Here is a 115343-nt window from a genome sequence, read left to right on the forward strand (position 1 = left end):
CTACTGGCGGTGCGGCGATGAAGGCGATGATGAAGCAGGTTGTTGCTGCTAACAGTGTTGGGATCATCAGTACGCCAAACCAGCCTACGTATAGCCGGTTGTCTGTTGATGTTACCCAGTTGCAAAACCGCTCCCACAATGATGCGCTTTCGCGTCTTTGTAGAGTTGTTGTCATCTTTCTATGATTGCTTGGTGTTATTTTTCAAACTCAAGTTAGGTAGGTATACTACCCATATCAATAGCTTAAAGGTTGTGTTGAGATTTGTAAATTGTTTTGTTATAAGCTTTAATTATCACAATTATTTAATTATTTTATAAATTATGACCCCGCTCTAGAAAGCTAAAAAACGCTCAGTGTTGGTTTAGTCTGTGTTGAGTTAGAGGCTAATTGCTGTTTTGATAAATCAGCCAGGAGGCCACTTCATTTGTCTTCCACCTAAAATATGTAGATGCAAATGGTACACAGTTTGACCGCCATCGGCTCCAGTGTTAATGACTACGCGATAGCCATTTTCCAAACCAACTTGTTGTGCTACGCGTTTTGCTGTGAGTAAAAGGTGTCCCAAAAGTGTGCAGTCTTTAGATTCAGCATCGGCTAATTTCGCAATCGGTTCTTTGGGAATCACGAGGATGTGTACAGGGGCTTGCGGGTTGACATCTTTAAAAGCAAGTGCCAAGTCATCTTCATAAACAATATCAGCGGGAATTTCGCGGCGAATAATTTTGCTAAAAATAGTTTCTGTAGTTTCACTCATGCTGATCTATATGTAGTTCTGCTAGAGATTCTAAAGGGTTATTGTTCTGGAATAAAGATGTTGGCGCGGGTTTGGAGTGCATCTATCGTTGGCATCGATGCCTTGAAGGTGGGTGTAGAAATCGATGTATCTGGCGGACTACCAGGAATTGTTGTGGTCGGACTACCAGATGCAGCAGTACAAGAATCGCGAGAAAGGGTGAAAACAGCACTCAAAAATGCGGGATATGCTTTTCCCATGCGCAAAATTGTGATTAATCTAACGCCTGCTGATGTGCGAAAAGAAGGTCCTAGTTTTGATTTACCAATGAGTGTTGGTATATTAGCGGCGTCAGAACAAATCAACGCTCAACTTTTGGGAGATTACCTTTTTTTGGGTGAAGTCTCGCTTGATGGTTCGCTGCGTCCAGTCGCTGGCGTGCTACCGATCGCAGCTGCTGCCCGAAAGCTTGGTATTGTCGGTTTAGTTGTTCCTATTGATAATGCCGAAGAAGCTGCACTTATCCAAGATGTTTCTGTTTATGGTTTTAAGCATTTGGCTGAGGTAGCTGATTTTCTCAATAACCCGCAGCGCTATCAGCCAGTCAAGAGTGAGGTACAACAATTAGGAAAAACGCGCTCATCCAGTGGAGACTTGAAAGATGTCAAAGGTCAAGCACACGCTCGCAGGGCGCTAGAAATTGCGGCGGCGGGAGGACATAACTTAATTTTCGTAGGACCACCAGGAAGTGGTAAAACAATGTTAGCGCGTCGCCTACCAGGAATTTTGCCGCCGTTGAGTTTTGCGGAAGCTTTAGAAGCGACACAAATTTACTCGGTTGCTGGGTTGTTGAAAAATCGCGGTTCGTTGGTGCGCGATCGCCCATTTCGCAGTCCGCATCACTCGGCTTCTGGTCCTTCGCTGGTTGGTGGAGGTAGTTTTCCGCGTCCTGGAGAAATTTCCCTGGCGCATCATGGCGTTCTTTTTCTAGATGAGTTTACTGAGTTTAAACGCGATGTTTTAGAATTCTTACGCCAGCCGTTGGAAGATGGTTATGTTACCGTATCGCGTACGCGGCAATCTGTTGTTTTTCCAGCACAGTTTACGCTGGTTGCAAGTACGAATCCTTGTCCTTGCGGTTATTATGGCGACTCAATTCAACCGTGTACTTGTTCGCCACGCCAAAGAGAGCAATACTGGGCAAAACTATCAGGTCCATTGATGGATCGAATTGATCTACAAGTTGCGGTGAATCGCCTGAAGCCAGAAGAAATTACGCAACAGCCTAACGGAGAACCATCAAGTAGCGTGCGACACCGAGTTGAAGCCGCACGCGATCGCGCGCTCAAGCGCTTCAATTCAAAAATTCGCTGTAATGCGGCTATGCAAAGTAGCGACTTAAGAACTTGGTGTCAATTAGATACCACTGCAACGACTTTACTTGAAGGTGCCATTAAAAAATTAGGTTTATCAGCACGAGCGAGCGATCGCATCCTTAAAGTGGCGCGGACAATTGCTGATTTGGCTGGCGATGAAGATTTGCAAGTTCATCATGTTGCGGAAGCAATTCAGTATCGTACTATTGACAGAATGCAGTAAATCATTGCTAACAGTATTTAATCAGATAATCTTGCAGTCATATTTGAATCTTTATTTTAAAAAATTGCTGTTTTAATTTAAATATTATTTATATTTGTTGCTAAAAATAAACTCTCTTAAACGTCCTGTTCAAGTATTCGTTACGACAAATACTCAATGCATTTTGGTTATCCATCTTGCGGGGGTAGTCATTGCACCGCGTTGTTTTGTAGAATTCCCAAGGTTCCCCTCATTGCATAAAGCTTGCACTTGAGATTGCAATCAAACATTGTATTGTGAGGCTCTAAATAGGAAAAATTCAAATGCAACCTTGGCTGATTATACTTTTACTAATTTCGGTCGCTTTTATTGTTTTTTCTACAACAAAACTCAAGCTCCATCCATTTTTGGCTTTAATTTTTGCTGCTTTAGGTTTCGGAATTTTAGCAGGAATGCCCTTAGATCAGGTGATTGAATCAGTGTCTGATGGATTTGGGAGAACACTCGGTTCAATCGGAATTGTGATTGTTGCAGGTATTATTCTAGGAACTTTTTTAGAAAAATCAGGTGGGGCGTTTACCTTAGCAGATAGCGTACTGAAGCTAACGAAAAGAAAAAATGTCCCGTTAGCAATGGCAATTATTGGTTACATTGTGGCGATTCCTGTTTTTTGTGATTCAGGATTTGTGATTCTATCGCCGTTAAATAAGGCATTGACTAAAAAAGCAGGAATGTCTTTAGCCGTGAGTGCGATCGCCCTCAGTTTAGGACTGTATGCAACGCACACAATGGTACCGCCAACCCCAGGACCCATCGCTGCTGCTGGATTACTCGAAGCGGATTTAGGGTTAGTCATTCTTTGCGGATTAGCTGTTTCGATTCCTGCTTTATTAATTGGTTGGCTATTTGCCTTAAAATTTGGCAGTCGTACGTATATTGACCCAGAACCAGAATTTAGCGAAGCAGAAATTAATCAAATTATGCAGGAAGGTCCTTCCGCATTCCAAGCTTTCTTACCGATCGCGATTCCAATTATTTTGATCCTTGCTAAATCGATCGCTGATTACCCAACGAACCCGTTAGGAGAAGGATTCTTACAAACTTTTGTGAGTTTTATTGGCAACCCTTTAATTGCTCTAATCATCGGTGTTCTGATTTCCTGGAGTTTACCGAAAAAATTTAATCGAGAACTGCTTTCGGATCGCGGTTGGGTAGGAAAAGCATTACTCGATTCCGCAGCCATTATTTTGATTACAGGTGCTGGTGGTGCATTCGGTAGGGTTTTGCAAAATTCTGGGATTGCTGAGGCGATCGGTAAGAACTTAGCTGGAGGAAATTTAGGCATTTTTTTACCGTTTATCATTTCCTCTGCAATTAAAACCGCGCAAGGTTCTTCGACGGTTGCGATTGTGACGACAGCAACCTTGCTAGCACCGTTACTCGGCGTTCTGAATCTCGATGCACCGCTCGATCGGGCGCTAACTGTAGTTGCGATTGGGGCTGGAGCGATGGTAGTGTCGCACGCTAATGACAGCTATTTTTGGGTCGTTTCGCAGTTTTCGCGAATGACGACTGAACAAGCATTCAAGCTACAAACTTTGGGAACTTTGACCGAAGGCGTTGCCGCCGGAGTTATTGTTTGGATTATTAGTCTTGTGACTTAATCTTAGAGTTTTATAGCTTGTAAGAGTGCAGTTACTGAGCTACAGTATAGCTTCCAATTCTGGAGAAGCCAAACACTCAAAAGTTACTCTAGCTGCGGTTTCTCTGCACTCGTCAACTTTGTTCAGCTAGCCCTAATCATAATCGCGGTGACGACGCATAGAAGTGGATGCAATACCTGCGGCTTTACGGTATTTGGCAACTGTTCTACGTGCAATAGAAAGATGATAGCGAAGCTTTAAGAGTTGAACGAGTTGTTCGTCGGTGTAGGGCTGATTGGGAGATTCCTCGGCGACAAGTCGTAGGAGGAGTTGTTGAATTTGTTGGGGTGTACGTCCGCCTACAGACATAGGCACGCACAACGATGCGAGGGGAATTGTGCGTTCGCGCGTTCCACACACGCGCAAATATCTACTACGAACGATTCTACTAACCGTAGCATTACTCAATCCCACTGATTGCGCGACAATTTGTTGGGGTGTGGGAATTAAAGCTAATGCATCTTGGCTATGTAAAAAAGCTTGTTGGCGTTCGACTAAAAACTGTCCGACTTTGAGCAAATTTTCTTGCCACTGATCGAGCGCTGTGAGTAAGCTTTGCGCTTTTTGTAGCAGCTTTTCTAAGCGTTGTTTATCTTGTGCTTTTGCTTGCGGTTGCTGTAACAAATGAATTGCTTCTTGATTAAGACAAAATCGCTGACGCGGTTGCGCGATTAAAGAAACTTGCCAAGTTTGATTGGCTGTTAGTTCGGCTTGCAAATCTGGCGTGACAATGGGTACATTGCTGTAACCAAAATTTCTGGCTGGGCGCGGTTCTAAAGTTTGAATTTGCGCGATCGCCGCTTGCAAATCTTTATAAGTTATTTGAGATGTTAGTTGTAATGAACCGTTAATTTTTTGTAGTAATAGTTCGCAATTCTCAATTGCCTTCGGAGAATGACCAACACAATCAGCTATTTCTTCCAAGTAGTCGCGCGCTAAAAGTCTCGCCAGTTCCTCTACATCGTCTTGAAGTTGTAGTAGTAAACATTCGCGTAACGAACGCGCGCCAATTCCTGGGGGGTCGAGACTTTGCAGGATTGGTACGCATCTTTCTAATTCTTGAGGACTCCAGGAAGTTCCTTGTGCCCAAGTTTCGGGAGTTTGTTCTAAGTATCCGGCACTCGATAACCATTGAGTGAGATAAATGAGTATTTCGCGTTGCTGATTTGAAATTGACAACGCGGCAATTTGTCCGTACAAATGCTCTTGGATTGTCGCACTTGCTGCTTGGACATCGTACCACTCTGGTAAAACGTCACCGATGAGCGAGTCACGATTGTCTGTCGGCGTTTCAATTAAAAACGGGTTTTCCTTCGCTTCGGCTTGCAAGTATTTAACGACTTGGTTGCGATCGCAAGACAGCAAGCGTATGAGTTGCTGTAACGTTGGATAAAGAACAGTATCCGTTTGCAAGCGCGTCGCTAGTGACTGGGTAGAAGCAATAACCATATCGTAAGGTCAAAGGTCAGGGTTAAAAGCTAGCTATAAATTCCACTGTTGGCGTTTCTGGGCAAAGGTTTGAAGGTCCAAACCTAGGAGTTTATGCGGTTGTTGCGGATCGAGAAGTAACGCGCGACGAATTAAATCTTGTTCGAGTTGCGCTAAGGCTTGCGCTAAGTTGAGTTCGGGTTGCTCGTTTTGCGTAAAAACGAGATGTTCGGGTAAAATGGGTCGTCCGCCAGAAAGAACAGCGGCGCGTTCGAGAATGTTTTGTAACTCGCGGACGTTTCCAGGAAACGGATAGCTTTTGAGTTTTGTCATCGCGGTTTCGGCGATCGCTAAACTCGGATACCCTTGCTTGAGTGCTATTCGACTTAAAAAATGCTGCGTAAGAAGTTCGATATCTTCTACGCGATCGCGTAAGGCGGGTAATTTTACGCGCACAACGTTCAGGCGATAATACAAATCTTCGCGAAACTGGTTACTATGTACCATTTCTTCCAAATTTCGGTTTGTCGCAGCTAAAATTCGGACATCGACTGTGCGCGTTTGGTTACTTCCTAAGCGTTCAAACGAGCGGTCTTGCAAAACCCGCAATAATTTACTTTGAATCACTGGTGTGAGTTCGCCGATTTCATCCAAAAATACAGTTCCACCATTCGCTTGCTCAAAACGACCAATACGCAGGTGATCTGCACCTGTAAATGCGCCTTTTTCGTGTCCAAATAACTCAGCTTCTAACAAATGTTCTGGTAGCGCGGCGCAATTAACTTTAACTAAAGGTTTTTTACTGCGCGCACTTGTCGTATGAATCATCGACGCGACCAATTCTTTACCTGTACCTGATTCACCTAAAATCAATACAGTGGAGTCACCTTGGGCGATGCGACCAATCAGTTTAAACACATTTTGCATCAACGGCGATCGCCCTAGCATTTCTTCGGTGTTTTGACCGAGTGTTTCTGCACTGACGCGGTACACTGGTGTTTGATGATGCGCAAGTGCTTTTTCGGTAAGCTCGACTAAAGTTTCTAAATCAAAAGGTTTGGTTAAATAGTCATAAGCGCCTAGCTGCATTGCTTCAATCGCAGTCCGGCTGGTGCCGTAAGCCGTCATCACAATTACAGGTAGTTCAAAGAGTATTTTGCCTAAGTTTTTTAATACGGTCATTCCCTGCGTGCGTGGCATTTTTAAATCGAGAAACACCAAATCAGGGCGATCGCCTTGTGCGATACCGTCTTGAATAATTTTGAGTCCTTGACTGCCGTCTTTTGCTTCTATAACGGTATAGCCTTCGTCTTGTAATATTTGTGCCATTGCCTGACGCAATGGTTTTTCATCATCAATAATTAAAATTTTTGGCATATTGTGAATTAGTAACAAACGCTACTCGGTCTAGTGGTAAGTACACACTAAACTTTGTACAGCCAGGGTGCGACTGTAAATCGATATATCCTCCGTGATGCGTCACGATTTCATGGCTGATTGCGAGTCCTAATCCGGTTCCATCAGCTTTTGTCGAGTAAAACGGGTCAAAAATTCGCTCTTGTTGTTCTGGCAGAATTCCGACGCCGCGATCTTCTACCCATACGATTAAATATTGGTCTTGTTGTTTTACTCCGACTTTGACTTCGCCAGGCGGGATACTTGCTTGAATTGCGTTGAGAATCAAATTTAAGATAACTTGTTCAATGCCGCGACGTTGCAATGAAATTTCTGGCAATGGTGCCAATGCAAGGAAATATGTCAAAGCTACATCCTGTTGTTCGGCTTGGGGGCGCAGCAGTGATACTGCTTCCTCTGCGATCGCTTCTAAGGAAACATTCACAAATTCTTCTTCTTGTTGGGTTTTATCGAAATAAAGTAACCTTTTGACTAATGTCTCTAAGCGATCTACTTGCTCTAATAGACTCGGAATCGGCAAATTTGTAATTTCTTGCCTGTGTAGCTGTCGTTTGACATACTGTAAATTGAGCCGCATACTGGCTAAAGGATTGCGCACTTCATGCGCCACACCTGCAACAAGCTGTCCTAACGAAGCGAGACGATCTACGCGCCGCAACCGCTGCTCTAACTCTTGCCGACGCTGCTGCATTATATTAATTGATGCTCCGACTTGTCCCATTTCGGCGGGAAGTGGCGGAATCATATTGGCTTTACCTTGTTCAATTGCTTTGATACCTTGTTGTAATTGCAATACCCCGCTGCGTAATTGGATTGTGATATAAACAGTCCACCCGACAACGCACAAGACCATCACGATCGCGAGTGTTGTAAGGATCTGCGATCGCGCGTCAGTCGTTCGCGGAATTCGCTTCATTGTCCACACAGCACCGCCAAGTGGTAAAGGATCGGCACGTAGGACGACAATATCCAAGCGCGAGTAGAGTCCCATTTCCTGTGGTAGGTGCTGCCGACTTGCATTCGTGACTAATTCCAAAATTTTGCCTTTTTCTGCTTGCGGAATATCGCGTTTGGGAACAGGTCCGCCGTGAGTCGGATAGGCATAACCTAAGAGTTGATTTTCACTAAAGATGTAAAAACCACCTTCGACGCGGGGAAAGTCACTCAACGCTGCATGCGATAACTTCCACAGATAGTCATCCCACTTCTTGCTCACAACGATAGGGCTGTGACTCGGATTGTCTTCCCAAAAGTGTTGCATCAAGCGGGCATTGGCACGCGCTAATTCGCCTTGCGTGCGGGCGGCGATCGCACTTTCGCGACTGTGAAATAATTCTGCTAATAGCCACAGCGCGGCTCCACCCAAACACAAAAACAGCGCGATGAGAATTGTCAATTGTTGCTGAAGTGTCCAACGTCGCGGGACGATACTCTTGCTCATTGATATTTACATTTGTGTAAAATTTTCTCAATGACTCATATGCCTTATTATCGCTAAGCAAGCGTTCAAGGTGTGAGTTCAATTGCTGGTATCATCTTTGCTAGCGACAATTGTCCCTCTTGATTTACCACTGAATGCGGTAGGTTAGGCTCATAGTTCTTCCTCTAGCAGGTAAATTGAGCGTTTCATCCACAAAGCCATCAAGTTGAGAATTCACTGTTTGATACTGCTCGTTTAAGAGATTTTGAAGGTCCAAAGTTAACTCTCCCTGCCCAATCTTGAGCGTACTAGAAAAATTCACAACGGTGTAGCCATCGATCGGTAATGGGTCAGATCCGGCTTGAAATCCGACGATGCGATTGTTCACCTGCGATAGCTGCAAACGATTGCGCCAATTTGGCAGCGTTTGGTTTTCGATATACGCACTCAGCGTCACTGGCAAAACCTCATAGCTACTCAACGCTAAATAGTTGCCATCTCGGTTCGTGTCATTTTCACCGAAGTAGTAGCTTAAGGTTCCTCCTAGTTGCCAATTGCCTGATGGTTGCCAGTCGATAGCGGCTTCAATACCATAGTGACGCTGTGGCGCGCGCACAAGCTCAATACCACCACTGGGCGAAGCCGTGTAAGCTGCTCCTAAGTCGGATTCGTTGTAGAACGCAGACAGCGAAGCTTGGATTTGTTGCCAGTTCCCTTGCAGCCCAATTTGGTAGTAATTGACTTTCTGCGGCTGAAATGGTGTCAATTTAGGATCGATGCGAAAATCTCTAGGCGGATAGCTGAGGATGCTAAAGCCATAATCAGGAATAAAGAAATCTTGCGAAAACTGCGCATAAGCTTGAAGCGATCGCGTCAGATGATAAACAAGGCTGGCATTGAACAACAGATCGTTGAACTGAAGCGCACCGCCAGCGATCGCATCACCGCTGTAACGGTTAAAGTCACTATCGTATAGCGGGATGTAGTTATTAATTTGCAGCTGTAGCCAGTTGTGCCGAATTCCACCGCTTAGCTGCAAGCGATTATTGACCTGCCACTCTAGCGATGCAAACACGCCAAGACTTTCCAAATTATAGGGCGGTACATAAGTTGCTGCACTCGTCTTTTGAGCAATCTGTCCGTCACTAAAGTCATAAATTTGTTCGTCAAAAAATTCCAACTCAAGCGCATTTTTGGCTTGATACTCGTAGTCGGCTCCCCAGCGTAAACGAACGCGATGCAACAATGGCGTTTCTACTTGCAGTTGCCCTCCAATCAACTCGCTACCCGATCGCGTGCGGATAATACCTTCAAAAAAGCCGTCGCGATCGTCTAACAGCGTGCGTTCAACATAGCGCGATCGGCTGTAGTAGCTAGAAAGCGATACACTACTGCCTGCAAGATTTTCATTCGCGTAGCCGATGCTGAGGTTGGTAGATGCTGTTCCTGGCAAATCTGCATCGCGCACTGTCACGCGGCGGCGAATTCCCCGCGCCTGCTGTTGTCCAGGCATTTGCAAAGAGTCGTCATCGGGGACAACATTAATACGAGCAAACTGTTGAACCGCGCGAACCGCAAACTGCAAGCGCTCGGTTTTGCTGAGATGAATATTGGCGCTACCAAACGCATCGAGTTGCGTTGTGTCATCGCTACCAAAGCTACTGTTGGGTAGCATATTCCCCTCAGCATCAAAAACGCTGTTGTTGAAGCGAGTAGAGATATCAAAGCGGTAGTCCAGATTTTTTGCTGTGCCTGCAAAATATTGTCGCAAAAAGTAGTCAAATTTCTCTGCTGCCAAAATAGCCCGACCGCTTATCGGTGCCGTGACTCCGATTTCAGCGATCGCGGTAAAATTATCCTCTGGCTTTGTAGAGGTATCAGAAGATTGCGGTGCTTGAGCGATTTGCGTTGCCACAGGAACTGCTGCTATTACCTGTGCAGCCGCAGACGTTGCCATAAATAGCACAAACGCTTCCATTCAAGGTTTTTCAACCATAACATACAAATCTGTCAAGAGCGTTGCTAATAAGTCTGTGACTTCTCGGAGTGCTTGCTCGTCAGAGACAGGCTCAAGCGTACAAGGGTCTAACGGTCTAATTTGTTGCCAGCGTTTTGCAAGTGTTGCTACCGATTGCGGTGCTTCCCATAGCGGTAGCAGACAAGCTGCCATGTTACCGTCTACAGTAGTTGTCTTTGCCCCCAAAATTGACAGGTATTGGTCGATCGCGACTGGACGATTGTGCCGTGCAGATGCTTGAATCGCAGCGCGAACCGTAGCAGTTTGTAATTGAGGATGCAGATAAACGCGATCGCTACTGTGAATCGCGGGTAGATTTTTATGCAAAGGCAGTAGTGCGATCGCATCCCCTGTGGCGTGAGTAGACCAAAAATCAAGCAATCGATGAATTGGATGAATCAGTTCAAAAAGTTCGAGTTGCTGCGGGTAGGAAAGCATCGGTAAACTTAAGCCAATAAACGCAGGCATTTGCTCGATCGAACCAAAAAGTGGCGTGAGATCCCATTGCTGCCAATTCACCATTTCAATCAAGCTGAGTCCTGCGGCTGCGAGCATATCAAATAGATTCGCGATGGTATAGCCTTTGTCTCCTTGCAGCAAATAGTTCATCCGAATCACTTGATTAGTCACGACACCATCAGCGTCAGGAGTCCAGGTTTTTGCTTTAAGATCCACCCAGCTAGGCATTGCATTCATTGTTTCTCGTACCAATGCTTCTTCGGATTCACCTGCATTTTCATGAAACAATCCCATCAATTCAAACATCTTTTGCGCGCGGTAAAAGTGCTGTCGCTGAATGACGCTGTGTAAATTGGCACGAATAATACCATCAGGCTTTAATACTGCTTTCATCGTTCGCAGCGCTTCTATTGGATCGGGCAGTAAATATAGCACTTCATCGCAGTTGATGTAGTCAAACTCTATTCCCAAGCGTGGTAGTTCTTCCGCTGATAGCACTTGAAACTCGATTTGCACGTCGCTCAGGTGTGAGACGCGCTTTTGAGCCATCGCAATCGACGCCGGTGACACGTCAATGCCAATTATGCGCGCCCCTGGATTGGCGATCGCAAGAATAAGCGAAGTTAACCCACTACCGCAACCGACATCAAGAATCACTTTATCCTGCGGATGCACGACGCGATGATGCTGTAAATAGTAGGGCGTAGCGATCGCCTGCTGGTACAGTTTACTAGGCTCCGGCTGAACGGGCTGGTCGATGGGAGTAGCTGGATAAGGAGCCGTTTCGTATTGGTGAAAAATAGCATTGAGGCGCTCAATTGAAACACTCATAATCACAAAAAATAAATAGTCTTGTTATCAAATGATTAATGCAGCTTCATTATGCAAGAGCTAAGGAGGTATGAAAGCAAAAGCGCTGAGTGCGGAGTTGATCAGTCTCACACACTCAGCACCATTCCCCTAGCACTGCTTAGCTGAATTTTAGAAGCTTTCGCAATATCTCATTGAGATTCTATGCCATGCATTACAAGCTTGGAGGTAGTGACGGTGGTGGAACGCTACCTTTGGGAGGTGCAGTTCCCTTGGGTGGCGGTGGTTCAGTCCCCTTGGGCGGTGGTGGTTCAGTCCCCTTGGGCGGTGGTGGTTCAGTTCCCTTGGGAGGTGGTGGTTCAGTTCCCTTGGGTGGTGCAGTAGTTTGTCCTTTAGCGCCTTTAGCTCCTTTCTGAGCATAGAGCGTTTCTGAGCTTGCTGAATTAAATTCTGGTGTTGACGTAGAACGTACTGTCGCCGCAGCGGTTTCAGCAAGAAGAGGTGCAAGCGCTAAAGCAAAGAGCGCCCCTGCTCCCAAACGGAGAATCAAAGTATGAGCGAATCGACTCATGATGGAAGTCCTTCATTTGTCGTAAAGTACAGACCCTTCTTAGAAAAGCGAACTATTAGTTATAGAGTTTGGCTTTCCCAAAATGGGTTGTATGCGCAATGTGATGCGATACATAATTTCTCTTGTGCAAAAACGATGCCAAAAAAGATGACATTTTTGCATAACCAAATGCCGTCACAAGTAACTAAGCTATGTCTAGAGCAAATTGTTGAGTACCAATACTAGAAACCACAGTCAATTTTGTAAAAAATTATATACAAAGATACTGGATTTAAAGACAACACTTACGCTCAGTGAGTGTTAGCTAGCACGGTGATGCAGCCAACTGATGAGTTGTGCCATTTGTTTCTTCAATTGGTTAATTTCTGTTTGCATCTTTGTGATTTTTTGATTCAGTAACTCTATTTCGCTGAGGTTCGCATTATCTAAAGAACCTTGAATAACCGTAGGTTCTTGAATAACTGTGGGATTACTGACAACCACTTTTTTACGTGGTAGCTTCGCTTTCTGCATTGCTGATTTAATTGCAGCAACTAACTCTTTTTGTTCAAATGGTTTTGAAATAAACTCAAAGTATTCAAACGGTTCCTGAATTTTTTCTAAAACTTCTTCCTTGCGTCCAGACATTAAGACCAAAGGAATTTTTTGCCAATGATGATTTTGCTGAATTTGTTGAAAAACTTCCCATCCACTAAGTTTAGGAAGTAGAAAATCCAACATAATTAAGCTTAAGGATTCTTGAGATATTAATTTTAGACCCTCCACGCCATCTTTTGCTTCTAAAAGCTCAAAATTACCAGGCGGTAACATCTCCTTAAGCCGCGCTCGAATCACTCGACTATCATCAATAACGAGTATTTTATTACTTCCCACAGCAATGGCTCCCTCAAAAATAATAAAAAAATAAATAGTAGATTTAATAACAAATAAACAAGTCAGTAGTTTTGGCTAAATAGAAGAGAAAAGAGGCGTAATTGTATTTTGTATTGTCATTTGATGCTAAGTAAACTTGGTGTTAGCAGCATCTTATAGATTGAAGTTGCCAATTTGGCATTTTTCCGGTAGCCTGTAACAATAACGCTATAAAATAAACTTAACGCTGCTGCCGATCTCAGTCCAAGAGAAATTCTACTGATACTGGACTCAGGCTATTTTAAGTAGGGCGATGATTTAAGTAAATCTACGGTAGTTGCATTTAACTTTTGTGAAAGCTATATAACTGTGTCAACTGTAGAATAAGCATTACTGCGCAAGTCGTGCCAAGCTGATGAAAGCCGCTATTGATGTGGATAACCTATAGTTTATAGAGAAGATTATTTAAGTAATAACAGGTTGCGCTCTGCTGCAGTTCTACTAAGCGTTTATGAATCAATCACCAGCTTCCAAACTCAATTTTGACCCAGTACCAGCATGGTTGCGTCGTCCAATTGGAAAAGCTAGCGAACTCTCTATAGTCCAAAAAATTATTAAGCAACGTCAAATTCATACTATCTGTGAAGAAGGTCGCTGTCCTAACCGCGGTGAGTGTTACGCGCAAAAAACGGCATCCTTCTTACTGATGGGACCTACGTGTACTAGATCTTGTGCCTTTTGTCAAGTTGATAAAGGTCACGCACCCATGCCGTTAGATCCTGACGAACCGCGCAAGGTAGCCGAAGCAGTACAGTTATTAGGGTTACGCTACGTTGTTTTGACCTCGGTAGCGCGGGATGACTTACCCGATCAAGGTGCGAGTTGGTTTGTAAAAACGATGGAAGCGATTCGCAAAGATAACCCAGCGACACAAATTGAGGTTCTCACCGCAGATTTTTGGGGTGGTACTTCTCAAGAAGCAGGACAGCGCGATCGCATTGCGACGGTCGTTCGAGCAAAACCAGCGTGTTACAACCACAATATCGAAACTGTACGCCGCTTACAAGGACCTGTACGCCGAGGAGCTAAATACGATCGCTCGCTGCGCGTTCTTCAAATTGTCAAAGAACTCGATGCGAGTATTCCAACGAAATCTGGGTTAATGCTGGGACACGGCGAAACCGAAGCAGAAGTGATTGAAACAATGGCAGACTTGCGGACGGTAGGATGCGATCGCATCACGATTGGTCAGTATATGCGCCCTTCACTCGCACACCTCCCTGTACAGAAATATTGGACACCCGCAGAATTTGAACATTTAGGAGCGATCGCCCGCGAGATGGGTTTTGCGCACGTGCGTTCGGGTCCGTTGGTGCGGAGCTCGTATCATGCTGGAGAGGACGAGGAAAGCAGAGAGTTAGAGCTCAGGGGTTGAAAGTCAGGAGATTATATAACTAACCCTGGTCGCTCACGCGTCACTCCTTTGAAAATATTTCTAGAGAAATGTACTCAAACAAACCAATGTTTGGTATTTCTTAATAAGTTACAACATTAGGAGTTGATTCTTATGACTTCTCAAGCTACTAAAGATGCCACCATCAAAACAGGTAATCCTCCTTACCCTTATCGGACAATTATTGCCCTCATCTTGCTAGCAGGTAACTTTTTAGTTGCTGCAATTTATTTCCGCATTATTAATCCTTAAGTGAGATTGTAGAGCAAGAGTTAGAAAGTAAAAGCCAATAGGCTGGAGATTTTGGGCGTTAGGAGGCTAGATCTGTAGTAAAACAATTAACTGTGCTGCACGCTAGCATCGTTGAGTGTTGGAGGTTATGTACCGACCCACTAACACTTAACTCCTAAGCTCAAATCGTCCTTAGATGGTTCCTTTGAAAAGTCCTTTGGGACGAATCAGTAAGACCAAAATCATAATAAATAGGGCTACGCCTTGTTTGTATTGCGAACCAAGAAATGGCGTACTCACTTCTTGCGATATGCCAATGATGAAAGCAGCGGCGATCGCTCCGTAAGGATTGCCAATTCCTCCCAGAATCACCGAAGCAAACATTGGTAAAATTAGAAACCAACCCATGTTGGGGCGGACTGCGGTGATTAAGCCGTACATACTACCGCCTAAGGCAGTTAAACTTCCCGCGATCGCCCAAGTCCAAACAATGACTTGGTCAACATTGATACCAGAAACGCGGGCAAGGTCGATATCATCTGCCACCGCACGCATGGCTTTGCCTATTTTTGTATTCTGTAATAAGTAATGTAGGCTTAAAATGGCTAGTACTGCCAGTACGAGAACAATGATTTGATTTTGGGGAATTTTCAATCCTAAAAGGTCTCTGGCTGGAGAAACGGGCAAATTGTAGGCTTGATTGCTACCACCCCAAATAAAAACAATGCCATAACGGACGAAAAGTGCAAGTCCAATCGAAAGAATAATCAATGTTGTAGAAGTTGCTCGGTTAGCACGCATTCGCGACCAAAGTAATTTTTCTGAAAGTAGCATCGCGATCGCGGTACCGCACGCTCCAATCGCCATTGACAGCCAAATGTTTATATTTCCTACAGTATTGGCAACGAGCGTGAGATACGCACCCAGCGTCATAAAGTCACCATGGGCAAAGTTGGCTAGACGCAATATTCCATAGGTGAGTGTTAATCCCACCGCAGCTAAAGCAATGATGCTACCTACTGCAATTCCATTAACGATGAGTTGAGCTTGTTGTACGTCCATCTATGTTAAGCGTGTTAAGAGGTGTGACACTCAAAAAGCAACAATTATCTATGGTTGTACCATGACGGTTCAGATCTATGAAGACTATTGCAGCATTCAGCCAGTAGTCGCTTTGTGAAGAGTTAGTGTTTCATATCACAACTGTTGCATGGAAAACAGATTAACAATAAAGAGTGCTTTTTTACTCTATTTACTAAAGTGAATGGCAACATTACTTTCTCTTAACGATCGGCGATCGCGCTTGTCTGTGCATCTTTGAAAAATGACTGCGTGTCAGTTAAGAAAATATTTAGATGATTAACTGAGACAAATTTGGGGAATACATAATTATGACGGGTTTGCTTTGCCAAGCGTTGAGTTTAACCTGATTGTGTCTCAACGCTGATAGCATCCTCAATTACTAAGCATTTAACGGTCTGGATTTTCATGCAGCAGTCTAATATACCAGAAGAAATCCAAATGGGTGCAACTTATTTTGAACAAAAAGTTGCGAATCCAGAAGTGCTGCAATTCCAGCAAATTATTGCTGATTTGTGGCTAGAACGAGGCTTGAACGAGTTGCAGAATCAAATTAATCGCTGCTTAACTCGCGCGTATCACAGTCAGCAAGCTTTACAAGAGTTAGAAGCTGAAGTGTTTCAAATACTGATTCAGCAGTTGAGTATTTCCCTCAAAACAGACAAAGTTGCGATCGCATTTTTACAAGGTTTATCGTCACTCACGATCGATGGTACAACACCAAAGCGCTTATCGAGCGAACTCAATTATCAAGTTTGCTATAGTGCCTTGCCTACAGGTGCTGCGTCAACAAAGAACCTGTTAAAAGCTTGGCAACTACAACAAATCTTATCGCCTCAAGAATTGCAGGCGCTGCAAAATCAGAAACCCAAAGCAGCATGGGCGTTGCAAGACGATCGCGGAGTTGTTGGCTGGTTAATTGTCACAACGAGTCCATTTCCAAGAAGTGCAACGTTTGTAGAAAGATTAAAATTTCAACGGCAACCACAGTTCATCGAGCGATCGCTTAACATAACAATGCAAGCTATTGCCCAACTGCGGAAACTACAAGCACTCGTGCTTAAATGTCAGCATCTAGAAGTGCAAAATTGCGATTTATTGCGTACAAATAAGTTAAAAAGTGAATTTCTCGCGAATACAAGTCATGAAATTCGGACTCCTTTAAGTTCTATTTTGGGATTTACGCACTTGTTAAAAGCACAAGGCTACAATCCAGAAAATCACAGACATCAAGAATATCTCAATATCATTCTCACCAGTGGGCAACACCTTTTAGCACTGCTCAACGATATTTTAGATTTATCAAAAATCGAGGCAAATCAACTCGAAATCAAGAAAGAAACTGTCAATATTCCTGATGTTTGCCGTAGTGCAATCAATTTAGTCAAAGAAAAAGCCAGCGATAAAAACTTGCAACTCCAATTCGATATTGATGCGAGTGCAACTACCTTGGTAGCCGATTCGCTGCGCTTGAAGCAAATGCTGTTCAATTTGCTATCGAATGCACTCAAGTTTACAAATAAAGGTGCCGTCGGCTTACAAGTAAAACAAAAAGGCGCATTTATCCACTTTACGGTATGGGATACGGGTACAGGAATTGCTAAAGAAAAGCAGCCACAATTATTTCAGCCGTATGTGCAAATTTCTAACGTTGTGGCGGGGCGTCAAGAGGGAACAGGCTTGGGATTAGCTTTGACACAGAAACTTGCTCAACTGCACGGAGGTTGGGTAGAAGTGCAATCTGAAGTCAATCGCGGTTCGCAATTTACGATCGTTCTTCCGCTAACGACAGCAGTTGCGACAAGTGAAACTAATATACAGCCACAACGTAGTGTAACCACAGATATTCGCCCTAGTCTTAACTCGCAAGCTACACCCAAAACCGTAACAGTGATGTTGGTAGAAGATAATTTTCACAATGCGAAGTTGATGACGACATATTTGCGCAAATTAGGCTATCAAGTCACCTGGGTAAATAGCGCGGCGCAGATGTGGGAAGAATTACCAAAAGCTAAACCAGCCGTGATTTTGATGGATGTTCACCTCCCTGATGTGGATGGACTGACCTTAGTACAACAACTACAAGCCAACGCTGAGTATCGTCATATTCCCGTTATTGTACAAACCGCGATGGCGATGAAAGGCGATCGCGAAACTTGTCTAGCAGCTGGCGCGATCGACTACATTTCTAAACCCATAGATTTACAAGCGTTGGCAAATATGGTGTCAAAGTACAGTGATTTAGATCACTGATATTTCACAAAGAAAGCAGAACGCTGGTGTGGGGGGTGTCCAATCTCGACTCAATTCCACCATGCCACGTTATTTTCATAGTCTCCGTGCGCGCCTGAATTTTCTTGTCCTCCTGGCTGTTTTACCAGGGTTAGGACTAACGCTGTATGCTTACACGAAAGAATTACAAGCGCGCAAGGCTTACGTACGCGAGCAAGCGGTGTTGCTGACACAAGTTATCAGCGCGCATCATCAACAATTGATTGCAGAAACGCGGCAATTGCTTGTTGTTTTAGCACAGTTACCGCAAATTCAGAATAGCGTTCCGGCATCTTGCAACGCAATTTTACAAAATCTACAAAAGCAGTACCTGCGTTTTGCTACGTTGGGAGTCGTTCAACGTAATGGTAGCGTGGTATGTAGTTCTTCACCTGCTCAAAACGTTAACCTTGCGGATCGTTTGTGGATCGTCAATACGCTGCAAAAGCGCGAACTCACTATTAGTGATTACCTAATTGGGCGAATGAGCCGCAAGCCAGTCATTGTATTTGCCTATCCACTATTGAATGCTCAAAATCAGGCAAATACAGTCGTGTTTGCGTCGCTAGATTTAACTTGGCTCAATCAACTTCTTGCACAAATCAATTTACCAAGCAATACCTCGCTGATCGTCGTTGATGCCAAAGGTGTTGTCCTCGCCCAGCATCCACCGTCGGAATGGGTAGGGAAAAGAGCGAATCTACCGATTGTGCAGAAAATACTAGCACAAGGCAACGGCGTCGTTGAAGTGAAGGATGTCGATGGCATTTCCCGTTTATATGCCTTTACTTTACTCAGTAGCAGCTTACCGCAAGCAAATGCGTACATGGGAATTGGACTTTCAAAAGAAGCGCCCTTTACTGCTGCTGAGCGCAATTTGCAACGCAATTTACTTGGTTTGGTGATGGTTGCGAGCGGCGCGATCGCGATTTTGTGGATTGGTAGCAATTTGTTTATTTTGCATTGGGTTAAACGGTTCACGCAGGCGATCGATCGCTTGGCGGCGGGAGATTTTACCGCACGGATCGGCTTAAAAGATGCGCCGCAAGAAATGCAGCAACTGGTTGATAACTTTGATTTCATGGCAGCATCGTTAGCAAGCCAAATTGCACGATGTAATGCTACCGAAGTCGAGCTCAAGAAAGCAAACGAACGCTTTCAACTAGCAACAGCGGCTGTCAATGCCATCATCTACGACTGGGATATTCGTGCCAAGACAATTACTCGCACGCAAGGGCTATTTGACGTGCTTGGCTATACGACAACCGAAGCCGATCCCACTGATGATTGGTGGTTTGAACGCATTCACCCAGATGAGCAAAAATACGTGCGCAACTATATTGCCACGATGCTGAAAAGTTCTACTTCAACTGACTTTGCATTGGAATATCGCATGCGTCATCGCGACGATCGCTACGTCTATATTTGGGACAAAGGGCTAATCATCCGCGATGCTGACGGCAGTGCAGTGCGGGTTGTTGGTAGTGTTTTAGACATTAGCGAACGCAAGCAAGCCGAAGCCGCAGTGAATCAGATGAATGTGACTTTGGAACAACTTGTGCAGGAACGCACTGCGCAACTTGCTGCGACAAACCAAGAACTCGAATCCTTTTGCTACTCGGTTTCGCACGACTTGCGCGCGCCTTTGAGACATATTACAGGGTTTGCCGAAGCGCTAGCCGAGCGACTCGAACGCAATGGCGCAATCGCGGATGCTAAAGTTCGTCGTTACATCGAAGTAATTCAAAGTAGTAGCGATCGCATGGCGACGTTGATTGATGGACTACTGACGCTTTCCCGTGTTGGCAGAAAACAATTAATTCATCAACCTGTTGCACTTTATCCTTTGGTGGAAAACGCAATTTCGCTAGCAACGAGTCAAGCTGAAGAAGTTGATAGCCGTAATATTGAGTTTCAAATTGGTCATTTACCTACCGTAATGGGCGATCCAACATTACTGCAACAAGTTTTTACCAATCTGATCGATAATGCTGTTAAATTCAGCCGCAATTCACACCCAGCAATTATCCAAATTGATTCTTTACCCGACCGTACTTTGTTCGTTAAAGATAATGGGATCGGATTTCAAATGAAATATGCAGACCAATTATTCGGTGCTTTTCAACGCCTTCATTCCCAAAGAGAGTTTAAAGGAACAGGTATTGGTTTAGCCATTGTTCAACGTATTATTCATCGTCACGGAGGTACAATTTGGGCTGAGAGTAAACCGAATCAAGAAACAACTTTTTATTTCAAACTTGGACAAGTGGTTGAGGAATAAAATTACTGTGGAAGTTGAACCATCACGAATTCTTCTTGTCGAAGACGATCCTTTAAATATTGAACTTCTCAGACTAGCTTTAGATAGTTTTAATTTTGCCAATCAAATTGATATTTTGGAAGACGGCGAACAAGCACTACACTATTTATTAGGCAAGGAAGGTAATCCGCCGCATTTTCCATTACCAGACCTAGTGTTATTAGACCTAAGATTACCCAAGATTAACGGAGTTCAAGTTTTACAAGCAATTCGATCGCATCCGCGAACGCGCGATCTTGCTGTAGTTATTTTGGCTTCTTCTCCGGATGACAAAGACTTAAATGCCTGTTACGCTCTAGGAGTTAGTCAATGTGTCACTAAACCTCTTGATTTTGAGACATTTATTACCATAGTTCGCCAAGTCGGTTTTTACTGGGTGTTACTCAAAAAGCCGCCGTCGCTACCATCTGAATCTTAGAGCCATGATAAATCTTCTAAATTGCGCTCAATATCAGCCTGTGCCACAACAAAACATTGACTCGATTTTAAAGCTGCTGATTGTGGAGGATGTATTAGCCGATGTAGAGTTAATGATACTTGCTCTAGAAACAGCGGAAATTAAATTTACTTATGATACAGTTGATAACTTAAAAGATTGCGAACAACTGCTACAATCGAAATCCTACGATGCAGTACTAGCAGATTATCGTTTACCCCAATTCACTGCCTATCAAGTATTAGAGTTAGTGCAGCAATCAGCCCAAGAAATTCCGTTAATCTTGGTGACTGGTAGTTTAGGAGAAGAAGCCGCAGTAGATTGTATCAAGGCAGGCATGACAGATTATGTCTTGAAAGAGCGTTTGTTTCGCTTGCCGATGGTTTTAACGCGATCGCTCGAAGAATTTGCCTTACGTCGTCAACAAAAAGCCGCTATTGTTCGCATTCAACAACACGCGCAACAGCAAGCAATTATCAACCGTATTGTGCAAGCAATGCGCGAAAGTTTAGTCCTTGACGATGTCCTCAAATCTACTGTCGATGCTCTACACGAAGCTTTAAAGCCCAGTCGGTGCTTCATTTCGCAGCCGGATACTCAAAAAGAAATGTGGGTGAATCATGTCAGTGCAGCAACTATAAATCGCGAAGATTGTATTGGTATTAAATGTTTCCTTTATCCGCACTACAAAGAAGCATTTCAACAAGGAAAAATTATCGTTATTAATCGTCACGATCCTAATGTACCACTGGTACTACATGACTTAATTAAGCGCTGGAGTTTAAATTCTGTCTTAATTGCACCTTTAGTGTATCAACAAACGCTTCTAGGTGGAATTGTTTTACAACAGTGCGATCGCGATCGCATTTGGACTGATGATGAAATCTCACTCCTCCAAGCAATCAGCGGACAATGCGCGATCGCCATTCATCAAGCCCAAATTTTTCATCAACTACAGCAACAAACGCAATGGGAAAAAACGCTCAATCAAATCGCGCGCTCCTTGAATTCTAGCCTCGATCCTGAATATATTTTGCAAGAAATTGTGCGACTGACAGGCGAATGTTTTGACGTTGACCGCGTCATGATTTATGCTCTAGAAAACGAGCAAATTAAAATTACGCGTGAATGGCGTTCTTCTGAAGAAATCGCTTCTTTGCTCGGCTATACAACTCCTTTATCTGAATGGATGGCAAGTATTAATTTTTCTCCATATAAAGTTTTTTATGCGCCGCACTTAGAAACAATATGTCTGCCATCAAAAGAAATAGAAGTCGTCAAGTCAGTTCCGCATCTAACAGTATTAAGCGTGCCTATTTTTATTAGAGATAAGTTTTTTGGTGGATTGGCACTACATACGATTACGCGCGTTCAAGAATTTAGTGACGAGGAGATTAATTTACTGCAGAAAATTGCTGATAAAGCTGCGATCGCCTTGTATAATGCGCAAAGCTATGAATTTTTGGAAGAATTAGTTAAAAAACGAACTCAAGAGCTAGAAGCAGAAAAATTGCTTTCTGATGCTGCCAATCGCGCCAAAAGTGAGTTTTTAAGCAATATGAGTCATGAGTTACGCACGCCACTCACAGGAATTTTAGGCTTTTCTAGTATTTTAATTGAAGAAGTTTTTGGCAAGTTAAATCCTAAACAAAAACAATATATTCAAGGTATCCAAACCTGCGGAAAACATCTCCTTGAATTAATTAACGATCTTCTCGACTTAACCAAGATTGAAGCAGGCAAAGAAGAATTAATTTTAGAAGAAATCCAAGTCCTAGCGGTTTGCCAAGAATGTTTATCCTTATTTGATAAAAACCAATCATCAAAACTACAACTCAAGTTTGCGATCTCACCTGATGTTAGTACTTGCGTAGCCGATCGCCGACGCCTCAAACAGATTTTAGTTAATTTACTATCTAATGCTTTTAAATTTACAGAAGTTGGCTCAGTGACGCTTAAAGTTGAACAAACAGAAGCCGCAACTTTATTTTCTGTGATTGATACAGGAATTGGGATTTCTGCTGCGGATCAAGCAATTCTATTTCAGCCGTTTCAACAGCTAGATAGCGGGCTTGACCGCAAATACGAAGGAACAGGTTTAGGTTTAGCACTTTCACGCAAATTAGCACGGCTGCATGGCGGAGATATTACAGTGCAGTCGCAGCCTAAACGCGGTAGTTGCTTTACCTTAATTCTGCCCCACTCCCTACCTCCTAATTAACTGAGATTGCAACTTAGGTAATAGTCATGAGAGCAGCCAATACCCAGTCGAGGATATCCAGAGCGCTCTTACGATGGCAACAACGCATTCCTCAACCGTTACGCTATCTAGGATTGCTCGAAGCATACCTCATTATTTGGCTCGCGCTCGATGAAATTTCATTACTGTTTGCGACAGCGCCGGAAATTTTTGTTTGGTATCCGCCTGTTGGGTTAGATGTAACGCTTCTTTTTGTGTTTGGGCTGCGTTATCTACCAGCCTTATTTTTAAATACACTACTGCACGAATATCTCATTACTGGATACGATTTAGGATTAACTCCGCTGCTCTTTTTTAATTTTGTCACTACTGTGGGTTACGGTGGAGCCGCTGCACTATTACTCCGAAAAATCAAAATTAATCCGCGCTTACGCACATTACGCGATGTCATGTGGTTTGTTAGCGTCATGACGCTCATAACGCCTTTGATCGTCGGCGCGTTACAAACTTTTAATATTATTTTGCGGGGAATTATTCCTTTATCCAGTTGGTTAATCTACACTTTACACTCCTGGGCAGGGGCTGCAACTGGAATTGCAATGATCGCGCCATTTCTGTTAATCTTGCTGCGCCAGCTACCTTGGATTTGGGCGTATAAAGAGCAAGAAGCACCCGCGTTTGAACCCTCAATCTTTCCTTTAGAACGCAAGCAGCGTTTTGAGTTACTTTTAGAAATTGCAGCATTATGCCTTGCTATCTGGGCGGCTTATGGAGCGCAGCGCGGAGAAAGTTTAGATTATACCTATTTTGTATTTTTGCCATTAATTTGGATTGCGATTCGCCATGGTTTTGAACGAGCCGCCGCTGCAGTGCTGTTTATCAACATCGGAGTGGCAATTTTTGTGCAAGCGAGGCTAAGTGGTTCTAATGTTTTTGCGTTGCAATTTGGGATGATGGCAATTTCGCTGACGGGTATCTTGTTAGGTGGCTTTGCGTCACAACGGAGACAAGCAGAGACAAAACTCAACTATTCTGCACAACACCTGCAAATTTTACACGAGCTTGACCAAGCAATTTTGGCTACGCGATCGCTAAGTGAAATTGCTGTAGCAGCAGTGACACAGGTTGCTCAAATTATACCTTGTACGCGGATTAGTCTTGTCATGTTCGACTTTGAAAAAAGTGAGTTCGTACTATTGGCGATTTATACTGCGCAAGAAACTCAAAGTTTAGGCATCCGCTTACCGCTTGCAACTTTTGGAGATATTGAGCCTTTACAGCGCGGTGAGGTAAATGTGGTTCAAGAAACTCGCACGTTCACAGAAATGCCTGCTGCTGCAGAACTTTTATTGGGAAATCAGGTGCGCGCGTATATCAATATTCCTTTGATGGCTCAGAGAACTTTAATGGGTGCGCTGAATCTTGCCAAAGACACATTAGGCGCTTTTCCTAGTCAATTGCGAACATTAGCCGAACAAGTTGCCAGTACTGTTGCGATCGCAATGCAACAAGCTCGACTTTTTGAGCAGATTGAACGCCAAGCACTGCACGAGCGATCGCTCAATCAAATCAGTCGTACTCTCAATTCGAGTCTCGATCCGCAAGCTGTTTTGTGTCAAATTGTGCAACTAACAGGAGAATGTTTTGCGGTCGACCGCGTCGCAATTTTTGCTTTCAATAATAGACAAATTCGAGTGCTCAACGAGTGGCGATCGCGCGAAGAAGTTGTTTCTATCCTGAATTATACAGCCCCCGTTGCTGAGTGGCCTGATTTGCTCGATCCTGAGTCTGACTTTTTTCGTTACCACTTTTTCCACGCCCCAGACTATACTCAACAACCAATGACACAAGCACGGTTACGGCTAATCGAAGACGCTAAAACTTGTTCTGTCTTGACTGTACCTATTTTTGTGCGCGATCAATTGTTTGGTGGTTTATCAATCCAGACAACGACAACATATCGCACGTTTACTACAGAAGAAATTAGCTTATTGCAGCGAATTGCCGAACAAGCAGCGATCGCACTTTACAATGCCCGTAGTTATGAATCTTTAGAAGAAACTGTTCGACAGCGCACCCAAGAATTAGAGCAAGAAAAGCAACTTTCAGAAGCCGCTAACCGCGCTAAGACTGAGTTTTTAAGTAATATCAGTCATGAACTGCGCACCCCTTTAACAGGAATTCTTGGCTTTTCTAGTGTTTTACTCGAACAAGTTTTTGGTTCTTTAAATGCTAAACAAATTCAATATTTAGAATTGATTGCAAGTTCAGGAAGGCATTTATTAGAACTTATTAATGACTTGTTAGATATGACTAAAATTGAAGCAGCAAAAGAAGAATTACACTTCGAACGAGTTAGTGTAGCAGAAATAGCAGATGCTTGTATATCACTATTTCAAGAGCGCGCTCGCGAGCAAGGATTAAAACTTGAGCTACACATAGCACCAAATGTCACTGATTGTATTGCAGATAAGCGTCGTTTAAAACAAATTTTAGTCAATCTTTTAGCAAATGCAATTAAATTCACCGAATCTGGTTCAGTGACTTTAAACATTACACAAACAGCAACAGAAATTCAATTTTCTGTGATTGATACAGGAATTGGAATTTCGCAAGAAGATTTAGCTAAATTATTTCAACCTTTTCAACAGTTAGATAGTGGATTAAATCGCAAGTATGAAGGTACAGGCTTAGGCTTAGCCTTATCGCGTAAACTTGCACAACTCCACAACGGCGATCTTACAGTAGAGTCAGAACTAGGGCGCGGTAGTTGTTTTACGCTTCACTTACCCCTCATAGTCTCCGGCGAAACAACCTGATTAGTGTGGGTGATTGGTAATTGTTGTGTTTAGCCACTAACCACTCATCTTTTCTAATCACTAACCACACTCTCTACAATAGATCCAAGGACATATTAAGAGTTAATGAACAAAAAATGCAGGAGAAACTAGCACAACTACAAGCGTTATTTAGAGATATGGAACAGGCTTTAATTGCCTACTCTGGGGGAGTGGATAGTACCTTAGTTGCGAAGATTGCTTTTGATGTTTTAGGCGATCGCGCTTTGGCAATTACAGCAGTATCGCCATCGCTGTTACCTGAAGAGTTAGAAGACGCCAAAATCCAAGCCGCCCAAATTGGAATTGCACATCAGGCTATCCAAACGCATGAAATGGATAATCCTAACTATACTGCTAACCCTGTGAATCGCTGCTACTTCTGCAAAAGCGAATTACACGATACGCTTAAACCAATTGCACAACAAATGGGTTATCCCTATATTGTCGATGGTGTGAATGCAGATGACTTGCGCGATTATCGCCCAGGAATTCAAGCTGCTAAAGAACGCGGCGTGCGATCGCCTCTAGCGGAAGTTGGCGTGACGAAAGCTGAAGTTCGCCAAATTTCACAACACTTAGGTTTACCGTGGTGGGATAAACCTGCACAACCTTGTTTAAGTTCGCGTTTTCCTTACGGTGAAGAAATCACTGTAGCTAAGTTGCAACGCGTTGGAAGGGCGGAGATGTATCTGCGGAAATTAGGCTTACAAAATCTCCGCGTGCGTTCTGAGGGCGATACCGCACGCATCGAGTTACCACCAGAAAAGATTAAGGAATTTGTCTTAACAACCGATTTGCAGACGCTTGTAGCGGCGTTTCAGGAGTTTGGCTTTGTGTATGTCACGTTAGATTTAGAAGGCTACCGTAGCGGTAAGCTAAATCAAGTTTTGCCGCAGGTGACGAATTCAGTATAAGTTTAAGGGACTCAAAACATAAAGGAATTGTGGCTTTTCAATTAGAGAATGTTGTTCCTTGGGGACGATCTTTACCAGAATATATCAAGATGTTTGATTTGACTTCTGATGATTTTAAGTTAAGAATTCTTGATTGTGCTGGTGGTCCTGCAAGTTTTAATGCAGAAATGACAAAAAGAGGTTACAGCGTCGTTTCTTGCGACCCGCTTTATCAGTTTAGCAGTGCAGAAATTGCTCAACGTATTCAAAAGACTTATCCTGTGATTCTTCAGGGCGTTCGAGAAACTCGCGATCATTTGGTGTGGCGAGATATCGCATCGCCCGAACAACTAGGAGAAATTAGAATGGCGGCGATGCGTCAGTTTCTTGATGACTTTCCTGTAGGAGTCGCTGCAGGAAGGTATATTACTGCTAAGTTGCCAAGTTTACCGTTTAATTTAGGGGAATTTGATTTAGCGTTGTGCGCGCATTTGCTGTTTACTTATTCTGAGCAATTTTCACTAGAGTTTCATCTTCAATCAGTTCTAGAACTGTGTCGAGTCGCGAAAGAAGTTCGTATTTTCCCCTTACTTGTTAACTTCTCAAATGATGTTTCTCCTTGGGTAGAGCCTGTAATGAATCATCTCCAAAATCAAGGCTATACAACAGAAATTAAGCAAGTTGCTTATGAGTTTCAAAAAGGCGGAAATCAGTTGTTACGTGTTTATAAACGATAAAATTTTCCTCGACTTTTAAACTTCAATCTCTCTTGAGTAACTAAAAAATTGTAATTATTTAGTTAGTGTATAGTCGTTAGCCACTTCAAAAAAGTAAAAAATATGTCCGTAAAGAGAACTATTTGTGAGCGATGCTGAAACTTTGTTTGGAGCAATAGAAACTCAATAGTTAGAGGAATACGTAACAGCGACGACTTTAACAGATATTTTTTACGTAGTGAAAAAAACAAAGAAGTGGAGAAATCGCCAAATAAGCAATAATGATAATTTTGACAGCGATGCAAGTTTGGAGCGCCGATAGCAGTATCTCAGAAGCTGCAGTATCGTCTCAAATATCAGATAGTTTGTACAACATCTGAGAATCTAGATGCGATAGCAATAGCAATTCAAGGGATGTTTAGAGCAAAGTAAAAGTCAGTTGTATATTACTACTACAGCTTGCTTTTAACCCAGACCCCTGACTTCTGCTATATCCGATCCGCAACATTTTGCAGGCAGTATTTTACCAATTTTGTCTGCAGGAACACTCCTAGCGTGCTTGTCTTCGCTACAGTAACGAGTGGAGCATATGAGAGATTTTGTTGCATGAGTCAAATCGTCTGGATTGCGCGACATGGAAACCGCATTGATTTTGTTAACCCCGAATGGTTTAATACTGCCGAAAGACGCTTCGATCCGCCGCTTTCGGATGATGGAGTAGTACAAGCTTATCAATTAGGACAACGTTTGAAAACGGAAAACATCGCGCATATCTTTGCTTCTCCATTTTTGCGCACAGTGCAAACAGCAAACCAAATCGCTGAAGCTTTAGATTTACCAATTAAATTAGAGGCGGGTTTGAGTGAATGGTTAAATCCTGCTTGGTTTCCAGATATGCCAGAGAAACTATCGATTGAAGCATTAACTGAACTTTACCCGCGAATTGATCCGAGTTACACTTCGCGCATTATTCCACAATATCCTGAAACGCACGCCGAAATGCTAGTCCGCGCAGGTAAAACGGCAACAATCCTTGCCGATGAGTTCTTCTCAGAAGATATTCTATTAGTAGGACATGGTGCATCTGTCCTGGGTGGTGCTGTCGGGCTTGTTGGTGCAACTGCTAAAGATCGAGTAAAAGCATCTTTATGCTGCTTAGTCAAAGTAGTGCGTCAGGAACCAGACTGGTTACTAGAGTTAACAGGAGATACGTCTCACTTGAGCGAGGTTGAAGAAGTTATTCGATTTAACTAATTATAGTTACAGTGCACTAGCGCAGGTATCTTGCCTGCCTATATGCTCTAAAAAGAGCAGTTTAGAGGCAACATGACGTTACTACTAGCAGGCGATATTGGTGGAACAAAAACGATTTTGCGCTTGGTGCAGCAGCCAGAAATCGGCGAGATGCAAACGCTGTATGAAGAACGTTACATTAGCCGCAATTATCCAGATTTAGTACCAATTGTCCGCCAGTTTCTCGCCACCGCAGTCAAAAAGACGGGTAAAGATACAACGCCAGAAAAAGCGTGTTTTGCGATCGCAGGTCCTGTTGTGAACAATGCGGTAAAACTGACAAATCTTGCATGGATTCTCGATTCGCAACGTTTAGAACAAGAACTAAAAATCGCGCCAATTTCGTTAATTAATGATTTTGCCGCAGTTAGCTATGGCGTTTTGGGGTTGAAGGAAGAAGATTTACATACTCTGCAAGCAGGTAAACCGCAACCTTCCGCGCCAGTTGCAGTGATTGGCGCAGGTACTGGCTTAGGACAAGGATTTTTGATTAAAAAGGAAAAAGAGTTTGATGTCTTTGCTTCAGAAGGCGGACACGCCGATTTTGCTCCGCGTTCTGAGTTAGAATTTTTGCTACTGAAGTATTTACTTGATAAGCACGATATTCAAAGAGTTTCAGTTGAAAGAGTTGTTTCAGGTCAAGGGATTATTGCCATTTATCAATTTTTACGCGATCGCGAGTATGCTACTGAGACTCCTGAAATTGCCGAAATCGTAAGTACCTGGGAAAAACAAGCAGGAACAGAAAAAAGTGTCGATCCAGCAGCGGTGATTTCAACAGCTGCACTTGCAGGGAGCGATCGTCTCTGCGAACAAACAATGCAAATGTTTGTCGAAGCTTATGGCGCGGAGGCAGGGAATCTTGCTTTGAAGCTTTTACCGTACAATGGACTTTATATTGCAGGTGGCATTGCGCCTAAAATTTTACCACTTCTTCAAGAAGGGAGTTTTCTTCGTGCTTTTACAAGTAAAGGACGAATGCGTTCTATTCTAGAGGACGTACCAGTTCATATTGTACTCAATCCGCAAGTTGGATTAATTGGCGCAGCGTTGTACGCGGCTAGACTGTAAACAAAACACTGCAAACACAATTACTGAAAAATCAAGTTTAATCGCCGTTGTGCAGCTTGTAAGGCTTCAGTGGGTGAACTTTTACCTAGTAACACAGCTTCTAGCGCCCGCCCAATATTTTCAGAAACGCGGCTGTATCCAGGAAAAATCGGACGCGATCGCCCGTATTGTGCTTGCTCTAAAAAGACTTGCACTGCTGGTAGTTCTTTAGCAAACGCTTTGTATTGATCGTTTTCTCGCGCTTTGAGGTTGACGGGTAAGTAACCTGTACCAATCGCCCATTGTGTTTGAAATTGTTCGCTCAAAACAAACTCGGCAAATTTCAGCGCAGCTTGTTCGCGTTGGGGTGTGGATTTAAATACAAATAAATTTTCACCGCCAATTCCGGTAGCGCGGCGCTTGTTAACGGGAATCGGAAACACGCCAAAATCGACGCCAGTACTCTTTAATTGTCCCAAAGTCCACGGTCCTGTGAGTTGCATTGCGACTTTACCCGCTAAAAAGTTATCAATTTCAAAACCGCGTTCGGGTAACGATAACACAGCAGAACCATCCGCGATCAGGTTTTGCCAGAACTGCAAGGCGGCGATCGCACCAGAATTGTTCGCTAAATCAACAGCTACGGCTTGTTGCGTATCCCCGACTAACTCGCCACCTGCACTCCACATAAACGGTAGCCACAGAAATACTGCAAATTCGCCTTTACCTAAAGGTAAAAACATCCCGTGTTGGTCGATACGGTTGTCACCATCAGTATCGCGCGTTAACTGACGGGCGACTTGGCGCAATTCCTCCCAGGTTTCGGGTAGTTTTGTAATTCCCGCCGCTTGAAATAAACTCGGACGATAAAATACTCCTGAATTATTTGTACCGAATGGCACTGACCAAATGTGTCCTTGATACTCCATCGATTCAAATAAAGCAGGATCGAGTTGCTTTTTGACAGGTAACGCTGTTAACCAGTCTTCGAGGGGACGAATTGCGTCAAGTTCTACAAGTTGACCGGTTAGTGTCGCGTTGAACCATAATAAGTCAGGTGGTGCATTGCCGACGACTGCTGCCAAAATTTTGGGTAGTTGCTGTTCGGCTTGTCCAACATAAAGTGATTCTACTTGAATGTCTGGATGCTCTTGATTAAACTGGTCAACTAATTTTTGTAGGACGTCTCGATTGGATGGCGGATTGACCCCATGCCAAAATGTTATTTTAGTAACATTGGGTGTTTGGGTGTTTGCTATTTGACATCCTGATAGTGATAGCTCTAAAACAAATAGTGCAATTAAGATTAGTGCTACTTGAAAAACTCGTTGAAGCAAATTTTGGATTTGTTGCATCATCTATTCTGTAAGTAGGAGAATTTAGTATAGTTATTTTATTAAAAATACTAGCTTCTTAAAAAGAACCACTAAGGAACAAAGTACGCAAAAAGAAGGATAAAAAGGTTGTCAAGGCTAAGTTCGCTTCATGTTTAAAAAGTTTTGGTCGTTTATTGCTCTTTTTATTTTTGGAATTGTTTTATTTTCTGGGTGTTTTATTAGGCAGGACAATAGTGATGTTGTGACTGTAACGCTGAGTGGCTGGAGTAATTTACAGGAAAAACAATTACTGCAACAAGTGTTAAATGAGTTTGAAGCATTGCATCCTAATATTAAGGTTAAATATGATGCGATCGCAGATGAATACATGGATGTCTTGAAAACTCGTTTAATCGGCGATACCGCAGCAGATGTTTTTTATCTTGATGCTTTAGAAGCACCTGGACTGATTGAACCAGGTGTATTAGAGCCACTCGATGATTACGTTACGCCGGAATTTGATATTGCGGATTTTCAACCGTCACTGCTTGCTGCTTTTCAACAAAATGGCAAAACTTATGGCTTTCCTAAAGACTTTTCCACGCTGGTGCTGTTTTATAATAAACAAGCTTTTGCTGAAGCTGGTTTGTCGCAGCCACCTCAAACTTGGGAAGAATTAAGAGAGTATGCTAAAAAACTTACGGTTGACCAAAACAATGATGGTAGAATTGACCGCTACGGATTTGGAGTTAATCCAGAACTTGCGCGACTGTACTTTGTCATTAAAGCCTTTGGTGGTGAGTTAATTAATACACTAGAACAAGCTACGTTTGCTTCTCCAGAAAGTTTGCAAGGTTTGCAATTAATCGTCGATCAATATCGTCAAGATCGATCGTCCGCTCAGCCTTCTGATGCTGGAACAACGTCAGGTGGTGAAATCTTTGGTCAAGGTAAAGCTGCAATGGTAATTGAAGGACCTTGGTTAATTCCTTATTTGGACGATACTTTTCCAGCACTTGAATACGCAACAGCTGAAGTGCCAACAATTGCAGGAAAAAAAGGTACGATGGCTTATACCGTTGCTTACGTCATGAATAAGAAATCGCCGCATAAACGAGAAGCATGGCAGTTAATTTCTTATCTAACCGGAAAAGAAGGAATGACCTTGTGGACAAGTACGGGAATGGCGTTACCAACGCGTAAATCTGTCACGCAAAAGCTTGGCTACGATCAAAAGCCTTTATATGCACCATTTATTGCCGGTGCAGAGTATGCTACTGTATGGCAGGCTGGTAAAAATTTACCAACAATTATGAATAATTTTAATAATCAATTTATTAGTGCGCTATTAGGCGAACAACCACTAGATATTGCTATGCAAAAAGCTCAAAATACTGCAAATCGAGAAATTGAATTAATGCAGTGATTTAATGAGAATCATACATCAAATTCTCTGAATATCCATAACTTTTAACCATCCCTAAGATAATTTATGACTACTCTACTGCCAATTACCCATTACCTATCAGTTTCCCAAAACCTAAAATTTCTGATAGGTATTTTTAGCATCGGCTCAACGATAAGCTAGGATCTATATCTATCCTCATGTGCGTCGCTCGCTTATGAATCGTTCTCATCAATTAGCAGAAGATAAATTGCCTGTCACTAGGGAGGAACATTCCCATAGCCACGATACTCGCAACGGAGGCGATCGCATAGGAGAGTCGTCAGCGCATCCTCACGTTCACAGCGAGGAATCACTCAGAAGCATTGTCAATCGCTTATCGCGCATTGAAGGACACATTCGCGGCGTGAAAACTATGGTACAAGAAAGCCGTCCGTGTCCAGAGGTACTGGTACAAATTGCTGCGGTACGCGGTGCGTTAGATCGAGTTGCGCGGATGATTTTGGATGCGCATCTTAGTGAGTGTATTACAAGAGCCGCTCAAGAAGGAAACATCGAAGTAGAAATGGCAGAGTTGAAAGCCGCTTTAGATCGATTTTTACCTTAAAAATAACTTTAAAAGCAGCTGTCACTTAGCAAGGAGTAATGTTAAAGTTTCTGGGAATCAGGCGTGACTTCCAGAAACCATTATGTTAGAACGATGGAAAAATCGAGTTCCCTTGGCTGCGGGTGTAGGATTATGCGCTGTGCTGATTGGGGTAGCAGTGATAGCTGCAAAGTCTAACGAGTGGTTGCAGTCGCCACAAGACAACGCACTACACGCAATCGATCGTCCAAAATCTTCAGTTCTGCCTTTAGTACCGCTATCGCCCACAGCACGAATGGTACAACTTAGCGCGATCGCCCAGTTACCGCCTTCTCAAGACCGCGATCGCGCCCGTTATATACTAGCCAACGATTATCTCCAGACTCAGCAAGCCGAACAAGCGCTACAACTTCTCGATGGTTTAGACCAAAGTTACCCTGTACTTGCTGCACCAATTCTTTCCAAACGCGCCCAAGCGTATGAGATTTTAGGCGATACCGCGAACGCGCAAGCAACGTATCAAGAATTGCTACAACGATATCCCACGCATCCAGTTGCAGTTGAAGCATTGTATTTTTTAGGAAGAACGACACCGCAGTATTGGCAAAAGGCGATCGCGCAATTTCCTTCGCATCCCCGTACGCTAGAAATCGCCCGTTTGTTACTACAACAAAATCCAAATCAACCACAGTTAATGCTACTCCTAGCAAGACATGGTTATGAACAACCAGGCGTTGTGGCAGTATTAGATCGACTCGCGAGTAACTATTCAGGACAATTACAACCCCAAGATTGGGAAGCAATTGCGATCGCCTACTGGGAAAATCAAGTTTACTCAAAAGCGGCAACAGCCTATCGACAAGCACCGCGCACACCTTTAAATGTCTACCGTATTGGTCGAAGCCTGCAACTGAGTAACAAGCGTACCGAAGCGATCGCAGCGTATCAGCAACTTATCCGCGAGTTCCCCTCTGCACCTGAAAGCGGTACAGCATTGTTAAACTTGGCACAAATTACCCAAAATAATAATGACAAATTATCATACCTCGATCGAGTTGTCAACCAATTTCCCCAACGTGCCGGCGAAGCCTTAGCGCAAAAAGCAGCGATTCTTGATAGCTTGGGAAATAGAACCTCGGCTGCGCAAACGCGACAATTGCTATTAGACAAGTACGGTGATTCGGATGCTGCGGTAGAGTACCGCTGGCGAATGGCACTTCAGAGAGCTGCAAATCAAGATTACCGAGGAGCATGGCAATGGGCGCAGCCGATTCCTACAAGTAACCCGAAAAATATTTTGGCTCCTCGCGCTGGCTTTTGGGTTGGTAAATGGGCGCAACAACTAGAAAGACAACAAGAAGCAAAAGCGGCATTTGAATATGTTTTAAGTCAATTTCCGCAATCGTATTATGCTTGGCGATCGGCAACGATGCTAGGTTTAGATGTTGGCAACTTTAACACTGTCCGCCAACTCAATTTTGAGATTATACCTCCACAACGTGCAGTTTTACCCGCAGGATCGGAGACTCTCAAAGAACTTTATCAATTAGGGCAAGATAGCGACGCTTGGGCGCTGTGGCGTGCAGAATTCCAAAACGATCGTCAACCGACTGTCGCCGAACAGTTTACTGACGGTTTGCTGCGAACGGCAATCGGGCAACATTTAAAAGGTATTAATTTAGTTTCAACGCTAGAAGATCGCGAATCTCCGCAAGATCGAGCTGAGTATCAATTACTGCGACAAGAGTTAGCGTATTGGCAAGCGCGTTATCCATTTCCCTTCTTTGAGGAAATTACAACTTGGTCGCAAAAGCGTCAGCTTAATCCTTTTTTGGTAACAGCACTCATTCGCCAAGAGTCGCGCTTTGAGCCAAAAATCCGTTCGGTTGCGGGTGCGGTAGGGCTAATGCAAGTGATGCCGAGCACAGGAGAATGGATCGCGCAAAAGATTGACTTGAAAGAGTATAACAAAGAGAACCCTCAAGATAATATGCGCTTGGGTACGTGGTACTTAGATCACACGCACGAACTGTACGACAATAATTCACTGCTGGCGATCGCCAGTTACAATGCAGGTCCAGGAAATGTTTCCCGATGGTTGAGAACTCTCAACACCAGAGATCCTGATGAATTTGTCGAAGCAATTCCTTTTGAAGAAACAAGAGGCTACGTCCGACAGGTTTTTGGTAACTATTGGAACTATTTACGACTATACAATTCAGAAGTTGCACAGTTGGTAGCGAAGTACACGACACGTCAAACGTCCTCTTTACCACAGCCACCACAGTAACACCTTAATTTAGGGGCAAGGGTCAGAGGTTAAACTTATTGAGAGCATAATATTACAGGGTTTTGGCTGTGAACTCTTATCTACCAGATAAAATAGATCGCAGATCTTGCAATAGAGCTGACTCATGACGCCGCCCTCGGATTTAGATAGTGCAACTATGCCCGATCCAACGACTGACTTGGAACAAGTAACCAAGACTGAAGACAATCAGGATTGGGAAGACTACTTAAATGAGTTACCTGGTGAAGTAGAAATGTCGCTGTTCGATCACCTAGAAGAGTTACGACAGCGAATTTTTTATTCCTTAATAGCCGTGGTGTTGGGGGTAATCGGCTGTTTTATCGCGGTTAAACCAATTGTTCAGTTACTTGAAGTTCCTGCCCAAGGAGTAAAGTTTCTACAGCTAGCGCCAGGAGAATACTTTTTTGTTTCGCTGAAAGTCGCAGGCTATAGTGGTTTGCTATTGGCTAGCCCGTTTATCCTTTATCAGATTATTCAGTTTGTATTACCAGGGCTAACACGCCGCGAACGTCGCTTAGTTGCACCAGTTGTTTTAGGTTCAACGGTATTATTTGCGGCTGGATTGGTATTTGCTTATCTCGTGCTGATTCCTGCTGCGTTGAAGTTTTTTATTAATTATGGTGCTGATGTCGTCGAACAGCTGTGGTCGATCGACCGCTACTTTGAGTTTGTACTACTACTGTTGTTTAGCACAGGCTTAGCGTTTCAAATTCCCGTCATTCAACTACTGCTTGGGGCTTTGGGGATTGTTTCTTCTAAACAAATGCTAGCAGGTTGGCGCTACGTCATTCTGGGTGGAGTTGTCTTAGGTGCTGTCTTGACACCTTCAACTGATCCTTTAACACAAAGTCTCTTGGCGGGTGCTGTTTTGGGACTTTACTTCGGTGGAATTGCTGCGGTTAAGTTGATTGGTAAATGACAGAAATTACGTACAGCGATTTTGAGAAAGTAGAAATTCGCGTCGGTAAGGTTGTTAAAGTTGAAGATTTTCCCAAAGCAAGAAGACCAGCATATAAACTATGGATCGATTTTGGCGCGTTAGGAATTAAAAAATCGAGTGCGCAAATTACGAAGTATCGCCACGAAGAGTTGACAGGTAGACAAGTTCTCGCCGTTACCAACTTTCCCCCGCGCCAAGTCGCAGATTTTATGTCTGAAGTCTTAGTTTTAGGAGTCGTACTTGACAATGAAGAAGTTGTCCTCATCAAACCCGATCGCGACGTTCCCCTAGGCAACCGAATTTTGTAACCTTATTCCCAGAGCTGTAATATAATCGCTCTGACCCTTGACCTCCCACCCCTGACCCTACTATATCAACCACTCTGAAGCACGTTCGCCCAAGTCTAAATCGAGGGGAATACTTACGGCTTTACCGAGTCGGGGACGTTCGCGGGTTTGAGCGATGAATTGTTGGACTTGCTGCGTTCCACCCAAGGCGTGAAGATAGTTAGCGATCGCATCTAAATGCTCTTGATATTCGGCTTCGGTGAGTGGAAAAGACGCTTGTTCTTGATATTTCCACATTATTTGCAGAAAAACCTTGCCTTGGACGCGGCGTAGCTGAACATCGTACGATCGCCCCCACTTGTTTAACAATATCTGGCGTAACTCCTTTCCTGTCATTTTGTTGCTGATTGCCTTTTACATTTCGTTATAAAGTAAAGCTGCGTAACTCAGGTATGATAGCAATATAAAGAAATGTAATGTTCCCCTCAAAAAGGTTGGAAACACTCTTAGAAGAGGGATTTGAACGTTGTTGCGAGTCGTGGTGGATCGACTCCAATAAAGGATAAGTAAGGTTCTGAGAGTAAATCTCAGCGTTGTTAACAAAGATACAAGCAAAGAGCAGAAATTATGGCTCAAATGTCGAAATCAATGGACGTACCCGATATGGGGCGTCGTCAATTCATGAACTTACTCACCTTTGGTACGATTACCGGAACCGCTCTAGGAGCATTGTATCCGGTAGTAAAATTCTTTATTCCGCCAAGTAGTGGTGGTGCTGGTGGCGGTGTCAAAGCCAAAGACGCGCTGGGTAACGATATTAGCGTCAGTAACTTTTTAGAAACGCACAATCCAGGCGATCGCGTCCTCGTGCAAGGACTCAAAGGCGATCCGACTTACGTTGTCGTCGAAAGCAAAGAAGCGATTGGCGATTATGGATTGAACGCGGTATGTACCCACCTCGGCTGTGTTGTTCCGTGGAACGCCGCTGAGAACAAGTTCAAGTGTCCGTGTCATGGCTCGCAGTACGATGAAACCGGGAAAGTTGTCAGAGGTCCTGCACCTTTATCGTTAGCCCTCGTACACGTGAGCCCAGAAGACGATAAAATTTCCATCACTCCTTGGACAGAAACTGATTTCCGTACAGGAGAAGCGCCTTGGTGGACTTGAAACAAAGAGGATCAAAAAAGATGCGTGACTAACCACTAACTACTAGCCACTAGTCTCGTCGAACCTCTAGTCTTTTGCCCTTACATTTGACCTTCGTCATAAATAAGTGTTTGGTTACTGATGAAAAAAGCTTTGTTATCAACAAAAGCGATTGTCAATACGCTGATCATAGCGATCGCTACTATTAGTTTCTTTCTCGCAAGCGACCTGGCGCTACCCCAGGCGGCGGCGGCTTATCCTTTTTGGGCACAACAAACCTATCCGGAAACTCCGCGCGAACCTACAGGAAGAATTGTCTGTGCCAACTGTCACCTCGCTGCCAAACCTACCGAAGTCGAGATTCCGCAATCGGTACTTCCCGACACAGTATTTGAAGCAGTTGTAAAAATTCCTTATGATACTAACGTACAGCAGGTCCTCAGCGATGGTTCCTTAGGTGGATTAAATGTAGGTGCTGTATTAATGTTGCCGGAAGGCTTTAAGATTGCCCCTCCTGAACGACTTTCAGAGGAGATGAAAGAAAAAGTCGGCGATCTTTACTTCCAGCCATATAGTGAAGATAAAGAAAACATCGTACTTGTTGGACCTTTACCAGGCGAACAGTATCAAGAAATCGTTTTCCCTGTCCTTTCTCCCGATCCGAGAACAGACAAAAATATCCACTTTGGTAAATATGCAGTTCATGTAGGTGGTAATCGCGGACGAGGTCAGATTTACCCTACAGGTGAGAAAAGCAATAATTCGGTTTATAATGCCTCTGCTGCCGGTACGATCGCCAAAATTGACCAAACTACAGATGAAAATGGTACAACTCAGTATCAAGTCACCATCAACACCGATGCAGGTGAAACAGTGGTTGAGACAATTCCCCTAGGACCAAAACTGCTTGTCTCAGAAGGACAAACAGTTGCTGCTGGTGATGCTTTAACCGATAATCCGAACGTTGGTGGATTTGGTCAAGACGACGGTGAAATTGTACTCCAAAGTGCTACTAGAATTCGATGGTTGATGGCATTTTTAGCTGCAATCATGTTGTGTCAAGTCCTGCTAGTACTCAAGAAGAAGCAAGTCGAGAAAGTACAAGCAGCGGAAATGAATTTCTAAACGTGGCTTTTTTGAAATCTTTTGGACAGGTTCATCGCCTGTCCTTTTTTATGAACTTGTCAGAAGTTCTTGCACAATTTGTAAACCTGTCTGTAATTGTCAACTCAAGAATGCTAAAAGACAAATTTGACCGCACTGCAGGAAAGGAGCCAACCCCGCAGAAGTTATATTGTTTCACTTTAAAGTTTATATAAGAGGAAGTAGAGGAGATCGGATGATTGTGATTTGTTGCAACTTTTGATTAAATTGCCGCAGACTGCGCTTCATCGACTTTTAGCGACGACTTTTACGAGTTCAGTATAAGTAGCAGGACGACTCCACATCAGATCGTGAGGAACATTCGATCCTGTAAGTTCTTCGAGGTTGTCTGCTACAAAGAATCGAGCTACTGAGTTCGTGCGAATGCGATCGCTGCGATACCGCTTAGCATACAGTGCAATGCTTTAGTTCAAGTTCGCAATTTGTGGCAGCTGGCAATTTCCGCTGACAAGCATTATGGTCTGGTTGCAATTTAAGCACTGCGCATGCAATTGTCAAGCACGTGAATGTTGTACATCCGATCTTGGGATACCACTTCGAACTTTTTTGTGTACCAATGATGATAAAAAGGCTAAAGGGTGAAGGATAACTCGTAACTAACCACAAAGAAAGATTAATTAACCGGAGATAATATCAAGACTAAGTAGCGCGCGGTAATGATGATAAGATAATCATCCAGATACCATTGAATAAAAGGGTAATTCCAACAAAAAGTCCGAGTAACCAATCTGCATTGAAAGGCCATTCAGACCAAATAAGGATACCCAAGATAATCCCTAGAATGCCGCTGAATAATACCCAACCCCAATTGCGAGCAGGACGCAAATTAAAGGCAATAAAAACTTGTAATGCACCTTGAATAAAGATGGTAATTCCGAGTATAAGGGTTAGGGCGATCGCTCCCGGAAGGATGTTAGTTAAAACAACAAGCCCAGCTACAAAATACAAGATACTCAGTAGTAGTTTCCAGACAAATTGACCTGCTCCTCGCGACCCAAAAGCGTAGATAAACTGAGCAATTCCAGCAAAAATAAAAATCCAGCCGAAGGCTATTGTCGCAGCAATGGTTGCATAAACAGGTCGAGCAATAGCAGCTAGCCCGATAATGACTAATAAGATCCCAACTATGATACCGATACCTGAGCCACCAGTGCGTTCTCTATCTCTCACTTCAGGATCTGTAGTTCTCATTCAAATCTCCTTCTGTTTAATCTAAGTCCCTTCAGCCAGTAGATTTTTACTCATCGTTGCTAGCGTTTGGGTGAAAACATCTTTAGATTTTCGCGCAGAGCTTAAGTATTAGAGTCTTTTGCCTTACCAATCTCAATTAGACAGTTCACCTTTAACTTACCATGTTGACAGCATCAAGTTCGGGAACTTCTCGTCCCTACAACAATTCAACTAAAACTCTCACTTAATTTCCTCCTCAAAACTCACTAACTCAACATGTTTTGGGCAAGCCAGCGATCGTCCAAGTTTGATAAATCCTCGTTTCTTTACCAATTAAGTGTACCTGTTTGCCTTCGTAGTGTTTCTCAACTTGGACTGACACTGCGACTGAACTGACCGTAAGCCTAATAGCGATCGGCACGCTGAGTCTATCAAGAGCCATATCGCTTGTGGCGAGTTTGTTTAAATTAATTACTACTTCAGTAAAAACATATCTTTTCTACATCCTTCTAAGGGTGAATTTAAATCGGGCTAATGTTTGATACTTATGTAGGATGTATTGTATTAGCTGTTAGCAAAATTAACTTAAATGCTTACTTACCTGCACCGACTAAACAACGATTTTCAGCTACTCGCGGAGTTAGGAAGGTTAGCTTCTGGTTACAATTAGCTCTAGGTAGTATTTCTAGTTTGGCTTTATTATTAGCTATATTCAGCCGTAATACTACTATTCAAGCAACAAAAAACCTAGTTATAGTGCCTGGTGTATTTTTGGGTATTAAAAGAGGAAGTACTTCGAGTATTAAACACTGGATTGATTGTTAGTTTGGTTGGTCTACTGTTAGCTTTTTTAGCCTCTGAAGTGACGCTCGCTACCGTAGCAGCAAAAGCTTTAGCGCTACCTCAAGGAGTAGCAGCTTATACTTCGATAAATTCGATTCGTCCGTTGGATATTTTTGTTGTCTTGGCAAACGTCAATGCGACTGTTTAGCTGGTTGGATGACTAGTCAAGATCGCTTATGTGTTGCATTAGAGATCTAATCATAACGTTATCGGAGCAACAGGCTCGATATCAGGATCTACTCCACCAAGCTGATTAGTTCGCAACACCCATGCTGAACCACCTTGTCTGATAAATGCTTCGGTAACTTCATCGCTGGTTAGGCGAGGTAAGATAGTGCGCCAACTAATTAAACTGCGGATTAAGTTTTGCATTGGATTATCTTCTAGGGTACTACCTAACACCTCAGCTTGATTTTTCCAGTCGGCGCGTGCGGTTCCCCAAGGTAAAAGTACGCGTTTCAAATCAAGACCCAACCTTTCTAACTGTTCTAATCTGTACAATTGTTCGGGATTTTGTTGTATCCAAGCTTCTACATCTGGATGCGAACGAAGGGCTTTAGCGATTTGCCTAAGCGCTGCATACAAAGCTTGATTGGCGTCTTGGGTGCAATTATTAGCAGGTCCGACAAAAGTACCTCCGGTTCCATCACCAATGCGATAGCGAGCCGCCATAATTTCTAGCTGATAAATTACTCGATCCAAAGGCGATCGCTTCACACCATCTTGAGTTTCATAATCACCCGTAAACCCATCAAGTTCGACAATTGTGTCGCAAACAGGACGCAAGCCCATCCAACCAAACGAGCGATCGCCCATATAACGCGACCAATGCAAGCTACCTGCAATCAATCCATCTGTATTATGCGTATAGATTTGGTGATAAATAATTTCAAATCGCAATTCATCGGCTAACGGTTCGCGCACTACTGTGGCAATTCCATAAGCAAAATGACCGAAGTAAACAGGACCTTTCGCCGCTGGTTCAGTTTTCTTACCACCAATTCCGCCATAAACGTGAACGAGTAGCGCCCGCTTACCTTCGTGCCAAGTTGCATTGTTAGTCTCGCTACCGAGTAATGCCGTGCTAATTCTACCTTTTTGCGCGGTCAGATTGCCCCAAACCTCCTTTTTGAGATATTTTTTGACTGCTTTGCTTTCAATTCTGCGCTCTGGTTTGACCTGAAAGAGAACGCGAGGGGCTAATGCTTGGACGACAAATATCCCTGACTCGTCCGGCGCACCATAGATGTACCATCCAGTTGCGTTGAGAGGAGATTTTTCAATTTGTCTACTTGTGGAGGGATAAGTATTATTGCGATTGGCAACTACAGAAGGCATTTTCACCGTTTCTGCGGCTCCATCAAATTGCCTGGAAGAGGAATTGAAATGAACTACGCGAAACAAATCACTATCAGATTCTACTTGTAGAAATTTCACCAAGCCGTAGTAGCGTCCTGTAATTTGAACAGGTTCGTGAGAAATACACAAGGCGTATGCAGCGATATTTGCATGACCTATATTAGGGATAGACTGCACGGCGACGGGTTCTTGCAACATCACGATGACATCATCAACAGGATGCGAACCTGCTAGCGATTCTAAAGGATCGACAAGTCGCCAGTGATTAATTCGCGTTGGATGGATGTTACCTTGTTGACTGCTGTACTCAGCTTGAGCGCTGAAATGCACGTCTTTCGTAACTGTTTTGACATGCGATCGCACCTGTGGCTCGTCGCTCCAGCGTAAAATTATGACTTGTCCAACAAGCTGCTGAAACTCGGTGGGTGCATGATGCACTTCAAACAAGACTCCTTTGATTGCTTGGCGTTGGTTTTTCGCAGGCAAAATCAATCTTCCCATCCAAGGTGCAATGGGTCGGTAGTATTCTTGAGACACTGATTGATGCAGTGGATAAAACTGAGGATGATTGAAAGCGGCTTGTCGATATCGTTCGTAATTACTAACTTGACGAGGAGTCGATCGGTCTTCTATTGCAGCAGTACCTAGTAAAATTTCTACAACCCAATCAATCGTTTGTTGCAAGTAACTGCGACCGTCGGGGAGAAACTGTTCGGGGTCCATTAATCCTCCTGGGAGTTGATGTCCGACTGGACCTAGGGAAATTCGATTCACTTTTCCCATACGTTTGGCACGATTCCAGTAAGACAAGAAGAAGATTGCCCAACGCTTGGGAAACATCAGACTCATCCGCTCAACAAAATCTTTGTCACCTACCAAATGATAGAGATGCTCTAGTTTTAAGATGTTAATATTGCCGCTAATCACTCCGCCGAGCGAAATGACCTCAATTGGGGCGGTTAACGCCTGTCGTAAAAATGGGGCTGATCCTGCTGCCATTTGTCCGCCACCACTAAAACCAATCAACGTAATGGGGACACCGCTATCGGGTTGATAGCCATGTCGGATAAGCGCTTGATAAATGACTTTGGCAATTCCCAGATTGTAGATGGGTCCGTAGCGTTTGTCAGCAGATACCGCGACGACCAAAACATTGCGAATATTGACTAAATAACCAAACAAGCTGGCAGGGTTTTTGAGTCTGAAGGATTCAGCTAAGCGCCAAAAGAAGGCGAGGGGACGATTGCCTGTAAGTGGGTTGTTGCGCACTGAGTAGGGCATAATGCCTTTAATCAGCAACACGTCCTCTGGTAGAACAGGTGCTAAAGTGTCGAGAAACTCTTGGATATCTGGTAGATAGTCGAATGTAGATTGACCAATTCCATCGAGATAAACGACATAGCGCGAGATGTCTTGTGGAATAGACGGCGGCTTTTCGGTTGCAGCAGGAATTGTGTTAACGCGATCGCCATACCAACCTGCCCACCAGCCAAGTGCTTCTAAGGGAGCTAAAATCGCAGCAGCGACAAAGGCAATAATGCCGATCCATGCTAAATCGAAAGCTAGTCTCAAGATACCGCCCAAGTTGCCATACCAGGCAAACCACCAATAACGAATCGGTGAGAGAAGAACGACCGCCGCAAAAGTAACGCCAGCCAGCGCGAGAATACTGGGTAGTTGTCGAACAATTTTACTGACCTGAAAACGGCGATCGCGGTCAATAGCATCAGCTTGAGCAGCAACGGTTGCATGAGTGCGAGAGTTCGATGATGTGGAGTATTGCGATCGCTTCTTTACAGCACTCATTTCCGCATCTACTTGGGGAGAAGTGACAGCGTTTGTGTCGAATTTGTTGATGACTGTTAAATTAGTTGCAAAACTTCGCAATCGCTTTTGCAACATAGCTGGAAACCTTTCGCGCTTGGTCACGAGTTCTACACCCGCCACTTGGCAAGCAATCCAATAACCGAACTGCGCGATCGGCTGTCCAATCGTGCGTTGTATTACCCATAGCGTCAACCATCCTAATGCAACAGTACCAAATGCTTGCCATACAGTCGTATTAGTCGCAGCGGCAAAGCCTACAACCATTGCCAACAACTGCCACAGCGACAACACTAATAGAATCGGTTCCCCTAGATAAGGCATCGCCCCAAATACGCTAAAGACAAGCGGTGCATAACTAAAGCCTAAAGTGCGTGCTACAACCTCAAACGGCGCTTCAACGGTAAATGGAGCAAAACTAATTACCCAAGTACTCAAAACGAGAAACAAGTAGCCAAACGCAAACAAAACTGCTCCGATCAGCAGCGTAAATACAAAGCGAATGGGTGTAACCCGATTAACAAAGAGAATAACGCTCTGAGCAACGACTTGAGATAAACTAGCGGCTAGAACAACGACGAACGCTACCGTCGAGCCATCAGGCAGGGTGTTGATTTGCTCAAAGGCTTCAAACTTGAGCGCTAGTACCCATCCCAATAATTCCCAAAACCGATTAAGGGCAGTTTCATTCATGGCAGAAGTGAAAAAGCTTTTGCAATGCGTGAAGTCACTAAGGATTCATGATAAACCGCTTGCAGAAATTGAAAAGATAGAGCAGAACCAAGTTAACGTCGATTTGTACAGCGCCTACAAATTCAGCCACGCGCGCAGTGCTTCTCAATTTCATTCAATTAAACGACATTTTGACGCCAAGATCCAAGACCTTGGTACAGTGAAATGAGACATTGAGTGTTCATAAATCTCTATTAGCGGCTATGAGAGAAATACAGATTGAAACATCTCCTGAAGTTTATTCACGTTCTCAAAAAGAAAGTAGAGAATATGAAGATGTTTTAGTTGTTGGTCAGCCAACGCAAATTTCTTTAGCACACCTAGCACCGTCAGAAGAGGCAATTATTAGCTTCAAAGTGCAAGGAGAACTTGAAATTTATTCGCATACAAATCAACTCATCGAGCCACAAATAGCAGTTCCTCTTAAGCAACTTCCAACAATTATCTTGCTGGCAAGAACCTTTAGCGATCGCCTCAACGACCGTTCCATAACAATAATCTTTCAAGACGAGACTGGTCATCAATACCAAATTCAACTAAAGCTTACTTGTCTGCGAATTTGTCTCGACGCGGATGCAGATCGCGATGGAATTATTGAAGAAAATAACCCTCATAAAGGAGAGTGGAAATGGGGAATTAATGGACACGGTGCAATTTTATGCGTTAAGACCGACCGCGATGTTGTAAATTCTAGTAGTAGTCCATATGACGATAAACCTCTTCAAATATCGAATATAAACGGATTGAGCTTTATCATTGTTCGCCGTGTTGGTTTAAAACCTTTACCTATTGGATACGAAGTTAATTTATCAGTTGACCCAAATATTGCCCAACGAATTTGTATTTATGATGAACTCGATGCGGCGGGTTATGAATTAATTGGCGCAAAGAAAACAACAGCAAAAATCAGAGAAACTGACCGAGATATTCTTTTAGCTATCAGGGGATTAAGTTATCCCGATGCTGATTTTGATGGTTTAGTTGAGATTACTTTAAACCTGACGAAAGATAGAGAAAATATCTACAGCGATCGCGTAGTTTTTCGCGTTGCTCCTTGGATGATGACTCCTAATACTTTAGCTCCTATCACTGTATTTGTTTCTCGTTTATCGAAGGGCGATAACGAAGAATTTATCGAGGAACTGAGAAAAGTTGTTGGCAAAGCTAACGCGCAACTCGATCCGGTTCCTTTTGAGTTTCACAAAGACGATCCTTGGATGCGCGATGAAATTGAAATTGGTTACACTCAAGCGCCAGGAAAATATCTTCATGTCGTCCTTGATTCACCACGCGATCGCGGACTCGATCGCTTTGCTAAACGCAAATTACTAGGAAGTGACTTTGGCTACGTAATTCGTAAAAGTCATCATCCAGCGACAAAATTAGACTCTTTTGGAAATTTAGAAGTTTCGCCGCCAGTTACAGTAAAAGGAATTGATTATCCTTTTGGGCGTCTGATATTTGGTGGAACGCGCCCAGATATTATCCAAAACCCACGCCGCAAGTTAAAAGTTTTGCGAGACTTCTTTTTTGCTCAAAAAATTCAAGCCCCCTTTGAAATCTTTTCTGATTGGCTGAGTGTAGGGCATATCGATGAATTTATGACGTTTGTTCCTGCGCCTAATTCTCTAGGGTTTAAAATGCTTCTTGCTAGCCCTGATAAGTGTTATACCATTCTCCACCGCCTACAAAACGAAGGACATTCTCAAGCGTTACTACGGCAAGGCAAACAGCTTTACAAAAAACCTGCTGATATTAGTGTAGCTGAAGTGCTTAATAACGAAGAATTAGCTCGGCAAAACCAAAGCTATCAAGAACATATTAATTGGAATCGAGAGGTTTTAAAACAAGAATTAGGTTTAGCTGAAGACGATATTATCGATATACCTGCTTTGTTTCAAGACGATGGTGATGGACGAGCAGAAACCTTTTTCCCTAACATGGTTAATATGATTGTGCTTCAACAACATCTGGCTATTCCTAAACCCTTTGGACCACACATCAACAATCAATGTCAATTTGAAGCTGACGTTCGAGCGGTTTTAGAACCTTTGGGTTTAGTTTGTCACTTTATTGATGATTGGGACCCTTATTTTCGAGGAGGAGGAGAAATTCACTGCGGTACTAATACTAGCCGACAACCTTTCGCCCAAAAATGGTGGGAAATTGAACCAAAATTTTTCAACCCTTCATAACGAAAGATTTAAAAATACATTACCTTAGCTAACTATTGTCTAATTCATTTCTCAGCACAATCATCTAACAATGGACGATGGAATTTCAAGACATCAGTTTGATCAAGGGTTATCATGCCCACGTGTACTTCGATGAATCAACGGTTGAACAAGCCCAAGCTTTATGTGAAGCAGCTGGTAAGCTATTTTCAGTAACTGTTGGTCGGATGCACCACAGGCAAGTTGGACCGCACCCAAGTTGGAGTTGTCAGCTAGCTTTCGATCGCAATCAGTATTCAGATTTACTATCGTGGCTAGCGCTGAATCGAAATGGTTTAACAATCTTGATTCATCCTTTAACTGGAAACGATTTAAAAGACCATACTGATTATGCATTGTGGATGGGAGAACCACAAACTTTGAAGCTTGATGTATTGTAATTCATCACAACCTGATAAGCCTACTCATGATTAATTTTCAGCGACAAGCCATTCCTTACTATCTGCAATCAAAAGATGAACTTAGTTGTTAAATCGTCTTTAGTTAAATAATCTTTCTTTGCGATTATTTACTATTCACTAGCCACCATTATTATCATCACTAATCGACCAAATTTAATTTCAAATTATCTTATGACTGATTCATCTGATAAAGAAGCAATTTTAGCGGTTAACGAAGCTTTTTATCGTGCTTTCGCTAATCGAGACATCACTAGTATGAGCCGTTTGTGGTGGCAAGGTGCAACCAGTTTGTGTATCCATCCTGGTGGTAATATTCTGATTGGATGGGAAACGATTCGATCCTCTTGGGAATCGATCTTTCGCCATACTGATCTCTTAGAAATCGAAACAGAAATTATTAAAGTAGAAGTTGACTACGCGATCGCCTATGTTGTCGTTCGAGAAATTGTTTTGCAATCGAACCGAGGTAGAAAGGTAAAAGCATCGTCACTCGCAACGAATATCTTTCAGAAGATGGCTCAAGAATGGTACTTAGTTCAACATCATGGCAGTCCAATTATGCGTTAGTCATCTGCCTGTTGCAAATAACGCTAGGAAAATCGCTCTAAGAATTGTTTCGTTCGAGCCGTTTTAGGCTGGTTAAAGAAACTGTGTGGTTCAGCCGTCTCAATAATTCTACCTGCGTCCATAAACACGATGCGATCGGCAACTTCTTTTGCAAACTGCATTTCATGGGTCGCGATAAGCATTGTCATTCCTTCTTGTGCAAGCGTCTTCATGACAGACAGAACTTCACCAACTAACTCCGGATCGAGCGCACTTGTTGGTTCATCGAATAAAATCACTTCTGACTTCATAGCTAGCGCCCGCGCGATCGCGACTCGCTGCTTTTGTCCCCCTGATAGTCGCGCCGGATAAACATTCTTTTTGTCGAGTAGCCCAACTTTGATGAGTAGTTGTTCGGCTTGGGCGATCGCGTCAGCTTTAGAACGCTTCTGAACGTGAATCGGGGCTTCCGTGATATTTTCTAGAACAGTCATGTGCGGCCAAAGGTTAAAATGTTGAAAAACCATGCTGACACGAGTTCGCATCTTGGCAAGTTCTGCTTCGGTCATGAGAGTATCTTTCCCGCGACTTGTTTTGCGCCCCATCTGCGTGCCATGAATATAAATCTCTCCAGAGTTAGGAGTTTCTAACCAGTTGATGCAACGTAGTAAAGTCGATTTTCCCGAACCACTAGGACCCAATAAACAAACGGTTTCTCCTGGTAAAATCCGTAAATTGATATCATGTAATACCTCAAGTTGACCAAAACTTTTGCGCAAATGCAGTAGTTCCACCGCAGGTATTATTTGTGTTTCGACTCGGCTATCTAGCATAAATACTCCTAAAGGTTTCAACTTTACTTACACATAGTTCAACCGTTAAACATAACAACCAATACAGCACTGCGGCGACAAAAAATGACTCAAATGGAACATAATAAGTCGATTGAATTGACCTTGCTACAAAAGTTAATTCTTGAATTGTGATAATAGAGAGAAACGCAGAATCTTTAATGATTTGAATAAATTGATTACCTAATACAGGTACAGAGAACAACAAGATTTGGGGCAAAATAATGCGTCTTATTAGTTGCCAACCTGTAAACCCATAAGCACGTCCTGCTTCAATTTGTCCAAAGGGTAAACTTGCCCAAGCAGAACGTAAAATTTCCGCTATGTAAGCTGTGTTATAGACAACAATTGTCACAACAGCAGTCGTCCAATTGTCTAGTGTTATTCCTAATGAAGGCAGACCATAATAGATAACATACGCCAGCATCAAAAAAGGAACGGCTCTTGCTGCATCGACAAAGCTTTGTACTGAAGTACGAGCAATTTGAGAGTGCGAAATTAATGGAATTAATAAGAGAATACCAAGCAGTAATGATAAAGCCATACCAGCAGTGCAGAGCCAAATTGTATTCCATAAGCCTTCAAGAAACCGAGGAAGATTATCAAAAATCACATTAAATTGAATGCTCATATTAATTCATACCTCTGATGCATTCGATAATCGATTGTGCGAGTTAAACGAGTAAAGCCAAACAAAAGAAGGATATAAAACAGCATGGCGATCGCAGTCATCGTTAAAGGCTGAAAATTACTGGCAGCTAACTGACTAGCACGGCGAGTTAAATCATTAATTCCGATTACGCCTACCGCTGGACTCGCTTTGACAATGAATGTAATTTCATTAGCGATCGCTGGCAAACTAGCCCGCCACACCTGTGGTAAGATGATGCGAACGAATGCTTGATTTTGGGTCATTCCAAAAGCTTTTGCTGCTTCAACTTGTTCCACTGAGAAGTTAAGGATGGCTGAGCGCCAAATCTCACTAATAAAGGCAGAATGATTAATTGCTAGGGCAATGCTACCGGCGACAAATGCGTCTAAATTGATACCTAAAAAGGGTATGCCAAAATATAGCCAAAGAACTAGAAGAACGAGTGGTAAACTGCGGATGAAGCTGACGTATAGTGTTAATAGTTGACTTACAATAGGAATCTTTTTAACTCTCCCTAAAGCGACAGCTAAGCCCAAAGGAATTCCGATGATAACGCCCATTAAAGAAGTGATGCAGGTAATTACCAATCCGTAGAACAAATATTCTAAATCTCCCATTTTTTCACCTTCTTAAAAACCACAAAGGTACAGAGCAAGATTACGAGGTAGGGATTGGTCGATCGCCAGGAAGTCTAGGTTCATTGGGTAGATCAAAAGTCACTCCCAGCCACTTTTGTTGTAATTGTTTGAGCGTGCCATCTGCTTTAGCTTTAGCAAGTCCGTCATTGAAAACTTGCAAGATATCTTGTCTACCTTTTCGCACTGCCCATGCTGCATAAACTTTATCGCCTACGGGTTCTTGGACTACCTCAAATACATTGGGCTTGGCTTTCATCACTTGAGTCAGTGCAACTAAATTATTCAGAACTGCATCAACTCGTTTGTTTTCTAAGTCTTGATAAGCTTCGGCAAAAGCGCCATATTCAGTTGTTCTTGCTGCTGCTTTTCCTTGTGCTTTAAGTTGAGGATTGACTACTTCGGCAATAATTTTGGCAGTAATACTCCCTTGTTGTACGCCGACTGTCTTACCTGCTAAGTCAGCAATTGAGTTGATCGAGTCTCCACGTCGTTTAATTAGGTAGTTAGTAATATCGGTGATTGGCATTGTGAAATCGATAGCTGTTAAGCGTTCTTCTAGTATGGCGATCGCTGCATTTGTCGCATCGTATCTATTAGCAGCAATTCCAGTCAAAATTCCTTGAAATGGTAAAATTTCTTGCTTGACTGTAAAAGGTGCATCTCTTGTCACTAACTCTAAAAGTTCTTGGTTGTAACCGACGTGTTTGCCATTTTGGAGAAAATCGTAGGGAGGATAATCATCTTCAGTTGCAACGGTGATTTCTTGCGTTCCTCCAGAAACTTGACTCGATGAAGGCGAACAAGCAACCGCGATGGTGAAGGTGAAAAGTGCGATCGCAACTAAAATACCGAATCGCAGCCAGTAGTTTGCGCGTCGAATTCTATAATTCATAACAACTGCTCAGCAAAACTCAAAAAAGTTTAAAAAGTGTTGGCTAGCAAGTACCAAATTGCAGATTGATTTGCTTTAACCACTTGCGGTAAGCAATCGACATTTTGTCGCAGGGAAAATGGAATTCTTGTTGTAAATTGAGTGGCAGTTTCTGCGGACGTTGTGACTCTACCATTGGTATATCCTGCGCCATGACATCGTCTTGAAAGCGGCGCAATTCATCGTTGGACATTTCTGGTGCGTAGTTTCTAGAAACACCTAGCCAAGCAACACTTCGAGTTTCCTCAACAGGTGTTACTGTCAAGAAAATAGAGAAATATTTTGTATCGTCGCCTTTGCGAAAACAAGCTACCAAAGGTCGGACAATTTTATAAACGTAAGAAACTGACTTAGCTTCTCCAGTACCTTCTGGATTAGGCTGATAAAAGTGAATATCACTAGCGCTAATACTGTCTGCATCAACAGCTAACGTGTAATTTGGGACTTCTGGAAATTCTGGATCGCCGAGAAAACCTCGATGCGTAAAGGGAAAGTGCGCAATATCAACAAAGTTTTCGACAATACGAGGCGCACTAGCGTTAATAAAGTAAGGTCCACACTGAAATGCGATCGCATCTGTTTGCTCCCACTCTGCAAATGTAGGAATATCTTGCTCAGGTTCGCCCAAAGCTACCCAAATAAAGCCATATTTTTCTTTAACGTGATAGGTGCGAATGTTAGCAGTTTGCGGAAAAGAAGTAATTTTTAAATCTGCTGGAATGCGGGTACAATGTCCATCTGCATCAAATGACATCGCGTGATAAGGACACACGATCGCCTTGTTGCACTCGATCCAACCCATTGACAGTGATACACCGCGATGCGGACAGCGGTCTTGACAAGCAACGATTTTTTCGTCAGTCCGCCAAAGGGCGATCGCATTTCCAAGTAGATGAACTTGCAAGGGTCGATTAGCTTTAAGATCGTCGGCTAGCGCAACTACGTGCCATGCGTTATATAAAATCGGATCGTCAATTAGGGTATCACTCAGCATTGATTATGTCCTCAATGTTTTATGTTGATAGCTATCTAAAAGAGGTCAAAATTGAAAGCTAGTTGAGTCAGTCCGTTGGGGGTTTCAAGACAGCGGAATTGACCATCCATCATGTCCTGATTGACCATTGCTGTCGTTTTCAGCGAAACGATTTCGAGTTATAGCTGTACTTTTGATTGAAAAATGCTAACAACTGAAAGCTTGTGTTCTACGTTAAAGAAAATAGTAACTTCAAAAAGTGCTTTGTAATACAATAGCAACTAATGCTTACAATTTTGCTGAAATAGCAATTTTTTAGCGAATAGTTGTGCTTTTTTGAAAAACGCCATGAATCAACCGCACATAGGCACCGGCGCACCCATTATGCTGGACAATCTTGACCGCGAAATCATTGGTCTGCTAAAAGTTGACGGACGAATGTCTTTTACCGAAGTTGCTAAGAAACTGAATCTTCCAGAAGCTACGGCGCGTTATCGAGTGCAACGCCTTTTGCAATCTAAAATTATCAAAATTCATGCTTCTCCTAATCCAGAGCATCTCGGTACACCGCACATTGTCATTGTTCAGCTTTTTGTCGAGAACAGCAAAATCGATGCTGTCGCCGCAGCACTTGTTGAGATTGAAGAAGTTCAGTTTGTCGCTGTAACGGCTGGACATCACAACATCGTGATTGATGTCAGTTTTGGCGCGCATAGCGAAATGTTGGCATTCTACGCCAAGTTACACCAGATTCCAGGCATTATCCGTTATGAATCTCAAGTTGTCATGAAACTCCTGAAGGCTGAGTATAAGTATGTGCTGAGTTAACGAGCACAGGAGAATTGAGAAATGTCAAGAAATCTGAATATGTATTCAAAGTTTTTCTATTTTAAGAATATCGCAATTATGTATACGCAAGTTTACTTGATTAGTTAAAACTAGAGAATCAATTACTATTTATCAAGTCTTAATTGCAAATAAATTATGTATTTAGCAAAATAAATTGAATAAAGTATCAAGGATTACATATTCTAGGTATTGAGTGCGTCTATCCTGAAGGAGACGGCATCAATCTGCAATGCAGACATAATTCGATACTATTTCGATTGGCGCGTGTCGTTGCTTGTTCAATGCCGTTGAAGATTGAGTCATAATTAAGGATTTTGCGTGAAATGCATCCATTAATGATGGGTTCATTGAGTTGGATTGAATATCAACAGCGTCTTCAAGAGGAAAATGCGATCGTTCTGATTCCTTGCGGCGCGTTAGAACAGCATGGTCCACATTTACCATTAGGGACTGATGCATTGCTGAGTACATCTGTTGCACAGAGCGTAGCAGAACAAATTAATGGCATCGTTGCACCAACATTTAGTTATGGCTACAAATCTCAACCGAAATCGGGTGGTGGACAGTGCTTCCCTGGAACGACTAGCTTAGATGGCAATAGCCTGAGCCAATCGATTCGCGACGTGGTGCGCGAACTCGCGCGTCAAGGTGCAAACCAACTTGTTTTAGTAAATGGACACTATGAGAATCAATGGTTTCTTACTGAAGGAATTGAGCTAGCAATCCGCGATGTGGGTAGTTCTTCCCCGTTGCGGGTGATGCGGCTAGAGTATTGGGATTTTCTTACGAGCGATATATTAGACCAAGTATTTCCCGACGGCTTTCCAGGATTTGCACTCGAACACGCGGCTGTGATTGAAACGTCATTAATGGCACATTACCATGCAAACTTAGTGCGCCTCGATCGCATTCCAGATGTGCCCCTGCACGAATTTCCGAGTTATGATGTTTTTCCCCAACGTTCAGATTGGGTTCATCCATCAGGCGTTCTTTCATCAGCCAAATCTGCGAGTGCCGAAAAAGGCAAACTTATGGCAAATCACATTGCGACTGGTATTGCAGTTGCTATTCAACAAGAATTTGGTGCTAAACATTTCGCGGTAAATAAAACTGCGCCACGCTAATCTCGTCTTTAATCCTGACTTTTGACTTCTGCTCATGCAATCTGATTTTACTCCGATTCAACCGATCAGCGGTACTATCTTGCCTCGCTACGCGGGAGCTTCAACGTTTGCGCGATTACCCGAACTGCGTGATGTACCGCACTGTGATGTAGCGATCGTCGGTATTCCTTTTGATGCGGGTACAAGTTTTCGTCCTGGCGCTCGGTTTGGACCGCACGCAATTCGTCAAGCGTCCAGAAATCTGCGCACGCAGTATCATCCTGTTTATGATGTTGAGCCGTTTAAAGTTCAACAAGTGGCAGATGCAGGAGATATTGCTTGCAATCCATACAATATTAACGATGCCATACAACAAATTGAGACGGCTGCAACTGCACTGTTAGAGCAAGTAGGTGCGATTATTAGCTTGGGTGGAGATCACACGATCGCCTTTCCGTTACTCAAAGCAATCAATCACCGCTACGGACCTGTGGCACTCGTCCATTTTGACGCGCATCTAGATACCTGGGATACTTACTTTGGTGCGCCTTACACGCATGGTACGCCTTTTCGCCGCGCGGCTGAAGCAGGGCTATTTTTAGATACCGCATCGATGCACGTTGGCATTCGCGGTCCACTTTATAGCCGCAACGACTTGAGCAAAGATGCTGAACTAGGTTTTCGCATTGTGCATTGCGATGAGTTTGAAACAATCGGGATTTCAGGCGTTGTTGAGCGAATTCGCGATCGCGTTGGCGATTATCCTCTCTATTTATCGATTGATATTGATGTCCTCGATCCTGCCCATGCTCCAGGCACAGGAACACCTGAAATAGCTGGCATGACAAGCCGCGAACTATTAGGCGTATTACGAGGGCTTGCGGGACTTTCGGTGATTTCAGCAGATATTGTCGAAGTCGCTCCTGCCTACGACCATGCCGAGTTGACTTCACTTGCCGCAGCTACCGTAACTTACGAGTTGATTAACCTGCTAGCACTTAGCCCAAAACTCAATGCATCTACTCACAAGTATTGATAGATATCTTGCAACTTTAACTCTGGCAACTTTGAGCTAGTTTTCTCATCAGCTTGAGAAGAACGGCGATACGGTATGCTTGTTTGAGTCGTTGGATTCTGCTGTTAGTAGCTGCACTTTTTTACCTGTGGTAGCTTTTAGCCCTGGCTGACCTCTGCTATTACTTTTGTAAGGTAAACACAATAATCTGTAAACAGTATTATCGAGGTTAATAATGCCAGTTGCGAGTCTGCCCCGCGATCGTGATTACCCAAGACTGCCACAGTAAGCGGAAAATACGGTTCAAACGCTCTTCATTCGTCCATTTATCTACGTGAATATCGCTAATTTGGACAATCCGGTATTGCTCAAATTCGGCAGCTAAATGCGGTAAAGTTAATTGCAAGCGATTAATAGCAATCCAGTTTGGCTCAACCAACCACGAGTAGAAAAATAAACTAATTAATAAGCTTAAAGGTCAGAATACTCGGATAAATATAAAGTTTGAACTGCTTTTTTGTCTCTGCTGGCGTTTTCTCAAATTATACTCCTTCTATAAAAGAAATAACAATTTTTATACACGAAATTGCTTTCTACTAAATATATTTATCTGAGTGTTTGTTGTTCGTTAGCTTTCACGAGTGACAAAGAATAATTATATTGCCCTCGCAGTGAGAGTACTCAATCGCAATAGGTGCCAACGCACTTTTCTCAAATTATTGGACTTTTTGTACTGTGTAAAATTGAGTCAATACAAAGTTTGCAATTATCATCTTTTTATGGTGTATCTATATACATTTAAAACCCTAATCTTTTCGCCATCAACTAAAACTCAGCTTTAAAATTAAAGCATTTGTTTGCAGAAAACAACCTCGATGAATACTCAACTTTGCAATAAATATTATTTCCTATTTTGCTAATGATACTGTAACCGCAATTCTGCCCCTTGAATGTCACTTTGACGTTTTAGCTACATAATTTTTCACAGCTTGCTGTAGAAAGGCTGTCGTATTAATGGCTATACAAAATGTTGCTGATTGAGTATGTGCCACCCTCTAATCTCGCGAACAAAAGTTTCCTCTCGATCTTCTCTTGCAAATGCGAGTCAATCAGCGCCGATATCTTGGTAATCTACCCAAATTAAGTGCTTTACCTTGGACAGTTGGTGCAGACCTCACCCTTAAAAGCCGATTAATAGTAGGTGCAATATCAATATTGCGTACTTGACGGATCGTGCCTCGACCAATATTCGGACCTGCAGCATATAGAATTGCACTCATCGAAGGCAAAGTTGAATCATAACCATGTGCGCCATAAAAACTTGGAACTGACAATACAGGATTCTCAGTTGTTACATCTCCTAAACGTTGCACTACAGGATTTTGAGTGCCATCGAAGTTGTAGCCAACACTCAGAATTGCAAACACATCGCCATAATCCTGACCGATAAACTCATTAGTGTCTAGACCAAACCTAGGGTCGTTAGGATCGTTAGGAACAGGACGACTGTAAATCTGAGCAAAAACAGGTTGGGTTTGACCGCGCGTGTAGTTGGGATTAGTGTCTACTAATTCTCCTAAAGCTTGGACAATCTGCCGCTGCAAAGTGACATATTCTTGCGGTGTGACAATACCATCTGGTTCTCTACCTTGTAAGTTAATATAAATGTTTACCGCAGGACCAGAGGAAACAGCACGTACTTTAGTATTATCAAAGCCTCTGCTACTCAGAAAATTGTTGATACTTACTGCGGTATGAAAAGTTTCAAACCCGTGGTCGGAAAGTAAAATAATATTACTTCTAGGTCTACCAAAGCGATCTGTACCAACAGCTTGAATAATTCGCTCAACAGCATCATCAGCAGCTTGATAAGCTCTTTGCAAGTAGCTTTGATACCGCTTAATCTTTTCTTGGTCTTGATTATTACCGATTGAGTTTGGATCGCTAATATCAGATGGTTGACGCGGATCTGTCAATAAAAACTGATGCCAAGCACCATCGGGTTGCTGAATATAGGTGAGGACTAAATCTGCATCAGGGTTCTGGCTGATTGCTCGCAAAGCTATCCGAGTTTGATAATCGACAAAGGTGCGGACTTGGTCTTGATAAATGGCTTCGCGTTCTATTTCAGGAAAATCAGTAAATCCAGGGCTAATTTGCTGCGGAATGCGAAAGTCTGCTTCAGAAATCCAAAACCCGACATTATTATTGATATCATCTACATCTGCTAAAACTGCTGGGTTACGAGGAATATAGTTGACAGAATAGCGAGCAAACCGCACTTGGGATAGATCGGGGGCTAGCTTGGTGACATAGAAACTCGTTCCTGCTTTATTCTCGTTACCTTCTAGGTAAAATCGACGAGATGTGCGATCGCTGGCACGAATATATGCAGGACCTGTGGATGGTAAATTAAAAGGTCCAGGTTGAATACCCTGGTTTTGGTCAAAGAAGACCAAAGTATCGTAGTTGACTGTTTTATCATCCGTCGTGTCAAGTGCGGCAACTTGAATTGTATAGTCAACTCCCCCAGTGGTAAAACTCTCTAGGGAAGTCGTTTTTTGCAAAATTGGGCTATAGGAAACTTTCGCGGCGGCTTTTAGTTGTTCGATTGTGCTACTGGGGGCTAAGCTAAAATCTGCTGCTGTTAAGCTAAAGCCTCTGGCTCCGACACCACCAAATGTCCCGTAAGGTACTGTATAGTCTACGGTGCGATCGCGAGCAGGTTGCAAAATTGGGCTATTGTCAATGCCAGGAATGGTAACATCTATGCCATCTGCACCAGGAAACGTTGCTGCAACGACTTTTTTACCTTGATTGCGTAAAGCAACCCACAATGACTCAGCAGTTTGAGCACGATCGTTAACAGGTCCATCTCTACCTATTGAGTAACCGCCAATGGGAGCAGCAAAGCCACTAATATTTTGTGCAAATGGGCTGACAACTAAGTGAAAATTATTAGCGTTGATATTGTTGCTCACAGCTGTTGAACCCGTGCCTATGGCAATATGAGCCGGAGCAGTAAGTGATGGGGTGACTGTGATATTCTGTTTAGCTGAAACTCCTCGTCGCTTGAGTCGTCCTATGCCTCGGTCTGATTTTAGAACGCCAGTAGATAAGTAGCGGTCAACTGTTGATGGCATGGCACCATCGATTGAAATGACAATTATCTTGGGTTGCTTTAACCTGTCTGTTGTAGTTCTTGCAGTAGTTGAGTGAGCAAAGACTGCTAGGATAAATACAGTCAATACAATGAGAATAAATCGCTGAAATAACTTTGCTCTTCCAAACCGCAATAGTCTTTCTAGCGCTTGCTTTAGCAAACAAAGTTGGTTGGTGGCGATCGCCCTGAGGCTATTTAACCTGCTCATGCTTTCACATGTAGAATTATGCAGATAAAAATACTAAAGCAGTGTTAAGAACAGGATATGAAACCGATAAGTTAGTTTTAAAAGGTTTTAAATGTCTGGGTGCGCAAGTTATCTTTCGTAACAAAAGTTCCTGCGATCGCAGCAATTATAGCTTGTTATTTTGTCATGTTACTGTCAAACGATATTTCAAAACGTGCGTGTCTGAGAACGATCAAAATTTGTGAGCAAATAAATATTAACGAATTTTATGAAAACTTATCGAATTGAACTTATTAACCGCGATCGCTTTGTTGTTGAAGTTGCAGAAAATCAGTACATTTTAGATGCAATTGAAGCCACAGGATTACGCTTACCTGTAGGTTGCCGTTACGGGGCTTGTATTACCTGTGCTGCCCGCTTGGTTGCCGGAAAAGTTAATCAGTCAAAAGCTTTAGCATTAAAGCCATCACACAAAGACATAGGGTATGTTTTACTTTGCATTGCTTATCCACAATCCGATTGTCAGCTGGAAGTTGGTGTCGAATCACAAACTCAACTTTATGTTAACCCTTTTAAAGGTTATTAATGCGCTATTTCCTTACTTTAAAAATTTATCGTAAAATTATTTGAAAAGCAACACCGAGGACAATTGTCCTCGGTGCTTCAACTACAACGCTATGTAGTTAAAAAAATACAATTACTATATTATCTTAAACCCTAGCAAAATACAAGCAGAATCCTATTTTTTTTGTGAAGTTTTAAGAAATATTTTATAGCAATTCAAAGGAAACTATTAAGACAGTACAAAAGCTCAGAAACATTATCTAAAGTTTGCATATATAAAGGAATCCCACGCACGCAGCTGCCTTGAAAACTTCCTCAAGGGAAAAATAGTTTTTTAGCTTTTAACTCTGACATCTGCTATGTATATGATACAAACTTAGACTAATAACGACTTAACTACTTCTTCAAGTCGAGTGGATTTAAAGTTTCATCTCTAAAGAGATGATATTTCCGATATAGTCATTTGTTGACTGTCAGGAATGATGGACTTTAGGTAGGTATTGATACAGTTAGATCTTATCTTACGCGACCATCAAAATTTACTCTAAAATTATTTTGCGAATCCTGCGAAAGTTACTATTTCATACCGCACCGATTATTTCAAGTCAAGCATTGGGTTGGAAACTGCTGATTGTTGAAGAATTTCAGGAATCACCAGGTGGAATCGACAAACCAGAAGCTTGGAAGAGACACGCGATCGCCATTATGTTGGAGTTTACAGTGAAGGCGATATTTTGATTACACCTGCGGGGCTACCGGCGGCGTATCGCGCTGCAGGGGAAGATCGCTATTTGCAGATTTAACCACAGCTACAGTTTTTTCAACAAGTTGCTGCTGAAGCGATGGAAATTGATACCTCGCGTATAGAAATTGTCACAAAATTTCGCGTACGTGATTTGCAACCCGAATCAGATTTCTGTCATTGATATTAATATCGGTTTGTGCTGAAACAGTTACTGAGATGAGAATGGTGATCAGAGCAGATACCACTATCCAAACCAGTCGATTAAGGAGTTTTTGTTGCATTGAGGTGTCCTTTATGTTGTTAGAGTTTCTACAATTTTTAAAGTTAATAAGTGTTCGGTATAAACTAATTAAAGGATTGATTTGAGTTAGGCATTATATAATGAACTCAATTGCTGCACATCAAAACTAGCTGACCACTGACAGCGGAAGTTTCTAGTAATTTGTGAGCATCAGCTGCTTTTTCTAGCGGTAGGCGCTCGGCGATAATCGGTTGAATTTGCTTACGTGCAAGTAAGTCTAAAAGTGTGGTTAAATCTTCTCGAAACCAGTCTGAATGCCGCTTTTTACTATCAGCAATACTGTAAAAAACTACTGGGTGACTATCTGGTAACAACTGCAACAACGATAATAAAAGAAAACTTGCAGCTAGCTTCACTTTTCGATTGTGCTTGGTAGTTAAAGCTGATGAAAAACCGTAATTAATCAATCGTCCTTTGTTGCGTAGTGCCTTGTACGAACTAAACAAGTGACTGCCACCAATTGCATCGAAAACAACGTCTACGCCATCACCTGTCAAATTATAAATTTGTTTAACAAAATCTTCTTGTTTGTAATCAATTGGAACTCCCCCTAAACTTGCAACAAGTTCATGTTTTGGTTTTGAAGCTGTTCCATACATCTCCAAATTTGCCAGCTTACCTAATTCTAATAGTGCTGTACCGACTCCTCCTGCTGCACCGTGAATGAGAATGCGTTCTTTGGGCTTAACTTTAGCAATGCGATGTAATAGTTGATAAGCACTCACATATTGCAGTACCAAGCAAACCGCTTCAACAGCATCAACTGCGTCTGGTATAAGTACTAATTCTGTTGCGGGCAAACACAAAAACTCACTGTAACCACCGACAATTGTGAGCGCAACAATTCGCTGTCCTAGTTCAAGAGTAGATACTCCCAAGCCTAGCTTGTCTACAACACCAGCGATCGCATAACCAGGCGAAAACGGTGTTTGCGGTACACCTGGATACAACCCCTCGCGAATAAGAATATCAGTAAAAGCAACTGTCGTCGCTAGAATTCGCACCCGAACTTCATCATCTTTAGGTTCTGGTAATTCAGCTTCACTTAGTTGTAAAACTTCTGAACCACCATGACGGGTAATCAAAATTTTTTTGTAACTCATATATAGTGGTTTGTAGTTGTCAATCGACGAACTCTTTTACACTTCATGCTCATCCTAAGTAAGAAAATTGAAGATTTTGTGAGGAGAATCAAAAAGATGAATCACAGAATGCGCTTGCGAATAAATTCGCACTTAAATAAACAAAGTCCACCTCTGTGGTCTTACTGCTAAAAGTTTTGTGTTACAAAGGTACACTTTGCCTGGATAGTCCTGAAAGAAGTCGTAGGAAGAGTGCGATTCACCCATCATTCATGCAGGAAGTCTATTGAGTGCTATTAATTAACGCTAAATACTCGTCGCGGAAATAACGTAAAGTACTGAAAACAGGATTTGGTGCAGACTGACCAAGACCGCATAAACTGGTAAACTTCACCATGTCACGCAGTTCTTCTAAGAGTTCCAAATCAGCTAGTGATGCTTCGCCTTGACGAATTTTAGTTAACAGACGATGTAACTGTACAGTACCAACGCGACAGGGAATGCACTTACCGCAAGACTCATCCATGCAAAATTCCATGAAAAAGCGGGCAACATCGACCATATTGGTACTTTGATCCATGACAATCATACTGCCGGAACCCATAATTGAACCTAATTCAATCAGCGATTCGTAGTCTACAGGAGTGTCAAAAGCTAATGCTGGGATACATCCTCCTGAAGATCCACCTGTTTGCACAGCTTTAGCAGAACTGCTATCCGGTACGCCACCGCCCATGTCTTCAACTATTTGTCGCAATGTTCCATCGGGACTTCAATTAAACCAGTATTGCGGATTTTTCCTGCTAAAGCGAAGACTTTAGTTCCTTTGCTTTTTTCTGTACCAATACTGGCAAACCAGTCAGCACCGTTACGAATAATCCGTGTAATATTAGCGAAGGTTTCTACATTATTAAGTAAAGTAGGATATCTCCACAAACCAGACTCAGTCGGATAAGGTGGACGAGGATGAGGAGTACCGCGTTGACCTTCAATTGATGCCATTAATGCAGTTTCTTCACCGCAGACATAAGCACCTGCACCAATGCGGATATCGATTTTAAAATCAAATGGAGACTCGAAAATTTGACTACCTAGTAAACCTAAGCGTTTAGCTTGGCGAATTGCAAGTTGCAAACGCGCGATCGCAGTAGGATATTCAGCCCGTATATAAATATACCCTTGATTAGCTCCAATAGCATAAGCTGCGATCGCCATTCCTTCTAACACTCGATGCGGATCGCTTTCTAAAATGCTGCGATCCATAAATGCACCAGGATCGCCTTTGTCTGCATTACAGATAACATACTTGCGTTCTCCTTTTGCTTTGACAACCGTTGCCCAAAAAGGTCATTCTCTAGATAACCAAACAATTCCTGCGCTTTGTGCAGAATTTCAATCAAAGCATCTTGCTGATATTGATAGCGTTTGATTGTAACATTTAGCACCTTAAACCGCGTGTCACCACTGGGGTGTGTTGGTATTAACTGCGTTTTTCTTCGGACTTTTGCAGAAGAAGCAGAATGCATCATTTTGTCTTTATTTAAACTAGCGATTTTATCTAAATGCAGAGCTAACTTTTGTACATCAAGTAAGCCTTTCTGCTCTTTTCTTGAACAAATCTTCAAAAATTTTATTATTTTTAGTTATTATTTACTCAACTTTGCTACTCATATTAAAATGCTTTACTATAAGCCCATTGTATCACTTTTTGACTGCCTACTCGTAATAGTTACCATTTCTGCAAATGACTTTATTCCATTTGAAATAAATTATAACTTTAAAACTTATAGATAGTTTAAAATAATTAATATTTGTAGCTATAAAAGGTATTTAATTCGCTTATAATGTCAATTCATCCTACTATTTTTTAATGTTATTTATTACTTTAAATAAATACTTACTAAAGATAGAAATTTTAGGATTAAAATAAGGATGTAAATATATAGAACTAGTTGCCAATAGCTCAATCTATTTGATTTTCTAAAAGAAGGAGTGTATCATGGCTACCACAGTTAAATACGATATTGCTGCAATTAAAGATGAAGCTCGTCAACTCGTCGAAAAAGGACTGGTTGACCGTCAACAGCCAATTTATGCTTTGTGCAAATACATTCCTGGGCGTGACTGGGTTTGTGTAGAACTTGAGCTAGAAGAAAATGATTTTTTGCTCAGAGATCGCATTATAGATCTACTGAGCAAGGAGAAATGGGAGGAAGATTAAGCTTGCTATCAAACGCTAATTAATAATGTGCGTATATTATTTTCTTTATTTCGTATGTTGCAATAGCTGGCGTTTCTTTAGTTTTGGCTAGTGAAGCAATGTAGATAATCTAACAGCCTTTTTCGGGTATAAACTAAATTCTTCACTCAGTACTGGCATTTTTTGCCAGCAAGTACGGCAAAAAAAATAAATTTCATGATTGTGAATATGTCGCAAAAGTTGATCGGAACAGCAAGGACAATTATACATGGTTTGTTAAAGATTGTAAAAGCAATCCTTGATTTAAGTTAAGTAGGCGTAATTATTGCTCGCACGTTTTATGCTAGTTCATGGTTAATAGTTGATTATTCAGCCATTAACTATTAACAATCAACCATTAATAGCCTTAGAGTCACATTTCTCTTCACCCACTCATTTAATTAATATGTTGATCTGATGTTATTTATGAGAATAATGTAAAGATGTGAGAAAGTTGCGAGCATGGCAAAAGAATCAAGTCGAAGTTGATGGTTAATTGAGCTATTGACTATTAACCAACATAATCTGAACTGTTGTCAGAAAAAGTGAGATAGCGCTGAAACCACTGACTCGCCAACCGTGCTACTTCTTCGAGTGTTCCTGGTTCTTCAAATAGGTGGCTTGCACCAGGAACAATCTTTAATTGTTTTTCCGTATGAAGTTGGGCAAATGCATCCTGATTCATGCCAATCACTGGAAAGTCATCTCCGCCAACAATTAAGAGTGTTGGCGCTTGGACACAAGACAGCACTGAACCAGCTAAATCAGGTCGTCCGCTACGAGAAACGATCGCCTTAACAACATTTGGACGTTTGGTTGCAGCTAATAAAGCAGCAGCACTACCTGTACTCGCACCAAAGTAACCAATTGGTAATTTCGTAGTAGATTGCGCTAACCAGTCTGTTGCACCTACCAACCGTTTTGCTAAAAGTGCAATGTCGAAGCGTAGATGCCTCGTTCGCAGATCAATTGTCTCTTCTTCTGGGGTTAGCAAGTCAAGTAATAAAGTTGCGAATCCTGCTTGTTGCAACACCTCAGCAACATAACGATTTCGCGGACTAAAGCGGCTACTACCACTACCGTGAGCAAATAGTACAATTCCTTGAGCATTTGCCGGAAGTGCGAGATTGCCTTGTAGTTGTACTGAGTCGGCAGTGACTGAGACTAAGTTTTGACTGTTCAATATCTTTTCCATGGCTTTATTCTGTCTAACTCTCAATTGCTGCGCATTGTTGTTATCGCAATGGTGCTGTGTAGTCACGAGTTGACTGTTCTAGTAAGTGACGTACTTCTTCATCAGTTGTTTGCGAGAAATCTTCATACCAAAGCCCTATGGAATAAAACGGTTCTGGAGTGGCTACGCTGACTACCTTGTCTACCTCAGCTTTCAATTCATCGCAGGCTGCTCGCGATGCAACAGGAATTGCAACAATAATTGACTGGGGTTGTTGTTGCTTGGTGACGGCAACAGCAGCGCGCATGGTTGCCCCAGTTGCTAATCCATCATCCACGAGAATGATAATTTTATTTGTGGCAGATGGTAAGGGGCGATCGCCTCGATAAGCGCGATCGCGGCGCTGTAATTCTCGCAGTTCTCTAGCGGCAACTTCGTCAATCGTTTTGCTAGAGATGCCCAACCAACTTACCACATCGTAGTTCAACACCCGTACGCCATTTGAACCAATTGCACCCATTGCTAGTTCTTTGTGACCTGGTACACCCAGCTTGCGAACTAAGCAAATATCTAAAGGCGCATTCAAGGCTTTTGCTACTTCATAAGCAACAGGCACTCCACCACGAGGAAGCCCCAACACTAAAACATCAGAGCGATCGCTGTAGTTTTTGAGTCGAAGTGCAAGTAGTTGTCCTGCGACAGTGCGATTTCGGAATCGTGTCGTTATTGTCATTGTTCTCACCTCCTTTTAGGCGTGCCGACTCTAGTAGCCGCACGGCAACTTCTCCTGCTAGAAAATACTCAGACACGTACTTATACCGTTTCACTTTGAAGTTGCTACAAATAGGCAGCTTCAGGAGCAGAGGAAGCAGAGGGGCTTTACAGTAAAATGGTATGATCTTGTGATATCTGGTGGAGTTGTTAAGCAATCGCCTTTGCTAATTTAGGATTTGCTGTTTGTGCAAAACTGCCATTAGGCTTTGCCAGTTAATTGTCTCCAAGCAGAATCAAGCGCTGCTTTGGTGCGACTGCCTGCCCGACTGATGCTTTGCTGCAAGTGGTGCCATTGCTCGTGTAAGAACTCAGTTGCTTCTTTTAGTGCGTGGCGATCGCGTTCGTGAGATGCCAATTCGTCGCTGACTGTCTTAATCTTGACGCGCACAACTTCAGGGCGATCGTGCGGAGTAATCAAATTGTGGAGGCGATCGCTCATAATCTGAACTAACTTTCTTACCTGCTGCGACTTCTCGCTTAACAAACCTTGCAAGCCTTCAGATTCGCTTTTGAGTTTGTCTTGGACGTCGGTGCGGACGATCGCCTTGCTAGCAGTAATTTGCACATCTTCGGGATATAGTACTGCTGTGCTACCCAAAGGAAGCGTAATTTCTCCACCTAGAATGTAGGCGACAATCTCTCCAGTCTGCCAATCAAAGAGAAAATCTTCTATCCATCCTAGTGTTTCTCCCTGAGTTGATTGTACGGCAAGCTGATGGAGACGACGCAGATTCGCAGGTGCATCCACTGTAAGATGACCATAAGTGGCGATCGCCTCGGTTCCTACACTGGAAACTTGTTCTAGGGGTAAATATTCCCTACCATTTGATAAATAAGCGATCTGTCCCGTTTCGTCTAGCCATACTTCTTTCACCTGAATGAAAGGCGCAGCCAGAGAACTATCAAACGCCGTTAACCCAACAATTTGACTGCGACGCACGATATTGAGCATAATCTTTCTCCTAGTAAGTAGGAAGACAGCTTTTAGTCGCTATTGTTGACCCACATTAACCTTGACAAATTTCTGCTTTTCTGAATCAGGTTTTGGCAAAGTTAGCGCGAGAATGCCATTTTTATACTCAGCTTGTACTTTGTCAGTTTGAATGTGAGTAGGCAAAGGAATCACCCGCTCAAATTTACCGTAGTGAAATTCAGAACGTACTATGCCTTTTTCTTCAGTCTTAGTTTCTGACTTGCGTTCACCCTTGATAGAAACAGTATCTTCAGTAACTTGCACATCCAAATCTTTAGCTTCCATTCCTGGAATTTCTAGTTTTAAGTGAACTGCATCCGCCGTTTCTACCATTTCAGCCGAAGGTACAAGGGTCATACCAGATGTACCGCCATCACCGCCATTCGGCATCAGGCGCTCAAACAAACGATTCATCTCGCGTTGCAAACTTTCGATTTCCTGGAAAGGTTCCCAACGTTGCAGATCTCGAAAAGGTTTCCAAAGAGTAATAGCCATACGTGTTTCTCCTGAAATGAATTTTTAAAACGGTTTTGAATAAGTTTTAAGTTGTGGTGACGCTAGCTACTTAAGCAGCGAACTCTATTTTGAGCTTAGAAAGCGAGTGTGAGGAAAATGTGAGGTTCTTGAGTTGATATGCTACTCACTGAGCATCACGAGTTCCTTAACTTTTGAGCCTAATTTCAGGGTAGAGCAGCACAGTTTGAGTAAACTAGTGCTAACTAGCTGGCAGATTTTAGGAATTGTCCAAGGCGGAACATGAATTATAACTTTGCCACGGTAGATGGTAACGAAGCTGTTGCTCAAGTTGCTTATCGCTTGAACGAAGTCGTTGCGATCTACCCAATCACTCCCTCCACACCAATGGGCGAATGGGCAGATGCTTAGACAGCAGAGGAAAAGACAAACTTATGGGGTACAGTTCCCGCTGTTATTGAGAGGCATGATGAAGGAGGAGTTGCGGGAGTTTTACATGGTGCTTTACAAACAGGTTCGCTGACAACGACGTTTACAGTATCGCAGGGATTATTGTTGATGCTCCCTAATATGTATAAGATTGCTGGGGAATTAACGCCGACAGTATTACACGTAGCAGCGCGATCGCTTGTAGCTGAAGCATTCTCGATTTTTGGCGAGATCGCACTGATGTCATGGCGACTCGCACTTCTGGCTTTGCTTTGCTGTGTTCTGGATCAGTACAAGAAGCTCATGATCTGGCACTGATTGCAACAGCAGCTACCCTCAAATCTCGCATTCCTTTCGTACAGTACTTTGATGGTTTCCGCACTTCTCATGAAATCGCCAAGATTAACTTACTCTCGGCAGATGATTTACGGGCATTAATCGACGAAGATGCAGTCCGCGCTCATCGCCAACGCGCGCTTTCTCCAGATCGTCCAGTATTGCGCGGCACAGCCCAGAATCTTGATGTTTACTTTCAAGCACGGGAAACTGTCAATTCCTACTATAGTTGAATACATACTACGTTCCGACTGATGCCAAACTCACAGGGGAGCAAATTGAGCAGACTTGTATTGATATTCTCCGCACGGTCAAAGCAACTGTGACAATTCCGGTAGCGGTTAAACTGAGTCCTTTTTTTTTACAAACATGGCGAACATAGCACAGCGATTGGATGAAGCAAGAGCTGATGCATTGGTATTATTCAACCGTTTTTATCAACCAGATATTAACATCGAAACTTTGAATGTTGAACCAAATGTCATTTTGAGTACGCCATAGGCTATGCGGCTACCTTTACGCTGGATTGCCATTCTCTACGGTCGCATTCAAGCTAGTTTAGCTGCAACAAGTGGTATTCACACAGGCAAAGATGCAATCAAACTATTAATGGCTGGGGCAAATATCACAATGCTTTGTTCTGTATTGCTATAGCGTGGCATTAACCATTTACGGGTTATTGAGCAGGAAATACACTCATGGATGACAGAACACGAGTATGTCTCAGTGCAACAACTACAAGGTAGTATGAGCCAGCAGAATTGCCCTGAGAAGAATGCTGTTGAACGAGCGCAGTATATGCAAGCTATCCAAACATACAAACCAGAATGGGCGCGATCCGAGTCATCTTAATTATTACTTGGGTTAAATTTATGGGGCGAAAATAAATTGGTATTGTCACAAGTAGCAGCGACTGTCCTGGAGTGAATGCAGTGATTCGAGCCGTTGTTAGCCACGCTACGCTTACACTATGATTGGCAGGTAGTGGGTATTTCCTCTGTACTCGAACAACTGCTGACAATTGCTTTTGGTAAAGCTGCTGTAGATGTAGTCGCACAAGAACAAGACAATCGCATAGTAGCTTGGCAAAATGGCATTACGATGGCGATTAAAGCTGCGATCGCTCGCAGTCCGTTGTTTGTCGAGAGATGGCACGTATGAAGTTTATCGATGAATACCGCGATGCCAAAGTTGTTCAGCAATATGCCCAAGCGATCGCTGCTATATCTCACTCGTGGAGGTTTATCTAGTGCTCTCAATGAAATTGCTACGGCTGCTGGGGTGACAATCGCTATTGATGAAAGTTGTCTAGCTGTACGTGAAGATGTACAGGGTGCGCGTGAAATTCTTGGTTTTGACCCGCTTTATGTGGCAAATGAGGGACGATTCGTGGCATTTGTGCCTCAATCTGATGCTCAAAAGGCATTAGAAATTATGCGATCGCATCCTTTAGGAGCAACAGCCCAAATAATTAGTAATGTAACTAACACCACAACTTCTGGTTTTGTCACAATGAAAAGTAAAATTGGTGCTCAACGCATCGTCAATATGTTAAGTGGAGAACAGCTACCGCGAATTTGCTAGATAGTCACAGTTGTATTCTGTACGTAAACTCCCCAATCCGCGTAGCAACGGGGAGTATTTTATTAGCCATAGTCATTAGAGTAAGTAATTTCGCCATATAACTGGGATGGCGCCAAAAGCTTACCGAGCGACTTAGATTTATATAGGATGATGTAGAAGAGTTTAAATAAAAGGAGCAAAGTTCTGGCTTTAGAAGTAATTTCAGTTCCACCAACGTCAGGAGAACCACCAAAGGGAATCATTGTTTTTTTGCATGGTTGGGGAGCAAATTCTCAAGATTTAGCATCGCTGTCGCCACTGTTGAACTTACCTGAATATCAGTTTTTGTTTCCTAATGCGCCATTTCCGCATCCTTATGTATCAACAGGTAGGATGTGGTACAACTTGGAGCATGAATATCAAGGTCAAGGGTTAGCCGAAAGTCGTCAACTGCTAAAAGAGTGGTTGCAGTCACTAGAAAGTAGTATAGGTGTTCCATTGTCGCGGACGATTTTGAGTGGATTTTCGCAAGGTGCAGCGATGACTTTAGATGTGGGGTTAACGCTTCCACTTGCAGGTTTGATTGGTTTAAGTGGTTATATGCATCCACTCACAGAAATTGAGACAACGTCTCCGCCAGTATTGCTAGTCCACGGTCGTCAAGATTCAGTCGTACCGATACAAGCGGCTGTATCTGCGCAACAGAGTTTGCGTTCTTTGGGTATTGCGGTGCAATATCACGAGTTTAATATGGCACACGAAATTCGACCTGAAGTTTTGCCAGTGATACGTAATTTTGTTTTAGAAGTGATGTCGCGCCAAAGCAAATATTAACTAATACGAAATTTCTACGATCCCGACTGATGTAATACATATCTTACGTAGATTAACTGAGTAAAATCAATAAAGTTATTCAGTAATACTGAATTTTTCTACGGGTCGTCGATATTGCTCTAGGGAGGCATAAGCAATGATGAACACTTTGAGTTTGTCCCAGCAGGATATTGCTAATATGACCGCTACAGACGTTGAAAAGTTAGCAGCACGTCTAGAGCAAGATAACTATACAAATATCTTTGACGGCTTACAAGACTGGCATTTGTTGCGGGCGATCGCGTTTCAGCGCCCGGAGTTGGTTGAACCGTACATTCATTTGTTGGACTTGGAGCCGTATGATGAGGGGTGACGCAGAACCAACTCTCTTGACGAGTAAATCTCCCTGCGTCGTCTTGAGCAACGCGGAGTTTTGCTGCTGCGAAATATCATGAAACAAAAGATATTAATTGGTATTGGCGGCGGAATTGCAGCTTATAAGGTGTGTGAAGTGATTTCCACGCTGTTTCAGGCTGGGATGCAGGTGCGGGTGATTCTGACAGATTCAGCGCAGCAGTTTATTACGCCGTTAACGGTTGCGACGCTATCGCGTCACCCAGCATATACAGATGCCGATTTTTGGCAACCGCATCCACGTCCACTGCATATTGAACTCGGTGAGTGGGCGGATGTGTTTGTTATTGCACCGCTGACAGCCAATACGCTCTCTAAATTAAGCTACGGTACTGCGGACAATTTGTTAACAAATACTGTTTTGGCTTCGCAGTGTCCGGTGTTGTTAGCACCAGCGATGAACACCGAAATGTGGCAACAAGTCGCTGTGCAGCGCAATTGGCAACAACTCTTGACAGATACAAGGTTTCATGCATTGGCACCCGGTTACGGGTTACTGGCGTGCGATCGCGTCGGCGCAGGACGCATGGCAGAGCCTACCGAAATTGTTACAGGAGTGCAATCTTTACTTCATACTCAAGGTAAGCGCGACTTACTTGGTAAACGCGTCTTAATTAGTACAGGGGGAACGCGCGAGTACTTAGACCCCGTGCGGTTTATTGGTAATCCTTCCACAGGGAAGATGGGGCTAGCTTTGGCGCAAGCAGCGCTCCATCGTGGGGCGATCGTCACGTTAGTTCACACAGCAGTAGAGTGGAGTGTTCCTTCTGGAATGCGCGCGATCGCGGTTGTGAATGCCGAACAAATGCAGCAAGCAATGTTGGAAAACTTCCCTGATGCTGATTTAACGGTGATGTGCGCCGCAGTCGCTGATGTGAAGCCCGCCGAGTATAGTAAGGATAAATTACCAAAGCGATCGCTTCCCCAACAGTTACCACTTGCACCCGTACCCGATATTGTGGCAGAACTCGGACGTCGCAAACAAAGCTACCAACGCCTCATTGGTTTTGCTGCACAAACTGGAGATATTATCACTCCTGCACGACAAAAATTAGCGCAAAAGAAACTCGATGCGATCGTTGCCAATCCCATTGATCGAACTGATGCTGGTTTTGGCAGTAACTTCAACCAAGCAATCTTTTTAGATACTCAAGGACGACAAGTAGAAATTCCGCAATGTAGTAAATTACAACTGGCACACCATTTATGGGATTTCGTGCATGGGTTGTAACTTTGACGATATATTTACCCGTTCAACCGCAAGAACGCACCACCTTTAAGTAGTCCAGGCTCGCTACCGTAACTGCTAACGGTAAGCGATCGCAAATTGTCAAATAAGGGTTTGGCAATGACTTCCACAAGCTTGAGTGCGGGTAACTGACGTTCTAGCAGTGATTGAGTCGCCATCCAATCAAGATAAACATAACCCGCATTTGGCTGCGGGATAGCTTCAATACTTGCTTGAAATTTTGCATCGTTGAGTAATGAACCATTGCGATACGCTTTAAGCGCAGCATCCATCGCATCTACCGAAGTTGCCAAAATTTCGTATTTATCGGTTGTTCCGCGTACGCCCAGAACTTTGGCTCGAATTGTAATTGCGTCTTCTTCAGAGTTACTTGCTTGATTTATTGGGGCTGTTGTCAACTGCGTCCAAGCGGTAACTTTGTGTTCGGCGAGCGGTAGTACTGTAATGTCATAGCCGCGTTGTCGCGCCAGCGCATCTAAGCGCGAAATTCCTTCGGCGGTAGCTGCGGATTTTTCAGCGACAAAAACCCAATCTGCAGTTAATCTATCGCTGTGTGGTAAGAGAGCTAGGGCATACTCGCCTTGTACCCAGCTAAAAATATCTTGCGCAAAATCGATACCCCAGCGCTGTTGCAGGTTAGCTAGAGGTTGGTTAATCAAGCGTGAAATCGCGTCGTAGCCAGAAGTTGATATATGCGTAACTTGCGTCCAAAGTTGACTTAGCGCGGTATTGTTTAAGTTGCTCAAATTTGTTCCGGCGATCGCCAAGCCGCTTGTTGCGGGGATGTATTGTAAAGCACCGACAGGTTCGGTCAATTCTGGGGTAGAAGTTACTTCTGGAGTTGATGCAGCAAGGAGTGTTGTTTCGGCTAACAATCCTTTGCGGTTTGCTTCTAACGCGATAATTTGGCTTTCATATTGCGCCGCCGATTCGAGTTTTTGCCAAGAAACAACACTGGGTAGATTCAAAAATGCTAAGCCCAGTCGCCGATGAGGTAACTGCGCCAAAGCCTGTTGGTAACGACTCGATGTTGTAAGGTTCAGATCCGGTGCTTGCACGTTATTAATCGCGTCTTTGATGACCATTGGATGATTCGCCAGTAGCACAAAGCGATCGCCAATTACTGCACCTGAAAGTATCCGCTTTGGCGATTTTAGTGATGGTTCTGCCTGCGGACGTGCTTTGTGGTAGACAAGATGAACGCCTTTGTAGTCTTCAAACTCTAAATCTGTTGGGGCTATCGCCTGTTTGGCAAAGACAAGCTGTAAAAATTCGCGGCTTTTTTCTGCATCTTTAGTTGCTAGTGCCATGAGATATCCTGGTTGTTGACCATTGTACGAATCGCGGTCATAGTCGTTGGTGGTTACTGCAACGGTGATTTCATCTCCTAGCCAAGGCTGAATATCCCGTCGGTAATCCAATCCGGTGTTTGCGAGTAATGCGGTTTTAATTTGGTCAATTTCTTGACGCGATTGTCGCCTTTGTTTCGGACGGGCTACAACCTGTCGCAATTTCTCCAAGCGGTCGGGATTAACTAAAATAGATATCATCACAGGTGCTTGCTTTGGCACAAAGATTGCGGCTTCTGGTGTTGCTTGCGTTCCACCTTGTAACAACGTGAGTGGACTACCGCGTACTAACCAATAACAGCCACCGATACCCGTCAATAGCAGTACAACAGCACTAACAGTTAAGAAATAAAAGAAACGTCGCCTCATCATGTTTTACCCCAGACCGCACAAAGCGATAGTTAATCAGCTTGCTAAATAGCAAGTTATATCGAGGCTCAGAATCATTGCTTTCATTGGTTTCGCCCTAACCTCTGACCTCTGATCTCCGACCCTTGCTGTAAAATGCTAAAACTTAGTTTAATACGCTTAAAACCGGAAATTTTCCCACCTGAGGACTAGAAGATAATAAAAATACGGTTGTAACGCTCTATAAAGATAGCCTATGACCTCTCAATTTCGTCAACCAATCGCCCAAATTGGCGTTACCGAACTCGAACAGCGCTTGCGCAATCCATCTGCATCCGCGTTACAGCTAATTGATGTTCGCGAACCAGAAGAAGTGGCGATCGCCTCAATTCCAGGTTTTGAGGTATTACCGTTAAGTCAATTTGCCACTTGGGCAGAGACTATACTCGCGCGGTTTGACCCTGATGTCGAAACACTTGTGATGTGTCATCATGGCATTCGTTCGGCTCAAATGTGCCAATGGTTGCAGCAGCAGGGATTTACAAACGTGAAAAATATTGCTGGAGGTATTGACGCGTATTCTTTAACAATCAATCCGGCAATTCCTCGGTATTGACAATCCTTGCTATTGCGATAAAGAGCAGGTTTGAGTAAGTTAGAATACAATTTTTAATTCGAGTTGAGTCATAGTAAGTATTAATTCTGACGAGTGATTGTCACATCAGGGCGGATTTGCTGCATGCGGTCGAGGATGCTATCTCAATCGTCCTTAGCCTCAAAGCAACGAAATATACCTTGTTACTTATTTCCACTTGTAGGGAGATTTGTTATCTTATATTAATTAAATTAATAAATTGCTATTTAAAAGCTAACTTTTTTTAAAAAACTCATTCAACATCTCCGTGTTTCAATCAGCTATGCAAGTGCAGCTTAATGCTCGGCAACAGCATATTCTCTGGGCAACGGTGCGCCACTACATTGCTACCGCCGAACCGGTTGGGTCTAAAGCATTGGTAGAAGAATATAATCTTGGGGTAAGCTCGGCAACAATACGTAACACAATGGGCGTGTTGGAAAAAGTCGGACTACTGTACCAACCGCATACCTCTGCTGGACGCATCCCGTCGGATTCGGGTTACCGGATTTATGTCGATCAACTTATTTCTCCATCAGAAATTTTAGCAAAGCAAGTCGAGCAGGTCTTTCACGAACGGCTGAAGTGGGAAGATTGGAGTATTGAAGCCCTGTTACAAGGCGCAGCGCAAATCCTGGCGACAGTTAGCGGCTGCATTACTTTAATTACAATGCCACAGACGACGACAACGCAACTGCGGCATTTACAGCTTGTGCAAATCGAACCAGGAAAAGCGATGCTCATCGTTGTGACAGATACCTACGAGACACATTCAGCGGTGATGGACCTTCCAGCACCACCACACGCAACGCCTGATGCAGAAGCGGTTGAACGCGAATTACAAATCTTATCAAACTTTTTAAACGCGCATTTGCGCGGGCGATCGCTTTCGGAAATTGCCAATTTAAATTGGCATCAATTAGACCGCGACTTTCAGCGTTATGGCGATGTCTTGAAAAGTTTTTTAGGAGAACTTAGCCGCCGTAAAGTTCCAGCAGGAACGCAAATTATGATTCGGGGTGTTTCTGAGGTATTGCGTCAACCTGAATTTGCTGAACTGCAGCAGGTACAAACCATCATTCATTTGCTCGAAGAAGAACAAGACCAACTGTGGCCTTTGATTTTTGAAGAACGCGAAGGAGAATATACTAAGCATCGCGTTAGTGTCCGCATTGGCTCAGAAAACCCGCTACAACCGATTCGGATGTGTACGCTAATTTCAGCGACGTATCGACGTGGAGAAGTTCCTGTCGGGAGTGTCGGTGTTTTAGGACCAACACGTATGGATTACGAAACCGCGATCGCTGTTGTCGAAGCAGCGGCTGATTATCTCTCTGAAGCTTTAAGTTAGTTCATCATGATTAGAAAAATTGGCTTTGGCGCACTTTGGGTAGGACTCGCAATTTACGCCTTTTTCTTTGCACCACCAAATCAACCGGATACGTTTGAACTGATTAAAAATCTTTCTATTGGCAAAATCGATGGCATTAACCCGCTAATTGTTGCACTATTTTACATTATGGGTGTTTGGCCGATAATTTATAGTTGTTTGCTATTTTTTGATGGTCGGACGCAAAAAATTCCAGCTACCCCTTTTGCGGTGCTTTCGTTTGGAGTTGGTGCATTTGCACTGCTACCTTATTTAGCTTTACGCGAACCAAGTACAACGTTTCCCGGCGAAAAAAATACCTTCCTTAAGGTGTTGGATTCGCGGTGGACGGGAATAGTACTAACGATCGCAGCAGCTATGATTGTTACTTATGGTTTGAGCAATGGCGATTGGGGAGACTTTATCAATCAATGGCGAACAAGTCGCTTTATTCACGTGATGAGTTTGGATTTTTGTTTATTGTGCTTGTTATTTCCAGCGTTGTTAGGAGATGATATGGCACGTCGCGGCTTGCAAAATTCTCGACTTTATTGGGTTGCAGCACTCATACCGCTGTTCGGTCCACTAATTTATCTGTGCGCGCGCCCGCCGTTATCAGCAGATATTCCTATACAAGTAACGAGTGTTTAGCATAAGAGCTATAGCAGTTCCCATCCAGTTCCCTTGTAACCATAATCAAAAATTTCTGGATGCACAATCTCTGCTAGGATTTCTAGCGAATCAACGAGGCGCGGTCCAGGACGATTGAAGTAAGAATTACCATCCGTAATGTAGACTCTTTGATGCTGTACAGCCTTCAGTTTCTCCCATGCTGGATGCGTCTTTAGCGCGATCGCTTCAGTACGGGTACGCTGTAAACCAAATCCACATAGCATAAAGATGATTATATCAGGATTAGTCGCAACGAGCGTATCCCAAGTAATAATGGGCGAAGGCTGACCGCTGACGCTAAATAGCGGTTGTCCTCCAGCTTTGGCTACAAGTTCGGGAATCCAGTTAGCTGCTGTCATGAGCGGATCTGTCCACTCGATACAAGCAACGGTGGGGAGTTCCTCGACCGATAGGTGCGCAGTCTTCTGCTGACAAATTTTCACCCGCGCTTCGAGATCTTCGATTAATTCTAGCGATCGCACTCCTAATGCATTCGCAACGCGTTCGATATCGCGCCAAACATCCGACAAACTATTGGGTTGCAATGAAATAACCTGCGGTTGACTCTGCGTCAGTTTCGCGACTGCGGCTTCTACGTCTTGGAGACTCACGGCGCAGACATCACATTGGTCTTGAGTGATAATGTGTGTTGGCTTGAGTGCTTCTAAAACATCGAGTTTAACTTCGTAAATGCTCAACGCTGAACGCAATATATTGTTAACGTTTTGATGAATTTCTTGACTTGGCGCTTCTGAGTTTAATCGCGCTGCGGTGCATACAGGACGATCTTTTATTTCCAGAGGATAATCGCATTCGTGCGATCGCCCAACAATGGCATCTCCTAATCCTAGCGCTGCTACGATTTCCGTCGCACTTGGTATAAGCGAGACTATTCGTATTCGATCGCCCATAGTTTCTTATCCCGCTACTTTTTACTACAAATGGTTTCTTTTTATTGACTATATTATTCTGTTGTTATATGCAAACTATAGTTTTACTGTAGTGAAGATTCAGTGATTCTCAAGATTGATATATTTAATATTTTAATTTATTGCTATTTTTGCATAAATCCCTCTTGGGGATTAATTTTGAGATGCAAAAAGTTTTACTACAGAAGTCTCTCTAGCATAGAGAAAATGGCAATCTAACAAACGATAATCAAGTTCATTTATTGATTTATAAGCTACTAAAATTTCACATTATACTAGTATTGATTGTGTATTATGTTTTTGACAAAACTACGGTTATATATAGTGATCCATAGCACATTTATTCACTTATACAAGTGATATCTTCAAACTGATTGTTAGCAGTGTTGGCAATGCCTGAAAGAAAATCTAGCCATTTGTAAGAAGCATTGCATTTTCTAGTTTTGGTTTCTGATTGGCGATGTAAGCTTGGAAGTAGATGACTCCAGAACCGCTAAAAACTTTATTGATCGTATTAGATGCGACCAATCAGCATCAAATTTCCACCTGTATACAGCAACTCAATCACAACGAGGTTGAACTGACATTTGTTGTCCTTAAAGAGAGTAATTTTCATCTTGCAGCTGTGCCGCAAGCAGATGTTATCGTACTCGTTGTGTCATCACTCGATCGTTCTGCATTCGAATTAGTTAACCAAGTACGTCATGCTTGCGTGCCACTGGTGGTTATTGGCAATACACAAGATCGAACACTGATTTGCGAAGTCTTACGTAGGGGAGTACAAGAATACCTTTACCAAGAGCAGCTGACGGCTACAAAACTGTTACAAACGCTACAATCTGCTTGTGCTCGCTGGCAAGTAACGGCTAACAATACACGCTCGCAAAGCTTAAGAACGCATGTCGCTGCGCAGACTGTTGGTACTTTTCATCAAATTATCGCCAATATCAATGATGCGATCGCCATTGTCGATTTACAAGGCTGTTACATCGAACAAAATCCAATGCATCGCCGGTTACTCGGCTACTCGGATGCCGAACTTTCTGGAAAAACGCCAGCAATTCACTTGGGCGAACAGGTTTTTGCGGCAATTTGTCAAGAACTCGTTCAAAATGATTATTGTTGCCGTGAGGTCATTAGTCGGACAAAAGACGGTAGGCTTTTACATATCGAACTTAAAGCTTTTACAGTACGAGATACCGATAATAACCCAATTTGCTACGTTGGGATTAAAAAAGATATTACAGAACGCAAGTTAGTCTCGTCAATCGTTACGCAACGCGATCGCCTACTAGAAGGTGTAGCTACTGCTACGCATCAGTTGATCGCGATCGAAGATTTCTCCCAAGCGATATCCCAAGCCTTAGCGACATTAGGTACAGCCGTTGATGTTAATCGAGTTTACGTATTTGAAAATCATTACCATCCGCATACGGGTGAACCGTTGATGAGTCAACGATTTGAATGGACAGATAACACTGTTACAGCTGAAATTAATAATCCTGAATTACAAAATCTTTCTTATTTGGAATTTTTGCCTCGTTGGTATTATACTTTAGCGTCAGGCAAGATCGTTTGTGGGCTGGTAAAAGATTTTCCAGAGAAAGAAAGAAAAATTCTAGAACCACAAGGTATTGTGTCTATTCTGGTTGTCCCCATTTTCGTCAAAGAGTCTTTTTGGGGTTTCATTGGATTTGATGAATGTCGGTATCAGAGGCAATGGAGTGAAGCGGAAGAATCTATTTTAATAGCAGCAGCAGGAAGTATTGGCGGCGCGATTGTCCGCATGCGTACCGAAGAAGCATTACGCAAAAGTGAAGCCAGAAATCGCGCGCTTTTAGACGCAATACCGGATGTGATGTTTCGGATTAGCAAAGAAGGTAATTTACTCGATTTCAACGGCTTAAAAAATTTTGATTTGTGCATATCAGATAATTTTTTGGGGAAGAACTTGAGCGACGTTCTACCGCAAACTGTCAGCAAAAAAATCATGTCAAGTATTCAGCAAGCATTGGCAAGTGGAGAAATGCAACTCATTGAGTATCAACTTCCAATCGATGGCAAAATTCACGATTACGAAGCGCGCATGGTAGTTTGTGGCGAAGATGAGGTTGTCAGTATTGTACGCGATATTAGCGAACGGCAAGCCGCACTCCGCGAACGCAAACGTACAGAAATTGAACTCCGTAAAAGTAAAGAAGCGCTGGAATTCGTCAGCAAAGCTAAAAGTGAATTTTTAGCAACGATGAGTCATGAATTGCGGACACCTTTGAATGCGATTCTTGGTTTGTCGCAAATTCTGCACCAAGAAATTTTTGGTGCATTGAATGCTAAGCAAAAAGAATACGTAAACTGCATCTATAGCAGTGGCGAACACTTACTGACACTGATTAACGATATTCTCGATCTTTCTAAAGTTGAGGCAGGAAAAGAGGAGCTAACACTTGCGTTGGTGCAAGTGCACGAGTTATGCGAGTCGTGCATATCAATTGTACGCGATCGCGCCTTGAAAAAGGAGTTACAACTGACTTGGGAGATCGATCCGCAAGCAACTTGCTGCATTGCTGACGAACGGCGAGTTAAGCAAATGTTACTTAATTTACTAACGAATGCGATCAAGTTTACGCCAACAGGAAAAGTCACGCTGCGAGTTCAAAAAGTTCCCCAAGGCATTACATTTACAGTTTCTGATACCGGAATTGGCATCGCCCCAGAACACATCCAACTTTTGTTTCAACCGTTTAAACAGCTAGATAGTCGCTTTAATCGTCAATACGAAGGAACTGGTTTAGGTTTGGCATTAACGCGCAAGTTAGCACGTCTGCACGGCGGTAACGTTACCGTTAAATCAACGGTGGGTAAAGGCAGTGACTTTACTCTCTTATTACCCGATCGCCCGCAATACGCACTTTCCGCAGAAGATTGTGAAGTAGGACAAAATCAACGTGCTGGAAGTCTTTACAACTATTCACCGCGAATTTTGATAGGTGATAATCATTATAGTTTGATTCTTGGCTATCTTCAGGCGATCGGCTATGAAGTGCAGCACTTGCAAAAAACACGCGACTTTTTGAGCCAGGTACGCGACTTTCAACCGCGACTGATTTTACTCGACTCGCAACTATCCGATGATGCGATCGTGACACTAGTACAGCAGCTTCAACAAGATCCGCAATTGCAAACGATTCCTGTCGTCATTATGACTGAAACCATTGAAGTGGGCGATCGCTTCCTGGCGGCTGGTGCTAAAGAGTGTTTGATTAAGCCGATTGGCATTGCGCAACTAGAATCATTATTGATGCGCTATTTCAATTAGACTGGTAACTGGTAATTGGTAATTGTCAGAGACTTTGAGAATTCTGCCAGCTTGTAAAATAGTTCCATGCTGCAAAGAATTGACCTTGTAGTAAAGCGGCTACAGCACTGAGCGCTTGAATCTCAGGTATGTTAGGATTGAGGGTGCGGGCATTTTTGAGTGCGGCTTCAGCAGGTGCGGCGTTCCAGTTATAAAGATGGACAAACGCCAAATAAGCATAAGCGTAAGGGTTTTGCGCATCTAGCTGCACTACTCTTTCTAAGGCGGCGATCGCTTCATTTACCTGTCGCTGTAATACCCTAGATAATGCAAGAGTATAGGCAAATTCTAGATTTTGCGGTTCTTGTTGGAGGCGATACGTTAAAGCTTGTTGCGTTTGGATCAAATAATCTTGCGTTGGATCGTATTGATTAATACGGGCAATTTCCTCAAAGACTAATTCAAGGGCGGGCAATCCTTGGGGTAAACTTGCTGCTAAAGTGCGAAACTGCGTTAATAAATCGAGTTCGGGTGCTTGAGAAACTTCGGCGTTAGGTTCAACAGTTACACTTACACGGGGAGATGCAATAGGATAAGTTTCACCCGTGTTACGGTTGAGGTACGTTGCTTTTAAAGTATAAGTTCCTGTAGCACCTGTTGGCGGTAGCATTGCCATACGTTCGATGACTTGAAATGTACCTGGCGCTGGCGTTGAATGCAGATTTCCCATTCCGATCGCGTGATCGTGTATCCAACGGTTTGAACTTGCGTCTTCTTGATACCAGTCGAGTAATACTAAACCAGATTGCAACTCATCCCACGCACCATTCCACTGATAGGTAACAGGAATCGGAACTCCTGGCTGTACTTGCTGCGGTACTGTGACTTGCGATAGCGTGACTTTTGATTCTCCTGGTACGGCAATGATTTCAATTTCCGGCGTTCGGTCGTGATATAACTTCAGCGTGCTACTATCAGGCAACGTCCAACTTTGGATCGTGTCAAAATCAGGCGATCGCTCAACAATTTCTACAATTGCGGCTTGTGCTGCGGGAACAGAACCTTGATCGCCAGTTTTCGTTATAAACCAATCAAGCGATCGCGCGTCTTGGACAACTTGCTGCGATCGCACTCCTACCTGTCGCCCATAAACTTGAAAGTCGCGTAGCGCGCCGTAGTAATTTAGGTTATGTTGATTAATTTCTGGAGTTGATGGTGATACACCTAACGTTGAGCGCAGATGCGGGGCTTGTTGCACGATTGCCTCAATCACTTCTTGGTGTGGAAAACGAGTACCAACAACTGCGTAGTGTGCAGCTTTAGGGCTGAAAATTTGGGCAATACTTCTCCCTACACTTCCTGTAGGAAAAATGTTGAGCCACATCAACACAACAGCTAAACTCACGCTACCCCAACGGATGTAATTTCCCCAACGTCCGCGCCAGAATGTGAAACCACAAGCAAGAAAGAGAGCGATGATTGGAAGATAAGGCAAAACGTAGCGCTCATCTTTGTTAATGTTGAGCGAACACAAAAAATAAGCCCCCAGCCAAAATATCGCTAACCAAGCAAGCGAAGCGCGATGTTTTTGCAGGCGCTGCCAATATAGAATTAACCCGACAATCGGTACTAAAAGTAATAGCCAGGAAACTTGATAGGGAAGAATTTCCCAATAATACGTCCAAGCTGCCAGTGTATTTAACGGTGGATCGCCTTCAGCGATCGCCGAATCGATCGTGGCGCGTTTACCACTGGTTAGTACTATAAGCCAATTCGTGCGATACCAAGGCGCAGCGATTATGACTGATAGCAACAAACTTCCACCTAGCTGTAATACGCGTTGCCATTGGCGTTTGTACAGCATCGCGATCGCAACCCAAAGTATGGGGGTGAATAAGAAAAATAACGCGGTTTGTTTCGCTAAAATTGCCAACCCAAAGCAAATCCCCGAAGCCGCTGCTGATAGCCATTGTCTGACTCGTATCGTACTTCTCACCCACAGCGTTAAGCAGAAGAAACTCAAAATCACCATAGCCGTGAGTGGATAATCGAGTAAGAAGTCTAATCGAGCGCGATAAAGACTAGGAAATAATTGACACAGCGCTGCTGCCCATAAACCTACCTCGACATTGAATAGTAAAATACCCAATCCATACACAGAAGCAAGCAGAATTGCGCTAAATAGAAGATTAATGAGGGTTGCTTGCTCGATACCTCGACCAAAAATCTGCTGTGTAATCGCGGCAACCGTGTAAACCAACGGCGGTATTTTAGAAGAAAGTAGCCAAAAGCCTGACCACCACTCGCCACTCCATATTTGCATGTGTTGTAACGCTTGCCAGTAGTTTAAGGAACCTGTCAGGTAATCAGCTTGATCCCACGCAGGAACCGAATTATCTAAAGCAAACCATACGCGATCGCCGATCGCCCCTGCTAGCCAAATGAGTCCTAGTATTAGCAGTCCTCGCGGGAACTTGTGTTTGAGCCTAATCACACTCGTTGCTTGTGAATTTTCTCCTCATTTTGACATGCGGAATCCCCGCTTCATCAAATGTTTCTCCTTCTTGGATAAAACCGAGTTGTTGATACAGCGCTTTCACGTATTCTTGCGCGTGAATCACTGCTTCTTGCATCTTCTGTGCAGTTGCTCTTTCCAGGGCTTTTTGCATTAATTGCTTGCCGATACCTTGCCCTCGTGCCGTTGATAATACTGCCAGTCTTTCGATTTTTGCAGTTTTTGTATCTAAGTACCTAATTCGCGCCGTTCCTACAGGTTGCGCGTTCCAATACGCGATCAAGTGCTCGGCAGTGTCGTCCTTACCGTCAAATTCTAATGCCGCATCGACTTTTTGTTCTTCCTGAAATACCACGCGCCGGATTTCTTGGATGCTCTGCCATTCATGCGGTTCGGCAGTTTTTATCACGATGCTCATTCGTTGTGCTGATAAGGGGACAAAAATGCCGATTTTTTGGCAGTACGCTCGACATCACTGTATCTATTGGGTATAATATTTTTCATAATGGAAATATGATCAAATTTTAAATTTTTGCACAGATTTCCATTATGAAGGAAATCATATCACAGCTACCAATGAATTGCAATAGCTGTACCAAAATGAGGCGAATTTTTATCCATCCGTAACATCCCTAATCCGCCCCTGCGATAGGTGCAAAACCTTGACGTTGAATATTCTCAGTAATATGGCGGGGTTCGAGGAATTGTAGGAGATAATCAGGACCTCCGGCTTTGGAACCGACACCAGAGAGTTTGAAGCCACCAAAAGGTTGCCTAGCTACGATTGCCCCTGTAATTGTGCGGTTGATATACAAATTACCAACTTCAAATTCTTGTTGTGCGATTTCAATATGCGAAGGAGTCCGCGAGTAAATGCCTCCCGTTAAAGCGTAGTTTGTGCCGTTTGCAACCGCGATCGCCTCAGCAAAATCTTTGACGCGAATCACAGCGACAACCGGACCAAAAATTTCTTCTTGGGCAATTGTGGCAGTGGGTGAAACTTCGCTAAAGACAACAGGACCAATAAAGTAGCCGGTATCTGGTGCAGCAAGTTCGACGGCGACTTCAGCTTCTGCGCGTCCTTTTTCAATATATTCTTTGATCCGTGCTTGGGCTGTCGCGTCGATCACAGGACCTACTTGCGTACTGGGTAACTCAGCCGCACCAATATTAAGCGATCGCGTTGCTTCTACCAATCTGCGTAGAAAAGTATCGTATATTGATTCGAGAACAATAACGCGCGAACACGCCGAACATTTTTGTCCGCTGTACCCAAATGCAGATTGCACGACACCCGCAACCGCTTGGTCTAAATCAGCGCTTTCATCGACAATAATCGCGTTTTTTCCGCCCATTTCAGCAATTACGCGTTTTAAGTGCTTTTGTCCAGGTTTTAAAGTTGCTGCATCTGCATAAATACGACAACCGACTTCTTGCGAACCTGTAAAGGCGATGATGTGCGTATCAGGGTGATTGACAAAGTAAGCACCAACTTGCGAACCTCGACCTGGAACGTATTGAAATACGCCTTTAGGAATTCCAGCGGCGACGAGAATTTCGGCAATCTTAGCAGCAATAACAGAAGATGTTTCAGCAGGTTTGAGTAAAGTACAATTTCCTGCAACTAAAGCTGCTACTGTCATTCCGGTGGCGATCGCCAGAGGAAAGTTCCAAGGCGAAATGACAACAGCAATTCCTCGTGGTTGGTAGTGATAGCGGTTATTTTCCCCTGGAATATCGTAGTTAACACCTTGCGCTAGGCGTTCCATTTCCGCCGCATAGTAACGGCAAAAATCGATGGCTTCGGAAACTTCTGCATCCGCTTCGCGTACAGGTTTACCGACTTCTAAAACAATCCAGCAGGATAATTCGGCACGGCGTTGTTCCATCAAATCCGCCGCTTTGCGCAGGATATTAGCGCGATCGCTAACTGGCGTACGTTTCCATGCTGGAAATGCCGTTTTAGCAGCTTGCATTGCTTGTTCGGCTTGTTCTGTTGATAGTAAACCGACTCTACCGATAATTTCACTAGGGTTAGCAGGATTGAGCGAATCGATGCTTTCTTGAGTGTTGACGTACTCGCCATTAATTAATGGTAAGTAAGTTTTACCAAGTTGCTGGCGGACTGCGGCAAAAGCTTGTTGCGATCGCTTTCTGGCTTCCATTTTGGAAAAATCCACATCGGCGGCGTTGGGAAACTGGGCGTTATGGACTAAGTATTCGGGACAAGAAGGATTAACTTTTGGTGGAGCAATCAGTTCTTCTACAGGGCGTTCTTCCATATTTTGCCGTAAAAAGGAACTATTCGCGGTATTTTCGAGCAAACGGCGAATCAGATACGCCATTCCAGGAAGTAGTTCACCGTAAGGACAGTAGACTCTGACGCGATAGCCGCGATCGACAAGGGCTTTGGCAAGTTTATCTCCCATACCGTAGAGAACTTGCATTTCAAAGCGACGGCGGGGGATATTTAAAGTTTCTGCGATGGCAATGGCATGGGCTTGCGATCGCACGTTATGACTGCCGATGGCTGAATAGATATATTCGTGATTTTCGAGTAATATTTGCGTTAAATTTTCAAAATTGACATCGGTTGCGCCTTTATCGTTAAATACAGGCTGTTCCCAATCTTTTTGCGCCGCTTTAATCGTTTCTTGATCCCAGTACGCCCCTTTGACTAAGCGTACCGTGAGTGGATAGCCGCGTTGTTTTACCCAAGTAATTAAATCGCGGACATCTTGTTCGCTGTCACGCAAATAAGCTTGAATGGTAATACCGACATCAGTCCGACTGCGAAACTCGTCTTCGAGTAATATATTTTTGAGGATCGCGAGCGTAATATCTTTATAAGCGTATTGTTCCATATCAAAGTGAACCGCGACGCCCAATTCTGCTGCGCGCCGTAAAAGAATCCGAATGCGCGAACTGACTTTTTCTTCGCTACCTTGCGCATCAAGTGGATCGAACTGCGAGTAAAACGCGGTTAGTTTGACAGAAACTTGAACTTTTGATATCGGTTGATTATCCGCTTGGTCGATTTGCGCTACAGTAGACCAATTTTTAGCAGCTTCTGCTAACTGTTCCATTAATTCTAGGTAGCGGTCGAGATAGTACTGCGCCTCGACTTCGGTAATCACAGCTTCACCAAGAATATCGATCGTAAACGCCATTTTTTCTTTACGCAGGCGCTCAATCGTTTTGAGGACTTGTTTAATATTTTCTCCAGCAATATACTTATGTGCTAGCGCCTCTACCGCAGTTGATACTGTTGTCGCGGCAACTTGTCCTGGCATAGAATCAGGCGAAGCAAAGTTGAGCATTCCCTTGAGTGCGGCTGGTAGTTCGACCGAGGGATCTCCCAGGTACTCTTGTAAGTGCGCGGCGATTTCTGATTTGGTATGTAAGGCGGGTAAGCAGTCGATGAAGCGAAATAACTGCACGCGTAACCCAGGATTACTCATCGCCCACGCTAAAAGCTTATCATCCCAGCGCATTTGGTCGCGTAACCCAGCAAAGAACGAGCGATCGCGTGTCGCGGCTAGAAGTTGTCGGGCGATTTCCTGCGTTTTAGCTTCGTAATTGCTTTTTTCTACTTGTAGTACCACTGGTAGTAAACTCCTAGTTTCGACTGTCGCGTCGAAAATCCTCGATAATTTTATTTTCGCTTTTTCAGGCAATCTTGTGCCGTTAATTATCGTTAACTTGCCAAGTAGCCCAAAAATTGCGATCGCAGAATACAGGTAAACTTATCGCTTAAGCTGCTTTTGGAGTGTACTAAATTTTACAGATAGCTTTTAGTATTTGTAGTAGTTGAAGCGATGATTCGCTATCTATCAAGTTAAGTTGTGGTAATAATTGATATGTTACCGGATTACCTTGTTGTAGATAGACGAATCGATAATCAACGCCGTTAGTCGTTAAGCCCCAAACAAATTGTTGCTGTTCTAGACTTTTGTAAGCATAAGCTAATAACTGAGGTAATCCTTCCAAGGCATTAATACTTGCATTTTTAGCTTCTATTACTAATATCCAGAAGTAAGTATTATCTAATTTATGATTTTTATTTTTACTAACAGCTAAAAGATCCATCCTTCCTTTGATGACTGTATCTTCATCTTCAATGAAAATATCGCTAATATTCTCCTCTAAAGTAATCTTGATGTTTGATTGATAAAAACCAGACAACCATAATAAAGGAGAGATAAACAAAAATTTCACTTGTCCTTCAGAAATTTTTCCTTCTGCGTAGTAATCATGAAATAAATGACGAATTTTTAAAAGCTGTTCTTCTGTAGCAGGTTCTAATGATAGTAAAGATGAAATAGAACTATTAAAACGTTCTTGAACGCCAAGAAGACGATGCACATCTTTCAGAGATAAATTTCTTGCATCAAGAATTGTTGCCATTCATTTACCCTGTTCAACATTGAAGCAAAGTTTAGGAGACTATAAAAGCGCACAGCTATTACTTTCACTCAATTCTATCCCTGACTTCTGTCCTATCAAAACAGCAGACAACTGTGGAGTAAATCATTTTCTTTTTTGTGAATCCGTGCTAATCTGCTACGGCATTGCTACTCTGATACACTTGTACTTCAACGCTTAGCTAGTAGCCAGCGCCTATGGTTCATATCAAGCGCCTGGAATTATCGAACTTTAAATCTTTTGGTGGCACAACGCAAATCCCGCTGCTACCAGGATTTACTGTTGTTTCTGGACCAAACGGTTCGGGAAAATCAAATATTTTAGATGCGTTGCTATTCGGCTTAGGGCTTGCGAGTTCTAAAGGAATGCGCGCGGAACGTCTTCCTGATTTAGTAAACCACACGCAGGCGACGCGCGGACGTACTGTCGAAGCGAGTGTGACGGTGACGTTTGATTTGGAGGGTTTGGAACAGAGAGGTCAGGAAGGTGACATAAGATTAAATGAGGAGGATCTCGGTGAAGTAACGCCAGAAGAACTAAGTGTGACGCGGAAGTTGCGCGTGACTCCACAGGGAACTTACACATCGACTTATTACATCAACGGCGAAGCTTGTACGCTCGCAGAATTGCACGAACAACTCAATCGCTTGCGCATTTATCCGGAAGGTTACAATGTTGTCCTTCAAGGTGATGTCACTGGAATTATTTCGATGAACGCGCGCGAACGCAGGGAAATTATTGACGAACTTGCGGGTGTCGCCGCCTTTGACCGCAAAATCGCGCAAGCCAAGGAAACGCTTGACCAAGTAAAAGACCGCGAAGAACGCTGTCAAATCGTTGAACAAGAACTTGTAGCGCAACGCGATCGCTTGTCGCAAGACCGCATCAAAGCCGAGAAATACCAACAACTGCGTACCGAATTACAACAAAAATCACAGTGGGAAGCTGTCCTCATTTGGCGATCGCTGCAAAATCAACAAGAACATCTCGCAACGCAAATCCAAGCAGGCGATCGCACTTTGGCAGAACTCGCACAACAACACACCACCCTAGAGCGCGAAATTGAGCAAGCGACAACTCATCTCGAGCAGTTAAACTATCGCGTCAAAGCTTTAGGAGAAGAAGAACTTTTAAAACTGCAATCGCATTTAGCCACGCAAGAAGCTGAGTATCGCCAGTTACAGCGTCAACATCAAGAAAACGCCCAAGCAGACTTTAAAGCTGAATGCAGCATACAACAAAAACGAGCAGAAATTCAAGAGTATGAGAACAAACTTGCCGAACTTAACCAAGAACAAAGTGCGAAAGCCGAAGCAATCGCCACTTTACAATTTGAACGCGATGCGGCACAACGCGAACTAGAACAAAGCCGAGAAGCGGCAAGCGCGATCGCTGATGCTGCGGATCTCTGGGTACAACAACAAACCGCACTCAATCGCGAGATCGAAATTCTACTGCAAGCAACTGAACCGCAATCGAGACAGCAAGCGCAACTGCGCGAACGAACCAATCAACTGCAACGGCAATTACACGAGCAAAAGCAAACTATTGACAAGCTAGAACCAGAACTTGCCCTAAAACAACAGCAACTTGCAGCCAACGAACAACAGGCGATCGCGCTGACAACACAAGCAGAAACTTTAGCACAATCGCTGAGTGCAGCCGAACAAGAATTACAAATTCAACAAGACACCTATAAGCGTCTTCTTGGCGAACAACGCGATAAACAACGACAACTCGACAAATTAGAAGCGCAAGCCCAAGCACTTCAAGAAACGCAAGGGACAAATGCGACGAAAGTGATTTTGCAATCAGGTTTGCAAGGCGTTTGTGGTTTAGTCGCGCAGTTGGGTAAAGTCGAACCCCGCTATCAACTAGCCCTAGAAACGGCTGCGGGGGCGCGTTTAGGACAGTTAGTTGTGGAAGACGATGCTGTCGCCGCCGCTGCGATTGAAATCCTCAAACAAAAACGCGCTGGAAGGGCGACATTTTTACCGTTGAATAAGATTCAACCTTTACGCTTTTCCCCGACGACCGCGCTGCGTTATAGTGAGGGATTTATCGATTATGCGATTCATTTGATCGAGTGCGATCGCCGCTATCAGGATGTCTTTGGTTATGTCTTCGGTAGCACTGTTGTTTTTGAAACATTAGAGTCTGCAAGAAAATACTTAGGTCAATATCGCATTGTCACGCTCGAAGGCGAACTACTCGAAACGAGTGGCGCGATGACGGGTGGTAGTATTATTCAACAGCGTTCTGGTTTACACTTTGGGACGAGTGAAGCGACAGAATCAGATGAAGCCAAACAACTACAAAAACGCTTACAAGAAATTGCACTGGTATTAAAACGGTGTGAATCTGGTATCGAATCGCTGAGTGCAAAAACAAAATATTTGTCGCAAGAACTCACCGAAGTGCGTCAACAGCGCCGCGAACAGCAATTGCGTGCAGAACAATTGCGTAAAGAAATTCAAGCAGTGAGCAAGCAACTTGTACAAGCCAAAGCACAACTGCGGCAAACAGAAGAACAACTGACAAGCGCGCGATCGCAACTGGAAATTTTAGACAGCGAACTGCCGACAAAAGAGGCGCAATTACAACAAAAACGGCAACTTCTTGCTGAGTTAGAACAATCGCAAACAAACAGTCAATGGCAACAAATTCAATTCAAAATCAAAAGCCAAGAACAAGACTTACAAGTGCGTTTACAAGCGTTACTCAAAGCCGAACAACGCCAGAGTGAGTTAGCAAACACCGCAATTCTCATCCAAGGAAAAATCGCCGAATGTCAACAACGCATTCAAGAATATCAACAGCAACGCTCTTCGATTAGCAATCAGCAATCAATCATCAGCGATCAAATCGATACCATCGCAACGCAAATTGCCCAAACAAAAGCAGCTTTACAGCAAATTGAAGAGAAACTAGCTTCAGAAAAGCAACAACGCGATCGCGCCGAAGCACAACTACGCGATCGCCAGAATCAGTATCAACAACTCGAATGGCAACAGCAAAAACTTCAGGAAACGCAACAAACGCGTCGCGAAGAATTAACCGCATTACAAGCACAAATTCACGCGCAAGTCGCGGATTTACCGAATCCTTTGCCAGAAGTCCCTGACAAAGTCGATTTAGAACAACTGCAACGCGAAGTGCGATCGCTTGCCAAACGCATACAAGCGTTAGAACCTGTGAATATGCTGGCGTTAGAAGAATACGAACGCACAACAAAGCGCCTAGAGGAATTAAGTCAGAAACTGCTCACTTTAGCAGCGGAACGCACCGAACTACTGCTGCGAATAGAAAACTTTACGACCTTGCGCCAACGTGCTTTTAAAGAAGCCTTCGACGCGGTTAATCAAAACTTCCAAAGTATTTTCGCAACACTTTCTGACGGTGATGGCTACTTACAACTTGACGATGCTGAAGATCCCTTTAATAGCGGGTTAAATCTTGTCGCACACCCGAAAGGAAAACCTGTTCAACGACTTGCTTCGATGTCTGGAGGAGAAAAATCGCTTACTGCATTAAGCTTTATTTTTGCGCTACAACGCTACCGCCCATCACCTTTTTATGCTTTTGATGAAGTTGATATGTTTCTCGATGGGGCAAATGTGGAACGATTAGCTAAAATGATAAAACAACAGGCGAAGCTTGCACAGTTTATAGTTGTGAGTCTGCGTAGACCAATGATAGAATCTGCCGAACGAACCATCGGAGTTACTCAAGCACGAGGAGCTTATACTCAAGTATTAGGAATAAAATTGCAACAGTCAAACACCTCGCCATGAGGATTTGTTAATAATAGTATTGATTAATAAACCGGATTCGAGATCAGGACTCGGCAAAAGAAAATGACCTCTGAACAGATTATTAGGCGTTCCGACATCTTGAACACCCAAGTGATCGCTAAAGACAATGGTAAGCGGCTAGGTGTGATCAATCAGCTATGGGTGGATATTGACCGACGAGAGGTTGTAGCCATGGGCTTGCGAGACAACCTGATTGCGTTTGCCGGTGTTCCGCGCTATATGTACCTCAACAGCGTTAATCAAATTGGCGACGTTATTTTAGTGGATAACGAGGATGTCATCGAAGATATTGATGTTGACGTCTATAGCACTTTGATTAATTGTGAAGTCATCACGGAAACCGGCGAACTGTTGGGAAGAGTACGCAACTTCAAATTCAACGCGGAAACAGGTATCCTCACTTCACTGATTATTGCTTCGTTAGGTATACCTCAAATTCCCGATCAAGTAATCAGTACCTACGAAATTTCGATTGACGAAGTTGTCAGTAGTGGTCCAAATCGGATTATTGTATTTGAAGGTGCTGAAGAACGCGTCGTGCAGCTAACTGTGGGTTTACTTGAGCGTCTTGGTATTGGTAAAGCCCCATGGGAACGCGAAGAGGAAGAAGCTTACTTTACGCCTACTGCTAAACCAGAAAATCAACTGGGAACCGGCGTACCGTTGCAAGCGCCAGTGAAACCGATGCGGGCGACGCAACCTGTTGAAGAAACGTGGGATGAAGACGATTACGAATACGAAACGCTGCAACCTGCACCCAGACAACAGCAGCGCTACCAACAGCAGTATGAATCAATTCAGTACGAGGAAGAAGAATACGAGGATAACTGGAGCGAAGCAACTCCTAGCGATCGCTATTCAGAACCGAGAAGATACGAGGAACCACCCCGCTACGTTGAACCTGAACCTTATCGAGAACCTGATTACGTTGAGTACGAAGACGATATTACCCGCGATGCGTGGGCAGATGACGAGCCAAAGCCTGTGAATATTCCCAAAAAAATCAAGCAACCAGAGTACGAAGAAGAAGATCGTTACTAAAAGCTTGATTTCAGGGGTGACGGAGAAAAGTCAGTGGCAACAATTCGCAATTCTGATTATGCGTTACCCCAGCAAACACAGTAGCGATGGCGTCCCCGCGATTTCGCTTGATACAGCGTATCAGCAAAAGCGATCGCTGGCGGTTGGACGTGCGGCATATCTAAATGAACCTCAGTTGCGATTACCTCAGCTACCTTTGTTGCGCTGTTGAGCGAGGTGTAGGGTACAGGCATAGCGATACATAATTGAGTGCTGCGAATAAAAGCCCTGCCTGCGGAATTTGCCCTGCAAGCGACATTTGACACTGCGCCAAAACTTCGCGTACAGCTTCGAGAGAATCAGGATCGTTACTATGTACCGGTTACTACTTTTAGCATTTTCAAGGAGTTGATTAACCTAACCATGATTCCAGAGTTACCTAGTAGAATTACCCTGCGTTAAGCTGAATATTTCTACCAGATCGTTATTCCCACAAATGATTGCTTGCTTTTTGCGATCGCCTCAAAATTTAGATATACACCAGCAGCACGATAAATAACACAATGCTTTAAGTAATTCACTTGAAGTTGAAAATTTTATGATGACAACAATTAGTAAATTTTGAGTAGTTAATTCATTTTGATAAATAGTTGTATCTATAACTAAATCGCTATATTCATTGATTTCATGAACTGAAATTTGATAATTTTGCAAAGAGCATCGATATACAAAATTACAAAAGACAGACGAGCAGTTCATCAAAAGTATAGGAGATTACATATTAACTTTATATAAGCACATTGGTATTTATTTTTTTTGATTGAATCTATCATAAGTTGTGCTTTCAATATCTATCTTTAGAAAGGTTAATTTATATTTTTAAACTTATTAAATCGGGTTCTAGAGGCACTAATTAAGCCTGTTTTATCACTCAAGAAATTGAGTTAATTGTTTAGAGGATCTGAGGGTATAATGACATACGCTACTGATGACACAACAAAAAAAACTGTAGAGGCATTTCAACAGTTTGATGCCGATACCCAATTAGGCTTGTTGTGGTTTGGTTATAAAGACATTAAAGAGCAACTTCAGCCAGCGAATGAAACTTCTGCTCAAGATACTGCCGAAGCCTTATTTAATCAAATTCAGTCTTTGCCGCAAGAAGAGCAGCTACAGGCGCAGCGCGATATTGTAAATCGAGCCGACAACGATATTAGCCGCGCGTATAGTTCCCTCAGTTCGAGTGGTAAGCTTGATTTATGGTTGCGCTTGGCACAAGGTATGGATAAAGGTACAGTGATTCAAGTACCATCAGACTACGAATTGCCTGCTGAAACGAACGATTTTGCAAACATGGTGAAACAACTTGATTTTGAGCAGCGCATTGACTTTATGCGAAGTGCGGTAGTAGAAATGGGAGCTAAGTAAATTCAATTTGGGGCTAGTCATAAACTAGCTCCTTGACAGGCTATAAGCATCCTGCCAGTAGGATACAAAGGGAAATTTCATTTTTCTACCAGCAAATCTACCTATACTCGCATCAACCTAAAAGCTGAGTCACCTCCTTATATCAAAAGATAGGTGTTTTCCCAGTAATACTTAGATTACATTTATACTCTTGTAGCCTTGTCAAAGTATGTACGATGGCAAAAAGGAATATATTTGCCTGGTTGGTAGGCGGTCTTACTGGGGTAGCATTATTTGCATTTCTCTTTCTTTATCTGCGTGGGGCATTTCGTCCTGAACCAGAATACAAGATTACTGCAAGTCCTACGATTGAAGATCCGCGCTTTCCGCTATCAATAGTGAGTTTGACCAACGCGTTACCTACGTATGGTCGCATGACAGGTTTTTGGGACAACGTAGACGACATTTATGCTGCACGTAACGCGGCGATTCGTAGTGCGCAACGTTCAATTCGATTTGAAACCTATTTTATGACTCCTGGTCGTCGTGCAGACGAATTTGCTGCAGCACTCATCGAACGCGCGCAAGCAGGCGTAGAAGTTCAAATGCTAATCGATGACTTTGGCACTAATTCGCTACCTGATGAATATTGGCAGCGATTGCGCAATGCAGGCGTAGAAGTCCGTTTTTTCCGGCAATTTGATTGGCGAGCACCACTCAAATATAATTCACGAACACACCGGAAATTACTTATTATTGATAGCCAGCAAGTCTTAATTGGCGGTGCAGGAGTTTCAGATGACTGGGATGGCGATCCTGATATTGGAGATACAGCACCTTGGTTAGAATTTGAGGTGAGCTACGAAGGGCAGGTGGCAAGTTTATTAGAAGGTAACTTCTTTCAAAACTGGGCATATACAGGCGGTGAACTCAACCTCGGACCAGACACAATCCCAGCTAAACCAAATGAAGGTGCCCCTTTATTTGTTACCAATGATACTTCCACGTTAAGCGAATCTACGATAAGACTTTTATTCCAGATAAGTTTTTTAGGTGCGAAAGAGCGTGTTTGGATTGGAAGTCCTTACTTTATTCCGGAAGCAAACACTCGTCAGGCACTCATTCAAGCAAAACAGAATGGAGTCGACGTGCGCGTGCTGACAATGAGTAGTAGAAATGATAAACCCATAGTACGTTATGCAGCGCGTGAGAACTACGAAGAACTACTAGCAGCAGGAATACAAATTTGTGAATATCAACCGAGTATGATGCACGCCAAGTTAGCACTCGTTGATAGCAGTTGGGTAAGTACCGGTAGTGCAAATTTTGACCCACGTAGCTACTTTCACAATGATGAATTAAATATCTCTACGCAAAAACCAGAATTAATTGAGAACGTAGCAACCTTTTTTGAAGATGCCATAGCAAAGAGTCACTGTTTAACTTACGCTGAGTGGCAACAAAGACCTCTGACAGAAAGAGTTATGGGTCAATTGGGTCTTATTGCCAAGCCATTGCTGTAAGCTCATCTCCAATAACTTTAGAAAACCAGAATAAAAGAAGCATTGATAGTCGACCGTCAAGCGATCGACCATCAACTATCAACAAAACTACGCAAATACAAAACTATTACTATTTAGAGAAGTTGCTGAAATACCTCTTAGAATAGCTAAGTCTGTATCCGCAGCGCGAATTAAGGTATTGCCTTCATCTTGGGTCAGGATAAGGTCACTAAAGTTATTGACTGTCGACAAACCAGCAATACCAATGATATCCGTACCAACTTGAAAATCAGTAATGGTATTTACACTATTCGGTAAACCATTGTAAGCAATCCAGAACTGATCGGCACCTGCACCACCATTTAAGAGATTATCGCCTTGTCCCGCAAACAAAACATCATCGCCATTACCGCCAAACAAGCGATCGCTACTACCGCCAATTAAGGTATCGTTACCTGCACCACCATACAAGCGATTACCACCACTGCCTACAGCAGCATTAAGAATGTCATCGCCTGCTTCACCAAAGAGGCGATCGCCTTGTCCCGCAAACAACTCATCGTCGCCATCACCGCCGTATAGCTGATTACCACCGCCACCCGTAGAAGCATCAACGATATCATTACCAGCCCCCGCAAAGACAGTATCGCGGGTATTGGCAAACAACTCATCATCTGTTTCTGTACCAAAAATGAGTTCTCCGGTGGGTTCTGGAGTACCGTCGCTGTTTACCGTAATTTCAAAAACGGTCGTTGTGCCACTGACTTCATTTGCCGTGACAACTAATGGCTTGCCATTCGGACTATCTTCCGCAGAGATAAAGATAATCCCCTCTGTCCCAAGATCGCCTGCGGTTCCCGCTGCTGGATCGCCGCTGAAATCGCGGTTATTGATGTATTGAACGAATTGCGGTGACGTCGGGTCGGTAATATCATAAGTCATAATGCCACCAACTCGTTCTAAACCAATAAAGGCATAGAATCGACCATTAATTTCACCAATTGCCACATCTTCAGGTTCTGGTCCTTTATCATCGCTGCGCGTATCAAAAGAATTTTCGCGATGATTCGAGTTGAAAAATTGCGGATAAGTTTCGGCGATAATTTTCTCAAAATCGTCACCACTTTCGTAGACGAGATTGCCTTGCGTATCCCAGATAGCAAACGACCGACCGCCAAAGACGTAAAGTTCGTCGAAGTCGCCATCACCGTCAGTGTCACCATTTGCCGTCGTAACGGTTAAACGCCCTAAGGCTTCATCAGCTTGTAACTCAGCAGCGTTGGGAAAAGCAACAGGGTCTAACACTAAATCTTTGATGCGTGCTTCTTCGCTATAACCGCTATAATCACGGGCATCGCCCTCATTTGCCGTGACGATGTACGTTTCACCATTGACTTCATACGTTGCAAAGCCATCAGGTTGGTACATACCATAAATGGGCCAGTTGGCAATATTAATGGCACCATCGCGATCGCTAGCATCTAAACGATTACCAGGGAGGCTATGATCTTTGAACCCCAACGGTAAAATATCGGTAATCTCTCCCGAAGCAATATCAAGTACTGCTAGCGCATTGTTTTCTTGTAGCGCAATCCACGCAGTTGTAGAATCTGCGGAAACTTGAATGTACTCAGGTTCTAAATCTTGGGCAACTGTGGCGTTAGGTCCAAAAATACGCACGCCAGCGGCGATTAATTCGTCACGACGGTCATTGTAAGCTCTAAAATCGGCGGTTGTAACGTTATCTTGTGTCAGGTTTTCAAAACCACCAGAAACATCAATAATACTTACCGAACCTTCAGGGTCAATGGTGTAATCATCATTGGGTTCGCCTTCATTCGCAACTAACACCTTACTGCCATCAGGAGTAAAGGTAATCATGTCAGGTAGCGCCCCAACTTGTACAGAACTTAAAAAGTTACCGTCAACATCAAAGAAAACGGCTTTACCTGGTAGTTGTGTATTTTCATCTTCTACAGCAACAGCGATAACATCATTGAAAATTGATACGCTGTTTGCAATTCCACCGAAAGCAGTCGAGGAAATTGAATCCAAGGCTTGAATATTCGTTGGATCGCTAATATCTAAAACATCAACGGTTGCTTGATTAGCATTGACAACAAATAAACGTTGGGTTTTGGGATCGTACTGCACAATTTCGGCGGCACTTTCATCGAAAATGCCTGTTTCATAAGTGCCAATAGGAGCTAAACTAATCGCATCCGCTGCACCAATCAAAGGCGTAATTACAGTATCGCTACGTTCGTTAAGGTTCTGAATTCGAGAATCTTGTCCAGGTCCAACATCCGCAACACTATAAGGTTCTTCGCTAAAGTTAGCAAACAGATACTCAGCTAAAGCATCTTGTTCGGTACCAGGATCGGTAAAGGTGGCATTGCCAGCATCAATATCTAAAGCTGTGAGATCGACTCGATTCGCCAATTCTGGATTTTGCGCGATAAATTCGTCGAATGGATAGCCATCGCCACCGTCAGCCAGGAAGTCTAGCGTGACAACACGAAAAGTCTGTTCGGGATCGGCAACTAACTCGCCATCTTGGACGACGATTGTCGGCGTGTCTGCGGTTTCCACAACCAGCGATCGCACGCGACTACCTGGTTCTAAATCAGGGTCGAAACTAAAACTCAATCCTGCTACTTGCGGAAATCTTCCTGGAGTAGCGCCTGGTGTAGTTGCTGCGACTCCATATTCAATCACAGTAACAAGTTGTTCAGCAGTTAATGTAATGAGGCTAAGTTCGTTATTGAAGCGTAAAGCGTTTTCAATATCGAGTTGCGAAATTTCACCCGCTTGTTTCCCTGTTAATTCATTAGCTAGTGGTGGTACGCGATCGCCTTCTTCAGAACCGATTGCCCCAATTGAAGCCCGAATTCCTCCGCCATTCTTAATCGAGATCGCAACAGTTTCATCAATTTCGCGGGCAGTTGCTAGATTCGCATCCGCTGAAAGATTGCCTAAATTTGTTTCTTGCGTGCGGACATCTTCTCGTTGCCCATTGAGAAACACGTCTGTTTGACCAAAAATGTTACCGTCTTTCTCTGCTAAAACCGCACCAACAGCTGTCACAATATCGACAACTTGAGAAGTGGGGACAACTGCATCTGGATTCGCAACAACGTCGCGTACCTCTATGACACCTTGTTCGTCAGTAGCATAAGCACCGCTCACCACCGAGTCAATGCTATCAGGAATTAAAACTCCATTATCATCAAATTCAACAACTAAACGTCCTACATATGTATAGTTACCATCAGTGCTGACGATCGCTATAGGTTCGCCACTTGCAGATTGTCTGAAGATTGGATATGGTCCTTGAACCTCGTCGCCTTCACGCAGGCGATCGGTCTCATCCGCTAAAATTGTATCCGAGCCACCAGCAATAATAATATCAACGTCGCGCAATCTTTCTGCGATCGCTAATTCTACCGACAACTGCTGCAAATGAGCAGTTAAAATAATTTTATTGACTCCTTGAGCTGTTAGTTCATCTACTGCTGTTTGAATTTCCGCTGCTAGTGCATCAAAATCCTCTGGATCGGGAGGAATGATCGTCACATCACCAGGAGAAGAAATCGTATCCAAAAGCGGAGTTGTAGCGCCGACAACGCCAACAAATTCCCCATCAAGTTCAAAGATGACACTTTTTGCAATGCTGTTAGGCTGAGGCGGCTGCCCATCAGGAACTACCAATGGAGCAAGGTTACTATCTGTACTAACATCAAGATTAGCGCTGAGATACGGAAATTGAGCGCCTGGATAATCGCCGTCAGCAGCCAGAACAGTTGCAACAAAATTTGTCCCTAAATCAAATTCATGATTACCTAGCGCTGAAGCATCAAAGCCAATTGCATTCATTAGTGCAATATCTGCTCTGCCTGCACTAGGATTACCTAACACATCTGCTAAACTAGGGTCGCTGCCAGCGAACAAAAAAGGACCAGGAATATAATTATCACCTGAGGAAATCAGCAAAGTTTGGTCGGGAAATTCTGACTCTAATCCATTAACTATTGCGGAGAATCTAGGTGCATCTTCCAAAGAAGAAATCCCAGCTTCTAAGTCAGCAGCATGAAGTAATTGTAATTTAAATGAATCCATAAGTGATATGTCTGCAATGATGACAAATTACAGCGCAAACCTTATTGTGATAATTGTGGGCTTCGAATTTGGCAACAGAGGCAAAACTCTAGAGAATTGGGATAAGTTATGTGTTGCGATCGCACCTCTGTAACTTACCAAAAAAATGTTAAGGAAATATTATCTTTATACTAAAAAACGCGCTTTACCCTTGAGCCAGTAGGTACTTGTTTCTTGTCTACCTTGCCGCAAAGAATTATTTTGCTAAATATCAACTTTAAGATAGATGCAATTTTTCTTTTATTTCTAATCTAACTGTAAAATCAATCAATAGATAGATGCCTAATAAAAATCTACCAAGTTAGTTGGTAGTCAACAAAAGACAAAATGTCTAATATGAAAAAGAATTTACAGCCCGTACAAAGTCAATCGATGAGAGTTTTGTTACGCTTTTAGTACGGACTTCGCATTTTGTCCTAAAAATCTGACACCCTCAATGGGATTGCTATACTAATCTTCTCACCGAGTTGGAGAATATTGTATGAAATTGTTTTCAATCGACGAAGCAAAAATATTAATAGAACAACCTAAAGGTACGTGTGTTTCTATTTATATGCCCACGCACAAATTAGGAACTCAGACGCAACAAGATCCAATTCGCTTTAAAAATTTACTTAAAGAAGCCGAGGACAAATTAATTGCAGGAGGAATGCGACCGCAAGATGCAAGAGATATGTTAGCACGGGCGCAGCAGCTTGATGACTATCAATTTTGGCAACATCAAAGCGATGGACTGGCGATTTTTATTGCGGAGAATTTCTTTAGCTATTACCAAGTGCCAATCAGCTTTGATGAATTAGTTGTTGTAACAGATCGCTTTCACCTCAAGCCACTATTACAGCTACTGACCGACGATGGAAGATTTTATCTACTTGCACTTAGTCAAAACCAAATTCGGCTTTTCCAAGGAACGCGCTATAGTATCAGCGAAATTGACTTAGAAGATGTACCGCAAAATATTGCGGAAGCCTTGCGCTATGACGTGTTTGAAAAGCAACTGCAATTTCATACCGGTACTGCACAAGGTAGAGGCGGAGACCGCGCTGCCATATTTCACGGACAAGGTGCAGGCGAAGAGGAGCAGAAAGACAACATTTTACGCTACTTCCGTCAAGTAGATTCAGGCATTCAAGAATTACTCAAAAATCAACAATATCCGCTTGTTTTGGCTGGAGTAGAATATTTATTCCCTATTTACAAAGAAGCAAATAACTATCCTCACTTAATCGATGGAGGTGTCACAGGTAATCCCGATATTTCAAAACCTGAGGAATTACACGCGCAAGCTTGGGAAGTCGTACAACCCCATTTTCAGAAAAAACAAAAAGAACTTGTAGAACGCTATCAAGAATTAGCAGGCACAGGACAAACAAGTGATAACATTTTAGAAATTGTTCCTGCTGCTTATTTTCAACGCGTTGATTCCTTATTTGTAGGAACTGGTATCCAAAAGTGGGGTACCTTCGATCCAGAGAATAATCAAGTGGAAGTTCATGACGAGCAGCAAACGGGCGATGAAGACTTAATGGATTTAGCCGCAATTCATACTTTGATAAATAGTGGTAATGTCTATGTGGTTGACCCTGAATCTGTCCCAGGTAATTCATCAATAGCAGCAATTTTCCGCTACTAGATGATATGGTGGGCAATGCCCACTATAGTATTATTTTAAAAAACCAAAAAGGCACAAAGAACTCAAAGCAAGAAGAATTAACGAGTTTCTGAATTGTTTAATAGAGAGTAGGGAATGGGCAAACGCAAACAAGTTATTGCTAGATTACGCATTGTCGCGTTTGTCGCTTGCTTGATACTGTTGAGAAGTTATATCGGTTTAGCCCAAGATATTCCTCTTGTTGAAACTCCTGTTGAGCCATTGGTCGAAGTTCCTGTCGATGGGGTATTTTTTGCGGATATTTTAGTACGCGGAAGACCAATTTTCCAAGTAGGTAGTTTAGCAGAACTAAATGCAACACAACGCGCGCAAATTATTAATCGTCGCATTGCTAGTGTCTTAGCGCGATCGCAACCGCCAGAAACTGTTACTGTACAAACAAGTCCTCAACGCAATATTGCAACATTGCAAGTCAATAATCGCGTGTTGATGACAGTAACGCAACAAGATGCGGAAGATTTTGGCACTTCTGTTGAGGAATTAGCGCAGCAGTGGGCGAATGAACTCAATCAAGCTTTTGACCAGCCACCGTTAGCCGTTGATGTTGTACAGCGCGTTAACATCACGATGCGCGAGTTAATCCGTGACATTATCGATAATTTGCCCTCGATTATTGGTAGCTTGATTGTTGTAGCGTTGACGTGGGCGATCGCGCGTGGAGTCAGACAAATTGCCTATGCTTGGGCGCAACGTACCGAAGGCGATCGCAGTACTGAAATCCTCATCGCTCGCTTAGGATATGGTGGAGTATGGGTAATTGGTTCGGTCATTGCCCTGGGCGTTTTAGGACTTGATTTTACTGCCTTACTGGGTACATTAGGATTAACCACCGTTGCCATTGGTTTTAGTCTGCGAGATATTCTCAGTAATTATATTTCTGGTGTGATTATTACTTGCTGCTCGACCGTTTCGACTCGGCGATCAAGTTGTTATTAAAGAATTTGAAGGTACAATTACTCAGATTCAACTCCGCGCGACTACGATTCAAACGTATGATGGGCGTATGGTGTACGTTCCCAACCAAGAAGTCTTTCAAGCGAGTATTACTAATAATACCGCTTCCCCCGTGCGTCGGAGTTCGGTGATTGTTGGTATTGATTATGCTGCGGATATTAATACCGCAAAGCAGATTATTCGCGATGCTGTTTTGACAATCGAAGGAGTAGAAGTTACTCAACCGCTAGAAATTTTAATTCGCGAACTTGCGCCAAGTACTGTAAATCTTGAAATTCGCTTTTGGGTAAATTCGCGCCGCATGGCGTTTTTAGAAGCCACTTCGCAGGTAGCACAAGTGATTAAAGAGTCACTCATGAATGCAGGAATTGAGTTACCAACAGATATTTATACGCTAGAATTTCGTAATTCACCTCCAACCTCACGTCAAGTTCAACAACAAGCTAAAGTTGTAGAAAATAATGGGCAAGGAGAATGAATATAGCCGTTTGTAAGTAGTAATTTGTAGCTTTGAGACTGGACTTTTAATCCTAATAATCATGAAGAAAAACGATTTAGAATTTTACGACATCAATGCTGATAATTGGTGGGATGAAAATACCAAAATTTATAGCCTTTACCACCTAAACAAGCCTCGATTTGAATTCTTTAATCGTTATGTGCCAAATTGGCAAGGATTAAAAGCTTTAGACGTAGGTTGCGGTGGTGGATTTTCTTGTGAATTCATGGCAGCTATGGGGGTTGATGTATGCGGTATCGATCAATCTCAAAAGTGTATCGAAGCTGCTGCAAAGCATGCTAACAATAGTGGCTTTGAAATAGATTACTGCTACGGAATGGCAGAAAATATGCCCTATCAAGACAATTATTTTGATGTAGTAGTATGTGTTGATGTCTTAGAACACGTCGAAAGCGTGCCTTGTGTTATTTCTGAAATATTTCGCGTTCTTAAACCAAATGGTTTGTTCTTTTTTGACACAATTAATCGTAATTTAAAGTCAAAAATTGTGATGATTTGGTTGATGGAGAATATTTTAGGTGAAATTCAACGAGGAGTTCATGATTGGAATAAATTCATTAAACCTGAAGAACTCACTGAAATATTAGAAAAAGGTGGTTTTAAGAATATAGCAATAAAGGGATTTGATATATTTGGCGAAGCTTTACGATTCAATTTTGTTAAGTACGTGCATTACAAAAAAACAAACAAATTTAGTGTAGATATTAATGATGATACTTCAATAAATTACATTGGAAAAGCTAGTAAAGTAGTATAAAGATTGTAATGAGCTATATTCCGCCACATTAATGGAATTTAAAAAATGATGAAACCTACTGCATTAACCAATATTTTTCTACTAGGCTAGAACCGCAAAAAGTATTAGTGACGTTGATAATAAAGCTGCGAATATTAAAATTTATAGCATTGAAGTAAGTCTCTGATTAAATTCGCGCTGCATGGCGTTTTTGAAATAATTGCACAAGTAGTACAAATAATTAAAAAGTCAATTGTAAACGCAGATATAAAACTTAGTGTCTTTTTATCCATTCTACAGCAGCAATAGCAAACCATATTAAAGCAAGATAGGAAGCGAAAATGAATTTTATGTCTGTTGAACAAAAATTGCAACAACGTGGCTATCAACTATTAGATGAATTAACAGTAAATCGTTCTTTAGCCGCCAAATTTTTCTTTCTAGCTACAGGAGGTTTTTTCTTATTTCTACCAACTTTTTTAGCAATTTATGCTTTCTTTATAGGAACGAGTCAAGACATTGATTTTGCATTTTCGCAAGTACAGGGGTGGCTAGGAACATTACTTCTTATTGTCTTAACAATTGTCTTGCACGAACTTATTCACGGCGCGGTAATGTCAATTTATGGTGGTAAACCGCGTTATGGAGTAGGGCTATCGCACTTTGTTTTACCGTATGCTTATGCAACTTCGAGCAAAGTTTTCACGCGCAATCAATTTTTGCAGATTACGCTTGCACCATTTGTGCTAATTTCAGTTTTAGGCGTGTTGCTAATGGTTCTATTGCGGATACCTTGGTTAGCGATCGCACTTGCAATTAACGCCGCAGGTGCAACTGTCGATATGTGGGTGAGTACAATTGTTTGGCGCTACCCTCGGCACATATTAGCAGAAGATACGGCAATTGGTTTACGCATCTATGGTAAATCGGGCGATCGCCGCGTCGCCCATTCAGCAAATAATTTATTCTGGAGTTTTTTGACAGGTTTTGCGATCAGTATGGTTGTCATTTGGATAGGATTAGGCTTTGTGCTACCTGTCATTTTGTCGATACTGGGTATAAAAACTTTGACTTTAGGAATTCCAGATACACCCTTGAGTTTGTACCAGTATCAACGTACCGATGACGGTGGTTTTCGGTCATCGATTCAGTTTATCAATGTTTTAGCATTGAGTAGTGCGGTGGGATTAATTTACGGTATCAACAACTCAAAATCTAAAACCAAGTAAGTTCCAATAATTCAAAAAGGGAATAAATCCTAAAATGGCTACAGTGACGATAGAATAATGCAGTCGTCCCCACCATGACCAATATTGTTTTTGCCAGGCGAGAATTGCAAAGATTGGTAAGAAAATTGATATTACCGCTGCGACTATGGGAATCCAGAGTAATGCAACCATAATTGATGGCACTCCGTAAATCAACTCGATGGGATCGTTGAGTAAAAGTGCCAAACCCATACCGATCAGAAATAATAAATACAGTAAGCTAACTAAACCTGCAACTAACCACGCCCATCGTACCATAGATTTAGACTGGCGTGCAGATTGCGAACGATGACGTATAATATTAGGAATTCCTACCCAAATTGCCGAGATAAAGGCAATCAGAAAGAAAATTGCCAGTGGGATGTGAAAATAAGTTGTTTCATACCAAGGTAACTTCTCAAACCCAGCAGGACCAAGATCCAGTGGGTGATACATATGAGTGATATTTCCGCGATCGCTTTGTTCAAAAACGACAAAATCATCATCGTTGTAGCGGTAAAATACTAATGGTTCTACCTCCAGCAGTCGTACCAAGTTATCTTGTGGGGGTATTGTTGCAAAAAATCCTTCTGGAAAATGGACTTCTAAAGTACCATCGTCTTTTGCATTGACGCTGACATGATTAAATAACGAACTAATTTTTGCGATCGTGTGTTCTGGATACTCAAAATCACGGTAAGTTCCTGTAAAAAGTCGCACTCGATTCTGATGATTTGCTAGCGGTTGTGGAACTTCAGCTTCAGCTACAGGATAAAAACGATCCAAAAACTGAGTCGTCAAACGTTCGTGAAATTTGGGGTCAAATTTGTTGTAAGCAATGAACAAACCTAAATTTTGTTCAGGTATCAAAGAAAGCAAGCCTGTATACCCAAGAAAAATGGCACTATGGGCTAGTATTCTTTGGCGATATTTGTACCTTTCGTGAAAAGCATAGCCAATTCCAGGTAACTTAGGATGATCGGTAAACCGACGCGAAAAACTGTTTGATCTGGAGTAACTGGCGTTTGCTTGTCTATATCAGCGTAACCATAACCTTTGGTAAAAAAGACTTCACCATCTTTAACTAAAGCAATCGTTGCACCAGGAACGTGCAATTCCTCCATTTGTTCTGTAAAGAACTCGTCCATGAAGCTTTCAAGTTCTTGGCGGTTGGGAATTCCTTGCTGAGTTGCTGTATTTTGTTGTACGGTTGCTTGTGGTGGTACTGCTGTTAGCTGTAGTTGCAATCCTGGTATTAACAAGATTAAGATACCAAGCAAAAAGTATAAAGTTACCCTAAAAATCTGCCTTCCTATGCGAGAACGAATCAGCGATCGCATTTGAATTATGAATAACAAGTTACCCTTATCGTTCTCAGGCAGTCGCTTAACCATGTTGCTGAAGCAAGTTACTTAAAAGTTTTAATGTCTATTTTCTATTTTCGTACAAGTGGTTCATTTTTTACTTCGCGATCGCACATTACGAAGTAGCCTAAAATTAATCGTTAATTAACTTAGTAATTCCTGCTATAGATAGATGTTATTGAGCTTTAATCTTAGCAACAACTAACTAAAGTATAGATTCTTAAAGAGTGCATTATATCTTTATACAGATGAAATTAAAACTTTTACTGACTCAAAATCAAACCTAATTGTAAGAGTTGAGTCACACATATATTTACAGAACTTTAACTTCAAATAGCGATCGCCTAAATACTCGCATTTTCGCTAGAACCCTTAGTATACTTACGGTAGTTGCTTTATGTTTCGCTCAGCTTCTCTTATTTTCAACCCATCATCAGGACAAGGAGATCCTGTAGAAGAACTAACAGCAATTAGAGAAATACTAGAGTCAAAACTCGATTTGGATCTTTATCCAATTCATGATAAAAAACACGATATTGTTCAAGCAATCAGTGTAGCAGTTGCGCAGAATACAGATGTCATTATTGCTGCTGGCGGTGACGGTACTGTTGCTGATGTTGCTGCTGCAATTGGAAAAACACAAATTCCGCTTGGTATCATTCCTAGAGGAACGGCGAATAATTTCGCCACAGCCGTAGGTATTCCTCAAGACATCCACTCTGCTTGCAACGTTATCTTATCTGGAAGATCGCGTACTATTGACACTGCTTGTTGCAACGGTAAACTGTTCCTGACTCAAGCAGATATTGGTTTCAAAGCAGAAACTTTAGAGATTGTCGATCGTCAAGCAAAAAACCGTTTTGGAGTACTAGCGTATATTCTTGCTAGTGCAAAACAGTTGCAACATATGCAGTGGTTTACAACTACAGTAGAAACAGACAACCGAACTTTAAACTTGGAAGCAACAGCAATAACAATTGCCAATGCTGTTCCTCCTACATCACCGCTAGCACAGGGAACAGAAGGAGCGATCGCAGATGATGGTTTACTAGATATCACAATCACTACCCCTCAAAATCGATTAAATATGGTGACAGCAGCTTATCAATTGTTGCGCTCTGGTTTAAACAAAACTGCTGTAAAGCATAAGGATGTCATCTCATTAAAAGCAAAATCGGTGAAAGCGATCGCCAATCCTCAGCAAAGAGTTGCCCTTGACGGTAATTTAGAAGGCAATACACCTGTAGAGATTGAGTGTATTCCTGCTAGTTTAAATGTTGTAGTTCCAACATAAATTAAAATGTTTTTCTTGAAACTTGCTTTGCTTCTTCTCGAATTCAAGGAAAAGCAGTTTTTGAATGATGAAGTATTAGTTAATATCCATTACTTATATTATTTTGACCTACTGATATAGTTTTACTTCTAAAATATGCAAAATCTAGATCGTTCTTTTCGAAGTAAAGTTGTTGCTAAAAATTGGCGAATGAGTGAATTACCAGGATTAAATGTGCAAACACAAGATCAACTGACACAACTTGGTATTTCTACAACGCTGCAACTACTACAGCAATGTAGAACTTCTGCTCAACGACAAACTTTAGCAACACACTTACAAGTCAGAGTCGAAACTGTCAATAAATGGGTAGCTTTAGCAGATTTAGCACGAATTCCTAGTATCGGCTGTCAATATTGCGGCTTGTTATTGCACGCAGGCGTTATATCTGTTGCACAACTTGCGCAAACTCCAGTGCATAGATTACATCAACCAATTTTGCGATTGCAAGTAGCAACACTCCAACGTTGCGATTTATGTCCCTCAAAAAGTGAAATGCAAGTATGGATCAATCAAGCGCGATCGCTACTTGCAAGAAAATAGATATACTGCGTGAAGAGAATAGCGAATAAATTCGCAGCTAGATAACAAAGTCCACCTTCGCTGACTTACTACTAGAGGTCTTATTTTAGTGTACGTCGTAGGAAAGGTGTAATTTATGCAGGAGGTTGAATGAGTAGAGGCTTTACTATTGCTATAAAACAAAAGTATATTGATAACTTAATAAGCCTAATAAGTTAATCAATAAAGGCAAGCCAAAAGCCCGCCCTGTTTAATCAAAATGATTGCTACAATTAAACGCTCAAAATCTCAACAAGCTGATCGGATAGCCGCTGGGCATTGCCAAGAATCTTCTCAGTTTCAGTCCGAATTTTATTAAGTTCTTGGCGTTCGTTTTCGTTCATGGCTTCATTACGTCCCCGCTTGTCACTTAGTTCAGTCAAAGTTTTCTGAGTGTTATCGAGTAATACCTCTACCTCTTGACGCAGAGTTTGTTTGAGCATCTCAAAAGCAGTTGTAATCTGCTCGTCAATCTTTTGTTCAAGGCGCTGCTCTTGAAGTCGTTTTTCTATTTCCTGGAGAACTTTCTCCTTGTAATTTTTCCTAAAGTTTTCTACGCGATCGCGACCAAAAATCAACTTTGTTGTCTCGCCTCCTGTAAAAATAGACAAAAGTCCAGTAGCGATAACAACAGGCCAAAAGGCAGCTGCGGTTAACCCGATAGCTCCGGCTATAATTCCAGCCAGAAAAAACGTGCCAAAACTAGCAGCAGCACCAACAGCAGCACCTTTTACCCCTGCAACGCGGTATCCCGACCAAATTCCACCAAATCCAGTAAACGCTGATAGTGCAGCAGTTATGGCTTCTGCAGCACCACTTGTTTTGCGATCTGAGCTTGCAATAATGTCGCCATCAAATTGCATTTGAATACTTGTGAGCGCCTGCTCGACTGATTCAGCAAAATTTTTCAGGCGTTCAACTTCCCGATCAATTTCTTTTTGAATTTCATTCTGGATTTTTTGAGATAATTTATCTGTAGCACGTTGCAACGCCTTCGAGACTTCGTTGCTCAACTTTTTCGCCAAATTCTTTTTATTATTTACTTCTTTTGGCTCGATGGGTGTCGATTCAATTGCCGTTTGAGCAGCTTGCTTTAATTCTGTAGGGAGATCGTAAATTAAAGGTCGAACTAGCAACTTCACATTGGCAGCAGCACCATCAATCAGTTGCAGTTCTTTTGTCTGCCGCTCTCGGATAGCAGCAATCTCAGCTACGCTTTTGTCGTAAGCCTCTTGGAATTGTTCTTGCTTCATTTGCAAGGCGTTTTCTCGAATATTAAGGGCGGAGAGAATTTCTTTAGATGAAGCGATCGCGCGGTTAGCGGGAACTTGCAACAAAATTCCTCCGCGCTCTCGTGTTAGAAACGTTTCTAAAGCAGACTCAAACTGCCTAAACCCACTTTGAACTAGTAATGCTTCATCGCCTTTATATTTAGCTGATAAAGCTTGCTTGATATAAATACCAAACACTTTAGGTTCGCCAATCTTTTGCCTGTATGTTTTATACTCCTCAGAATCTTTGCCAAACCGATCTGCGGCTCGATCTAATACATACGCTTGAATACGTTTTTTAATCGCTTGAAGTACGCGGTCTGCCTCTTCAGTAGTGTAGCTATCCCAAAGATTTACTACAAAGATAACCCGTCCTAAATCGTTACTCAGTAGTTTGTTTTCTAGGAAATCCTTTTCATATTCCCCAAAAGGATGTTGTGCTAAAATGATCATAATAGCTGCATCAACTTGAGGTAAGACTGATAAAGTAACATCAGTCATACTTTCTTCATCATTTAGTCCTGGAGTATCGATAATTTCGATATTATTCTGACAATAAGGAACAGGATAATACACTACAGCTTCTTTAATTGATTCGGCAGTAGTCTCAGATTCTGGCGTAAGTTTTGTAACGTAATCAGCCAATTTATCAATGGAAACCTGATCTTCCTCACCGTTTTTAAATAGAATTTTTACAGATGGCTTTACTCCATAAGTGACGCGGTTTAATGTAGCAGAACAGGGTGCAACGTCAGCGGGAAGAATCTCTTTGCCGAGCAAAGTATTAATGAAGGTACTTTTACCAACTTTAAACTGACCAACAATAGCAACAGAAAAAGTTCTTTCTTCAATTCGCCATAATATTTCATTAATTAATTCAACTGATTTGGTAAGTTTAAGTTCTTCAGAAAAACCACGTAATTTTTGCAAGTCAGATGTGAGCGTGCGTTCTACTTTTTTGTAATCAAGGATTGAATCCAGTGATAGAGTTTTATTGTTTGTAGTTATCATTACTAAGTTCTCCTTTGTAAATATCTTTGTTGTTTCAAATGAAAACGGAATTTTACGTACCCTGTTGACTGATTTGTTCAGAAAGCTGTTGCAAGTTATGAAGGATGATCTGTAATTTTGAACGAATTTGTTTGAGAGCTTGGTGTTTAGTTAAAATCATAGCTTCATGTTTTCCATACTTTTGTGCTAGCTGAGTTTGAGTAGTATCTAGAATTAACATCACCTCCTTTATAAAGGAAACTTGGAGTTTTTCTAAATCAGAGAAATCACTAGATATATAGTTATCAACAGTTTGATTAACGTTCATCAAATTTAGTTGCTTTTCAATCTCTGCCATAACTTGGGGTTGATATTTTTCCTTAAATTTGTTGGCTTTAACATTAGCCCCAACACCAGCACCGATTGCACCGCCAATTGCAGCACCTATGGGAGTTCCCGCAGTTAAGACAAAACCAAGAACAGCCCCAATAGTAGTGCCAATACCTTCCGGTTGTGTAAATATAAAAACTTCCAAGTTACTAGGAAATAGTAGTGATAAGGTATTTATACTTTGCTGGTTAAAGGGATTGTAAAGCTTAATTGAGTAGCCAATATTCATCGCTGTAGTGTAAATTGTTGTGTCTAATCCTAGTTGAGTTATTTCTGGAGTAATTTGTAAGATACTTTGTTCAAATAATTCAACAAAATCTTTAATGTTACTCCATACCAACAGTAGTGCTTCCTGTGCTTCTTTCTGAATTGTATGAGCTAGTTCACTACTAGTACTTTGCACAGTATCCAATATTTTGTTAGCTAAATCACTCTGTTCAATAGTATTTATGTCAATTGACTGAATAACTCGCTCGACAGCAGATATTAGTTTTTTATGTAGTCGGCGATCTGCTATTTTTGACTGTGATTTTACACTTGTCAATGTATTTTCAAATAATTGTTCAACTTCTGTTTTTTGACAGCGGATTATAGAAATTTTCTTGCTCACTATTTGGTTAAGCTTTCTTAAATTAGCTTGTTCTAATTCTAAATACTTATTTTGCTCTTTAAGATTTCTGAGGATTTCTTTAGTTGAGTTGAGGAGTTGATTCGTAGTTATTTCTAAGCGAATTATTTCTCGTTCTTGCTGAAGAATTCTTGTTAAACTATACTCGAAATTAGTCAAGCGACTTTGAGCCAGCAAGTTTATATCTTTAACTTGCTTTGCTTGTAATGCTTGCAAAGCTGAAATACCAAAAATTTGTATATTGATTTGTTTTATGTACTCTTTATTGTTAGATTGGATTGCCCAATTTTTAATACAGTTTTTAATACGACCTTTAATTAAGAGCAATAGCTTTTCGACGTCTTCAAGAGAATCGCATCTGTCGATTCCATTTACTACAAATAAAATGTGGAATATACCATTATCTAGTAGTTGACTTGTAAGAAACTCACTTTCAGAAATGCTAAAAGGCGATAAGGGGGAAATCAACATTATAACCATATCACATTGACGTAAAGCTGATAGAGTTACTGCAGTCATATCAGCATCATCACTTAGTCCTGGCGTGTCAATAATTTCTACGTTATCTTGACAGAAATACCAGGGATAATAAATAACTACTTCTTTGAGTAAGTTGGCTGCAGCTGCTGATTCAGCAGTTAGTTTAGTAGCATAATTTGCTAATTCATGAAAGGCGATTTCTTGCTCGCGACCATCTTTAAAAAGAATTTTTGCGCCGGGTGTTGACCTATGAGTAATGCGACTTAGAGTAGCAGTGGTAGCCAAAATATCCGAAGGCAAGATATCGTGACCGACAAGAGCATTGATGAATGTACTTTTGCCGCGATTAAATTCGCCAACAACGGCAAGCGAAAAGCTATCTACTTCCAATCTTTGGAAAATGTTATCAATTGATTCACTATCAAGGTTAAGTTTTTGAGAAAATTCTTTTAGCTTTTGCAAATAACTTAATAACGCAAGTATTGTTTTTTTGTAATCAATAATGGCAGGTGTAATAAGTGTTTGATTCATTGTGAATGTGCCCTATTGAGCAGATTTAATTGATATAATTTAATAAAAAGACTTTGTGGCAATAATGGGTTAAAGGCGCAAGTTCTACTAATGCATTTAGGTTGTAGGTTGCTGTAGTGCTGTAACGATTTCGGTTTTTAAAGCCGAGGCAGTGTCAATCAGGTGTTGCCAAGTTGATTCGACTGTGACAAAAGAGTTTTTGTTTATAGCTGTATTCCTCGCGGATTGCCAGAGTGCTTGCTGGTGTTTTGTGTCTTCACTCAATTCGCGGTATACGCGGTGAAGACGCTCAGCAATGAAGTGACAGTATTCTTTAAGCGCTTGGTCAACACTGGGTTCTAATGCTTGAGCTACCATTTGGCGCTGTTCTGCCAACTTTTCGTTCATTAGTCGCTCACTCAGGAATGTTGTGCCAAGGCTTGCTACAATCCCAACGGGAACGCCAAAAACATAGCTACCGAGCATAGCGGCGCTGCTACCTATTCTTGTAAGAAAGCGATATGGTTGCAAATCAGTTATTTCTAATTCGTTAGGTTTGTAATTTATCCCCCATGGTTCAGCAGTGACGCCGAAATTGGTGGTAGCTTTATTCATCATTTGCACGGAAAAGAAGCGTGAAACTTCATTTTGTAGCCACATGAAATCGCGAGCGATCGCTTTAATGAGAAAATCTTCTGATTTGCGACCAAGCGCAGGCAATTCTCGCCGCAATCGAAAAGGTAATTCTCGTTCCCACCAGATTTTGGGATTCGAGGTGCGACTTAATTCAAAGGAAAGAATATCGAGGAGTTCCGTTTTTGCTTGCAGAAATCTTTCCTTTAACTGTTGATAACACTGCTGGCTGCGTCTATTGAGTTCGCAGTGAATTTTCTGCCAATGAAGTTCTGCTTGTTCAATCTCGGCTTGTGCCTGCTGCAAGGCTTTTTCGCGTTCTTTTGGACTCATCCTTGCCGCACAGATCGCTGTTTCACCGATTTGGCTCATCTGGCTTAGACGATCGGCGAGTTGTCTTGCCACTTGTTGACTGCGCCACGCGCGGCGATCGCCTTTGGACACCATTGCACCGATTTGAGTTCGCACTGCATTGAGGACACCGTCTGTGGTATCGCTATCGACTGGATGCAGTGGTAAAACTGATATACTCTGAGAGATTTCTGCGACGCGTCCGCGAATATGTGCTACGACTCTCGTCCGCTGTTCTTGGGCGATGCTATCGAGATGGGAGACAACAACGAGAATGCGATCGATGTGTCGCCCCAGCATCTGTTGTTTCAAAAATGCAGTTTCCCCCATGCTGAAGGGAGCTACAGCACTAACAACCAAGATCGCAGCATCACAACGACTGAGGAGATCGCCAACAAGAGCCGCTCGTTCGCCATCGAGATCTCCTATTCCTGGAGTGTCAATTAACTCAACATCAAGCGATCGCAGCCAAGGTTCGTCTACAGCGATCTGCACGCGGGCAACACCTTCGTCTGTTGAATCGATTGCTAGCAAGTCACGCCATGAAGATGCTTGCAGCGATCGCACTTCACTATGCTGTTTAGAAAAACGGACTTCGACGCATTCTTCTGTGCCTGCAATAATTGAAGTGAGGATTGCTGTCGGAGAAAGCGTGCCAACAGGAATGAGAAAACGACCTAATAAGCGGTTAATCAGCGTGCTTTTACCTCGTTGGAATTCGCCTACTACAGCAAGTCGAAAACCTGGCAGATGCCAATGAGTTTCTAGCGCTTGTAGTTCTGAGACCATATTCTCAAGCGCCGAGGTTTCTGCCAGTGTCAAACATTTACGCAGCCAAGAATTAATCTTGTCGCTCAAATCCGGTGGAGTCCAATAAGGAATCGTCTCTTGTCGCTGTGGTGTTGCCGCACCAAAACGCAACCATTCGCGACTTTCTGGAATTAAAGTATGGTAATAGGGATAAACTTCTACAGGCAAAAGTTCGGCGTAGTGTGTCGCGAGCAAAGCAAAATTAACTTGACGTGCAGGTGGAGTTGAGAGAAGGCGGTCGAGAATAGAAAATAGGAGATTTTCCTTTTGTAGATGCGACCTTGAATCTAAAGTAATTTGTCGTTGCACTGGGCATTCCGCGATTTGAGAATGACGAAGCAATGTTGTATCTTCACGACTGCGCAAGTCTATTTTTCGTACAACCTTTTTCTCTAACCAAGACCATTCCACGGCTCCCCAAGGCGCGAACCATCCTTTTGCACCATCCTCAAGCTGCGTTGGCACAACTAGTAGAGAAATCAGCCTCCAGTGTTCTTCGTGCTTAAATGGTACTGGTGGCAATGCAACCGATTCCAAAGTCACCCACTCGCGTAAACCTGGTGTTTTGTGGATACCACGCACTAATGCTTCAACCCCAGTTTGTTTTACTACTGGTTTAGCTTTAAGTTGTCGAAGTAAGTTTCGATCGACAGACATAACAATTTCTCCTTGAGACTGTACCAGCGATATCAATCTGGAACATTCGTCTAGACAAAACGGTATTCAACATTCAAGCAAACGTCTCTTTGGCGGGGATAAAACCAGCAGTTGGATTAACCTTTCCCTTTTAACCGACTAAGCTACTGTGATTGACAGAGGGTGCATCTGCAACTACCAAAAAGTTGCCATAATCACTCCAAGCGTTGAGAAAATCTTCTGCATCTACTGCAATCATCTGACCGTTAGGTATGCCACTATCGTTCAGGATAATTTTCACAGAACCATCCGGTTGTTGGTCGATTCCTGTCACCCAAACTGCATGACCTCCATTGACTTGTTCAATCGGAAAACCAGTGACAGGATCTCGCATTGGATTCCAAATTTCGCAAGCATCAAGCCCGACAATGACTTTGTCCCCTTGTTCTAAAGCTGTAGCAATATCATCAAGCGTGGCGTCATAAGTTTGTTCTGTAGGAATACCTAATGCGTTCAAAATTTTGCCCACGTGTTCTGGGCTAGTTCCAGCTTCCGAGTCAAACCAGCCATTGACTTCAGCAATTTGGCAAGCTTGGGCTTCAGAAATATTAACGCCGGCGATCGCTTCATAAACACTAATCTGAGCCACTACTGCACAGGAATTCTGACCTTCTTGTTGTTGCCAGTAACTAGCATCTGCGATCGGATCTCCCCAACCATCAAATTGAGACGCATCCCAGTCAGAACTTGCTACATATTCACTGCTAAAGTCTAATAAGTTATCACTGCTAACATCATCGAAAGCGTGTAGCTCATTTTCGCTTGACGAATCTAACTCAGATATTGGCTCATCCATTACCTCCTCTAGTAAATTAGATTCAGAATCAAGATAAGTATTCTGCGTTGACAAATCGTTATCCAACATACTACTAAGCTTCTGATTTAGGGGACAGTTATATCTGAAATTGTGCAAAGATCAAAACCACGTCTTTCTATTGAACTACCATCAGTGAAAACAACTTTGATATCAAAAAAGCATTCATTAGAAGAGTAGCCGTCGACCTTTATTACAGTAGATCGATTACCAAATAAAACATTTCTACCTAAAACATCTTCCTCCCAACTACGACTACTAGAAGGTGACAGATATAGCTCTTCAACCGTAAAAGGTGTATTATTGTGGAATCTGAAGTCTTGTAGACCTGCTACCGCACTCTGAGCATTTAATGCAACCATTGGTGTTGAAACTACTGCGGCAATCATGAGGTTACGTAACGAGTTCTGCAACATAA

The 115343-nt window shown here is 42.7% G+C and carries 88 protein-coding genes and 9 pseudogenes; 52 read left to right on the plus strand and 45 right to left on the minus strand.

Annotation, left to right across the window (positions count from 1 at the left end; genetic code table 11):
- Positions 1 to 175: pseudogene (locus B1A85_RS25590) on the minus strand (photosystem II q(b) protein); the annotation flags it as partial.
- A gap of 229 nt (positions 176 to 404) precedes the next feature.
- The gene (locus tag B1A85_RS14240) at positions 405 to 755 is read right to left on the minus strand and encodes a histidine triad nucleotide-binding protein (RefSeq protein ID WP_104547581.1); all 351 of its coding nucleotides are present in this window, start codon (positions 753 to 755) and stop codon (positions 405 to 407) included.
- Between the two features lie 57 nt (positions 756 to 812).
- Between B1A85_RS14240 and B1A85_RS14245 the strand changes: the two genes are divergently transcribed.
- The gene (locus B1A85_RS14245; RefSeq protein ID WP_104547582.1) at positions 813 to 2333 is read left to right on the plus strand and encodes a YifB family Mg chelatase-like AAA ATPase; all 1521 of its coding nucleotides are present in this window, start codon (positions 813 to 815) and stop codon (positions 2331 to 2333) included.
- Between the two features lie 302 nt (positions 2334 to 2635).
- A complete protein-coding gene (locus B1A85_RS14250) occupies positions 2636 to 3976 on the plus strand; it encodes a GntP family permease (RefSeq protein WP_104547583.1) in 1341 nt (446 codons plus the stop codon).
- Positions 3977 to 4108: 132 nt separating this feature from the next.
- On the opposite strand, the gene B1A85_RS14255 is transcribed toward B1A85_RS14250, so the two are convergent.
- The 7 genes from B1A85_RS14255 to B1A85_RS14285 form a co-directional block, all read right to left on the minus strand.
- Positions 4109 to 5464, minus strand: a complete 1356-nt coding sequence (locus tag B1A85_RS14255) for an RNA polymerase sigma-54 factor (protein ID WP_104547584.1) — start codon at positions 5462 to 5464, stop codon at positions 4109 to 4111.
- Between the two features lie 33 nt (positions 5465 to 5497).
- Positions 5498 to 6820, minus strand: coding sequence for a sigma-54 dependent transcriptional regulator (locus B1A85_RS14260; protein ID WP_168192406.1), 1323 nt, complete (start codon positions 6818 to 6820; stop codon positions 5498 to 5500).
- Positions 6798 to 8300, minus strand: coding sequence for an ATP-binding protein (locus tag B1A85_RS14265; protein ID WP_104547586.1), 1503 nt, complete (start codon positions 8298 to 8300; stop codon positions 6798 to 6800). The genes B1A85_RS14260 and B1A85_RS14265 overlap by 23 nt, the downstream gene beginning before the upstream one ends.
- Positions 8301 to 8424: 124 nt before the next feature.
- On the minus strand, positions 8425 to 10257 hold the full coding sequence (locus B1A85_RS14270; protein ID WP_104547587.1) for a TonB-dependent receptor: 1833 nt from the start codon (positions 10255 to 10257) through the stop codon (positions 8425 to 8427).
- Positions 10258 to 11586 carry a methyltransferase domain-containing protein gene (locus B1A85_RS14275; protein WP_104547588.1) on the minus strand — a complete coding sequence of 443 codons (1329 nt, stop codon included), beginning with the start codon at positions 11584 to 11586 and terminating at the stop codon, positions 10258 to 10260. It lies immediately after the preceding gene.
- 193 nt (positions 11587 to 11779) lie between these two features.
- On the minus strand, positions 11780 to 12136 hold the full coding sequence (locus B1A85_RS24585; protein WP_210404460.1) for a hypothetical protein: 357 nt from the start codon (positions 12134 to 12136) through the stop codon (positions 11780 to 11782).
- A 300-nt stretch (positions 12137 to 12436) separates the two neighbouring features.
- Positions 12437 to 13009: a PleD family two-component system response regulator gene (locus B1A85_RS14285; RefSeq protein WP_104547589.1), complete on the minus strand. Its 573-nt coding sequence runs from the start codon at positions 13007 to 13009 to the stop codon at positions 12437 to 12439.
- A 490-nt stretch (positions 13010 to 13499) separates the two neighbouring features.
- On the opposite strand from B1A85_RS14285, the gene lipA reads away from it, so the two are divergent.
- Positions 13500 to 14423, plus strand: a complete 924-nt coding sequence (gene lipA / locus B1A85_RS14290; protein WP_104547590.1) for a lipoyl synthase — start codon at positions 13500 to 13502, stop codon at positions 14421 to 14423.
- A gap of 132 nt (positions 14424 to 14555) precedes the next feature.
- On the plus strand, positions 14556 to 14693 hold the full coding sequence (locus tag B1A85_RS14295) for a photosystem I protein PsaX (RefSeq protein ID WP_104547591.1): 138 nt from the start codon (positions 14556 to 14558) through the stop codon (positions 14691 to 14693).
- 171 nt (positions 14694 to 14864) lie between these two features.
- Here the strand turns inward: B1A85_RS14295 and B1A85_RS14300 are convergent, their stop codons facing one another.
- On the minus strand, positions 14865 to 15734 hold the full coding sequence (locus B1A85_RS14300) for a branched-chain amino acid ABC transporter permease (RefSeq protein ID WP_104547592.1): 870 nt from the start codon (positions 15732 to 15734) through the stop codon (positions 14865 to 14867).
- A 221-nt stretch (positions 15735 to 15955) separates the two neighbouring features.
- A complete protein-coding gene (locus B1A85_RS25595) occupies positions 15956 to 16084 on the minus strand; it encodes a hypothetical protein (RefSeq protein ID WP_256387460.1) in 129 nt (42 codons plus the stop codon).
- A gap of 76 nt (positions 16085 to 16160) precedes the next feature.
- On the opposite strand from B1A85_RS25595, the gene hrmK reads away from it, so the two are divergent.
- The 9 genes from hrmK to B1A85_RS14345 all read left to right on the plus strand — a co-directional run bounded on the left by hrmK (position 16161) and on the right by B1A85_RS14345 (position 29792).
- On the plus strand, positions 16161 to 18005 hold the full coding sequence (gene hrmK / locus B1A85_RS14305) for a hybrid histidine kinase/response regulator HrmK (protein WP_210404461.1): 1845 nt from the start codon (positions 16161 to 16163) through the stop codon (positions 18003 to 18005).
- Between the two features lie 61 nt (positions 18006 to 18066).
- Positions 18067 to 20304 carry an ATP-binding protein gene (locus B1A85_RS14310; RefSeq protein ID WP_104547593.1) on the plus strand — a complete coding sequence of 746 codons (2238 nt, stop codon included), beginning with the start codon at positions 18067 to 18069 and terminating at the stop codon, positions 20302 to 20304.
- Positions 20305 to 20311: 7 nt separating this feature from the next.
- Positions 20312 to 20761, plus strand: a complete 450-nt coding sequence (locus B1A85_RS14315; RefSeq protein WP_104547594.1) for a response regulator — start codon at positions 20312 to 20314, stop codon at positions 20759 to 20761.
- A 40-nt stretch (positions 20762 to 20801) separates the two neighbouring features.
- Positions 20802 to 23000, plus strand: a complete 2199-nt coding sequence (locus B1A85_RS14320) for a GAF domain-containing sensor histidine kinase (RefSeq protein WP_246841427.1) — start codon at positions 20802 to 20804, stop codon at positions 22998 to 23000.
- A gap of 26 nt (positions 23001 to 23026) precedes the next feature.
- Positions 23027 to 25798 carry an ATP-binding protein gene (locus B1A85_RS14325; RefSeq protein ID WP_104547596.1) on the plus strand — a complete coding sequence of 924 codons (2772 nt, stop codon included), beginning with the start codon at positions 23027 to 23029 and terminating at the stop codon, positions 25796 to 25798.
- A gap of 116 nt (positions 25799 to 25914) precedes the next feature.
- Positions 25915 to 26733 carry an ATP-dependent sacrificial sulfur transferase LarE gene (gene larE / locus B1A85_RS14330; RefSeq protein WP_104547597.1) on the plus strand — a complete coding sequence of 273 codons (819 nt, stop codon included), beginning with the start codon at positions 25915 to 25917 and terminating at the stop codon, positions 26731 to 26733.
- A 29-nt stretch (positions 26734 to 26762) separates the two neighbouring features.
- Positions 26763 to 27449, plus strand: coding sequence for an SAM-dependent methyltransferase (locus B1A85_RS14335; RefSeq protein WP_104547598.1), 687 nt, complete (start codon positions 26763 to 26765; stop codon positions 27447 to 27449).
- A 585-nt stretch (positions 27450 to 28034) separates the two neighbouring features.
- Positions 28035 to 28682: a histidine phosphatase family protein gene (locus B1A85_RS14340; protein WP_104547599.1), complete on the plus strand. Its 648-nt coding sequence runs from the start codon at positions 28035 to 28037 to the stop codon at positions 28680 to 28682.
- Between the two features lie 72 nt (positions 28683 to 28754).
- Positions 28755 to 29792 carry a glucokinase gene (locus tag B1A85_RS14345; RefSeq protein ID WP_104547600.1) on the plus strand — a complete coding sequence of 346 codons (1038 nt, stop codon included), beginning with the start codon at positions 28755 to 28757 and terminating at the stop codon, positions 29790 to 29792.
- Positions 29793 to 29812: 20 nt separating this feature from the next.
- On the opposite strand, the gene B1A85_RS14350 is transcribed toward B1A85_RS14345, so the two are convergent.
- Positions 29813 to 31129, minus strand: coding sequence for an ABC transporter substrate-binding protein (locus B1A85_RS14350; RefSeq protein ID WP_104547601.1), 1317 nt, complete (start codon positions 31127 to 31129; stop codon positions 29813 to 29815).
- A 127-nt stretch (positions 31130 to 31256) separates the two neighbouring features.
- Between B1A85_RS14350 and B1A85_RS14355 the strand changes: the two genes are divergently transcribed.
- From B1A85_RS14355 to B1A85_RS14375, 5 genes are all read left to right on the plus strand, one after another.
- Positions 31257 to 32513, plus strand: coding sequence for an ABC transporter substrate-binding protein (locus B1A85_RS14355; RefSeq protein ID WP_104547602.1), 1257 nt, complete (start codon positions 31257 to 31259; stop codon positions 32511 to 32513).
- A 196-nt stretch (positions 32514 to 32709) separates the two neighbouring features.
- On the plus strand, positions 32710 to 33099 hold the full coding sequence (locus B1A85_RS14360; protein ID WP_104547603.1) for a metal-sensitive transcriptional regulator: 390 nt from the start codon (positions 32710 to 32712) through the stop codon (positions 33097 to 33099).
- An 82-nt stretch (positions 33100 to 33181) separates the two neighbouring features.
- Positions 33182 to 35368: a transglycosylase SLT domain-containing protein gene (locus tag B1A85_RS14365; RefSeq protein ID WP_104547604.1), complete on the plus strand. Its 2187-nt coding sequence runs from the start codon at positions 33182 to 33184 to the stop codon at positions 35366 to 35368.
- A gap of 124 nt (positions 35369 to 35492) precedes the next feature.
- Positions 35493 to 36308, plus strand: a complete 816-nt coding sequence (gene tatC / locus B1A85_RS14370) for a twin-arginine translocase subunit TatC (RefSeq protein WP_104547605.1) — start codon at positions 35493 to 35495, stop codon at positions 36306 to 36308.
- The gene (locus tag B1A85_RS14375; RefSeq protein ID WP_104547606.1) at positions 36305 to 36637 is read left to right on the plus strand and encodes a tRNA-binding protein; all 333 of its coding nucleotides are present in this window, start codon (positions 36305 to 36307) and stop codon (positions 36635 to 36637) included. Before tatC ends, B1A85_RS14375 begins: the two co-directional genes overlap by 4 nt.
- Before the next feature lie 60 nt (positions 36638 to 36697).
- Here B1A85_RS14375 and B1A85_RS14380 read toward each other — a convergent pair whose 3' ends face one another.
- Positions 36698 to 37012: a DUF3067 family protein gene (locus tag B1A85_RS14380; protein ID WP_104547607.1), complete on the minus strand. Its 315-nt coding sequence runs from the start codon at positions 37010 to 37012 to the stop codon at positions 36698 to 36700.
- A gap of 231 nt (positions 37013 to 37243) precedes the next feature.
- Here B1A85_RS14380 and petC point away from each other — a divergent pair, with 231 nt between their 5' ends.
- Together petC and petA are read left to right on the plus strand one after the other, a co-directional pair.
- Entirely contained in the window at positions 37244 to 37783 is a 540-nt protein-coding gene (gene petC / locus B1A85_RS14385; protein ID WP_104547608.1) for a cytochrome b6-f complex iron-sulfur subunit, read from the plus strand.
- Positions 37784 to 37903: 120 nt separating this feature from the next.
- A complete protein-coding gene (gene petA / locus B1A85_RS14390; protein WP_104547609.1) occupies positions 37904 to 38887 on the plus strand; it encodes a cytochrome f in 984 nt (327 codons plus the stop codon).
- Positions 38888 to 39565: 678 nt separating this feature from the next.
- On the opposite strand, the gene B1A85_RS14400 is transcribed toward petA, so the two are convergent.
- Together B1A85_RS14400 and B1A85_RS23945 are read right to left on the minus strand one after the other, a co-directional pair.
- Positions 39566 to 40117, minus strand: coding sequence for an HdeD family acid-resistance protein (locus tag B1A85_RS14400; RefSeq protein ID WP_104547610.1), 552 nt, complete (start codon positions 40115 to 40117; stop codon positions 39566 to 39568).
- Between the two features lie 250 nt (positions 40118 to 40367).
- Positions 40368 to 40538 carry a glycoside hydrolase 100 family protein gene (locus B1A85_RS23945; protein ID WP_168192407.1) on the minus strand — a complete coding sequence of 57 codons (171 nt, stop codon included), beginning with the start codon at positions 40536 to 40538 and terminating at the stop codon, positions 40368 to 40370.
- Between the two features lie 92 nt (positions 40539 to 40630).
- Between B1A85_RS23945 and B1A85_RS26150 the strand changes: the two are divergent.
- A pseudogene (locus B1A85_RS26150) lies at positions 40631 to 41087 on the plus strand (DUF3611 family protein).
- 50 nt (positions 41088 to 41137) lie between these two features.
- On the opposite strand, the gene B1A85_RS14410 reads toward B1A85_RS26150, so the two are convergent.
- Positions 41138 to 44815, minus strand: coding sequence for a CAAX protease (locus B1A85_RS14410; protein WP_104547611.1), 3678 nt, complete (start codon positions 44813 to 44815; stop codon positions 41138 to 41140).
- On the opposite strand from B1A85_RS14410, the gene B1A85_RS14415 reads away from it, so the two are divergent.
- From B1A85_RS14415 to B1A85_RS14430, 4 genes are all read left to right on the plus strand, one after another.
- Positions 44814 to 45023, plus strand: coding sequence for a hypothetical protein (locus tag B1A85_RS14415; RefSeq protein ID WP_104547612.1), 210 nt, complete (start codon positions 44814 to 44816; stop codon positions 45021 to 45023). The two genes, B1A85_RS14410 and B1A85_RS14415, sit on opposite strands and share 2 nt — an antisense overlap.
- Before the next feature lie 34 nt (positions 45024 to 45057).
- Positions 45058 to 47049 (plus strand): protein-arginine deiminase family protein, encoded by a 1992-nt coding sequence (locus tag B1A85_RS14420; RefSeq protein ID WP_104547613.1) that lies wholly within the window; start codon positions 45058 to 45060, stop codon positions 47047 to 47049.
- A 77-nt stretch (positions 47050 to 47126) separates the two neighbouring features.
- On the plus strand, positions 47127 to 47468 hold the full coding sequence (locus B1A85_RS14425) for a DOPA 4,5-dioxygenase family protein (protein WP_104547614.1): 342 nt from the start codon (positions 47127 to 47129) through the stop codon (positions 47466 to 47468).
- Between the two features lie 192 nt (positions 47469 to 47660).
- Complete coding sequence (locus tag B1A85_RS14430) at positions 47661 to 48056, plus strand: nuclear transport factor 2 family protein (protein WP_104547615.1); 396 nt, start codon at positions 47661 to 47663, stop codon at positions 48054 to 48056.
- 23 nt (positions 48057 to 48079) lie between these two features.
- Here the strand turns inward: B1A85_RS14430 and B1A85_RS14435 are convergent, their stop codons facing one another.
- The 5 genes from B1A85_RS14435 to B1A85_RS14455 are packed head-to-tail and all read right to left on the minus strand — an operon-like array spanning position 48080 to position 52101.
- Entirely contained in the window at positions 48080 to 48868 is a 789-nt protein-coding gene (locus B1A85_RS14435) for an amino acid ABC transporter ATP-binding protein (protein ID WP_104547616.1), read from the minus strand.
- Complete coding sequence (locus B1A85_RS14440; protein ID WP_104547617.1) at positions 48858 to 49517, minus strand: amino acid ABC transporter permease; 660 nt, start codon at positions 49515 to 49517, stop codon at positions 48858 to 48860. The genes B1A85_RS14435 and B1A85_RS14440 overlap by 11 nt, the downstream gene beginning before the upstream one ends.
- Positions 49514 to 50155: an amino acid ABC transporter permease gene (locus B1A85_RS14445; protein ID WP_104547618.1), complete on the minus strand. Its 642-nt coding sequence runs from the start codon at positions 50153 to 50155 to the stop codon at positions 49514 to 49516. The genes B1A85_RS14440 and B1A85_RS14445 overlap by 4 nt, the downstream gene beginning before the upstream one ends.
- A gap of 40 nt (positions 50156 to 50195) precedes the next feature.
- Entirely contained in the window at positions 50196 to 51068 is an 873-nt protein-coding gene (locus B1A85_RS14450) for a transporter substrate-binding domain-containing protein (protein WP_104547619.1), read from the minus strand.
- A gap of 43 nt (positions 51069 to 51111) precedes the next feature.
- Positions 51112 to 52101, minus strand: coding sequence for an aromatic ring-hydroxylating dioxygenase subunit alpha (locus B1A85_RS14455; RefSeq protein WP_104547620.1), 990 nt, complete (start codon positions 52099 to 52101; stop codon positions 51112 to 51114).
- A 327-nt stretch (positions 52102 to 52428) separates the two neighbouring features.
- Here B1A85_RS14455 and B1A85_RS14460 point away from each other — a divergent pair, with 327 nt between their 5' ends.
- The 3 genes from B1A85_RS14460 to speB all read left to right on the plus strand — a co-directional run bounded on the left by B1A85_RS14460 (position 52429) and on the right by speB (position 55068).
- Entirely contained in the window at positions 52429 to 52908 is a 480-nt protein-coding gene (locus tag B1A85_RS14460) for an Lrp/AsnC family transcriptional regulator (RefSeq protein WP_104547621.1), read from the plus strand.
- 344 nt (positions 52909 to 53252) lie between these two features.
- Positions 53253 to 54053: a creatininase gene (locus B1A85_RS14465; protein WP_104547622.1), complete on the plus strand. Its 801-nt coding sequence runs from the start codon at positions 53253 to 53255 to the stop codon at positions 54051 to 54053.
- Between the two features lie 34 nt (positions 54054 to 54087).
- Complete coding sequence (speB, locus tag B1A85_RS14470) at positions 54088 to 55068, plus strand: agmatinase (protein WP_104547623.1); 981 nt, start codon at positions 54088 to 54090, stop codon at positions 55066 to 55068.
- Positions 55069 to 55276: 208 nt separating this feature from the next.
- Here the strand turns inward: speB and B1A85_RS14475 are convergent, their stop codons facing one another.
- Positions 55277 to 55486: a hypothetical protein gene (locus B1A85_RS14475; RefSeq protein WP_104547624.1), complete on the minus strand. Its 210-nt coding sequence runs from the start codon at positions 55484 to 55486 to the stop codon at positions 55277 to 55279.
- A gap of 670 nt (positions 55487 to 56156) precedes the next feature.
- Positions 56157 to 58418, minus strand: a complete 2262-nt coding sequence (locus B1A85_RS14480) for an alkaline phosphatase family protein (protein WP_104547625.1) — start codon at positions 58416 to 58418, stop codon at positions 56157 to 56159.
- Positions 58419 to 58665: 247 nt separating this feature from the next.
- On the opposite strand from B1A85_RS14480, the gene B1A85_RS14485 reads away from it, so the two are divergent.
- Positions 58666 to 58983 (plus strand): 2Fe-2S iron-sulfur cluster-binding protein, encoded by a 318-nt coding sequence (locus tag B1A85_RS14485; protein WP_104547626.1) that lies wholly within the window; start codon positions 58666 to 58668, stop codon positions 58981 to 58983.
- Between the two features lie 533 nt (positions 58984 to 59516).
- The gene (locus tag B1A85_RS23950) at positions 59517 to 59699 is read left to right on the plus strand and encodes a hypothetical protein (protein ID WP_168192408.1); all 183 of its coding nucleotides are present in this window, start codon (positions 59517 to 59519) and stop codon (positions 59697 to 59699) included.
- Positions 59700 to 60093: 394 nt separating this feature from the next.
- On the opposite strand, the gene B1A85_RS14490 is transcribed toward B1A85_RS23950, so the two are convergent.
- The 3 genes and pseudogenes from B1A85_RS14490 to B1A85_RS26160 all read right to left on the minus strand — a co-directional run.
- A complete protein-coding gene (locus B1A85_RS14490; RefSeq protein WP_104547627.1) occupies positions 60094 to 61110 on the minus strand; it encodes a medium chain dehydrogenase/reductase family protein in 1017 nt (338 codons plus the stop codon).
- Positions 61111 to 61372: 262 nt separating this feature from the next.
- Positions 61373 to 62430, minus strand: a pseudogene (locus B1A85_RS26155) (NADH-quinone oxidoreductase subunit F); the annotation flags it as partial.
- A gap of 2 nt (positions 62431 to 62432) precedes the next feature.
- Positions 62433 to 62615: pseudogene (locus B1A85_RS26160) on the minus strand (NAD(P)H-dependent oxidoreductase subunit E); the annotation flags it as partial.
- A gap of 473 nt (positions 62616 to 63088) precedes the next feature.
- Here B1A85_RS26160 and B1A85_RS14505 point away from each other — a divergent pair.
- Positions 63089 to 63310, plus strand: coding sequence for a DUF4327 family protein (locus tag B1A85_RS14505; RefSeq protein ID WP_104547628.1), 222 nt, complete (start codon positions 63089 to 63091; stop codon positions 63308 to 63310).
- A 529-nt stretch (positions 63311 to 63839) separates the two neighbouring features.
- Here the strand turns inward: B1A85_RS14505 and B1A85_RS25230 are convergent.
- The 4 genes from B1A85_RS25230 to B1A85_RS14525 form a co-directional block, all read right to left on the minus strand.
- Positions 63840 to 64523, minus strand: coding sequence for a dienelactone hydrolase family protein (locus B1A85_RS25230; protein WP_104547629.1), 684 nt, complete (start codon positions 64521 to 64523; stop codon positions 63840 to 63842).
- Between the two features lie 40 nt (positions 64524 to 64563).
- Positions 64564 to 65235: a phosphoribosyltransferase gene (locus tag B1A85_RS25235; RefSeq protein WP_246841428.1), complete on the minus strand. Its 672-nt coding sequence runs from the start codon at positions 65233 to 65235 to the stop codon at positions 64564 to 64566.
- A 240-nt stretch (positions 65236 to 65475) separates the two neighbouring features.
- Complete coding sequence (locus B1A85_RS14520) at positions 65476 to 66228, minus strand: PRC-barrel domain-containing protein (protein ID WP_104547630.1); 753 nt, start codon at positions 66226 to 66228, stop codon at positions 65476 to 65478.
- Between the two features lie 39 nt (positions 66229 to 66267).
- Positions 66268 to 66744: an Hsp20/alpha crystallin family protein gene (locus B1A85_RS14525; protein WP_104547631.1), complete on the minus strand. Its 477-nt coding sequence runs from the start codon at positions 66742 to 66744 to the stop codon at positions 66268 to 66270.
- Between the two features lie 261 nt (positions 66745 to 67005).
- Here B1A85_RS14525 and B1A85_RS26165 point away from each other — a divergent pair.
- The 7 genes and pseudogenes from B1A85_RS26165 to coaBC form a co-directional block, all read left to right on the plus strand.
- Positions 67006 to 67715 (plus strand): annotated as a pseudogene (locus B1A85_RS26165) (pyruvate:ferredoxin (flavodoxin) oxidoreductase); the annotation flags it as partial.
- A 2-nt stretch (positions 67716 to 67717) separates the two neighbouring features.
- Positions 67718 to 68340, plus strand: a pseudogene (locus tag B1A85_RS26170) (dihydroorotate dehydrogenase-like protein); the annotation flags it as partial.
- A gap of 35 nt (positions 68341 to 68375) precedes the next feature.
- Positions 68376 to 68505 (plus strand): annotated as a pseudogene (locus B1A85_RS26175) (6-phosphofructokinase); the annotation flags it as partial.
- Positions 68506 to 68715: 210 nt separating this feature from the next.
- Positions 68716 to 69072: pseudogene (locus B1A85_RS14545) on the plus strand (AIR synthase-related protein); the annotation flags it as partial.
- A gap of 183 nt (positions 69073 to 69255) precedes the next feature.
- The gene (locus B1A85_RS14555; protein ID WP_104547634.1) at positions 69256 to 69885 is read left to right on the plus strand and encodes an alpha/beta hydrolase; all 630 of its coding nucleotides are present in this window, start codon (positions 69256 to 69258) and stop codon (positions 69883 to 69885) included.
- A gap of 139 nt (positions 69886 to 70024) precedes the next feature.
- Positions 70025 to 70237, plus strand: coding sequence for a DUF2555 domain-containing protein (locus tag B1A85_RS14560; protein ID WP_104547789.1), 213 nt, complete (start codon positions 70025 to 70027; stop codon positions 70235 to 70237).
- Between the two features lie 78 nt (positions 70238 to 70315).
- On the plus strand, positions 70316 to 71509 hold the full coding sequence (gene coaBC, locus B1A85_RS14565; protein ID WP_104547635.1) for a bifunctional phosphopantothenoylcysteine decarboxylase/phosphopantothenate--cysteine ligase CoaBC: 1194 nt from the start codon (positions 70316 to 70318) through the stop codon (positions 71507 to 71509).
- A gap of 14 nt (positions 71510 to 71523) precedes the next feature.
- Here coaBC and B1A85_RS14570 read toward each other — a convergent pair whose 3' ends face one another.
- Positions 71524 to 73248 carry a DUF3352 domain-containing protein gene (locus B1A85_RS14570; RefSeq protein ID WP_104547636.1) on the minus strand — a complete coding sequence of 575 codons (1725 nt, stop codon included), beginning with the start codon at positions 73246 to 73248 and terminating at the stop codon, positions 71524 to 71526.
- A 232-nt stretch (positions 73249 to 73480) separates the two neighbouring features.
- Here B1A85_RS14570 and B1A85_RS14575 point away from each other — a divergent pair, with 232 nt between their 5' ends.
- The 3 genes from B1A85_RS14575 (at position 73481) to B1A85_RS14585 (ending at position 75878) form a co-directional block, all read left to right on the plus strand.
- Positions 73481 to 73840, plus strand: coding sequence for a rhodanese-like domain-containing protein (locus tag B1A85_RS14575; RefSeq protein WP_104547637.1), 360 nt, complete (start codon positions 73481 to 73483; stop codon positions 73838 to 73840).
- Between the two features lie 301 nt (positions 73841 to 74141).
- Complete coding sequence (gene hrcA / locus B1A85_RS14580) at positions 74142 to 75209, plus strand: heat-inducible transcriptional repressor HrcA (protein ID WP_104547638.1); 1068 nt, start codon at positions 74142 to 74144, stop codon at positions 75207 to 75209.
- A 6-nt stretch (positions 75210 to 75215) separates the two neighbouring features.
- Entirely contained in the window at positions 75216 to 75878 is a 663-nt protein-coding gene (locus tag B1A85_RS14585; RefSeq protein WP_104547639.1) for a DUF2834 domain-containing protein, read from the plus strand.
- A gap of 8 nt (positions 75879 to 75886) precedes the next feature.
- On the opposite strand, the gene B1A85_RS14590 is transcribed toward B1A85_RS14585, so the two are convergent.
- On the minus strand, positions 75887 to 76810 hold the full coding sequence (locus B1A85_RS14590) for a cobalamin-binding protein (RefSeq protein ID WP_104547640.1): 924 nt from the start codon (positions 76808 to 76810) through the stop codon (positions 75887 to 75889).
- Between the two features lie 496 nt (positions 76811 to 77306).
- On the opposite strand from B1A85_RS14590, the gene B1A85_RS14595 reads away from it, so the two are divergent.
- A complete protein-coding gene (locus B1A85_RS14595) occupies positions 77307 to 80144 on the plus strand; it encodes an ATP-binding protein (protein WP_104547641.1) in 2838 nt (945 codons plus the stop codon).
- Positions 80145 to 80169: 25 nt separating this feature from the next.
- On the opposite strand, the gene B1A85_RS14600 is transcribed toward B1A85_RS14595, so the two are convergent.
- The 4 genes from B1A85_RS14600 to B1A85_RS14615 all read right to left on the minus strand — a co-directional run bounded on the left by B1A85_RS14600 (position 80170) and on the right by B1A85_RS14615 (position 87045).
- Positions 80170 to 82617, minus strand: a complete 2448-nt coding sequence (locus tag B1A85_RS14600) for a glycosyltransferase family 39 protein (protein WP_104547642.1) — start codon at positions 82615 to 82617, stop codon at positions 80170 to 80172.
- Positions 82610 to 83056, minus strand: a complete 447-nt coding sequence (locus tag B1A85_RS14605) for a GNAT family N-acetyltransferase (protein ID WP_104547643.1) — start codon at positions 83054 to 83056, stop codon at positions 82610 to 82612. The genes B1A85_RS14600 and B1A85_RS14605 overlap by 8 nt, the downstream gene beginning before the upstream one ends.
- A 214-nt stretch (positions 83057 to 83270) precedes the next feature.
- The gene (gene pruA / locus B1A85_RS14610) at positions 83271 to 86243 is read right to left on the minus strand and encodes an L-glutamate gamma-semialdehyde dehydrogenase (protein ID WP_104547790.1); all 2973 of its coding nucleotides are present in this window, start codon (positions 86241 to 86243) and stop codon (positions 83271 to 83273) included.
- A 169-nt stretch (positions 86244 to 86412) separates the two neighbouring features.
- Positions 86413 to 87045 (minus strand): restriction endonuclease subunit R, encoded by a 633-nt coding sequence (locus tag B1A85_RS14615; RefSeq protein WP_104547644.1) that lies wholly within the window; start codon positions 87043 to 87045, stop codon positions 86413 to 86415.
- A gap of 215 nt (positions 87046 to 87260) precedes the next feature.
- On the opposite strand from B1A85_RS14615, the gene smc reads away from it, so the two are divergent.
- Together smc and B1A85_RS14625 are read left to right on the plus strand one after the other, a co-directional pair.
- Positions 87261 to 90857 carry a chromosome segregation protein SMC gene (gene smc / locus B1A85_RS14620; RefSeq protein ID WP_104547645.1) on the plus strand — a complete coding sequence of 1199 codons (3597 nt, stop codon included), beginning with the start codon at positions 87261 to 87263 and terminating at the stop codon, positions 90855 to 90857.
- A 63-nt stretch (positions 90858 to 90920) separates the two neighbouring features.
- Entirely contained in the window at positions 90921 to 91919 is a 999-nt protein-coding gene (locus B1A85_RS14625; RefSeq protein WP_104547646.1) for a PRC-barrel domain-containing protein, read from the plus strand.
- Positions 91920 to 91975: 56 nt separating this feature from the next.
- Here the strand turns inward: B1A85_RS14625 and B1A85_RS23955 are convergent, their stop codons facing one another.
- Complete coding sequence (locus tag B1A85_RS23955) at positions 91976 to 92152, minus strand: hypothetical protein (RefSeq protein WP_168192409.1); 177 nt, start codon at positions 92150 to 92152, stop codon at positions 91976 to 91978.
- 718 nt (positions 92153 to 92870) lie between these two features.
- On the opposite strand from B1A85_RS23955, the gene B1A85_RS14630 reads away from it, so the two are divergent.
- On the plus strand, positions 92871 to 93326 hold the full coding sequence (locus B1A85_RS14630; RefSeq protein WP_104547647.1) for an orange carotenoid protein N-terminal domain-containing protein: 456 nt from the start codon (positions 92871 to 92873) through the stop codon (positions 93324 to 93326).
- A gap of 215 nt (positions 93327 to 93541) precedes the next feature.
- Complete coding sequence (locus tag B1A85_RS14635; protein ID WP_104547648.1) at positions 93542 to 94828, plus strand: phosphatidylserine/phosphatidylglycerophosphate/cardiolipin synthase family protein; 1287 nt, start codon at positions 93542 to 93544, stop codon at positions 94826 to 94828.
- Between the two features lie 87 nt (positions 94829 to 94915).
- On the opposite strand, the gene B1A85_RS14640 is transcribed toward B1A85_RS14635, so the two are convergent.
- Entirely contained in the window at positions 94916 to 98926 is a 4011-nt protein-coding gene (locus tag B1A85_RS14640) for a choice-of-anchor I family protein (protein ID WP_104547649.1), read from the minus strand.
- Positions 98927 to 99446: 520 nt separating this feature from the next.
- Between B1A85_RS14640 and B1A85_RS14645 the strand changes: the two genes are divergently transcribed.
- The 4 genes and pseudogenes from B1A85_RS14645 (at position 99447) to B1A85_RS14660 (ending at position 104076) form a co-directional block, all read left to right on the plus strand.
- Positions 99447 to 100598 (plus strand): hypothetical protein, encoded by a 1152-nt coding sequence (locus tag B1A85_RS14645; protein WP_104547650.1) that lies wholly within the window; start codon positions 99447 to 99449, stop codon positions 100596 to 100598.
- Between the two features lie 114 nt (positions 100599 to 100712).
- Positions 100713 to 102069: pseudogene (locus B1A85_RS26180) on the plus strand (mechanosensitive ion channel family protein).
- Between the two features lie 61 nt (positions 102070 to 102130).
- On the plus strand, positions 102131 to 102868 hold the full coding sequence (gene ubiG / locus B1A85_RS14655; RefSeq protein WP_104547651.1) for a bifunctional 2-polyprenyl-6-hydroxyphenol methylase/3-demethylubiquinol 3-O-methyltransferase UbiG: 738 nt from the start codon (positions 102131 to 102133) through the stop codon (positions 102866 to 102868).
- Positions 102869 to 103188: 320 nt separating this feature from the next.
- On the plus strand, positions 103189 to 104076 hold the full coding sequence (locus B1A85_RS14660) for a DUF3267 domain-containing protein (RefSeq protein WP_104547652.1): 888 nt from the start codon (positions 103189 to 103191) through the stop codon (positions 104074 to 104076).
- Here the strand turns inward: B1A85_RS14660 and B1A85_RS14665 are convergent.
- Both B1A85_RS14665 and B1A85_RS14670 read right to left on the minus strand, forming a co-directional pair.
- Entirely contained in the window at positions 104056 to 104964 is a 909-nt protein-coding gene (locus B1A85_RS14665; RefSeq protein ID WP_146087184.1) for a hypothetical protein, read from the minus strand. The genes B1A85_RS14660 and B1A85_RS14665 overlap by 21 nt on opposite strands.
- A 41-nt stretch (positions 104965 to 105005) precedes the next feature.
- Complete coding sequence (locus tag B1A85_RS14670) at positions 105006 to 105488, minus strand: serine hydrolase (protein ID WP_104547654.1); 483 nt, start codon at positions 105486 to 105488, stop codon at positions 105006 to 105008.
- 367 nt (positions 105489 to 105855) lie between these two features.
- On the opposite strand from B1A85_RS14670, the gene B1A85_RS14675 reads away from it, so the two are divergent.
- A complete protein-coding gene (locus B1A85_RS14675) occupies positions 105856 to 106752 on the plus strand; it encodes a YegS/Rv2252/BmrU family lipid kinase (protein ID WP_104547655.1) in 897 nt (298 codons plus the stop codon).
- A 135-nt stretch (positions 106753 to 106887) separates the two neighbouring features.
- Positions 106888 to 107334, plus strand: a complete 447-nt coding sequence (locus B1A85_RS14680) for a DUF4332 domain-containing protein (protein WP_104547656.1) — start codon at positions 106888 to 106890, stop codon at positions 107332 to 107334.
- A 251-nt stretch (positions 107335 to 107585) separates the two neighbouring features.
- Here B1A85_RS14680 and B1A85_RS14685 read toward each other — a convergent pair whose 3' ends face one another.
- From B1A85_RS14685 to B1A85_RS14705, 5 genes are all read right to left on the minus strand, one after another.
- Positions 107586 to 109634 (minus strand): dynamin family protein, encoded by a 2049-nt coding sequence (locus B1A85_RS14685; RefSeq protein ID WP_104547657.1) that lies wholly within the window; start codon positions 109632 to 109634, stop codon positions 107586 to 107588.
- A gap of 52 nt (positions 109635 to 109686) precedes the next feature.
- A complete protein-coding gene (locus tag B1A85_RS14690) occupies positions 109687 to 111642 on the minus strand; it encodes a dynamin family protein (protein WP_104547658.1) in 1956 nt (651 codons plus the stop codon).
- Positions 111643 to 111738: 96 nt separating this feature from the next.
- Positions 111739 to 114072: a dynamin family protein gene (locus tag B1A85_RS14695; RefSeq protein WP_104547659.1), complete on the minus strand. Its 2334-nt coding sequence runs from the start codon at positions 114070 to 114072 to the stop codon at positions 111739 to 111741.
- 130 nt (positions 114073 to 114202) lie between these two features.
- Positions 114203 to 114976: a hypothetical protein gene (locus B1A85_RS14700; protein WP_104547660.1), complete on the minus strand. Its 774-nt coding sequence runs from the start codon at positions 114974 to 114976 to the stop codon at positions 114203 to 114205.
- Between the two features lie 17 nt (positions 114977 to 114993).
- Positions 114994 to 115341 (minus strand): hypothetical protein, encoded by a 348-nt coding sequence (locus tag B1A85_RS14705; protein WP_146087185.1) that lies wholly within the window; start codon positions 115339 to 115341, stop codon positions 114994 to 114996.
- Positions 115342 to 115343: the final 2 nt, after the last annotated feature.

This window comes from Chroococcidiopsis sp. TS-821 (assembly GCF_002939305.1).
Lineage (GTDB): Bacteria > Cyanobacteriota > Cyanobacteriia > Cyanobacteriales > Chroococcidiopsidaceae > Chroogloeocystis.

Excerpts from the sequence above, each read along its gene's own strand:
- B1A85_RS14450 (WP_104547619.1), bottom strand. The coding sequence starts at position 51,068 with ATGAATTATAGAATTCGACGCGCAAACTACTGGCTGCGATTCGGTATT.
- B1A85_RS14240 (WP_104547581.1), bottom strand. The coding sequence starts at position 755 with ATGAGTGAAACTACAGAAACTATTTTTAGCAAAATTATTCGCCGCGAA.
- ubiG (WP_104547651.1), top strand. The coding sequence starts at position 102,131 with ATGAAGAAAAACGATTTAGAATTTTACGACATCAATGCTGATAATTGG.
- B1A85_RS14435 (WP_104547616.1), bottom strand. The coding sequence starts at position 48,868 with ATGCTAGATAGCCGAGTCGAAACACAAATAATACCTGCGGTGGAACTA.
- B1A85_RS14415 (WP_104547612.1), top strand. The coding sequence starts at position 44,814 with ATGGCAGAAGTGAAAAAGCTTTTGCAATGCGTGAAGTCACTAAGGATT.
- B1A85_RS14595 (WP_104547641.1), top strand. The coding sequence starts at position 77,307 with ATGACTCCAGAACCGCTAAAAACTTTATTGATCGTATTAGATGCGACC.
- B1A85_RS14685 (WP_104547657.1), bottom strand. The coding sequence starts at position 109,634 with ATGATAACTACAAACAATAAAACTCTATCACTGGATTCAATCCTTGAT.
- B1A85_RS14365 (WP_104547604.1), top strand. The coding sequence starts at position 33,182 with ATGTTAGAACGATGGAAAAATCGAGTTCCCTTGGCTGCGGGTGTAGGA.
- B1A85_RS14505 (WP_104547628.1), top strand. The coding sequence starts at position 63,089 with ATGGCTACCACAGTTAAATACGATATTGCTGCAATTAAAGATGAAGCT.
- B1A85_RS14355 (WP_104547602.1), top strand. The coding sequence starts at position 31,257 with ATGTTTAAAAAGTTTTGGTCGTTTATTGCTCTTTTTATTTTTGGAATT.
- B1A85_RS14310 (WP_104547593.1), top strand. The coding sequence starts at position 18,067 with ATGCCACGTTATTTTCATAGTCTCCGTGCGCGCCTGAATTTTCTTGTC.
- B1A85_RS14520 (WP_104547630.1), bottom strand. The coding sequence starts at position 66,228 with ATGCTCAATATCGTGCGTCGCAGTCAAATTGTTGGGTTAACGGCGTTT.
- B1A85_RS14270 (WP_104547587.1), bottom strand. The coding sequence starts at position 10,257 with ATGGAAGCGTTTGTGCTATTTATGGCAACGTCTGCGGCTGCACAGGTA.
- hrmK (WP_210404461.1), top strand. The coding sequence starts at position 16,161 with ATGCAGCAGTCTAATATACCAGAAGAAATCCAAATGGGTGCAACTTAT.
- B1A85_RS14445 (WP_104547618.1), bottom strand. The coding sequence starts at position 50,155 with ATGGGAGATTTAGAATATTTGTTCTACGGATTGGTAATTACCTGCATC.
- B1A85_RS14525 (WP_104547631.1), bottom strand. The coding sequence starts at position 66,744 with ATGGCTATTACTCTTTGGAAACCTTTTCGAGATCTGCAACGTTGGGAA.
- B1A85_RS14490 (WP_104547627.1), bottom strand. The coding sequence starts at position 61,110 with ATGAGTTACAAAAAAATTTTGATTACCCGTCATGGTGGTTCAGAAGTT.
- B1A85_RS14560 (WP_104547789.1), top strand. The coding sequence starts at position 70,025 with ATGAACACTTTGAGTTTGTCCCAGCAGGATATTGCTAATATGACCGCT.
- B1A85_RS14615 (WP_104547644.1), bottom strand. The coding sequence starts at position 87,045 with ATGGCAACAATTCTTGATGCAAGAAATTTATCTCTGAAAGATGTGCAT.
- B1A85_RS14340 (WP_104547599.1), top strand. The coding sequence starts at position 28,035 with ATGAGTCAAATCGTCTGGATTGCGCGACATGGAAACCGCATTGATTTT.
- B1A85_RS14660 (WP_104547652.1), top strand. The coding sequence starts at position 103,189 with ATGAATTTTATGTCTGTTGAACAAAAATTGCAACAACGTGGCTATCAA.
- B1A85_RS14645 (WP_104547650.1), top strand. The coding sequence starts at position 99,447 with ATGAAATTGTTTTCAATCGACGAAGCAAAAATATTAATAGAACAACCT.
- B1A85_RS14455 (WP_104547620.1), bottom strand. The coding sequence starts at position 52,101 with ATGCTGAGTGATACCCTAATTGACGATCCGATTTTATATAACGCATGG.
- speB (WP_104547623.1), top strand. The coding sequence starts at position 54,088 with ATGCAATCTGATTTTACTCCGATTCAACCGATCAGCGGTACTATCTTG.
- B1A85_RS14625 (WP_104547646.1), top strand. The coding sequence starts at position 90,921 with ATGACCTCTGAACAGATTATTAGGCGTTCCGACATCTTGAACACCCAA.
- B1A85_RS14590 (WP_104547640.1), bottom strand. The coding sequence starts at position 76,810 with ATGGGCGATCGAATACGAATAGTCTCGCTTATACCAAGTGCGACGGAA.
- B1A85_RS14680 (WP_104547656.1), top strand. The coding sequence starts at position 106,888 with ATGCAAAATCTAGATCGTTCTTTTCGAAGTAAAGTTGTTGCTAAAAAT.
- B1A85_RS14360 (WP_104547603.1), top strand. The coding sequence starts at position 32,710 with ATGAATCGTTCTCATCAATTAGCAGAAGATAAATTGCCTGTCACTAGG.
- B1A85_RS14275 (WP_104547588.1), bottom strand. The coding sequence starts at position 11,586 with ATGAGTGTTTCAATTGAGCGCCTCAATGCTATTTTTCACCAATACGAA.
- B1A85_RS23945 (WP_168192407.1), bottom strand. The coding sequence starts at position 40,538 with ATGGCTCTTGATAGACTCAGCGTGCCGATCGCTATTAGGCTTACGGTC.
- B1A85_RS14575 (WP_104547637.1), top strand. The coding sequence starts at position 73,481 with ATGACCTCTCAATTTCGTCAACCAATCGCCCAAATTGGCGTTACCGAA.
- B1A85_RS14675 (WP_104547655.1), top strand. The coding sequence starts at position 105,856 with ATGTTTCGCTCAGCTTCTCTTATTTTCAACCCATCATCAGGACAAGGA.
- B1A85_RS14635 (WP_104547648.1), top strand. The coding sequence starts at position 93,542 with ATGGCAAAAAGGAATATATTTGCCTGGTTGGTAGGCGGTCTTACTGGG.
- lipA (WP_104547590.1), top strand. The coding sequence starts at position 13,500 with ATGAATCAATCACCAGCTTCCAAACTCAATTTTGACCCAGTACCAGCA.
- B1A85_RS14585 (WP_104547639.1), top strand. The coding sequence starts at position 75,216 with ATGATTAGAAAAATTGGCTTTGGCGCACTTTGGGTAGGACTCGCAATT.
- B1A85_RS14375 (WP_104547606.1), top strand. The coding sequence starts at position 36,305 with ATGACAGAAATTACGTACAGCGATTTTGAGAAAGTAGAAATTCGCGTC.
- smc (WP_104547645.1), top strand. The coding sequence starts at position 87,261 with ATGGTTCATATCAAGCGCCTGGAATTATCGAACTTTAAATCTTTTGGT.
- B1A85_RS14420 (WP_104547613.1), top strand. The coding sequence starts at position 45,058 with ATGAGAGAAATACAGATTGAAACATCTCCTGAAGTTTATTCACGTTCT.
- B1A85_RS14670 (WP_104547654.1), bottom strand. The coding sequence starts at position 105,488 with ATGGTTAAGCGACTGCCTGAGAACGATAAGGGTAACTTGTTATTCATA.
- B1A85_RS14640 (WP_104547649.1), bottom strand. The coding sequence starts at position 98,926 with ATGGATTCATTTAAATTACAATTACTTCATGCTGCTGACTTAGAAGCT.
- B1A85_RS14400 (WP_104547610.1), bottom strand. The coding sequence starts at position 40,117 with ATGAGAACTACAGATCCTGAAGTGAGAGATAGAGAACGCACTGGTGGC.
- B1A85_RS14465 (WP_104547622.1), top strand. The coding sequence starts at position 53,253 with ATGCATCCATTAATGATGGGTTCATTGAGTTGGATTGAATATCAACAG.
- B1A85_RS14440 (WP_104547617.1), bottom strand. The coding sequence starts at position 49,517 with ATGAGCATTCAATTTAATGTGATTTTTGATAATCTTCCTCGGTTTCTT.
- B1A85_RS14380 (WP_104547607.1), bottom strand. The coding sequence starts at position 37,012 with ATGACAGGAAAGGAGTTACGCCAGATATTGTTAAACAAGTGGGGGCGA.
- coaBC (WP_104547635.1), top strand. The coding sequence starts at position 70,316 with ATGAAACAAAAGATATTAATTGGTATTGGCGGCGGAATTGCAGCTTAT.
- B1A85_RS14255 (WP_104547584.1), bottom strand. The coding sequence starts at position 5,464 with ATGGTTATTGCTTCTACCCAGTCACTAGCGACGCGCTTGCAAACGGAT.
- B1A85_RS14690 (WP_104547658.1), bottom strand. The coding sequence starts at position 111,642 with ATGAATCAAACACTTATTACACCTGCCATTATTGATTACAAAAAAACA.
- B1A85_RS23955 (WP_168192409.1), bottom strand. The coding sequence starts at position 92,152 with ATGCCTGTACCCTACACCTCGCTCAACAGCGCAACAAAGGTAGCTGAG.
- B1A85_RS14250 (WP_104547583.1), top strand. The coding sequence starts at position 2,636 with ATGCAACCTTGGCTGATTATACTTTTACTAATTTCGGTCGCTTTTATT.
- B1A85_RS14570 (WP_104547636.1), bottom strand. The coding sequence starts at position 73,248 with ATGATGAGGCGACGTTTCTTTTATTTCTTAACTGTTAGTGCTGTTGTA.
- B1A85_RS14350 (WP_104547601.1), bottom strand. The coding sequence starts at position 31,129 with ATGATGCAACAAATCCAAAATTTGCTTCAACGAGTTTTTCAAGTAGCA.
- B1A85_RS14480 (WP_104547625.1), bottom strand. The coding sequence starts at position 58,418 with ATGAGCAGGTTAAATAGCCTCAGGGCGATCGCCACCAACCAACTTTGT.
- hrcA (WP_104547638.1), top strand. The coding sequence starts at position 74,142 with ATGCAAGTGCAGCTTAATGCTCGGCAACAGCATATTCTCTGGGCAACG.
- B1A85_RS14245 (WP_104547582.1), top strand. The coding sequence starts at position 813 with ATGTTGGCGCGGGTTTGGAGTGCATCTATCGTTGGCATCGATGCCTTG.
- B1A85_RS25235 (WP_246841428.1), bottom strand. The coding sequence starts at position 65,235 with ATGACAATAACGACACGATTCCGAAATCGCACTGTCGCAGGACAACTA.
- B1A85_RS14325 (WP_104547596.1), top strand. The coding sequence starts at position 23,027 with ATGAGAGCAGCCAATACCCAGTCGAGGATATCCAGAGCGCTCTTACGA.
- B1A85_RS14265 (WP_104547586.1), bottom strand. The coding sequence starts at position 8,300 with ATGAGCAAGAGTATCGTCCCGCGACGTTGGACACTTCAGCAACAATTG.
- B1A85_RS14605 (WP_104547643.1), bottom strand. The coding sequence starts at position 83,056 with ATGAGCATCGTGATAAAAACTGCCGAACCGCATGAATGGCAGAGCATC.
- petA (WP_104547609.1), top strand. The coding sequence starts at position 37,904 with ATGAAAAAAGCTTTGTTATCAACAAAAGCGATTGTCAATACGCTGATC.
- B1A85_RS14700 (WP_104547660.1), bottom strand. The coding sequence starts at position 114,976 with ATGTTGGATAACGATTTGTCAACGCAGAATACTTATCTTGATTCTGAA.
- B1A85_RS14630 (WP_104547647.1), top strand. The coding sequence starts at position 92,871 with ATGACATACGCTACTGATGACACAACAAAAAAAACTGTAGAGGCATTT.
- petC (WP_104547608.1), top strand. The coding sequence starts at position 37,244 with ATGGCTCAAATGTCGAAATCAATGGACGTACCCGATATGGGGCGTCGT.
- B1A85_RS14425 (WP_104547614.1), top strand. The coding sequence starts at position 47,127 with ATGGAATTTCAAGACATCAGTTTGATCAAGGGTTATCATGCCCACGTG.
- B1A85_RS14300 (WP_104547592.1), bottom strand. The coding sequence starts at position 15,734 with ATGGACGTACAACAAGCTCAACTCATCGTTAATGGAATTGCAGTAGGT.
- B1A85_RS14485 (WP_104547626.1), top strand. The coding sequence starts at position 58,666 with ATGAAAACTTATCGAATTGAACTTATTAACCGCGATCGCTTTGTTGTT.
- B1A85_RS14410 (WP_104547611.1), bottom strand. The coding sequence starts at position 44,815 with ATGAATGAAACTGCCCTTAATCGGTTTTGGGAATTATTGGGATGGGTA.
- B1A85_RS14295 (WP_104547591.1), top strand. The coding sequence starts at position 14,556 with ATGACTTCTCAAGCTACTAAAGATGCCACCATCAAAACAGGTAATCCT.
- B1A85_RS14695 (WP_104547659.1), bottom strand. The coding sequence starts at position 114,072 with ATGTCTGTCGATCGAAACTTACTTCGACAACTTAAAGCTAAACCAGTA.
- B1A85_RS14430 (WP_104547615.1), top strand. The coding sequence starts at position 47,661 with ATGACTGATTCATCTGATAAAGAAGCAATTTTAGCGGTTAACGAAGCT.
- B1A85_RS14705 (WP_146087185.1), bottom strand. The coding sequence starts at position 115,341 with ATGTTGCAGAACTCGTTACGTAACCTCATGATTGCCGCAGTAGTTTCA.
- B1A85_RS14460 (WP_104547621.1), top strand. The coding sequence starts at position 52,429 with ATGAATCAACCGCACATAGGCACCGGCGCACCCATTATGCTGGACAAT.
- B1A85_RS24585 (WP_210404460.1), bottom strand. The coding sequence starts at position 12,136 with ATGAGTCGATTCGCTCATACTTTGATTCTCCGTTTGGGAGCAGGGGCG.
- tatC (WP_104547605.1), top strand. The coding sequence starts at position 35,493 with ATGACGCCGCCCTCGGATTTAGATAGTGCAACTATGCCCGATCCAACG.
- B1A85_RS14345 (WP_104547600.1), top strand. The coding sequence starts at position 28,755 with ATGACGTTACTACTAGCAGGCGATATTGGTGGAACAAAAACGATTTTG.
- B1A85_RS25230 (WP_104547629.1), bottom strand. The coding sequence starts at position 64,523 with ATGGAAAAGATATTGAACAGTCAAAACTTAGTCTCAGTCACTGCCGAC.
- B1A85_RS14260 (WP_168192406.1), bottom strand. The coding sequence starts at position 6,820 with ATGCCAAAAATTTTAATTATTGATGATGAAAAACCATTGCGTCAGGCA.
- larE (WP_104547597.1), top strand. The coding sequence starts at position 25,915 with ATGCAGGAGAAACTAGCACAACTACAAGCGTTATTTAGAGATATGGAA.